We start from the raw sequence: 81,753 nt of genomic DNA on the forward strand, positions 1-81,753 counted from the left end.
GCGGCCGTTAAAGAGATGAAGAATAAATGTATTGCCAGCCCGAACTAGAGAGCTGGGTCAAATAATTGCAATGTTTCCGCCACTCTGTATACAACGCGGCGGCATTATACATGCCATTTCCTACTCCAAAGAGCGCATTTTCCCAAGGTTGTGACCGCGTATGACAGGCGAAATGAACATCCTCCCGCTACCGCAGACCACCCCGGCAAACTCGCGTCCGCTGGCGGTCAGTGGCGAGTTGATCAAGCTGCTGACGCCGGTGGAAGGCCTGATCACCGCCGGTCAGACTGCCAACGCCGAAGTGCTGTCACTCAAGCAGACGGATCAGACCTTTCAACTGTTGCTCAAGGTCACCCTCGAAAGCGGCCGTCAAACCACGGTCCAGGCCAGCAGCAACCAGCCGTTGGCCCAAGGCACCAATTTGGCGGTCACCCAGCCCTCGGCGGGTAACCTGGCAGTCACCGTGCAACAGGCCATCGCCTCCAGCGTTGCCACCCTCACCCGCATCGACACTGCCCAATTGCCGGTCGGCACGCTGCTGCAAGGCAAAGTGCTGACGTCCCAAGTGTTGCCGCAAGTGCCGGGGCAGCCAGCGGTGTTTCGTTCGATGGTGAGTTTGCTCAACTCCGCCCTGAGCGGCAGCACGTTGAGCATCGACAGTCCGCAGCCGTTGCGCATCGGCACTTTATTGAGTGCGCAGGTGCAAGACAGCCAGACGTTGAAATTCGTACCGCTGAGTAACCGTCAGGAACAATTGGCCGTGACTCAACAACTGGTCAGTCAACAAAGCCGCCAAGGCTCGCTGGAGGGTCTGCTCAAACTCCTGCAAAACCTGCCGGCCTCGGACCAGACCTCCGTTGACTTGCGGGCGGTCGCCGACAAATTGCTCGCCGGTTTGCCCGATGTTCAGCAACTGAGCACGCCAAAAGGCCTCGCTTTGGCACTCGCCGGCAGCGGCGCCTTCCTCGAATCGAAACTGCTGACTGGGCAGAACCCGACGCTTGCGCCCGACATGAAAGCGGATCTGCTCAAGGTGATCGCCCAACTGACACCCGGGCTGCCGGCCAATAGCAACCTCAACGCAATCATCGCCGCCAACACCCTGGCCCAGGCGATGCCGAATTTTGTGCGCAACGCCCTTGGCATGCTCGGGCAAGTCAGTGCCAAACCGTCGCCGACCGGTTTCCCGCTGCCCGAACGCCTGCTGCAGAGCGCGGAAGGCGAAGACAACCTTGAGCACCTGTTACGCCTGGCCGCTGCGGCTGTTTCGCGCCTGCAAAGCCATCAGCTGTCGAGCCTGGAACAGACCGGCGTCACCACTGATGGTCGCCTGATGAGCACCTGGCAACTGGAAATCCCGATGCGCAACATGCAGGACATCGTACCGTTGCAGGTCAAGTTCCAACGCGAAGAAGCGCCGGAGAAAGAAGCGCAACAGGACCGCCGCGACGAGCGTGAACCCAAACAGCAACTGTGGCGCGTAGACCTGGCGTTCGACATGGAGCCGTTGGGGCCGCTTCAGGTCCAGGCGCAGTTGATCAAGGGCAGCCTGTCCAGCCAGCTCTGGGCGGAACGGCCTTACACCGCCAGCCTGATCGAAAACAATCTGGCGGCATTGCGCGAACGCCTGCTCGCCTCGGGCCTGAACGTCGGCGATCTCGACTGCCATCACGGTAAACCGCCCGCAGGTCCGCAAACCCGTCTTGAACAACGCTGGGTCGATGAAAACGCATGAACACATCCAACGCCCCGCGCCAGGCCATCGCCCTCAAATACGACGGCACCCACGCCCCTACCCTCACGGCAAAAGGCGATGAAGAACTGGCCGAAGAAATTCTGCGAATAGCCCGCGACTATGAAGTGCCGATCTACGAAAACGCCGAGCTGGTGAAACTGCTGGCGCGCATGGAATTGGGGGACAGTATTCCGGAAGAGTTGTACCGGACGATTGCCGAGATCATTGCGTTTGCGTGGAATCTCAAGGGCAAATTTCCGGCGGGACAGGATCCGGATGCGCCGATGGTCGAGAAGGACATTACTGAGCGTGGGGATGATTATTGAGGTTTCGAAGGCCTTATCGCGATGCGTTGATTTAGAAAGTACGCGTTAAAAATTCCCGGCGGATTTCGGTAGCGGCAAGCCGGTGGCGGGATCTAGTCCTTTTTCGGCGCTGAGTTTTTCGATCAACTCTGCTGATGGAATGATGGGTACAGCGGAGTCACGCTCTCGCTTCCATTGGAAAGTACCGTCCCACTCGGGGAGGGTTGCGGGAGGGAGTGGGACGATGTCATCCAGATCAGGGACTTTTGCCCCGAGGTGTTCGTGGCGTGTCAGGAAATCGCTGATTTTATTGTATCGATCGACGCGTTCGTCATCTTGCTGTAATGCCAAATAATGTAGTTCATTAGAAACTGGTGGTCCTTTGAATGCATTAGCGAGACTGTATGCACTCAGATCGTCACCATTTCGGGTAGCAACCTGATAGCCGTGAAGTGCCTTTTGGTAATGTCCGGTGACTTTCAAGTAGCTTGAGTAATTTCTACCCGCCAATCGATTACCTTGTTCCATAGCACACTTGTACATCGCCAACATAATTCCGGCCGTATTGGGGACATAGGACAGAAGCCTGCCTACGTAATACTGAGCATCCGGGTTCCCCAAGTCGGCTGCTCGACGAAAGTACACTCTGGACGCAGCAACATCCTGTTTGACGCCATAACCCAACTCCAGGTAATGCGCCATGTCGTAGTAAGCGCCGGGAATTCCCATTGCAACATAATATTCGACCAGGTCGATGGTCTCCTTGCCGGCGTCAGGAGAGCTTGCTTGACCGGTAGACAGTAGAAATTGCAGATTAGTCGCGGCCTTGTAATGATCGTGTGCAGCCGCGATACGATAATAGCGGGCGATCGCGTCATAATCTTTCTGTCCTTTACGCGTCTCCAAGTAAAGTCCATACCGATAGAAGATATCCGCATCTGGGTTTAATGTAGACAACGAATCGCGCTCATATACACACTTAAACTCCAAGTCCACCGAGGTGGCATCAGGCGTATGCGCTTCTTTTTTTGAGCAGGCCATTACCATTAAGAAGCTGAAAAATGCCAGTAGCTGCTTTCTCACCCCTACCCTATTATTTAGTACATTTCCCGGCATATTTTCACTCGACAAAAATGACTTACCCATCACCAATTCACTTTCTCCGACTTCCCAACTGGACCCAACCCGTCGGTAAGGTCAGGAGTTCTCGGTGGGTTTTGGCAGCGGCAAGCCCGTGGTGGGATTAAGTCCTTTTTCGGCGCTGAGTTTTTCGATCAGTTCTGCTGATGGAATGATGGGTACAGCGGAGTCACGCTCTCGCTTCCATTGGAAGGTGCCGTCCCACTCGGGGAGGGTTGCGGGAGGGAGTGGGACGATGTCATCCAGGTCGGGGACTTTCGCCCCGAGGTGTTCGTGACGCGTCAAGAAATCGCTGATTTTATTGTATCGATCGACGCGTTCGTCATCTCGTTCAAGAGCAAGGTAATAAAGCCTATCGGAGGCTTGCGGCCCTAGAAATGCATTTGCCAGGCGACTGGCACTACTGGCATCGCCATTCCGAACTGCTACCTGATAACCTTGCAATGACTGTTGGTAAAGCCCAGTAACTTTCGAGTAACTCGAATAATTTCTTCCCGCTAATTTATTGCCTTGTTCCATAGCACATTTGTACATCGACAGCATAATTTCGGATGCATTAGGTACATAGGACAGAAGCCTGCCTACGTAATACTGAGCATCCGGGTTCCCCAAGTCAGCCGCACGCCGAAAGTAGGCCCTGGAGGCAGCAACATCCTGTTTGACGCCATAACCCAACTCCAGGTAGTGCGCCATGTCGTAATAAGCCCCGGGAATGCCTTTGGCCACGAAGTACTCAACTAGATCAATAGTCTCTTTGCTGGAATCAGGAGAGCTGACCTGACCGGTAGACAGCAAATATTGCAAATTAGTCGCGGCTTTGTAATGGTCATGTGCAGCCGCGATACGATAATAGCGGGCTATGTCGCTGTAATCCTTCTGACCTTTGCGCTTTTCCAGATAAAGTCCATACCGATAGAAGATGTCCGCATCCTGATTTAACGCAGGCAAAGAATCGTTCTCATATACACACTTAAATTCCAATCTACTGTAGGCAAAATTTATTTGCGAAGCGTCCGGCATACTTTCTTCCTTTTTTGAACATGCAGCTACCGACAACCATATAAAAAATATAGTCAGTAATTTTTTATTATTTAGTCCCAATTTTTTCTCACTGGACTTTCCTGCAAAAACTCCACCAACGATGCAATTGGGGACTTTAGATCAAGCGAAATTTTATTTTGAATACTCAACATCCTGTTGTCTTTATTTTCATCAATTACATCACCCCATGCATTAAACACCGCACTAATATCACTCCCCGTCGCCCTCCCCCCCGTATGCACCCCAAACAAATGCTCCCGTAACGGCCTAGTAACCGCAGGATCCTCAATACAAATATTCAACTCACTGTCCACCTGCATACTGCGCGTGTTGATGTTCGCGGAGCCCAGCGTGGTAAATACATCGTCGACGATCATCAACTTGCTGTGCACATACACATCCATCCAGTTATCGGGTGGGGAGTCGGGTGCTACCAAGGTGCAAATGTGTACTTTCAGGCCGGGGATTTCTGAGGGGGAGATCACTGCCTGAAGCTTCTCTGGGAGCTCTTTTTCAAGCTGCGCAACCTTGGAGCGAGCCTGCTGATGATTTTCTTTCAACGTCTCGTAGTACTGCGCCGCCGGTGCGTCATGGCCCGTGTCGTGTTTCTCTTTGAACAGGCGGGCATTCACCGCGGCCACGTGTTCGGCTTGTTTGGCTTGGGCTATGTCGGCCAGCAAATCGTCACGCCGCTCAGCCCTGGCGATGCCCGGCATCAGTTCCGGACGGCCCAACTGTTTCAGCATGCGAAATGTATTGACCGAGCCATCACCCATGGCCTCGCTGGTGGAGTTCGTCACAACGAACAAATACACCGGCCCGTCCTTTTCGAGATCGCGCCCCCAGTCCAGAAGATTTTTCACAACGCTTTTGATTTTCTCCGCCAGCGGCGGCCAGCGGAAATACTGGTTCTCGATATAGATGAATTGAGTCGTGTTGTTGACGGCCTGCAGGTAGAGCTTCTCGATGTCTCTCTTGTTTTCCTGACTCTGGGTCCTGAGTATCTGCGCCATGACCGGCGTGCCATGCCCAGGACGCACGCGCAGTTGCCGGGCAATGTGTTGACGAGGCCCCAGCAGGTCAATGCGCGTTTCTTTTTTCCAGGCAGTACAAAAATTGTGATTCAGAAATTCCAGCACCGGGCCCGACACACGGCTGGAAATGTCCTGCCTTGGCGTCTCGCCGTTGCGTCCGAATTGCGGATGATGCCGTTCATGGCTGTGATGATCGTCGTCCCAGTAGGCATCCAGCGTGTTGTGCCCCATCACGAACCCGACGGCAACCTCGGGTTTTTCGTAGTCCACCAGCACCATCTTCTGGTGATGGCTCGGCTCGGCAAACATCGCCACCGAACTCATGACTTTGTTGGTCATGTCGCGATTTTCATCCAGCGCGTTCACCGCCAGGCGCCAGGCAATTTCTGCTCGGTCCAGCAAGCCAAAGTCGCGAGTGACGAATTCAATATTCTTGATGCCCAGGCCGGGATCGTTACCCCACCTCAGCATGCGAAAAAAACGTTGCCCCAACTCCACCGGCCCGGTTTCAGCGCCGGTATAGGCAAGCCGGATCTGGCGATACCACAACTTGTCATACTCGACTTGCGCGTCGTTTCGGTTTTGCCTGAACTTGCCAAACCAATTGGAAACGTTGTCACCCGGGGTCGAATTTTCCGAAGTCTGGGCGACACGCAAGGTGTCGTACCAGCAAAGGATTCGGACTTGAACACCTTCATTGGCTTTCTTGATCAGCAGGTCACCAATGCACAGCGAACTGCTGTCCCCGCGCTTGAAATACATCGAAGGCTGAAAGCCCCAGCAGATTATTTCCACGCTGCTTTTGGCGGCGAGGATGGCGTCATACACCGCGCCGAATGCACGCTCGCCGTTCACCAGAGGTTCGAATGTCGCGGGCACCGGATGGTATTCGGTGTTCTGCACGAACCACGGCAGGTTGAGCGTGCACGAGGTGGTCTTGCTCGTCGCGATGGGGACAGTGATCGAGGGTGCGGTCATCTTCAAGCCTCCGGCTTCGGCGAGTTCAGTTGGGTGTAGGCCTGGCGAAACTGACTGGCGTCATCCGGGGGCGTGATCTCGGAATGTGGCTGGCTCGAATGGCGTTGAAAACCCTGATTCGCCCGTTCGGCGTTGTCCGGATTATCCGTGTAGTCGCCGGCCACCGGCACATCGTACTTGACCCCGTTAGCCAGCTCGATGCGGTAACGGCTGGTGGTCACATGATGATCAACGGCGATTTGGCCGCTGGCATCCATGACGCCGGTCCCCGCCGGTGCGCCATCGGCGAACACCTTGTAAGGCATGCCTGCCCACGGCTGATAACCCGCGGCACTGCTTTGTCCCGCCATCAATGTGAGCGATTGCCTGAGTGAGGCTGTGGGCCACGCCGGGTTGTCGCGGTTGAGTTGCGCCGGGCCGCTGAAGGTTTTTTTCATGCCCTTGACGTCCACGCTGCCGGGCGCGTGGATTTCGATGTTGCCACCTTTGATACGGATGTAGGCACCACCGCTGGTGAGAAGGATTTCATCCTGCGCGGCGATCTCGACGCTACGGGCCGTGGACGTAATGCGCACGCTGTCCTGGGCGGTAAGTTCGATGGAATCGTTCTGCGCCTGTATTTCGATTTTGCCTTTGGCCGCAAACAGTTTGGCGCCTGCGGCCTGGGCGAACAGGCTGATGCTTTGTGCCACGCTGGCCAGTAACGACTGACCACTGGCGAGATTGATGTCTTCGCCAGTCGAGAGCGTCAACTGCTTGCCGCTGTGCAGGTGGGTATTTTGGGGGGTCGCTGTGACGATGTCGGCAGGGGCCGAGGCGATCAACAGCGGCTTGTGGTAGCCAGCCGTCTGGCCCCGCCCGCCGCTACTGATGGCCGCAGCCGTGTCGCCGCCATTGCGCAGTTGCCGGTCGTTGCTCGCCAGGCCCTTGTCTGCGCTGCCGTAGCGCATTTGCGTATCAGCGTTCAGTTGATCAAGGCTGTCGATGCCTCCCGGCATCGGCAAGGCATTGTGTTGCTGAGCCAAGCCGGAGAGTGCCTTGACTCGCTCTTGTGCGTCAGTCAGTTGCTTGCGGACTTCCTGAATATCAAGCTGGCCGCCCTGAGCGTTGTTACGTGGCCATGTGCTGAGATACAACCCCTGTTGTGCACGCAAGGCCCCGTAGGCATCCGTGCGCAACTCAAAACCGCTGCCACGCAAGGCACCACGCTGATTACCTTGCTGGTCGATCAGGTAACCAAGGTTCAGCTGGCTGTGCCCATGACTGCTGTGAATCTGGGTCCGAACCTGTTCGGTGGAGTCGTCCATCACCCACTGGTTGTACCCACGCCCCTGGATTTCCTGGCTTCTATAGCCGCTCATCAAACCACTGGAGTGCCAGGCGGGCTTATGTCCTCCGTAGACCTGGCCCATCACCAAGGGTCGGTCGATGTCATTGTCGAGAAAGGTGATCACAACCTCCTCCCCCGAGCGAGGTACGTTCACACTGCCCCAGCCCTCGCCACTGCTGGCTTGCATCATGCGCAACCAGCATGAGCCCAACTCGCCATCCTTGACCAGCCGGTCCCAATGGAAGCGCACGCAAATCCGGTTAAGGCTGTCGGTAAAGACCTCGCGACCGCTCGGGGTCACGACGACGGCGGTCTGCGGCCCGGGATTGGCAGGTTTCGCATGTTCGAACGGGCTGCGATAGGCAACGTCCAGGCGCTGGGTCTCAAACCGGTTCAGGTAAAACCCTTCGCTATCCAAGGAAGGCGGCGTCCGCCCGTCCTCAGGTTCGAAAGGAGTTTTCAGGCTACCGGGCGGCCGGGGTCGATTTTTGCCTACTGGCAGGTTGCTTTGGGCATAGAACTCGACGGCGATGATCAGGAACTGGCAGTCCTTACCTGCCTTGTATTCGTACAACGGGTGTTGTGTCAGCTCGAAGCCTCGGCCCGGTTGCATGTGTCGCACGCCACCTTGTCCATGGATGCGTCTGGCCGCTGATTCGTCCTGCTCAATCTGCACCCGGCCGAGCCAGTCGCCTCGATCATGATTCTGCCAGGCGTATTGCCCCCGATATTGATAACGCTGGAGATCGGGCGGCGCCGATGCCGCAGACAGAGCGCGGACTTGCGTGAACTGTGCTCGGGCATGAGAGACATAATCGTTGCTGCTGGATTGCACCGTTCCATTGAGCAATCGGACACCGGGGCTCCACTGAGTCACGCTGTCCAGCCGGCCTGCTGCCTGTTGCGTGTGGAACCGCAGGGTCGCAGGGGTAAGCGTCGGCAGATGCAAGATATTGTCGGTAAATACGATGCAGTGGCTGTCCACCTCATGTTCCACATACCAGAACAAACCTTCTTGCTCGCACCAGCGCTGCACGAAATTGGCATCGCTTTCGTTGAACTGGGTCACATAGGACAGCAGCGGATATTCCTGTGACAGCTCAAAGCGATAAGCATCACGCGCTTGGCTGTAGTGCTGGAACACCTGAACGAAGATGTCGGGAAGGCTCACTTCCTGCCAGATCCTGCAATCCATCCGATGCTCCAGCAGACTGAACCAGGGAGCAAAGACCAGTTGCCAGTCCTCGAGAGCGCCGTCACTGCCAAGGTAACGCACGCTTTCTATCCAGCCATGCCGGGGACTCAGACTGCCGTCATCCAGCTTGATGCTCAATTGCACCGCTTGACCGATAAGTTGCTCCGGGTCGAATGCCGTGGATTGGTTGATCACGTCGACCGTGTAACGAGGCACACGCCCCAATCGTTCCTGAGCATGGGCGCGCAGCGCATACAGTTCTTGCCCCTGCGGCGTCGTGATTTGCAACAGGCGCCCGGCCTGGCTCAGCGACGGGTCAACCGAAGCCAGTGCGATGTCAGTAATGGAATTCACGCTTGAAACTCCCTGTTTCAGTTGTGCTTGAAGTTTCAGCCAATCAGCCAACCTTGCGGCTGGTTGAGCTGAGTACGGTCCAGTAACCAGACAACGCAATCAGAGTCCGCACTGGCGATAAGTCCGGCGAAGCCTATTTGCACCCATTGCTCTGTCACAGTCCCAAATCGGGCGCCAATCGGGATGATGCGAATGGGCTGATTGAGATCCAAACGAGGCAAGCAATCCGAGGCGTATTGACGCAACTGGCCGATGCTTTGGCGATCAAGCGCACCCTCACCGATCAGCACATTTACGCGCGTCGGATCGATGCCTGTTCGCTCACCCAGTTTCACCATCATTTGTTCAAATGCCTGAGTGTCGTTGCATCCCTGGGGGCTGTGCGAGCCGTGATCCAGACTGATCGGAGCGAACAGTTTTGGGCGGTCCACGGTCGTTCGTTCCAGCGGTTGCGGCTGACGACACAACAACACCGCGCAAACCGCTTCGCCAGCCACCTCATCTGCCGCACAGGCTGTTACTCGTTCTTCACAGGCCCAGGAATCGACGCTCAGGCACAGGAGAAATTGTGCTGCGGCCCTGCTTCCAGGTAACTCTGCCAGCCACTGCGCTGGCGCTTGCATCTGTAGGTCAAAACCACGTGTGGGCGACAGTTCAGGCGGCCAGAGATACACAACTCGGTCAAACCAGTCGAGGGCACTCAACGCATCTGGAACAAACAACACGACCTGAGTGTTGGACCAGTCGATAGACGCCCGCAACGCTGTTGACCATTGACTCAAAGCTGCGTGGAGAACCTCGCTGCAGCGATTGAGAGCCCCGACTTCTGGTCTACCCGCAGCGGGGGTCGCAAGACGGCTGATGGGTTGACGCAGTCCGCACGCATTGATGAGGCGTGAATCGTGAGTAAAGCCGTCAAACATGCCAGACAGCTCACTGGCGGGTAACGGTGAATCAAATGCCCCACAGGGCAACCAGATCCATGCCCGGACTATGCTGGCGCAGGAGGCGTTGAAATCGGCCGTTGGAAACACTGCCTCAAACTGGAGCTGTCTGTTCTCCTTGGCCAATCGCCGCTCAGAGATGCGATCGTAAATACTTGTGCGGGTTGTCATCTCTAGTCCTTAGAGAACACCGGTGTCCTTTTGCGTAGCAACCAGCGTCGCACCACAGGCGGTTGAATCACCTTCGCGAGCGACCGCTCTGTTGTCGACCTGCAGGGTTTCGTCGCCACTGACAATGGTGCATTCACCATGGGCACAGGAAACGCGATCGCCGAGCCTCGCCACTGCAAGATCATTGATGAAAGTCGAGGGAGAACCCTCAATCACTTGTCCTCCTTCAGAGGTCGGGTCGTTGATCACAATGATGGGGCGCAAGAAGGACGTCCGTGTTTGAAACTGGGCGGCCAGGAGACGCGCCAGAATTGAATGAAGTCGTGGCAGATCGAGAATTCCCAGGATCGATCCCACCAACGCCATCGCATCAGCTCAAAACAGTAAGCAATTGCGACGGCCTAACGTTACTGATGGCAGTAAAGCGTCACAAGTCGGCCCATTCCTTGATTCATGTAGCCCAAGTCCTAGGACGTGTAGCCTGCGTCCTAGGACCGAGTCTGAATGAGGGTTTGGAGTGCGGGGTCACTAAAACGCCGAGAATAAGAAAACGGCAGACGAGGCGGGTTTTGTGATGGATCTCTACCGAACGATTGCCGAGATCATTGCGTTTGCGTGGAATTTGAAAGGCAAGTTCCCGACCGGGCAGGATCCGGATGCACCGATAGTCGAGAAAGACATTACTGAACGCGGGGATGATTATTGAATCGGTGTTGAATGCAAAAAGATCGCAGCCTCATTTTACGAGACAGCTCCTACATTGGAATGGCGTACACCCTGTAGGAGCGGTCTTGTAAAACGAGGCTGCGATCTTTTGATCTTCTCAGTTCTTGTGAAGCTTGCTCATCAACTCCGCCTCAGCCTGGGTCAAGCCGCAAGACTGGGTCAGCTCGTCGACGCTTGCGCCCATCCCGACCAGTCGCGCCGCTTGGGCGAATGACAGGCTGGTGGGGTCGCGCTGTTCCAGCTGAGCCAGTTTGTCCGGCAAGGGCGCGACGATCGAGCGCAGCTCGTGCAGGTCTTCGCCCATGCGCACGTTGCCGTTCTGATAGTCGTCAACGCGCTTGGCCAGGTCCTTGATGCGCTGATCGCGCAGCGCTTCACCCTGGGCCTGTTGCGCGGCGATCTGCTTTTGAGCGCGAATGTACGCCAGAAACATTGCCAGCGTGCCTGCCCAAAACAGGAACAGGACAATGACCGCAACCTCAAGAATCAATCAGATGTTCTCCAGGTCCGACCATTCTTCTTCGCTCATCATCTTGTCCAGTTCGACAAGGATCAGCAGTTCGTTGTTCTTGTTGCACACGCCTTGGATGAACTTGGCGGATTCTTCATTGCCGACGTTCGGCGCGGTTTCGATTTCCGACTGACGCAGGTAAACCACTTCGGCCACGCTGTCGACCATGATCCCGACCACTTGCTTGTCGGCTTCGATGATCACGATGCGGGTGTTGTCGCTGATTTCGGCGTTCATCAGGCCAAAGCGCTGACGGGTGTCGATCACGGTAACCACGTTACCGCGCAGGTTGATGATGCCCAGCACGTAGCTTGGGGCACCCGGCACCGGGGCGATTTCGGTGTAGCGCAGGACTTCCTGAACGCGCATCACGTTGATGCCGTAGGTTTCGTTGTCCAGTTTGAAGGTCACCCATTGCAGGATCGGATCTTCAGAACCCTTTGCTGCCGTTGCCTTGTCATTCATACCCTGACCCCTCAAGAAACCGCCCTAGCGGTGTTGTTCTGTTATGTAGGTTTGTGAGCCGGCTTGCTGCCGCTCATGTGCTTTGCCCCACCGCTGGCGATCAATTCGGCCAGTTCGGAGACGTCGAGCAATGCACACATGTGTTCAATCACCGTGCCCGCCAGCCATGGCCGCTGACCACGGTGGCTGCGCCATTTGATTTCGTTCGGGTCCAGGCGCAACGAGCGGCTGACCTGATGCACCGCCAGCCCCCACTCGTAGCCCTGAACGGAAATGACGTATTGCAGGCCCTGCTTGAAGTCCTCGCGATAACGGTCGGGCATGACCCAACGCGCGGTATCCAGCACCTTAAGGTTGCCCGCCTGGCTCGGCAGGATGCCGAGGAACCATTCCGGCTGGCCGAACAACGGCGTCAGTTCGTGACCGGCCAGAGAATAAATCGAACCCAGGCACACCAGCGGCACCGCCAGGGTCAACCCGGCGACATCGAACAACAGGCATTCGAAGGGTTCGGCAGCCCATGCCGGACGCCCGTCGGTTTGCACCGGCGGTGGCGTGTTGGAGGGCGGCAGATGAACTTCGACAACCGGTGGCACCAAGGTTTGCAGCAAGGGCGCGACGGTTGAAACCGGCGCCAGAATCGGAGCCGGCGCTTCGATCACGGCCAGCGCAATTGGAGCCTCAGGTTCCACCACTGCGGCCACTGGCTCGGCAGCGACCCTGGTCTGTTGTGCATCGCGGGCCTGCTCTTCGAGCACGGCGGCATGGAACTCATCCAGCACCGCCCCGAACTCGATTGTTTCCGGCTGCGACTCGATTTCCGGCGACAGCTCTTCAGTGGCGTCTTGCAGCAAGCTGTCCAGATACGACTGGAGCGCCAGTTGCGGACGCGAGGTGATTTTCACCAACCGACTCATGGACGGCTCCCTGTAGGAGCTGCCGAAGGCTGCGATCTTTTAACAATCTTGGGAATGCCGCAAAGCCAGATCAAAAGATCGTCCGAACGCGGCACCGAACCTGCGGCAGCTCCTACACGGGTCGGGTTCATTTCAGGCCACCTGCGCGACGAGTTGCGCCGCTAGCAGATGCTTGAGCAATGCGCGGTAAGCGAGTACACCACGGCTCTTGCCGTCGAATTGCGAAGGCGTCAGCCCGGCGCGGCTGGCATCGCGCAACCGTGTGTCCACAGGGATGTAGCCCTGCCAGATTTCTTCCGGAAACTTGTCACGCAGGACCCGCAGCGTGCCAAGGGACGCTTGCGTGCGACGATCGAACAGGGTCGGCACGATGGTGAACGGCAGCGCCTGTTTACGTGAGCGGTTGATCATCGCCAGGGTATTGACCATGCGTTCCAGGCCTTTGACCGCCAAGTGTTCGGTCTGCACCGGGATCACCAGTTGCTGGCTCGCCGCCAACGCGTTGACCATCAACACACCAAGCAACGGCGGGCTGTCGATCACCGCGTAATCGAAGTCCTGCCACAACTGCGCGAGGCTCTTGGCAATCACCAGGCCCAGACCACTTTGGCCCGGTGACTGGCGCTCCAGGGTCGCCAGGGCGGTGCTCGACGGCAACAGCGAAATACGTTCGTCACTGGTGGACAGCAGCAACTGACCGGGCAAGCCCTGGGGCACGCTGCCCTTGTGCAGGAACAAGTCGTAGTTGCTGTGTTCCAGGGTGTCCGGGTCATAACCGAAATAGCTGGTCATGGAGCCGTGAGGGTCGAGGTCGACCACGACCACGCGCTTGCCCGCCTCGGCCAGTAACCCGGCTAAAGCGATGGAGGAAGTGGTTTTACCGACACCACCCTTTTGATTGGCGACTGCCCAGACTCTCATTCGAATGATTCCTCCCGGCCGAATGGATCGACCGAGAAATAGCTCAGCGTGTTAATGCGGGTGACGGAGAATTGACGGCGCTCTCTCGTACCGGCGACTTGACCGGGGTCGGTGCAGTTTGTGTGCCAGCACGCTTCAAGGCGGCATCCGGTTGCGCATTGGCCGTTCCGGTACCGGTGAGGCTGCGGCGAACGTCAAGATTGCGCGACACCACCAGCACAACGCGACGGTTGCGCGCGCGGCCCTCGGCGGTGGCGTTATTGGCCACCGGCTGGAATTCGCCATACCCCACCGACGCCAGACGACCGGGGTTCACCCCTTGCATCGCGAGCATGCGCACGATGCTGGCGGAGCGCGCCGACGACAGTTCCCAGTTGGTCGGGTACTGCGCGGTGCGAATCGGTTGATCGTCGGTGAAACCTTCGACGTGGATCGGGTTGTCGAACGGCTTCAGAATCGCCGCCACCTTGTCGATGATATTGAACGCGATGTCGCTGGGCATGGCATCACCGCTGCCGAACAACAGACTGGAGTTGAGCTCGATCTCGACCCACAACTCATTGCCGCGCACGGTCATCTGGTTGGAGCTGATCAAGTCGCCGAACGCCGCGCTGATGTCATCGGCGATGCTTTTCAATGGATCGCTGGCGCCGGCGACACCAGCGTCAACCTGGTCGCTATCTTTGACCAACGGCTTGGCCGGGGTCACGGTCTTCGGTCGTTCCTCGCCAATTGGAATCGGCTGCAAGGAGCGATCGGCGTCGGTGAAAACCCCGATCAGCGCCTGGGAGATGACCTTGTACTTGCCTTCGTTGATCGACGAGATCGAGTACATCACCACGAAAAACGCGAAGAGCAACGTGATGAAGTCGGCATAGGAAACAAGCCAACGTTCATGGTTTACATGTTCTTCATGCTGACGACGACGAGCCATAGTCCATTACCCCCATCAATCCATGAAGCCCTGAAGCTTCAACTCAATAGAGCGAGGGTTTTCACCTTCGGCGATCGACAGGATCCCTTCCAGCAACATTTCGCGATAACGCGACTGACGCAACGCGATGGATTTGAGTTTGGCGGCAATTGGCAACAGCACCAGGTTGGCACTGGCCACGCCGTAGATGGTGGCGACGAAGGCCACTGCAATGCCGCTGCCCAGTTGCGACGGATCACCGAGGTTGCCCATCACGTGAATCAGGCCCATCACCGCACCGATGATGCCGATGGTCGGCGCGTAACCACCCATGCTTTCAAAGACTTTGGCGGCTTCGATGTCGCGACTTTCCTGGGTGTAGAAATCCACTTCGAGAATGCTGCGAATCGCTTCCGGTTCGGCACCGTCCACCAACAATTGCAGGCCTTTGCGCGAGTAGCTGTCAGGTTCTGTGTCGGCCACGCCTTCCAGACCGAGCAAGCCTTCCTTGCGCGCGGTCAGGCTCCAGTTGACGACACGGTCGACGCCACCGGCCAGGTCAATGCGTGGCGGAAACAATATCCACGCCAGAATTTGCATGGCGCGCTTGAAGGCACTCATCGGCGATTGCAGCAATGCCGCGCCAATGGTCCCGCCAAGCACGATCAATGCCGCCGGGCCGTTGGCCAGCGCGCCGAGGTGACCGCCTTCAAGGAAGTTGCCGCCGATGATGGCGACGAACGCCAGGATGATCCCGATAAGGCTTAGAACGTCCATCAGATGCACGCCTCGACCAGATGCCGACCAATGTCATCGAGGCCGTAGATCGCATCGGCGAGCTCGGCTTTGACGATGGCCATCGGCATGCCGTAGATCACGCAGCTGGCTTCATCCTGGGCCCAGATCGAGCTGCCACCCTGCTTGAGCAGGCGCGCGCCTTCGCGACCGTCGGCGCCCATGCCGGTCAACACCACCGCCAGAACTTTGTCACCGTAGGTCTTGGCCGCCGAACCGAAGGTGATGTCCACGCACGGCTTGTAGTTCAAACGCTCGTCGCCCGGCAGGATTTTCACCGCGCCACGGCCGTCGATCATCATTTGCTTGCCACCCGGGGCCAGCAACGCCAGGCCCGGACGCAGGATGTCGCCATCCTCGGCTTCCTTGACGCTGATGCGGCAGAGCTTGTCCAGGCGTTCGGCGAAGGCCTTGGTGAAGGCTGCCGGCATGTGCTGGACCAGCACAATAGGCGCCGGGAAGTTGGCCGGCAACTGGGTCAACACCCGTTGCAGGGCAACCGGACCGCCCGTGGACGTGCCGATGGCGACCAGTTTGTAGGCCTTGCGTTTTGGTGCCGGCGAGGAAGGTGCGTGCGCAGGTGCACGACTCGGAATCGGAGCCGGTGCCGGACGCACAGGCGCGCTGCTGCCATAACTGCTGACACTCGAAGGCGCTGGGGCCGGGGCCGGTGCAGCGACAGGTGTCGGGGCAGCGTAGGCGCTGACACGACGATTACTGCGCGAGATGCTGAGAATCTTCTCGCACAGCAGTTGCTTGACCTTCTCGGGATTGCGCGAGATGTCTTCGAAATTCTTCGGCAGGAAGTCCACCGCGCCGGCATCCAGCGCATCCAGGGTTACCCGGGCGCCTTCATGGGTCAGCGAGGAAAACATCAGGACCGGGGTTGGGCAGCGCTGCATGATGTGCCGCACGGCGGTGATGCCGTCCATCATGGGCATCTCGTAGTCCATGGTGATCACGTCGGGCTTGAGGGCCAGCGCCTGATCGATCGCCTCTTTGCCGTTGGTAGCCGTACCGACGACCTGGATATTCGAATCCGCTGAAAGAATTTCCGAGACGCGGCGGCGAAAAAACCCCGAATCGTCCACCACCAGGACTTTGACTGCCATAAACACTCCGTTAGATGGAGCGAGGCTCAGTCGCCCCGCTCCACCAGAATCAAATACGCCGTGCGGCGTAACGCTTGAGCATGCTCGGAACATCGAGAATCAGTGCAATGCGACCGTCACCGGTGATGGTGGCGCCCGACATGCCCGGGGTTCCCTGGAGCATTTTGCCCAATGGCTTGATGACTACTTCTTCCTGACCCACCAGTTGATCGACGACGAAGCCGATCCGCTGGGTGCCCACCGAAAGGATCACCACATGGCCTTCGCGCTGCTCTTCATGAGCGGCGGAGCTGACCAGCCAGCGCTTGAGGTAGAACAATGGCAGTGCCTTGTCCCGCACGATCACCACTTCCTGGCCGTCCACCACGTTGGTGCGCGACAGGTCGAGGTGGAAGATCTCGTTGACGTTCACCAGCGGGAACGCGAACGCCTGGTTGCCGAGCATCACCATCAGCGTCGGCATGATCGCCAGGGTCAACGGCACCTTGATGACGATCTTCGAACCCTGGCCCTTGGCCGAGTAGATGTTGATCGAACCGTTAAGCTGGGAAATCTTGGTTTTCACCACGTCCATGCCCACGCCACGACCCGACACGTCGGAGATCTCGGTCTTGGTCGAGAAGCCTGGCGCGAAGATCAGGTTGTAGCATTCGGTGTCGCTCAGGCGGTCAGCCGCATCCTTGTCCATCACACCGCGTTTTACCGCGATGGAGCGCAAGACATTCGGGTCCATGCCTTTGCCGTCGTCGGAGATCGACAACAGGATGTGATCGCCTTCCTGCTCGGCAGCGAGGATCACCTTGCCACCGCGGGACTTGCCCGAGGCTTCGCGTTCTTCCGGCGACTCGATGCCGTGGTCGACCGCGTTGCGCACCAAGTGGACCAGCGGATCGGCCAGCGCCTCGACGAGGTTCTTGTCGAGGTCGGTTTCTTCGCCGACCAGTTCCAGGTTGATCTCTTTCTTGAGCTGGCGAGCCAGGTCGCGAACCAGACGCGGGAAGCGTCCGAAGACCTTCTTGATCGGTTGCATCCGGGTCTTCATGACCGCGGTCTGCAGGTCGGCCGTGACCACGTCGAGGTTCGACACGGCCTTGGACATGGCCTCATCGGCGCTGTTGGCACCCAGGCGCACCAGGCGGTTACGCACCAGAACCAGCTCGCCGACCATGTTCATGATTTCGTCGAGACGCGCGGTATCGACCCGCACAGTGGTTTCGGCTTCGCTGACCGGTTTTTCCGCAGGCGCCGATGCCGGAGCACGGGCCGGAGCCGGTGCCGCAGCAGGTTTCGGTGCTTCAGCTTTAGGCTCAGGCGCCTTGGCCACGGGTTTCGGCACAGCCGCCTTCGCGACCGGGGCAGCAACGGAAGCATTGCCGCCGGTTGCACTGCCGACTTCGAACTTGCCTTTGCCGTGCAACTCGTCGAGCAATGCTTCGAATTCGTTATCGGTGATCAGATCGCTGCCCGCCGCGGCGGCGGTGGGTGCCGCAGGTGTCGGCACCGAAGCAATGGCCGATTCCAGCGCATCGACAGCAAAGTTGCCTTTGCCATGAAGCTGGTCGAGCAGTGCTTCGAATTCGTCGTCAGTAATGTCGGAGCTGTCGCCTGGTGCTTTCGGGGCTTCAGGCGCGACAGGTGCAGCAGACGCGGCCACCGCGTCAACGGCGAACTGACCTTTACCGTGCAACTGGTCGAGTAACGACTCGAACTCTGCATCGGTGATTTCGTCGCTGGACGCCGCATCGCTGGCAGGCGCAGGCGTTGGAGCAGCCGCCGGCGCCTCGGCCTGGGCCTTGACGGCGTTCAGCGAGTCCAGCAGTTGTTCGAATTCATTGTCGGTGATGTCACCCGATTCGCTTTCGGCAACAGGTGCTTCAACCTCGGCGACAGGCGCAGGAGCGGCTTCGTCAGCCGATTGCGGTTCAGCCAGACGGGCCAGCGCCGCGAGTAACTCCGGCGTCGCGGCCGTGATCGGGCTGCGCTCGCGGACTTCGCTGAACATGCTGTTCACCGCGTCCAGTGCTTCGAGAACCACGTCCATCAATTCCGAGTCGACGCGACGTTCGCCCTTGCGCAGGATGTCGAAAACGTTCTCGGCGATGTGACAGCACTCCACCAGCTCGTTGAGCTGGAGGAAGCCGGCGCCCCCTTTTACAGTGTGAAAACCGCGAAAAATTGCATTGAGCAAATCCGCATCATCCGGACGGCTTTCCAGCTCGACCAGTTGCTCGGACAGTTGCTCTAGAATCTCGCCGGCCTCAACCAGGAAATCCTGAAGGATCTCTTCATCGGCGCCGAAGCTCATTAAGGGTGTGCTCCTACAGGTCTAAAAACCCAAAAAACCTAAAATTCTAAAACTCTAAAATCCCAGGCTGGATAACAAATCGTCCACATCGTCCTGACCGGACACAACGTCTTCTCTTTTATCGGCATGAATCTGCGGACCTTCACCCTGAGAGAGATGTTTTTGTGGATCTTTTTCTGCAAGCATCGCTTCACGGTCATGTTCGATGCCCGCGAAGCGGTCCACCTGACTGGCCATGAGCACGAGCTTGAGCAAATTGCTTTCGACTTCGGTGACCAGTTGGGTCACTCGCTTGATCACTTGACCGGTGAGGTCCTGGTAATCCTGGGCGAGCAGAATGTCGTTGAGGTTGCTCGACACCGCGCGATTGTCTGCGCTGCTGCGTGCCAGGAAGCCGTCGACTCGCCGGGCCAGTTCGCGGAACTCTTCAGCGCCGACTTCGCGGCGCATGAACCGCCCCCAATCCGTGCTCAACGCCTGGGCTTCGTCAGCCAGGCTGTTGACCAGCGGCGTGGCGTTTTCCACCAGGTCCATGGTGCGATTGGCGGCCGCCTCGGTCAGTTTGACCACATACCCCAGACGCTCGGTGGCGTCGGTGATTTGCGACACTTCCTCGGCTTGCGGCATGTTCGGGTCAATCTGGAAATTGACGATCGCGCTATGCAGCTCGCGGGTGAGCTTGCCCACTTCCTGATACAGGCCGCGGTCACGGGTCTGGTTGAGCTCATGGATCAATTGCACAGCATCGCCAAACCTGCCTTTTTCAAGGCTCGCGACCAGTTCGACGGCGTGTTTTTTCAGGGTCGATTCAAAATCGCCCTGGGATGATTCGTTATGCCCCATAGCTCCCCCGTGGCGCAGTTCAACCGATGCGTTCGAAAATCTTCTCGATTTTTTCTTTCAACGCCTGGGCCGTGAAGGGTTTGACCACATAGCCGTTAACACCGGCCTGGGCCGCTTCGATGATCTGTTCGCGCTTGGCTTCAGCGGTCACCATCAGCACTGGCAAATGCTTGAGTTTTTCATCGGCACGCACGTGGCGCAGCAGATCGATACCGGTCATGCCAGGCATGTTCCAGTCCGTTACCAGAAAGTCGATGCTCCCGCTGTTGAGAACCGGAATGGCAGTGGTGCCATCGTCAGCCTCGACCGTGTTGGTGAACCCAAGGTCACGCAACAGGTTTTTTATGATCCGCCGCATCGTTGAGAAGTCATCAACGATGAGGATTTTCATGTTCTTGTCCAATTCGACCTCCAAGCAGACTAAAACGCGCCCAGCACCTGGACGCGCCATTTCAATCAATCTGGCAAAGCACTCGATGACTGTCTGGAGTACAACGGATCGAGACCGGCGCGGTTCAACACCCCACCAGCCACGTCGCAGTGCCCCCACACTGCCTTCAGCGCGCTCGCCACTCTCCCAAACGCCCCCGCAAACGGGCCGCGCACTGGCTGTGTAACTGGCTGACCCGAGATTCGCTGACTCCCAGGACCTCACCGATTTCCTTGAGATTCAACTCTTCGTCGTAGTACAGCGCCAACACCAGTCGCTCACGCTCCGGCAAATTGGCAATCGCGTCCGCCAGCGCTGCCTGGAAGCGTTCATCTTCCAGATCGCGTGACGGCTCGAGATGAGCACTCGCGCCATCCTCGTGCAGCCCTTCGTGTTCGCCGTCCTGCAACAGATCGTCGAAACTGAACAAGCGGCTGCCCAGGGTGTCGTTCAAAATCCCGTAATAATCGTCGAGACTCAATTGGAGTTCGGCCGCAACTTCATGATCTTTAGCGTCACGGCCGGTTTTAGCTTCAATCGAGCGAATGGCGTCGCTGACCATCCGGGTATTGCGGTGGACCGAACGTGGCGCCCAATCCCCTTTGCGCACTTCATCGAGCATCGCGCCGCGGATTCGAATGCCCGCGTACGTCTCGAAACTCGCGCCTTTGCTGGCGTCATATTTTGTTGATACTTCAAGCAGGCCGATCATCCCGGCCTGGATCAGGTCTTCGACCTGGACACTGGCTGGCAGGCGTGCCAGCAAATGGTAGGCAATGCGTTTGACCAGTGGCGCGTAACGCTCGATCAGCTCGTACTGCGCGTCACGCGCCGACTTCTTGTAGAGGTTGTAACCGCTGGCGGTCATAGCACGGGTCCTGCCGTTTGTTGCACGAGGCGCTCGACGAAAAACTCCAGGTGCCCGCGCGGGTTGGCAGGCAGCGGCCAGGTATCGACCTTTTGCGCGATGGCCTTGAACGCCAGCGAACACTTGGAACGCGGGAACGCTTCGTAGACCGCGCGCTGCTTCTGCACGGCCTTGCGCACGCTTTCGTCGTATGGCACGGCGCCGACGTATTGCAGGGCGACGTCGAGGAAGCGGTCCGTAACTTTGGTCAGTTTGGCGAACAGATTGCGGCCTTCCTGCGGGCTCTGGGCCATGTTGGCCAGGACGCGGAAACGATTCATGCCGTAATCGCGGTTGAGCAATTTGATCAGTGCGTAGGCGTCCGTGATCGAAGTCGGCTCGTCGCAGACCACCAGCAACACTTCCTGCGCTGCACGTACAAAACTGACTACCGAGTCACCAATACCCGCAGCGGTGTCAATCACCAGTACGTCGAGGTTGTCGCCGATGTCGCTGAAGGCCTGGATCAGGCCGGCGTGTTGCGCCGGGCTCAAATGAACCATGCTCTGGGTGCCGGACGCCGCCGGAACAATGCGGATGCCGCCCGGCCCTTGCAACAGGACGTCGCGCAGCTCGCAGCGGCCTTCGATCACGTCGGCCAGAGTACGTTTGGGTGTCAGCCCTAGCAGAACGTCGACGTTCGCCAGGCCCAGGTCGGCGTCCAGCAACATGACGCGCCGGCCAAGCTCAGCCAAAGCCAGGGACAAGTTCACTGACACGTTAGTCTTCCCGACGCCACCTTTGCCGCCGGTCACCGCGATCACCTGTACGGGATGCATGCTGCCCATGTTATTTCTTTACCTTGTCTTGCATAGACGGAGGCCACATTACTGGCTGCGCGTTCACAAACGGAACAATGCATGGCAGACCATCGATGTAGGTACAAAAACGATTCATTTTTACCTCAGCCAACCTGCTTGGTCGGACTGTGGTAGATGTCAGCGAACATGTCAGCCATGGCTTCTTCGCTGGGTTCTTCCTGCATTTGCACGCTGACGGCGCGGCTGACCAACTGATGACGACGCGGCAGATGCAAATCATCCGGAATCCGCGGGCCATCGGTCAGGTAAGCCACTGGCAACTCATGACTGATGGCCAGGCTCAACACCTCGCCCAGACTGGCCGTTTCATCCAGTTTAGTCAGAATGCAGCCGGCAAGCCCGCAACGCTTGTAACTGTGATAAGCGGCGGTTAGAACCTGTTTCTGGCTAGTGGTTGCCAGGACCAGATAATTTTTTGATTTGATGCCTCGTCCGGCCAGGCTTTCGAGCTGCATGCGCAGCGCTGGATCGCTGGCCTGCAGGCCGGCGGTGTCGATCAACACCACGCGCTTGCGCAGCAGTGGATCCAGCGCTTGGACCAGCGATTGGCCCGGATCAACGTGCGTCACCGACACGTTGAGAATCCGACCGAGGGTCTTGAGCTGCTCCTGGGCGCCGATGCGGAAGCTGTCCATGCTCACCAGCGCAATGTTCTGCGCGCCGTATTTGAGCACGTAACGGGCGGCCAATTTCGCCAGGGTGGTGGTCTTGCCCATGCCGGCAGGGCCGACCATGGCAATCACGCCACCCTCTTCCAGCGGTTCAATTTCCGGTGTGGCAATCATCCGCGCTAGATGCGCCAGCAACATGCGCCAGGCCTGACGGGGTTCTTCAATATCGGTAATCAGCGCCAGCAAATCCCGCGACAACGGGCCGGAGAGCCCGATGCGCTGCAAACGGCGCCACAGGTTGGCCTGAGCCGGGCGGCTGCCTTGCAGTTGATTCCAGGCCAGCGAGCCGAGCTGTACTTCCATCAGTTCGCGCAGGCTGTTGAGCTCGGAACGCATGGAATCGAACGCCCGTGGGTCCACACCGCTGGAGGCAGGTGCGGCGGCCGGTGCAGGACGACGAGGCTCGCTGTAGGTTGGTTCGATCAGCGGTTCGGCGGCGGTCAGCGGCAGGCCGGCGAACAACTGGCGATTGGTCGCATTGTCGCTCTCGCCATCACTACGCAGGCTCAATTCAGCCTGGGCGGTGACGATCCGCGATTGGGTCTTGCGCAGCTCGTCTTCGAGCTCCATGTTCGGCACGCGCGGAGCCAGCGCCGACAGCTTGTAATCCAGGGCAGCCGTCAGCTCGACACCACCGGCAATGCGGCGGTTGCCAATGATGGCGGCATCGGCGCCCAGCTCATCACGAACCAGCTTCATGGCCTGACGCATATCGGCGGCGAAAAAACGCTTAACTTGCATAAACCACTACCTCAGCCGTTGGGCCCTACTGTCGCAACGATGGTCACTTGCTTGTTGTCAGGAATTTCCTGGTAAGCCAACACGTGCAAACCCGGGACTGCCAGTCGGCCAAATCGCGAGAGCATCGCGCGAACCGGACCGGCTACCAGCAGAATCACCGGTTGACCTTGCATCTCTTGACGCTGTGCGGCGTCGATCAACGAACGCTGCAGTTTCTCAGCCATGCTTGGCTCCAGCAGAACGCCCTCTTCCGAGCCTTGTCCTGCCTTCTGCAGACTGTTGAGCAATATTTGTTCCAACCTTGGCTCCAGCGTGATAACTGGCAGCTCGGAGTCAGTGCCTACAATGCTTTGGACGATTGCGCGGGATACGCCGACGCGCACGGCTGCCACCAATGCGGCAGTATCTTGACTCTTGGCAGCGTTGTTCGCGATGGCTTCGGCGATGCTGCGAATGTCGCGCACCGGCACTTGTTCAGCGAGCAGCGCTTGCAATACTTTGAGCAGTTGCGACAGCGACACCACGCCCGGCACCAGCTCTTCCGCCAGTTTTGGCGAGCTTTTGGCCAGCAATTGCATGAGTTGCTGTACTTCTTCGTGGCCGATCAGCTCACTGGAATGCTTGTACAAGATCTGGTTCAAGTGAGTTGCCACTACTGTACTGGCATCGACCACTGTATAGCCAAGGGATTGCGCCTGCGAACGCTGGCTGATTTCGATCCAGACCGCCTCCAGGCCGAAAGCCGGATCTTTGGCGGTTATGCCATTAAGCGTGCCGTAGACCTGCCCCGGGTTGATCGCCAGTTCGCGCTCCGGGTAAATCTCGGCCTCGGCCAGGATCACCCCCATCAGGGTCAGGCGATAGGCGCTTGGCGCCAGGTCGAGGTTGTCGCGTATATGCACGGTCGGCATCAGGAAGCCGAGGTCTTGTGAGAGCTTCTTGCGCACACCCTTGATCCGCGCGAGCAACTGGCCGCCCTGGTTACGGTCCACCAGCGGAATCAGGCGATAACCCACTTCCAGGCCGATCATGTCGATCGGCGTCACGTCATCCCAACCCAGCTCCTTGGTTTCCTGGGCGCGAGCCGGCGAAGGCAACAGTTCCTTCTGACGCTTGACCTCTTGCAGTGCCTGCACCTTGGCGACGTTTTGCTTCTTCCAGAACAGGTAGGCGCCGCCCGCTGCGAGAGCCGCCATGGTCAGGAAAGAGAAATGCGGCATGCCGGGCACCAGGCCCATGACCGCCATCAAACCAGCGGCTACTGCCAGCGCCTTGGGCGAGGCGAACATTTGACGATTGATCTGCTTGCCCATGTCTTCCGAACCGGAAGCACGGGTCACCATGATCGCCGCCGCGGTGGACAACAGCAGTGATGGCAATTGCGCCACCAAACCGTCACCAATGGTCAACAGCGCGTACACCTTGCCGGCGTCGCCGAAGGTCATGCCGTGCTGGAAGATACCGACCGCCATGCCGCCGATCAGGTTGATGAACAGAATCAGCAGGCCGGCGATGGCGTCACCGCGCACGAATTTGCTGGCACCGTCCATGGAACCGTAGAACTCGGCTTCCTGAGCCACTTCCATGCGGCGCAGTTTGGCCTGGTTCTGATCGATAAGTCCGGCGTTCAGGTCGGCGTCAATGGCCATTTGTTTGCCAGGCATCGCATCGAGGGTGAAGCGCGCGCTCACCTCGGAAATCCGCCCGGCGCCCTTGGTCACCACGACGAAGTTGATGATCATCAAAATCGCGAAAACCACGATACCCACCACGTAGTTCCCGCCGATCACCACCTCACCGAAGGCCTGGATCACCTTGCCCGCGGCCGCATGACCGTCCTGACCGTGGAGCATCACCACCCGCGTCGAAGCCACGTTCAACGCCAGCCGCAACAAGGTCGCCACCAGCAGAATGGTCGGGAACACCGCGAAATCCAGCGGCCGCAAGGCGTACACGCAGACCAGCAGCACGACAATCGACAGGGCAATGTTGAAGGTGAAAAACACGTCCAGCAGGAACGGCGGCACCGGCAACATCATCATCGCCAGCATGACCAGCAGCAACAACGGCACACCCAGGTTGCCCCGACTCAAATCGGCAACGTTTGTGCGAGCAGTGTTGAATAACTGAGAGCGATCCACCGGTTTTCCCCGTTCCTTTAAAGCAAACTTTTGACGCCTGAAGCAGGCGCAGGGCGGCTACTGCAAGAAGCTTTCCAACTTTTGCCGGAGCAGGAAATAGAGGGTTTTCATAGGCAGAATCAAAAGATCGCAGCCTTCGGCAGCTCCTACTTTGGAATGCATTTCCCTGTAGGAGCTGCCGCAGGCTGCGAGCTTTTGATTTTTCGCTAACCCCCGGTTAATACGACCTCTCCAATCTGAAGCCCTGCGGCGGATATCGATAAAACCCTGAATACAGTAAGGAAGCGGCAATGCAGCAACCGAAAACAATTGAGTACACCAGTACCGCCAAGTGGCTGCACTGGGGCATGGCGCTGGTCTGGATTTTCAGTTGGACGCTGGGCATGTTGGCTACGCATTGGCGTGACGAGCTAAACCCTCAGCATGAGCTGACCTTTTTGCACAAGGCGCTGGCCAGTACTTTGCTCTTTGCCATCGTCCTTCGCGTCGCATGGCGATTGACGCACCGACCGCCTGCCTTGCCCGAAAGCATGTCTGCATCAATGAAACGCGGCGCGATGATCGGGCATGTTTTGCTTTACGCCGTCGCCCTGATCGCCTTGCCACTTTCGGGTTGGTACTGGAGCTCGGTTGCCGACAAACCCATTCTGGTGGCGGGTCTGTTCTTTCTGCCGCCACTGGTCGACCCCGATCCAGACCTCTACGACCTTGCCAAATACATTCATACCTGGACGTCGTGGTTCTGTGGTGCGTTGGTCGGCGGGCATTTGTTGATTGCGCTGAAGCATCAACTGATCGACAAGGACAACATCCTGACCGGGATACTGCCCAAGTTGAGGCGCTGAGAGGTTTTCGCAAGCGAAAAAAAGATCGCAGCCTGCGGCAGCTCCTACAGGAGAACGCATTTCAATGTAGGAGCTGCCGAAGGCTGCGATCTTTTGATTTTCAGTGACTCATCCCGCCGCAAATCCGGCGGAATCGGCAAGTCATCCTTAAGCGGCTCCGGCCTCGCTCCAGACAGCGGAACTAGCAGTTCTGCTAGTACCCACCATCAACTTCCGCGCAGATACTCAAGCGCTCAATCCTTGCAAATCCGGAGCGAGCAAATGGCTTCCACACAAATAACACAGCGTTGCACCTATCGGTACGATCCACTGGATCGGCTGATCAACCAAACCCAACCCGATACACCCACGCATCAGCGCTTTTACTGCAAAAGCCGCCTGGCTACTGAAATTCAGGGTGCGACGAAGCATTCGATCATTCAGCACGACGACCTGCTATTGGCTCAGCAACAACGTGAGGGCGATGCACTCGACACCACGTTACTGATCACCGACCTGCAGCGCTCGGTGCTCCATACGCTAAAGAAGGCTACTCAGCCGCAACCCATCGCCTACTCGCCCTACGGCCATCGTCCGGCATTCAATGGTTTGCTCAGCTTGTTGGGTTTTAACGGGGAACGTGCGGATCCGGTGACCGGGTATTATTTGTTGGGGAATGGGTATCGGGCGTTTAATCCGGTGTTGATGCGGTTTAATAGTCCGGATAGTTGGAGTCCGTTTGGAGAAGGTGGATTAAATTCGTACATGTATTGCGAGGGAGATCCTGTAAACAACGGAGACTCGACGGGACGGATGTCTTTGAGCTTCCTATTTCAGGCGCTTCCGTTTATGCCGACCCGAAACACGACATCCGTTACCAACAACTTGGTCAGTGTCGCTCCAACTCTTACTCCAGCACAAAGATTACCGATAATGGGCTCCACCCAAACAGTTCTGCCCAATTCAAGAGGACTAAATGTAACTACCCCCCGAGCAGTGGTTACACCGCAACCTATACAAAACACCACCAAAGTCCCTGGAAATTTTTCGACTTCCAAATCAATTAGCGCGGAGCCGATTAACTATATTGGATACGATCACAGCCTCACTCGGGACGCACTAAATATATACTCGACACCTACACCCGTTAACTCAACACATCGTAGTACCAATGCCTCTAGTTGGAGAAGAATAGATACCACACCTATAAACTTCACCGAAACTCAAAATACCAAACCTATAAACCTCACCAAAACTCCCCCCCCTCCCCTAGACAGCCCTAAAAAATCGGCAAATAAAATTCGCTGGGATGACCATGACGTTTTATTTTAATAATGGACAGCACAGAAACATACAGAAAAACACTCATACTTAATCCCGCCGCAAATCCGGCGGAATCGGCAAGTCATCCTTAAGCGGCTCCGGCCGCTTTCCTTTGCCTGCCCGGTATTGGCGAATCTGATAGACATACGCCAACACCTGCGCCACCGCCAGATACAACCCACCCGGAATCTCCTGCTCAAGCTCGGTTGAGTAGTAAATCGACCGCGCCAACGCTGGAGATTCCAGCAACAGAATCTCGTTAGCCGCCGCGATTTCGCGAATCTTCAGTGCCAGGAAGTCAGTCCCCTTGGCAATCAGCATCGGCGCACCGCCCTTGTCCGGATCGTACTTGAGCGCCACCGCGTAGTGGGTCGGGTTGGTGATGATCACGTCCGCCTCGGGAATGGCGGCCATCATCCGCCGCTGGGACATCTCTCGTTGCAGCTGTCGAATGCGTTGCTTGACCTCCGGCCGCCCTTCCTGATCCTTGTGTTCGTCGCGCACTTCCTGCTTGGTCATCAGCAGTTTCTTGTGGCTTTCCCAGAGCTGTACCGGAACGTCCACGGCGGCGATGAGGATCAACCCGCACGCCATCCACAGCGTGCTCCAGCCGACCACTTGCAGGCTGTGGATGATCGCCCGGTCCAGCGGTTCATGGGCGATGCGCAGCAAATCGTCGATGTCCGCCGACAGTACCGCCAGGGCCACGAAGAGGATGATGAAGAACTTGGCCAAGGCCTTGAGCAGCTCCACCAATGCCTTGGTGGAGAACATGCGTTTGAGGCCGGGTGCGGGGTTGAGCCGACTGAACTTGGGCGCCAGGGAGCCCGCCGCGAACAGCCATCCGCCCAGGGAAATCGGGCCAATGATGGCGGCCAGCACCAATGTAAGCATCACCGGCTGAATCGACCACAGGGCAATCAGTCCCGAGTGCAGCAGATAACTGGCCATGGAGCGTTGATCCATGATCACTTCCCGCGGTATCGAGAAGTTCAGGCGCATCAGCTCCATCATGTCTTGCGCCATGGCCCCGCCGAAAATCAGCAGTGCACTGGCACCAACCAACATGATGGCCAAGGTATTGAGCTCCTTGGAGCGTGCAATTTCACCCTTCTCCCGAGCGTCCTTTTTCTTCTTCTCCGTGGGATCTTCTGTTTTGTCCTGACCGCTTTCGCTCTCAGCCATGACTCAGCGCGCCTGTGCCAGTTCGCGTAAAAACTGCAAAGCCTCGGAGGCCAGCGGTTGATACTGATTGAGAATGTCCGCCAGACCGACCCAGACGATAAACAGCCCGAGCACCAGTATCAGTGGGAAACCGATGGAAAAAATATTGAGCTGCGGTGCCGCCCGGGTCATCACGCCGAATGCAATATTGACCACCAGCAACGCGGTAATCGCCGGCAACACCAGCACCAGCGCCGCGCCAAGCACCCAACCCAGCTTGCCGGCCAGCTCCCAGAAATGATTGACCATCAACCCGCTCCCGACTGGCAGCGTAGTGAAGCTTTCGGTGAGCACTTCGAACACCACCAGATGGCCATTCATCGAGAGGAACAATAGCGTCACCAGCATGGTGAAAAACTGCCCGATGACCGCTGTCGACACGCCGTTGACCGGGTCGATCATCGAAGCGAAGCCCATGCCCATTTGAATGGCGACGATTTGCCCGGCAATGACGAAAGCCTGGAAGAACAGTTGCAGCGAAAACCCCAGCACCGCACCGACGAGGATCTGCTCGGCAATCAGCAACAACCCGCTCAAGTCCAGCGCACTTACCGGGGGCATGGGCGGCAGGCCCGGGGCGATGACCACGGTAATCGCCACGGCGAAATACAGGCGTACCCGGCGCGGCACCAGGGTCGTACCGAACACAGGCATGACCATCAGTATTGAAGCCACGCGAAACAACGGCAACATGAAGGTCGCCACCCAAGTGCTGATCTGGGTATCCGTCAATTGCAGCAGCGAGGACATGGCTTAGCCGATGACCTGCGGAATACTGCCGTACAACTGCAGGATGTATTCCATGAAGGTCTGCACCAGCCACGGGCCGCCGACGATCAGCGTCACCAGCATCACCAACAGACGCGGCAAAAAGCTCAGGGTTTGCTCGTTGATCTGGGTGGCGGCCTGAAACATCGCCACCAACAGGCCCACCAGCAAACTCGGAATCACCAGGATCGCCACCATCATGGTGGTCAGCCACAGCGCTTCGCGGAAGATGTCGACGGCAACTTCTGGCGTCATGGCGAAACACCGCCGAAGCTGCTGGCCAGGGTGCCAATGATCAGCGCCCAGCCATCCACCAATACAAACAACATGATCTTGAACGGCAGGGAAATGATCAGCGGCGACAGCATCATCATACCCATGGCCATCAGCACACTGGCCACGACCAGGTCGATGATCAGGAACGGAATGAAGATCATGAACCCGATCTGGAACGCGGTCTTCAGTTCAGAGGTCACGAACGCCGGCACCAGAATGGTCAAGGGCGCTTGATCCGGAGTAGCAATGTCAGTGCGCTTGGACAGGCGCATGAACAATTCCAGATCGCTGGTGCGGGTCTGGGCGAGCATGAAGTCCTTGATCGGCACCTGAGCCTTGGCCACGGCATCCTGGGCGGTCATTTTTTCCGCCAGGTACGGCTGCAAGGCGTCCTGGTTAACCCGGTCGAACACCGGCGCCATGATGAACAGGGTCAGGAACAGCGCCATGCCGGTGAGGATCTGGTTCGACGGTGTCTGCTGCAGGCCAAGGGCCTGACGCAGGATCGAGAAAACGATGATGATCCGGGTGAAGCTGGTCATCAGCATGACGAACGCCGGGATGAAACTCAGCGCAGTCATGATCAGCAGGATTTGCAAGCTGACCGAGTATTCCTGAGCGCCCTGCGCATTGGTGCCCAACGTGATCGCCGGGATCGACAACGGATCGGCGGCGAACGCCAGCGGCGCGGCCAGCATCAGGGCCAGCGTCAAGACGATGCGTAACGCACCCATTATTTCTTATCCTTCTGATCCTTGCCGAGTATCTTCAACAGATGCTGGGCAAACTCCGGAGTCGCTTTGTCGGTGGTGGTCGGCACCTCAATCGGCTCTTTCATCACGTGCAGCGCGGTGATGGTGCCGGGACTGAGGCCGAGCAGAATCTGTTCGTTGCCGACTTGCACGAGCATCAAGCGGTCACGCGGACCCAGCGCGCGGGAACCGATCAGCTCGATCACCTGCCCTTTGCCAGCCGGTCCAGCCTGCTGGACCCGACGCAGCAGCCAGGCGAGGAAGAAGATCAGCCCCAGCACCAGCAACAAACCGAACACCAGTTGCGTCAATTGCCCGGCCACTCCGCCACTGGCGACGGGCGCAGCAGCGGCGGCGGCGGCGGCGGCGGCGGCGGTCGCAACAGGCTCGGCCGCCAGAACGCTAAACGGCAACGCCAACCCGAGCACTAAACCGAAAAGCTTTTTCACTCAGCGCAGCTTCTTGATGCGTTCGCTTGGGCTGATCACGTCGGTCAGGCGGATGCCGAACTTCTCGTTGACCACCACCACCTCACCGTGGGCGATGAGCGTGCCGTTAACCAGCACGTCCAGCGGCTCACCGGCCAAGCGATCGAGCTCGATCACCGAACCCTGGTTGAGTTGCAGCAGGTTGCGGATGTTGATGTCGGTGCTGCCCACTTCCATGGAAATCGACACCGGGATATCGAGGATCACGTCCAGGTTCGGGCCTTCGAGGCTGACCGGATCGTTGTTTCGCGGCACGCTGCCGAACTCTTCCATTGGCAAGCGGTTGGAGCTGGAAACGCCTGCATCGGCGGCCAGCAGCGCATCGATGTCGGCCTGCCCGGCGTCACCGGTTTCTTCCAGGGCCGCAGCCCATTCATCGGCCAGCGCCTGGTCGTCCTGGGTATTCATATCGTCAGCCATCATTTGTCCTCGGCGAGCGACGCTTCAATCAGAAGCGGTCATTTCAAATAGGGGTGGGAGCGCCGGTCAGCGGCGCTCGATTGGCTCGATCACCTGCAACGCAAGGTTGCCTTTGTGCGAGCCCATCTTGACCTTGAAGGCCGGCACGCCGTTGGCGCGCATGATCATGTCTTCCGGCATTTCCACCGGGATAATGTCGCCCGGCTGCATGTGCAGGATGTCGCGCAGCTTCAACTGGCGACGGGCAACCGTGGCGCCGATCGGCACGTCGACATCCAGCACGTCCTGGCGCAGGGCGTTGACCCAGCGTTCGTCCTGATCGTCGAGGTCCGACTGGAAGCCGGCGTCGAGCATTTCGCGCACCGGCTCGATCATCGAGTACGGCATGGTCACGTGCAGATCGCCGCCACCGCCATCGAGTTCGATGTGGAAGGTCGAGACCACGATGGCTTCGCTCGGGCCGACGATGTTGGCCATGGCCGGGTTCACTTCCGAGTTGATGTACTCGAAATTCACTTCCATGATCGCCTGCCAGGCTTCCTTCAAATCGACGAAGGCCTGCTCCAGCACCATGCGCACCACACGCAGTTCGGTCGGGGTGAATTCACGCCCTTCGATCTTGGCGTGACGGCCGTCGCCACCGAAGAAGTTGTCCACCAGCTTGAACACCAGTTTGGCGTCGAGGATGAACAACGCGGTGCCGCGCAACGGCTTGATCTTGACCAGGTTGAGACTGGTCGGCACGTACAGCGAGTGCACGTATTCGCCGAACTTCATCACCTGCACGCCACCGACCGCCACATCCGCCGAGCGGCGCAGCATGTTGAACATGCTGATGCGCGTGTAGCGGGCGAAACGCTCGTTGATCATTTCCAGGGTCGGCATGCGTCCACGGACGATGCGATCCTGGCTGGTCAGGTCGTAGCTTTTGACGGTGCCGGGTTCGGCAGCGATATCGGTCTGTACCAGACCATCGTCGACGCCATGCAACAGCGCGTCGATCTCATCCTGGGACAGCAGGTCCTGCACGGCCATGTCGTGTTCCTACTGCAGTACGAAATTAGTGAAAAGCAACTGTTCGACGACCACTTTGCCGAGTTCTTTCTGTGCTACTTCCTGGACGCTGGCCGTGGCCTTCTGGCGCAGCATTTCCTGGCCGACCGGCGATGCGAGCGTGGCGAAGTCTTGCCCGGAGAACAGCATGACCAGGTTATTGCGGATCACCGGCATGTGGACTTTCAGCGCGTCCAGATCGACCTGGTTGCGGCCGAGCATGGTGATGCTCACCTGCATGTAGCGTTGGCGACCGTTCTGGTTGTAGTTGGCCACGAACGCCGGCGCCATCGATTCGAAAATCGCCGGCTGCTTGCCTTGTGGCGCGGTTTCAACCACGGCGGCAGGCTTGCTCTGAGCGCTGTGCATGAAGTACCAGGTCGCCCCCACGGACAAGCCGATCGCCAGCAGCAGGGCCACTACGATCAAAATAATCAGCTTGAGTTTGCCTTTGGTTGCGGGGTCTTTTACTGCTGCGTCGCTCTTCGCCATGCCAATAATCCGTCACTAATCGGGTTTTCACAGTCGCACGACAAGGCAAGAGCAAGTGTTATGCCAGAAGTAACTGAAGAAAAATGGCGGGGTATTGAAAAGCAAAAGATCGCAGCCTTCGGCAGCTCCTACAGGGTGTACATCATTCCACTGCAGGAGCTGCCGAAGGCTGCGATCTTTTCGGGGGTGCCCCGTTTTATCAGGCGTAGTAATCGACCGCGCTGGAACCAATCACGCTGGTGACCGCAGGCGCCACTTCAGCAACACTTGGAGCGACGTCGTCATCCATCGAATCGAGGCGACTGCCACTGGCCGTGGCACGTCCACTCTGCCCCTGCTGTTGCGCCTGTTCCTGCCCTTGTTGCGAGCCACGGGACTGGTCGGACACGTTGACGTCGACCTGGCCCATGCCCTGCTGCGCAAACATGTCACGCAGGCGATGCATCTGACCGTCCAGCGCTTCGCGAACGCCGGGGTGAGCGCTCATGAACGTCACTTGGGTCTGCTGATCCGGCACCATGTTCACCCGAATGTCCAGACGCCCCAGCTCGGCGGGTTGCAACTGGATGTCGGCCGCCTTCAGATTGGCGCTGGACAGGTACATGACCCTATTCACCACTTCCTCGGTCCAGCTGCTCTGATGCATGGCGATCGGCTGGTTCACCGGCAATGCATTGGCCGTTTTCGGCGTTGCGGCTTGTGTCAGCGCTGCCAGGCGATTCGCGAAATCGTCGACACGGGTATCGCTGGTAGCTGACTTGAGGTCCTTCAGGCCATCGTCGATCAGGCCACTGAAGGCCTTGTCGCTGCCCTGACCGGTGCTGTCCTTGTCGGCCTGCACATCGAGCATGCCGGCCATGCCTGCGGCAAAGTTCTGCGCCGACGTTTGTTCGCCATCAGCCTGAGCCTGGGCGGAAGTCGGTTCCGCTTTCGGCTGCGCCTGGCTGGAGGCGGAAACATGTCCGCTCTGCTCCATGGCCATGCGCAGGGCGGGCAATGCGTCGAGGGGATCGGCTTCGGGATCGAAATCGCTGTCCGCGGTGGCGACCGCTGTCGTCACGGCAGATGCCGCGGCCGCCAAGACCGGTACTTCGGCCACTGGCTGCGCAGTCTCAACCACCGGCGGCGTGACCGCTACGGGCGCGGTGACCACTGGCTGAATCAAGGCTGGATCAAGCGCCGGATCAATCGGTGCGGCATCGACAACCGGCGTTGGTGCGGTCTGCGCGTCATCATCGCTGGCGGCCTGATCATCGGACGCTGCCGGTTTATCGGCGGGCAAGGTTTTGCCGTTATCGGCAACTGCCGGTTCGGCGGCGGCAGATTTGTTGTCGGCGAGATCTTTTTTGCCGGTGCTGTCCGCAGCCTTGTCACGCGTCGACCGGGTCGGTGCATCATCAGTCGCAACGGGCTTGTTCTGCGCCTGCCTGGCATAGACCTGAGCGAAGCTGGACGCCTTGTCCCCGGGCTCAGCGCTCAACGCCGTGGAATTGGCGGAGGCAGCTTGAGTCTTGGCCTGCGCGGCGGCCTGAAGAAGCAAATTGGGGGTCACGGGCATTTAAACGGTCTCCGCTGTACTGGGATCGTAGGTACAGTTACGGAGATTACTGCAAGGGTCGAGCCAGTTCTTTCAAGCCAGTATCAAAAGCGCCCGACGGTAACAGAAGAACGTTGGCGCTCTGCTTCATAGAGCGGGCGAATCAAGTCGAACTCTTGTTCAATTTTATCGACGAGTACGCCTGCGCCCTGGAGATCGTTGTCCTTGGCCACCTGTTCAAGTTCATGACATAGCGAGGCGAGAACCAAGGCGCCCATGTTGCTGCTGCTACCTTTGAAGCTATGTGCGGCTTCAAAGATCTGCGCAGCATCGCCAGCCTTAATCCGCTGCAACCGCTCTTTGGAATCCGTGAGGAAGGTATCGATCAACGTCGAAAACCCATCCTCCATGACCTCCCGCAACGCGCTCAGCACGTCGGGATCCAGATGTGTGTCAGCCACTTGCTCACTCCTTGATCAAGAATGCGCGGATTATGCCAGAGCCTCCCAGTAAAACTCCACGCGGGCACATCGACCATCGTCGGACCAACGGGCATTACGCCCCAATTGGCGGATCAGACTGACCCCACGCCCCGACAAACGGACAGGGTCTACGGGGCGTTCCATCACACGTTCGACATCAAATCCCTTGCCGCTGTCCTCGACGCGAATCACCAGGCGACCACCCTCGCCATCAGGCGTTACCTGCAAATGCACCCGCACAAACCCGTCTTGCAGCTCGTCAAGGCGCGTATTGCGTTGCTGATAGTAGCGGGCGAAACCCGAGGCATCGCGCTTGAGGCTTGAGTCCAGGCCAAGCACACCATGCTCCAGCGCATTGGAGTACAACTCGGCCATTACACTGTACAACGCCCCGCTTTGCGCTCGCAGGCCATGGACCTCAAGCAGCAATTGCAACAGATACGGCAGCGGATTGAAGCGTTTGAGCGTAGCAGCGCGATATTCGAAACTCACCGACCAGTCCAGCGGGCAGGACTGGCCGCTGTCGGAATAGACCAGCGCTGGCGGCGTCAGCTGCGCCGGTTCCAGCAGGCTGATCTCGACCATGCTGACATCGTCACGCGCTTCACCGCGAAAGTCCCGCAACGCCTGCTCGATTTCTTCGAACAGCAAATCAGGCTGTCGATTGGCTGCGAACACCTGCTGCAAGCGCTCCACACCGAACGACTGATCATTGGCATCGCAGGTATCGACCACTCCATCAGACAACAGGAACACCCGATCTCCGAGCGCCATCGGAAACACTTCGGTGCGATCATCGAATGTCTGCGGGCTCAGCACGCCAAGCGGCAAATGCCGGGCCGTCAGCGGCGTTCGTTCACCGCTGGCAATGCTATGCAGATAACCGTCCGGCATGCCGCCATTCCAGACTTCCACAGAGCGGCGCTGAAAACTCAGGCACATCAGCGTTGCGCAGCAGAACATGTCCACCGGCAGGATGCGCTTGAGCTTGGCATTCATCTCGCGCAGGGTTTCCGGCAAGCCGTAACCCTTGGCGGTCATGCCGTAGAAAACTTCGGCGAGGGGCATCGCACCGACTGCGGCCGGCAGGCCATGACCAGTGAAATCGCCGAGCAGCACATGCATGTCGCCGGCCGGGGTAAACGCAGCCAGCAGTAGATCGCCGTTGAACAATGCGTAAGGGGATTGCAGGTAGCGGATATTGGGGGCATTCAGGCAGCCAGAGTGGGCCACTTTGTCGAACACAGCCTTGGCCACCCGCTGCTCGTTGAGCAAGTAATCGTGGTGGCGGGCAATTTGGTCACGCTGTTGCAACACGGTCGCCTGCAACCGCCGCAAGCGATCCATCGCCTTGATCTTGGCGGCGAGGATCACCTGGTTGTAGGGCTTCGCCAAAAAGTCGTCGCCACCGGCTTCCAGACAACGGGCCAGCGCTTCGTTTTCGGACAGTGAAGTGAGGAAGATGATCGGCACCAAGGTTTCCCCGGCCAGCTCCTTGATCTGCCGGGCAGCTTCGAAGCCGTCCATCACCGGCATCATCGCATCCATCAATACCAGTTGCGGTCGCTGCTGGCGGAACGCTTCGACCGCCTCGGCACCGTTGGCCGCCGTCAATACTTCATGACCTTGGCGGCGGACGATACTCGACAGCAGCATGCGATCGGCCGCGCTGTCTTCAGCGATAAGAATCGTCAGCGATTCGAGTGCAGATTGCACGGTGATCAAGTGATGTCGAACAGTTTGTCGAAGTTGGAAATCGCGAGGATTTTCCGTACGTCAGAACTGCTGTTGACGACGCGAATGTCGGAATCCTCGCCACCGGCGTGGTCGCGCAATAGAAGCAACATGCCCAGTGCAGAGCTATCGAGATAGGTTGCTTCCTTCAAGTCGACCACCACTGCGGTGAGCGCTTTGTTCTCGTAGGATTCGCGAAACTCCTGATGCTTGGCGAAATCGAATCGTCCCTTGACCGATATCGTCAGTTTTTGTCCATCGGGAGAGATTTCTGTAATAACTGACATGTCATGGCTTCCTTGTCATTGGGGAACCTTCTTGTACAAGGTTTAGCATTTGGTAGAGGTTGGGGCAAGGTTTGGATATCGTGGTGCCCATCAGATCGACATCGCGGGCAAGCCACGCTCCCACAGGATTGGCGACATTTCAAAAACAACACTAATCCCGTGGGAGCGTGGCTTGCCCGCGATGAACGATACACGGTTCACCTGACTCAATACGCATCCTGCCGCGGCAACCGCTGGGACAATTCGTCGAGCAATTTCTGCTCGCGCCTGTCTTCCAGCGCCCGCGCTTCATCCATGTATCGCTGCACCAGTTTGCGCAAGCCTTCGACCCGGGCAAACGCCTGCTGCCAGGTTTCCCGCGCCTTGTTCAGATTGTTCTGGTGCCAGGCCAGGCTTTGCCGCTGCTGGTCGATGGCCGTGCCCAGTTGCGCCAGGAACCCTTGATAACCCAACAGCCACTGGCCCGAGACGCCACTGCTGCCGCGCACGATCCACTGCTCTTGATAATCGAGACGAAAGGCTTCGAGGTCGGCGAGTTTGCTTTCCGCCAGTCGCACCTGACCCTGGAAATGCCCGAGACGCTGCACCGCGGTTTTCTCGGCCTTTTCAGCCATTTCCACCACGGGCGCCAGACGCCCTGCCCGAGTCTGGGCCATGGCCGGTTAACCGCCCGCCGCGGGCGCGAAGATCGACGCGAGATACGCTTCGCTTTCACCCAGGCTGATGCTGTCGTTGAGTCCTTGACGCAGGTATTTGACCAACTGCGGTTGCAGCGAAATTGCCAGGTCGGTCTCGCGATCGCCGCCGGCGACGTAGGCGCCGACACTGATCAAATCGCGGCTCTGCTGATAACGCGACCACAGCTGCTTGAAATACTGCGCACGCATCATGTGCTCCGGCGATACCACCGCCGGCATCACCCGGCTGATGGACGCTTCGATATCGATGGCGGGGTAATGACCTTCCTCGGCCAGTCGCCGCGACAAAACGATGTGCCCGTCGAGCACGCCTCGCGCCGAGTCGGCAATCGGGTCTTGCTGGTCATCGCCTTCGGACAGCACGGTGTAGAACGCAGTGATCGAACCGCCGCCCTTCTCGGCATTACCGGCCCGCTCCACCAGTTTCGGCAACTTGGCGAACACTGACGGCGGATAACCCTTGGTCGCCGGAGGCTCGCCGATGGCCAGGGCGATTTCCCGCTGGGCCTGGGCGAAACGGGTCAGGGAATCCATCAGCAACAGGACGTTCTTGCCCTTGTCGCGGAAGTACTCGGCGATCCGCGTGCAGTACATGGCCGCGCGCAAACGCATCAGCGGCGCATCGTCCGCTGGGGACGCCACCACTACGGAACGCTTGAGCCCTTCTTCACCGAGGATGTGCTCAATGAATTCTTTAACTTCACGACCCCGCTCGCCGATCAGCCCGACGACGATAATGTCAGCCTCGGTGAAGCGGGTCATCATCCCCAGCAAGACGGATTTACCCACGCCGGTACCGGCGAACAAGCCGAGCCGCTGACCGCGACCGACCGTCAACATGCCGTTGATGCAACGAATGCCCACGTCCAGCGGCTCGCTGATTGGTTCACGCTTGAGCGGGTTGATGGTCGGGCCGTCCATCGGCACCCAGTCTTCGGCCTTCATCCCGCCCTTGCCGTCCAGCGCACGACCGGCACCGTCGAGCACCCGGCCGAGCATGCTCATGCCCATCGGCAAACGTCCGGTATCCGACAAGGGAACAACGCGTGCGCCGGGTGCGATGCCGGCGACACTGCCGACCGGCATCAGGAAGACTTTGCTGCCAGAGAAACCCATGACTTCGGCTTCAACCTGCACCGGGTGATAGCTGTCATCGTTAATGACCATGCAGCGGCTGCCCATGGCGGCGCGCAGGCCTTCGGCTTCGAGGGTCAGGCCGACCATGCGCAGCAAGCGGCCTTCGAGGATCGGGGCGCCGGCCAGTGTCGCGGCCTCGGCATAACTGCCCAGGCGCTTGGCGAAACTGGTGCGTTCAAGGCGCATCAGGCGCGTCCGGTTCTGGCGCGGTCACCGGTTTGGCTTCGATCGGCAACTCAAGGCTAAGGTCCGGTGCGGCCGGGTGCAGCGCTTGATCGTGAAGCTGATCGAACAGCTTGTCCATGACCTGCTTGACGCGGGTTTCGACCGTGGCGTCTATACGGCTGTGTTCGGTTTCGACCCGGCAACCGCCAGGCAAGAGCGACTCGTCCTCAACAATGCGCCAGGTTTCTTCATGACGCTCGCGCAGGGCTTTGACCTGCTCGAAATCCTGCGGATTGATGTACAGCCGCACATTGCCGACGCCCAGCGGCAGGAGCTTGAGGGCTTCGCGCATGACGTGTTCGATTTGCGTTGAGTCGATGGCCAGTTCGCGCTGAATCACCTGTTTGGTGATGTGCTGCACGAGATCGACCAAGGACTTTTCAATCAGGGTGTCCTGCTCGGCGATGGGCTCGAACAGATGCGTCATCAGTTGCTCGAGACCGGCGATCTTGGCGGCCAGCGCGACTTCGGCTTCCTGACGAACCTTGAGCGTGGTGCTGTGAAATCCCTCTCGCTCACCGGTGGCGAAGCCTTCGTTGTAGGCTTCCTGGCGAATGCTTTCGAGTTCTTCGAGGGTCAGTGGCTGGACTTCTTCCAGCGGCACTTCTTCCATTTCCGGCGGCTCGGGTTCCGGCTCCGGTTCTGGCTCGGGTGCGGGCGGGTCGAAGCTGGGCAGCGCCCAGGCAGCGAAACCACTGACATCCCTGGCCCGGATCAGGTCAGTGGGTGACTCATCATGCTTGGCCATGGTGTTAGATCATTTCCTCGCCGCCCTTGCCGCCGAGAACGATTTCTCCGGCCTCGGCCATACGGCGAGCGATGGTGAGGATTTCCTTCTGCGCAGTTTCCACATCGCTGACGCGCACCGGGCCCTTGGCTTCCAGGTCGTCGCGCAACAGCTCGGCCGCACGCTTGGACATGTTCTTGAAGATCTTTTCCTTGACGCCTTCGTCCGAGCCCTTGAGCGCCAGCACCAGCACGTCGGAGGACACTTCGCGCAGCAAGGCCTGGATACCGCGGTCGTCGACATCGGCCAGGTTGTTGAACACGAACATGAGGTCTTCGATCTGACCGGACAGGTCTTCGTCGACTTCGCGGATCGAGTCCATGAGCTGGCCTTCGATCGAGCTGTCGAGGAAGTTCATGATGTCGGCCGCACGCTTGATACCACCCAGGGTGGTGCGCGAGGCATTCGAGTTGCCGGAGAACTGCTTCTCGAGAATCTGGTTGAGTTCTTTCAGCGCGGCGGGCTGCACGGTGTTCAACGACGAGACGCGCAGGATGATGTCCAGGCGCACCTTGTGGTCGAAGTTGCCGAGTACTTCACCGGCCTGGTCCGGGTCGAGATACGCCACGACGATCGCCTGGATCTGCGGGTGCTCGTAACGGATCACGTCGGCAACGGCGCGCGGTTCCATCCACTTCAGGCTGTCGAGGCCACTGGTGTTGCCGCCCAGCAGGATGCGGTCGATCAGGCCGTTGGCCTTGTCTTCGCCCAGGGCCTGGGTAAGCATTTTACGTACGTAGTCGTCGGAGCCGACGCCGAGGCTGGTCTGGTCGCCGACGATGTCGACGAACTCGCTCATTACCTGTTCGACTTGCTCACGGTGCACGTTACCCATCTGCGCCATGGCCACACCCACACGCTGGACCTCTTTGGGCCCCATGTGGCGCAGCACCTGTGCGGCGTCCGTAGAACCGAGGGACAGCAGCAGGATTGCGGCTTTGTCGACCTTGGACAGTTTGGCGGCAACGGCTCGGTTATCACTCATCTGCGTTAATCCACTCTTTCACGACCTGGGCCACGCGACCCGGATCTTCTGCCACCAGACTCTTGATAGCGTTCAACTGCGCGTCATAGCCTTCGCTCGGGCTCGGCAGCAGGATGCTTTGCGGGCCGCCGAGGCTGACTCGGTCGTTGGCCAGTTCGCCGTCCAGGCCGCCCATGCCACCCAACTCGACATCGCTGCCAATGCCGGCCAACTGCTTGCCTTTGCCACCACCGGTGATGTTGTTGAGCACCGGACGCAGAACGCCGAACACCAGCACGAGGATGAACAACACGCCCAGCACTTGCTTGACGATGTCCCAGAACCACGGCTGCGAGTAGAACGGAATATCGGCAATCACTTCACCGCGCTCGGAAGAGAACGGCATGTTGATCACGCTGACGCTGTCGCCACGGCTGGCGTCGAAGCCGACGGCGTCTTGCACCAGACGGGTGAAGCGCGCCAGTTCATCGGCGGTCCACGGCGCACGGGTGGTTTCACCATTGGCCGGGTTGATCTTGACCTGATCATCCACCACCACCGACACCGACAGGCGATTCAAGCGACCCTGCTGCTGCTTGGTGTGACTGATGGAACGGTCGAGCTCGAAGTTCTTGGTGGATTGTTGACGCTTGTCCGCTGGGTACGGCGCGAGCATCGGCTGGCCGGTGGCCGGGTCCATGATCTGCTGGCCGTTGGCATCCAGCAGCGGCTGGCCTGGCTGCACCATGCCGGCCGACGCGGTGGCGCCACCGGTGGTTTGCGGCGCGGAGGCTGGCGCGGGCGGCTGGTTGCTCAGGGCACCCGGCACGCCTTGCGGGCCATTGCTGGCGGTACGCTGTTCGTTGACCGACTGCTCGCTGCGCAACGCCGGTTGGTCGGGGTTGAACTGTTCGGAAGTCGATTCGACGGCACTGAAATCCACATCGGCCGACACTTCCGCCTTGTAGCGATCATTGCCGAGTACCGGTTGCAGGATGTTGTGCACGCGCTGGGTGAGCATGCTTTCCATGCGACGGCTGTAATCGAATTGCTTGCCGGCCATGGTCAGTTCGGAATTTTCCGCCTGATCGGAGAGCAGGTTGCCCTTCTGGTCGACCACGGTGATCTGCGACTTGCTGAGCTCAGGAACGCTGGTCGCCACCAGATTGATGATGGCGACGACCTGGCCCGGCTCCAGTGAGCGACCGGAATAAAGCTCAACCAGAACCGAAGCACTCGGCTTGCGCTCGTCGCGCACGAACACCGAACTCTTCGGGATCGCCAGGTGCACGCGAGCACCCTTGACGTTGTTCAGGCTGGAGATGGTCCGCGCCAGTTCGCCTTCGAGACCGCGACGGTAGCGGGTCGCCTCCATGAACTGGCTGGTGCCGAGGCCTTGCTCCTTGTCGAGGATTTCAAAACCGATGTTGCCGTCACTGGGAGTGACACCAGCGGCCGCCAGTTTCAGGCGCGCACGGGACAGGTCATCGGCCTTGACCAGCAAGGCTCCGGAATTGGGCTCAACGGTGTAGGGAATATCGGCAGAGGCCAGGGTGTCCATGACCTGCTTGGCGTCCATACCGGCAAGGCTGCCGTAGAGCGGCCGGTAGTCCGGTTGCTGGGACCACAGCACCACGGCGAAACCAATCGCCACGCTCGCGGCCAGGCCGACCAATAGGCCTACCTGACGCAACATGGTCATTTCGGAAAGGTTCTCCAGGAAGGACAAACCGAACAGCGGCGGTTTGCCGTCTATTGGAGTGGCCTTGGCCGGAACGTTATCGGCGACTGCTTCTGCCATGACTCAATCTCGTCCTTAAACCGGCATCTGCATGATGTCTTGGTAAGCCTGAACCAGCTTGTTACGCACTTGGGTCAATGCCTGGAAAGACACGCTGGCTTTTTGCGAGGAAATCATCACGTCCGTCAGGTCGACGCCGCTCTTGCCGATCTCGAACGCACTGGCCAACTGAGTGGATGCCTGCTGGGTGTCGTTCACTTTATTGACGGCCTGACCGAGCATGTCGGAAAAGCTGCTGCCATTCAGTTCAGGGACGGCGGCAGTCGATTTCGGCGCAGACATGGCGTCCATTTGCATGGCGCGCATGTCCAGCATCAACCGATTGAATTCAATACCTTGGCTCATGATTTCTCTCTTTGGCGACCCGCAATTTTTTGACACTCACTCGGCGGGTATTGAGGTGTTAGCAACAAGGGTGCCAGCTCCGTGGCTACGCTGTACAAAAGCTCTACCGACCTCTCATCGCAACGCTCTGTAGGAGCTGGCTTGCCAGCGATTCGATGGCGGCTGCGATACCGCTATCGCTGGCAAGCCAGCTCCTGCAGGGGAAGCGCATTGTGGCCTGGTTGACCATGCCGCTCCCGAATCAGGTTGCGAACAAATACGCTTCGACGTCCATTCCGGCATCGCGCATTTGCGCCAGCTTGTAGCGCAGGGTGCGCGGGCTGATGCCCAGGCGCTCGGCGGCCTCTTTGCGGCGGCCACGCTCGGTGCGCAGGGTGTCGATGATCATTTGGAACTCACGGCGACGCAGGTCATCGCCCAGTGCCCCGGCTGACTCAGCCTCCACCTCGACGGCCCGTATCGGTGTTGCTGCGAGCGCCAACGTCGGCAGTGGCGCGCAGGCAACCGGACCAGCCAGGCAAAAATCCTGAGGCTGAATCAAGCCACCCTGCTGCAGGATCAGCGCACGCTGGATCGCGTTATCCAGCTCACGCACATTGCCCGGCCACGGATATCCGATCAGGCACGCCTGCGCCTCGGGCGACAGGCGCGCGGCAGCATGCTTCATTTTATTGACGTGTTTGGTCAGCAGCCGCTCGGCCAACGGCAGGATGTCGGCAGTGCGCTCGCGCAACGGACGCCACGCCAATGGAAACACCGAGAGGCGATAGTAAAGGTCTTCACGGAAACGTCCCGCCGCCACTTCCCCAGCCAGGTCCCGATTGGTGGTCGCGACCACACGAATATCCAGTGTGATCGGCTTGCGCGCCCCCACCCGCTCGACCTCCCGCTCCTGCAGCACGCGCAGCAATTTGGCCTGCAAGCCCAAGGGCATTTCGGAAATTTCATCGAGCAGAATGGTTCCGCCATCGGCCTGCTCGAACTTGCCTGCCTGAGCCGCAATCGCGCCAGTGAACGAACCTTTCTCGTGACCGAAGAGCGTGGCTTCCAGCATGTTGTCCGGAATTGCGGCACAGTTGATCGCAATGAACGGCTGACTGGCACGATGGGAGTGCTGGTGAATGTAACGCGCCAGCACTTCCTTGCCGGTCCCGGACTCGCCGGAGATCAACACCGTGGAGTCACTGCGTGCAACCCGTGCAGCCAACTCGAGCAATTGCGCGCTGGCCGGCTCGAACGCCACCGGCCCTTCGCTCTCGCTCGCGCCGAGACTGCCCAAGGCATGACGCGCCACCAGATCAAGCAATGCCTTGGGCTCGAACGGCTTGACCAGATAATCCGCCGCGCCCTGACGCATCGCATCGACCGCCCGCTCCACGGCGCCGTGTGCGGTCATCAGCAGCACCGGCAATTGCGGCTGACGCGCCCGCAACAAACCGAGTAACTGATGACCGTCCATACCCGGCATGTTGACGTCACTGAGCACCAGATTGAACGCCTCGCTGCCAACGGCGGCCAACGCCTCTTCCGCCGAACCGACGGCCTTGTAATCGTGCCCGGCGAGCAGCAGCGTGTCCGCCAATGCTTCGCGTAACGCGCGGTCATCCTCGACCAGTAAAACCTTGATACCCATGACCTTCACTCCGCTCCCTGAGCGTGGCTGAACAACGGCAGGATCACCTGCGCACAGGTGCCGCGACCGAGCCGCGAGCGCAATTTCAATTCGCCTTGATGGGCACGCGCAACCGCCTTGACCACCGTCAGGCCGAGACCGGTTCCGGTGGATTTGGTCGTGAAAAACGGCTCACCCAGACGCGCCAGTACGGCGTCATCGATGCCGCTGCCGCTATCGCTGACACACAGACGCAGAGTGTTTTCACGGGTGTACAGATGGACCTTCAAGCGCACGTCACCGGCGCTGGCGTGAATGGCATTTTCGATGAGATTGAGAATGGCGCCGACCAGGGTATCGCGGCTGCACAGCAACTCGCCTGAATGACTGTCGCACTGCCAGCGGATCGGCAGGTCCTGCACATGGGTCAGCGCCGCAGCCTGCAGCGATTGCATCAGTTGTTTAGGCGAGACCCGATCCGTCAACGGCAACTCGCCGCGAGCGAATACCAACATGTCGCGCACTTGATGCTCCAGCTCATGCAGACGTTCTTTGAGACGTCCGGCAAAACGTTGCTGGGTCTCGACCGGCAACTCCTGCTCAGTCAAATGACTGGCGTAGAGCAAGGCGGCGGATAACGGCGTGCGAATCTGGTGAGCCAGGGAAGCGACCATACGACCGAGGGACGACAGGCGTTCATGGCGGGCCAGTTGATCCTGGAGATGACGGGTTTCAGTCAGGTCGTTGAGCAGCACCAACTGACCAGGCTCGGCATCCAGTGAGCGCGTGGCAATCGACAGACGCCGGCCATCCTTGAGGGAAATTTCGTGACCGTCATCTTCACGGGGCGCAAAACAACGAGTAATGACTTGCCGCCACAGTTCGCCTTCAAGTGGCAGACCGAGCAACTCGCATGCGGCGGGGTTGGCTTCGCGCACGATGCCCTGGGCGTCGATGACGATGACGCCACCGGGCAATAGATCGAGGAGGTTTTGCAGACGGTTGGCCAGGCGTTCTTTTTCCGCCAGCTCTTGCATGCGCTGGGCGCTGACCACCGCCAACTCGCCCTTGAGTTCGGTGACCCGGGCTTCGAGCATGCTGTAGGAATCGGTCAGTTGGCTCGACATCTGGTTGAACAACGCAAATGCTTGCTCAAGGCCAAGCCGGCTCGCCTGCTCTACGGACGACGATTGCCCCAGGGCATCAGGGACAGGAGACATCTGGGCGGCTTGGGGCATCGTGCTCTCTCGCTTGGCTGACCGTCATTGAAACGGAACGTTGCGAGGGACTTAGCAATACCCGTGCCTAAAAAAAAATGCCTATAAATGAAGGGTTTGAAAAACAGGCGTCAATCATCCGCCTGCTCATCACCGTCACGACGGCTCATGCCGTATTTGCGCATCTTTTCCACCAGCGTGGTGCGACGGATACGCAACCGCTCGGCAGCGCGCGCCACGATACCGTTGGCATCATCCAGCGCCTGCTGAATCAGCCCTTGCTCAAGACCACCGAGATAATCCTTGAGGTCCAAGCCTTCCGGCGGCAGCAAGGCATTGGCAGTGAAATCCGGGGTATGCCCGTTGATGGCCACCCGCTCTTCGAGATCGTTGCGCAAACTGTCGACCAGTTGCTCGTCTTCATCGTCGACGTAGCGGAATTTCTTCGGCAACTCCACCACACCGATTACACCGTACGGATGCATGATCGCCATGCGCTCTACCAGGTTCGCCAGTTCGCGGACGTTGCCTGGCCAGCCGTGACGGCACAGCGACATGATTGCCGCCGAGTTGAAACGGATCGAACCACGCTTCTCGTGCTCCATGCGCGAGATCAACTCGTTCATCAGCAGCGGAATGTCTTCGACGCGTTCGCGCAGCGGTGCCATTTCGATCGGGAACACGTTCAGACGGTAGTACAGGTCTTCGCGGAAAGTGCCGACCTCGATCATGCTTTCAAGATTCTTGTGGGTCGCGGCGATGATGCGCACGTCAACGCTTTGGGTCTTGTTGCTGCCCACGCGCTCGAAGGTGCGCTCCTGCAACACGCGCAGCAGCTTGACCTGCATCGGCAACGGCATGTCGCCGATTTCGTCGAGAAACAAGGTGCCGCCGTTGGCCAATTCAAAACGCCCGGCACGGCTGGTGATCGCCCCCGTAAAGGCGCCCTTCTCATGGCCGAACAATTCGCTTTCCAGCAACTCTGCCGGAATCGCACCGCAGTTAACCGGCACGAAGGGCGCTTCACGACGCTTGGAGTGGTAATGGAGGTTACGCGCGACCACTTCCTTACCGGTCCCGGACTCTCCGAGGATTAATACGCTGGCATCGGTGTCGGCCACTTGCTGCATCATCTGACGCACGTGCTGAATCGCCCGGCTGGTGCCGACAAGACTGCGGAAAAGATTGGGTTCGCGATGACGACCGCGCTCGCGGGCCTGGTCGTACATCTCGCGATAGACCTGGGCACGGTGCAGGGAGTCAAGCAATTTGCTATAGCTTGGCGGCATTTCCAGGGTCGAAAGCACGCGGCGACGCTGGTCTTCAGGCAGGTCAATGGAAGAATTATCGCCCATCAACAAAACCGGAAGGAACTCATCCCATGTGGCGAGTGTCTTTAACAAGCCCGTCAATACGCCAGGAGCGTTGACCGTCCCGATGAGGACACAGATGACTTCACGACTAGATGACAAAGAGCCGACAGCCTGCTGCCAGTCATGGCTACCGCAGGGTAAATTTTCTTCACCGAGAAAATTTAAAATCACCGCCAAATCGCGGCGGCGGACGCTATCGTCATCAATCAGCAGAATTTTGGTTTCACGCCACATGCAATAGCAACTTCCCTAGTCAACTCAATGCCCAAAATGCTGGGGCAAGCTAAACGCTTGCAGGCCTGATATGCCTGAAGACGACTGAAATCTGGAACCAGCCACTAGTTAAGTCAAAAAACCGTGCACAGTCAAATTTATGGCGCACTGGTTTTTATAACCGCCGAGGCTTAACTGAATAGATGGTATACCTTTGCGGCATTTTTAGCTTGGCGGATCTGTGTCATCTCATCGACTATTGCTTGACGCTCCCCACTCGCTACATCAATTAGTTGGCGGTAAACGTCGAGCAATTCTTCCAGACTGCTGCGCACACCCTGCTCGTTGGCCGCCGCCTCGGCAAGAACGTCCTCGACACAAACGCGGCAGCGCAGGTCAAGCTCGGAGATGGTCTCCCAATCGCGACCCGCCAGCGCCCCGAGCAGGGCCTCACGGGTTTGTTCGATACGTTCGAGCACGGCACTCATAGTGTTCTCCTAGGCGTCGACAGCTTGATCGCCGATCGCGTCCCAACCTTCCTTCAAAGTGATCAGCAGGCGTGCAACCTCGTTGAGGATCTCGGGATCGTTTTTCACGTTTGCTTCGATCAGGCGCTTGCTCATGTAGGCGTACAGCGAATCGATGTCAGCCAGCGCCTCAGCCTGATTTTCCAGGTCGAGGCCTTCGCGCAGACCACCGATGATGCCGATGGCCTTGCCGATCAGAACACCTTTCTGGGCAACATCATTGCGCGCAATGGCGCCCTTGGCTTGCGCGATACGGTCCAGGCCGCCCTGCATCAGCATTTGTACCAGGCGGTGCGGGCTGGCCTCGGAGGTTTGGGCCACACCGTTGACTTTCTGGTATTGCCGAAGGGCCAACATAGGATTCATGTTCTACCTCGTCACAACGAAAAGATTCATATACCGCCTGTATCGCCTGCGCGTCAAAAAACTTTAGCCCTCAACGCGAAAAGCCCGGAGTCCCTCTAAGGGGACTGCCGGGCTTTTCGCATATCGACCAATCAGGAGTTTTTCTGTTGCGCCTCGATCGAGGCGAACATCGAAACGATGTTCTTGCGTTGCGCCTCGAGCTTGCCAACCAGAGTGTCCATGGCCACGTAGCGCTTGGTCAACACGTCGGTCAGCGATTCGATACGACGATCCAGCGCCAACTGCTGATTGGTGAGATCGGACTGCTGCTTGCCGAGACCGGTCGTGCGCGTATCGAGGATGCCGCCCGTTTCCAGGTACGGTTCGATTGCCTTGTTCATGCGCTCGAACACACCATTGGTACCGGTGAAAAGCTGCTGCACATCGGCACCGAGCTTCTTCTCCTTCATGGCAGCGTCATATTTGACACTGTTGAATTCGAGGGTACCGTCCTTCTGGGTGTTGATACCCAACTGACTCAGGCTGGTGAGCCGATCGCCATTGCCTTCTGTGGCCAGCTGCTTGCGCAGATCAGACAGCAGCGCGCGCGTAGTCGGGTCATTCGTCAGCGGGCCGAGGACAGTGTTGTCATCCTCATCCTTGGAGGTGGCGGCCAGCGTGTTGACCGTCTTGACCAACGTATTGTAGGCATCGACATACGCCTGGATCGACGTCTTCAGGCCGGCGGTATTCTCGCCGACGGTCACCGTGATCGCCTTGGTCGGATCAGTGCCGGTCTCTTGAAGCAACTGCAGGCTGATGCCACTGACCGCGTCATCCACGGTGTTGGTCTTGCTGGTGACTTTGAGGCCATCTACATAGATCAGCGCATCCTCGGCCTGCGCGTCGATATAGCCGGCACCGGTACCCGCCATTTTCACGTTCGGTAGGATCTCGAGCTCATCGATGCCAGCAACCGAAATGTCCGTGCCGGCACCCGTCATCGTGGAACTGAACACCAGGCGTGAACCGTCTGCACCGTTGACAAGGTTGGCACTGATGCCTTTCTCGGCCAACGTCGAGTTGATGGTATCGCGCACCGTCTGCAAGGTCGCGCCGGGACCGATCTTGACGGTATGAACCACACCGTCCTGCGTAATCAGCAGGTCACCTTCTGGAATCGGCGTACTGGCGCCCGTATCGAAGTTCTGGCTGGCGACCTTGGAGGAAGTGGCCAGATTCTCGACGCGAACCGAGTAGGTCCCCGGAACCGCAGTATTGTTCGACGTAACCTTGATGGCGGCGTCGCTACTGGAGGTTGCCGTGTAGGCATTGAAGGACGGCGCGGCAGTGTCGTTGAGCTTCTTCATCGCCGTCTGATAGACGGAGAGCGCACTCTTGAGCGCCGCGACGCCGGACAGCATGGCGGTATTGTTGGCAGTCTGACGCTTGATCTGATTCGACTTGGGGTCGGTCTCAGCCGCAACCAGTGTTTTCACGATAGCGTTGATATCGACGCCAGAACCCAGGCCGGTGCCCGGTAAAATTGTACTCGCCATTGCTATTCCCTCTTGGTTGCGCGCCGTACCTAGCCGATCAAGACTAGCGAACTTGCCGCTCGGTCGCCAGCATCAGACCTTGGCATCGAACAACAGGCTGTTTACATCGCTCAGGCTGTGCGCGATCTTCAACGCCTCTTCCGAAGGAAGTTGGCGGATCAGCTCACCGGTTTCACTGGCGATGACTTTAACAATAATTCGTCCGGATTCTTCATCCGTGGAAAATTCGAGATTGCGACGCGACGAGGCGAGAAACGTCTCGATGTCCTTGATCGCGTTTTTGACCTTCTCAGCTTCGGTCAGGCCGCTGTCGGCACCTTCCTTCGCTGGCGTGGTGGATTCGACAGCCTCCACGGGCTTGACCACAAGGCGTTCGTGGGCCTGCTCGACCGGCTTCGCGGCCTGGTAGGACAGGTTCAGCTTGACGCTCATATCCATGCCAACCACCTCTCAATGTAAAAAGCGGAGGAGCACCGCAAGTGCACTCCCCCGCCGACAACCATCAGGTGATTACTGAAGCAGTTTCAGTACGGCCGATGGCAGTTGGTTGGCTTGGGCCAGAACCGAAGTCGATGCCTGTTGCAGAGTCTGCTGCTTGGTCAGCTGGGCAGTTTCAGCAGCGAAGTCGGTGTCCTGTACACGGCCACGTGCAGCTTCGGCGTTTTCGTTGATGTTCTGCAGGTTGGCGATGGTGCTGGTCAGACGGTTCTGGACAGCACCAAGGTCAGCACGAGTGGCGTTGATATTCTTCAGCGCTTGGTCGATGGCGGTCATTGCGCCGCTGAAGTTTGCTTCGATAGCGGAGGCAGCACCAGTGATCGCCTTACCCGACAACGCGCTCAGAGCGCCGGAGGCGGAGGTGTTCATCGCGTCAGTCAGCGTGATGCTGATCTGGTTGTCGGAACCGGTGTTGGAGCCAACCTGGAAGACCATTGCAGTAGTAGTGGAACCGTCCAGCAAATTCTTGTTGTTGAGCTGGGTGCTGGCAGCAATACGATCCAGCTCCTTGGTCATCGACTGGAATTCTTTGTTCAGCGCATCACGGTCATCGACAGTGTTGGAGTCGTTTCGCGCCTGGAGAGCCAGTTCACGCATACGCTGCAGGATGTTGGTCTGCTCTTGCATCGCGCCTTCAGCGGTCTGCGCGATGGAGATGGCATCGTTGGCGTTTTTGATTGCCATGGTCTGACCGCGGATCTGCGAAGTCATGCGGTTGGAGATCTGCAGGCCGGCGGCGTCATCTTTGGCGCTGTTGATTTTCAGGCCGGAGGACAGACGGGTCATCGAAGTGCTGAGAGCGTCGGAAGCACGGTTCAGGTTTTTCTGAACGCCCAGGGAGGTGGTGTTGGTGTTAACAGTCAAAGCCATGACGAATTCCTCGTTGGATGGGTACTACGGCTTCCGGCCTTGGCAATTCGCCGGGTGTGGCACAGAGAACCTTCGTAATAGTTATCGTCGTCAAGGCAAGTTGCTTTAGCTGATTTTTGAAAAATAGTTAGTGGCATCCTGCCAGCCCAACAAACACGGGAGTTTGACGCCAAAAATCAGCGCACCATCGGGCGTGATAGAGAGTGTTTCAGTAGTTTTACACCTCTAATACACTCTTTGAACAAAATCCTGTGCATGGGTAATTTGTCGTTCGAATGGCTGCGCCGACCGACAGACCATCAAAGCGCACAAACAAAAACGCCGCCTGGGGAAGGCGGCGTTTTTATTGCAACTGGCGTCAGTCAACGCGCTCGATGATCGCCGAGCCCCACGACAGGCCCACACCGAAGCCGCTAAGGGCGACACGTTTGTGTTGCGAACCCATCACGTGCTTTTCAAGCAGAAGCGGAATGCTGGACGACACGGTGTTACCCGTCTCAGTCATATCCTTGACGAAACGCTTGGGATCACCACCCTCGAAACGCTGGGATACGGCATCAACGATCGCCGCACTGCCCTGATGCAGACAGTAGAGGTCGATGTCCTTCGCCTGCAACTGGCTGGCATCAAGCAACTGCTGCAAGTGAGCCGGTACCTTGACCAGCGCGAAGTTGTAGACCTGGCGGCCATTCATGAAGAACTTGCCATCGGTGGTGCGCAAAAATTCGGCGCCCGCGCCATCAGTGCCAAATAGCGACTTGCCCAGCTGCCATTGCGCACCTTCCCCCATCCAGGTCACCGTTGCGGCGTCACCGAACAGCATGGTGGTGTTGCGATCCTCAGGATCCACGATTTTCGAGTAAGGGTCGGCGGTGATCAGCAGGCCGTTCTTCAGCCCCGCAGCCTCCATGAAACCTTTCATGGCATACAAGCCATAAACATAGCCGGAGCATCCCAGGGAGATGTCGAAGGCGGCGATATGGGTCGGCAGGCCGAGTTTGTGCTGGACGATAGCTGCGGTGTGCGGCAAGCCTTCAGCATCGCCGTTCTGAGTGACAACGATCACGACGTCGACAGAAACCGGGTCCAACGCTGGATTGCTGGCGAACAGGGTCTTGACGGCCTCGACACACAAATCGGAAGTTTCCTGACCAGCGTCCTTGCGCGGCAGGAAAGTAGAACCGATCTTGCCAAAGATGAAATCCTGGTCCTTACCGAATTTCGCGCCTTGCGCGTAGTTGTCCAGCCCTTCAGCCGGCACGTAACTGGCGATACTTTTAATGCCAATCATATGGCTTCCCAATTCAGAAAAAGCAAAATGCCCACCAAGCACCACGAACGCAGGCAGGTAACCAGGTAATAAACCTCCTGGCAACGCCGCTCGCCGGCTCAACTGATCCCGATTGCGGGAATGATAACAGTGAAGATGCGCGCCGTGACTTCCAAGTCACGCGCTTTTGTCGAATCGGTTGCCGATAGGAACAGAAACCACGCACGACTCATCCCAAGCCCCAGCGTTGAAAAGGCAAGGCGCTCTAGCAAGTGGACAATGGGACGCAGGGCATGAATCAGAATCAGGAGGAGTAACTGGCCCGTCAAATTGGGGCGGGCGGGTATCAGCCTGCCAATGGCCAAATACCCAGACGGATGCACAAGGTGCCCCCGTGCACTCGCAATCGGCTGACCTCGCGGTCATCACCGATTGCCTGTCCTCAAGGGATGCACAGATCCAGCAGCTGGCGGCCGGGGGCGGGGCGTGCAGGGTTGGCGCTTAGTTCGCCTGACCCTTGGTAAAGTCCAGCAACTTTTCCAGGACATCCTTCACCACGGCTTCACGCCCTTCCATCTCGGCCAATCGTTGAACAGCAGCATTCAATCGGCGGAGATCTTCCGGGAACTCTTCGTAGCTGAAAATCTGCTCGCTGCCGGAAACCTTTCCATTTTCAAATCGTTCGATCGCCTTGATCATCCGGTTCGGATGCCGGCGGGCGCAGTCTTGGTCCTTGACGAAAACTGCCAGAAAGTCGCTCCATACGTCCTCATGCTGCGGCGTGATAAAGGACTCCAGCAACGCCGGGTTCATCCCCTGGCGCTTGGCCCAGGTGACCAGTGCACTCCCTGCATCAGGATAAAAGCGCCAGCAGTCAACCGGGTAACGATGGAATGCACCATTGGAGGGTACGTTGATGAACAGCAGTCCGTCAGGCTTCAAAATCCTCAGGCATTCGGTAAACGACAGCCAGAACATCTCCGAATGTTCAAGACATGAGGAACTGACAATCACGTCGACAGACTCGCTCTCGAACGGAAGGCTATACGGATCGGTGAGGACGACATCGACCCCCTTGCCGACGACAAAGTCCACGCCAATGTAGCGCACGCCCGCCGGAGCAACGTCTCGAAGTGAGCCGTTGACGTCTTGCGCACCTATTTCCAATACCAGGGAAGTCGAACTTTCGCCCAGGTAGGTATCGAAAAACACTCGTCCGTTTTGCATTGCGGTGGGATGCATGAATTTAAAATTTCCAATTCGAGTTTGATAAGTTAACGCCGAAGTTCAACCGGCCACAGCCCTGAACACATACTGCAATGGCAGCGCATCCTGAACAGCCATCTCAGGATCTCTTCCAGCCGCGGCAGCCATCGCATGGATCATCGGGAGAAATTTTTCGCGCTGAGGCTCGTCAAAAACACGCGGCACCCCCGCCTCGACAGTCCAGCCTGCCTGAGTAAACAATTCGAGCATGGTGACCAGCGTGAACCAGCGAATATGCGTTCTGTCGAACAGCCCTGCATCCTCGTAGCGGAAATCACCCACACTGAGTCGAGCCTGAACACTCCAGTGCTGGGCGTTGGGAATGCACGCGACGATACAGCTTCCAGGTGCGCTGGCTTCACGGATCTTCTGCAAGAGCGCCCATGGATCGTAAAGATGTTCAAGCACATCCCCGAAGACCCAGCAGTCAGCGGCCAGATCGCCAGCAATCAGATCGGCACAGGCCGTCTCAATGTTCATGTCAAGCACGCGATCACAGTGCTCGCGCGCGAGTTGCGCATAGCCCGGATCAATCTCGATCCCGGTGTAATGAACATGTGGATTGAGTTTCTTGTATTCGCGTGCAAGAGCACCCGAACTGCAACCGATCTCCACAACGCGCCGGGCATTGGCAGGCATCAGCTTGAGCAGATCTGGGTTATGGAATTGATGAACCGGAGTTTGCTTCTGCACATTCGCCTCCTGAGGCTTTGGGGTGCTTGCCATGGCGTACTTGTCTTGATAGCGGCCAAAGCTCTCGCGCCATGCGGGTGTACCGAACGCCCCTCCACTTTCATGGACCACGCTCAGCGGCCATGTGCCCATGCTTAACCCATTCAGTTCAGCCGAGCGACAAAAGTCCATGTCATAGAAGTGAAATTCAAATTGCTCGTCAAAGCGTACGTGGGCCTGTTCGAGGCGCTCACTGTCCACCGCAAGCAACAACCCATCGAGCAATTTGCAGGGTTGAGGTACAGGCCCGAAACTCGAGACAGCGCACGGGAAACTGTTACCGTGCCCGACCAAACCGCTCAGGTGGCACGCCTGATCCCAAGTGAACCGATCATCAACAAAGGCCCAGGCGGGTTGACCTTCAACACGCCGTGTATTGCCTGCAAGCCCGACAACATCGAACGCGACAACCCCTTCGCGTAGCCGCTCGCTCCACAAGAAGTCACACACGTGCACATCGTCATGAACGAACACCAGAATGGCAGGATTGTCCCTGGCCTCATCAATGGCGCGGTTGTAGATGGTCGAAAGCCCCTGCTTGTTCTCTGCAAACAGTCTGATTTCCACAGGATTGGCCGCCTGGTGGATCAACAAGGATCGGCCAAGAGCAGTCTTCGTGGAAAACTCCTGCTCAGACACGCGCGTTCCACATACGATTCGAATAGGTTTCATGCGGGCACTTCGTTATTGAATTTTGACAAGGACACCCGACCCACGGCGCCGCTGTATCGCGCGCCAGGATACTCAGTGAACCACAACGTCAGGCTGCTCCCTGACCAGAGAGCGGCCTCACTTGAAACAATCAAATCACGCCAGGGCGATTACAACATCGCCATCCAGGACAACTCGCCCTCAGGACTCAGTCGCTCGTCAGACGCCCGGCCACTAAAAGCCTGCGGCCAGCGTTCGGCCAGCGCCTGGGCAACACTGGCATCAGGTGCCGACAGGCCTGTGGCGCGAACCTGAGCCTGCGGTGTCCAGACAACCGTAAGGCCCGCGTCCTGTACTTGCAGGCACAACTCAATATCTGCCCCAGGCAGAGCCTGCAAACCGCCGCACTGTTCGAACAGTGCCTTGTTCACCATCAGGCAATCCCCGGAAACGGCCGCGCAACCACGCACTGACAAGTGCCACTGATCAGCGGCGTCCAGCCAAGGTGTATCAACTTGTGGACCACTCAACAGGCCATAACCGGCATGAGCCAAGGTTGAATCAGCGCTATACAACGCGCCTCCCACAACGCCAACTTCCGGACGCTGGGCCTCGTTGAGCAAGCCTTCGAGCCAGGCGGGACTGATGACCTCTCCACCCGCCGAGAACAGCACCAGATACTCGCCCTTGGCCTGACTCGCCGCCAGATTGAGCAAGTCATTGCGCGTAGCACCAGACTCTGCGTTCAACACCCAAACTCGGTTACCCAACCCATGGTGCACGGCTATTTCATTAGCAGCGTCTTTACCAGCGCAAGCCACTATCACTTCATAACGCGGGTAGCGCGTGCGCTGCAGCACGCTGGCCAGGCACGCCTGCAACGGCGCAACGCTCTCCTCACTCGCTACCAGGATGCTGACCAATGGCGTAGCGGCATGACGAAAATCGATCTGCAACCCGGATACGCCGCTGTCACTGACGTGACCGCGATAGCCCAGCTGTCTCAGGTGGCGCTCCAGCACCACTTGGGCTTGAGTGGTCAACGCCGGCGACGATTGTTCGCCAAGCACCAGGTAATCATCCAGGTGAGCAAGGCAGGCCACGCCTTGCGCTTCCACTAGTCGCAGCAACAGATCAAGCTCGACGGCCTGAGGCTGGGCATCGCTGTAGCCACCCAGATCAAGCACGGTTTGACGTCGTACCAGCCAGTGGCGAGACATCAGGGCCGGCTGGCCACGCAGCAGATCAAGATCGGCACCTGGACGTATGACGCTGTTCAAGCGCCCGTCCTTATCGCGGTGCACTTCGTCAGCACAAATAGCGTGGCAGGCCGCAGCGTTACTCAGTTCCAGCGAAAGGTGCAGCAATCCGCCCGTGAGCAATTGGTCACCCGCCTGCGTCAACAGCAGCCATTCACTCGGCAATTGACGCACTGCCTGGTTCAGGTGGGCGATCCAGTTGTTTTCTGTAACCTGAATGAAGTGCAAGGCATCGCGTGGCGTGGTGATCACCGGCGGCTTGCCAGCCTTGAGAACCAACAACTTGAAATTGCGCAATCCACTGGCGACCAGGCTGTCGAAGGTGGCCTGCAGCGCGCTGTCATCGTTGGCCAGGTCCAGAACCACAAAGGCAATTTGCTCGCCTGGCGAGCGCGCCAGATGCGCCATCACACGCTCACGCGCTGCATCATCCGGAGTCGCTGCAGCCAGCTTCGCAAGTATCTGGCCAGAGCTCGTAGCGGCCAGGCTGTGCTGCGGATCGTACGACGGGATCTGCGCCAACCGTTGGAGCCAATCATTCATCTCGCCGGCATTGGCTTCGTCGCTCTCGCCGGTCAAGGAATCGGCCAGCCGCTGACAGACTTCACGATTGAACAGACCTAGCGCCAGCGCTTGGAAGTAGCGATGCTGAAGACTCCCGGGAGTATCGTTGGGATGAACCAGCAGAAGCTCGCGCTGGCGGACCCAATTGCCCTCTAGAGTCTGGTACTGCTTCTCCCCCGTCGGCCAACCATGACAGAGGAACTCCAGCGTGGTCAGGCAATTGAACAACGCCCCGTTGTAGTAAGGCAGTTCGACGAACTGACGCGGCTCGAACACCCGCTCTGGCCCCTCTGTAACATTCGCCCAGGTCGAGGTGAAGAGAAGCGGCTGTTCCTGCGAGCTGTAAGTGTTGCGGACAAAACCATTGAGCAGGGTAAAACCAGACTCATCGGTGCACAGGCCGAACCCGGCCGCATCCCATTGCAGCAATGCGCGAACGGCTTGGGTGAATTGCTCTTCCCGAGCGGCAATTGGCAGCGTGCAAGGCGCGTACTCACATACCACATCGGTCTGCTCGAGCGATTCGATTCCACCTTGTGCCAGCAGTGCGTAGGACAACGCGACACGCCAGCCGGAAAAATCCAGTTGGTCAGGTAACAGCGCCAGTGCGCTCTGCAAAGCCCCGATTCGCAGTACTGCTCGCCAAGCGGGTTGAGCGGCGTCGGCGTACTGACGTAAACGAGCAGTGGCGTTCTCCTCGGACAAAGGTGCCAGGGCAGCGCCGACTTTATGATAGGCCACTTGCCCATTGCCTGCGTCATAGGCCAATGCGTAACCCTGAGCCCCCATTGACTGCGAAGGAGCCTGCAAACGAACGGCGGCGTTGTCCAGGGCTGCGGGCAAAATGAAGTCAGAATCCAGCGCCAGCATCACCAACGGCGTTGTCACCTGTTGCAGCGCCTCAATCAGCCGTTGATTGCACAACGCACTGCTGCTGGCCTGCAATGACTCCAGCGCCAGACATGGCACGTCGGCCTGCTGATAGAAGTGCTGTGCCCGTGCACGGTGATCGACTTGCTCATGCCCAAGCAGAACGACCGTTACATCATTGCGCGATCCGGTTGCGATTGCGTTCATAGCGTACCTGTTTCAAATGATGGGTTCAGCGCCCGGCGTGGCCGAGCGTCAGGATTCAGTCCGCCAACCAGGCATTCGCCCAGTGCTGCAGATGTCGCGGTGTAAGCAGATAATCTCGCAACACTACTTCACGCAGGGCATCGCCCTGGCGGTAGCTGGCTTGAGGGTCCGACAAATGCATGCGAATTGCCTCCAGCCATTGTTCAGTCGAGTTTTCACGTACCCGCGTGCATGGCAGGTAGCCGGCATAGGCTTTGGTGTCGGTACAGATCACAGGAAAGCCGCACACGCCATACTCCAGCAGCCGCAGGTTGCTCTTGCAGTCGTTGAACAGGTTCTGCTCAAGCGGGGCCAGGGCCAAATCAAGGTTAAGGCTGGCCAACTTCTGCGGATACTGGGCGAGCGGTACTGCTACATGGAACTCCTTCACGTAGGGCAGCAGCATCTGCGGGCACATGCCGAAGAATACCCAGTCGACCTCATCGGCCAGGCTCTGGACCACCTCCAGCATCAGCTCCAGATCACCTCGGTGGCTGGTACCGCCAGCCCACCCTACCCTTGGCTTGATGCTCGTCTGGCGCTCACTGGTCAGCCCGGTCCACAACGATGCCGCCAGCATGTTGGGTACCACGCGAATATCGTGATGCATATGTGACAGCGCATCGGCCAGAGGCTCGGTGGAAACAACCAGCCGATCACACAAGCCAATGGCCTGACTGAGCTTTTGCCCCACATTGCCGGGCCAGTTTCGGACATGGTCGTTCTTTTTCGGCGGATCAATAACGTAGTCGTCGATTTCAAAGATTCGCCGGGCACTGGAGAACTGCTTGAGTTGCGCGATTTCCTTGATGCTCTCGTTCGCATAGCGCAACTGCACGATAATCACATCCGGCTTTTCACGTTCCGCCTCGACCGGTTTCGGCATGTTGTAGCTGAGTCGCCCCTGAATCCAGCCGGCGCGCTCCAACTCAGTGAATGGCTGGATGACGCGGTAATGGCCGACACCCGAAGCATTGAATGGCAAGGCCAGTACTGAAGGCATCGCTCGATCAATGAAAGGATCCCAGCCATTACGCAAACCGGGTTCAAGGTTGAAGCTTCCCTGGGTCAGGCTCAGGTTCCGATTGTAGTTGGGGTCGCAAGCGACGCTGGGCAGCCAGCGTTGGTAGAACGCCTGCTGATCGGCCTCTTGATCGATGTTCGCAGACGGGCTAGTCATGCCCAATCGAGCCACTTTCGAAAAAGGCGTCCAAACGACCAGGTAGCCAAGCTCGCGTGCCCGCAGGCACAAGTCGGCATCGAACCAACTTTGCTGCAGCGAATCAGTGTCCAGTCCTTGCAGCTCACGGAACAATTCCCGCCGTACCAACAAGCAATCCAGACTCAAGGCGCTCCAATTCTGTACCAGGCGCAAGCGGTCCAGATAACTGCTATCACCGACACGACCCAAAAATGGATTACCTGCCAGCCCTCTAAGACCTAATACCAAAGCACCCGATGCGACCGTGCCATCCCGGCCGAGCAGCTTGGGCCCGACTACTCCAACTTCTGGACGCTGCGCCTGGAGCATGAGTTCGCCAAGCCACTGCTCGTCGAAGAATGCACATTGCGCATCCAGCACCAAAAGGTAATCGCCCCGCGCATGCTCACTGGCTTGATTCAGGCTCTGCGCCCGACATTGGGATTGAACGCGCACAACCCGCAACTGATCATTGCCCAGCCCTTCCATCGCCCTCAACCAGCCCTGCACATCAGCAGACTCATCACCGCTGACGATCAGAAGTACCTCATACGGACCATAACGGGTGTGCTCGAACAGAGACTCTACACAACGCCGCAAGGTGAGCAGGTCCACTGAGGCCGGAATCAGGATCGACACACTGGCCGACTGTTCGTGCTGATAGTGCACTCGGGTTATCAGACTATCCGGGGTACCGTCTACCTGGGCCGATACGTTCAGACGCTGGAGATGCGCGCGCACCACGGGTGCGGCAAGCGCCTGGATGGATGGCTCACTCATCCAGTCGGCGTAACTTGACTGAGTCTGTACGAGCACTTCAGGTATATGCTCGACCACATGCACACCGTGGGTTTCGACCAAACGCCAGAGCAAGTCGTGTGGAGCCAGACCCGCATAATGTTCGTCGAACCCGCCTATCGCAGATAACGCCTCACACTTGAACGCCAACTGACGCCCCACGTAGGGGAAGCTGCGCATCAGATCGAGATTGAAATCCGGTTTGAAGATCGGCATGGAGGACGCACGCCCATCATGCGTGCCTTCATCGCTGTACAGGCATAACGTGTCCGCACGCAATGCCATGCGCTCGGCCATGATGACCAATGCATGGGGATGTAGACGATCACCCGCCTGCAGCAGGAGTATCCAGTCCACCTGACCGTCATTCGCCAGTAAGGTGTTGACCTGCTTGAATCCGTCCCCTTGGCGAACCTGAAATTGAACCCCGGCAACATTCGGGGGCGTTGAATTGGCGGAACCCAGCAATAGAATACGGTCGGCAACATACGACTGTGACTTCAGGCTGTCCAACGTCGCGCGCAGGGCAAGCTCATCGCCCTCATCACAAAACACCACCGGCATGATGCGCGGCTGGCAGGGCCACTGTTCGATGCGTTTGGGTAGCAGGCGTAGCTGACCCTCCGACAAACTACGACACTCCAGCCATTCGCCATACAACTCAGCGAAATCAAGGCTGTGCGTACCCACCTGCTGGTTGAAGGTCGCGATCTGTTTGGTCAGGAAATTTCGAACGTCCAGTTCTTCCCATGCCGGCTCACCGCCACCGTAATACGACGCCAACGGCAGATAACGAACATAGCCGTCGGCCGGAGCCTTCTCACTGGTGCGCGCGGCCAGCATCTGCAGCAGCCACTCACTCTCAGCGGCAACCGCTTCAGTCATTGCCACCTGATGACTGAGCCTGCCCGCATGAATGCGCTCAAAGCTCAAGAGTTGGTCCAGACTGGCGAGATGCCCGCGACGCAACAAACAGATGTACAGGGCCATGTCCAGGCGTGCGACAAAACCCTGGCCGTCCTGCACCAGGGTTTCAAGGTATTCCTCAACCTGGCCACGACGGAACAGGGCATGGCTGATACCGCCAAACAGGTTGACCGTATTATCGGCGACACATGCCAGCAAGTCAGTGCCATGGAGCACTGCACTCGCTGGCGAGATCAAGCAATTGAGAAAACGAGAAGGAAGCAGTATGTCGTCAGCATCGCAAAGTAATCGCTGGCCGATCACTATGCTGACCTCCTCATTTTCCTGCAGCACTTTGGCTTGCAGGCTGACGCAATGATGAATCAGGGTGTCATCGTCGCAGAGGAACTTGATCATCTCGCCTGATGAATGAGTCAAACAGGCCAGCAGGTTGCGGGCAAAACCCAAACGCTGGGGATTGCGTACATAACGCAGGGTTACCGACGATGTCTTGCCCAGTTCTTCGCAGATCGCCTCAATCTCTGGACCGGAGCTGTCATCGCAGATGACAACCTCCAGATGTGGGTAATCCTGACTGATTGCGCTGAGCAGGGTGCCGCGGAAAAACTCAGGATTGAAGGCAGGAATAGCGATGCTGACAAGAAGCGGTTCGTTCATTTGGGTAAACCTGGAAAGAACGCCAGGTGACGATGAGTCGTCACCTGGGTGGATGCAGCGAGGAGGTTCTATCAGAGCCGGTTGAACAGCCCGAGCGAAGCGATTTTGCTGAACGCCAGTTGAGAGGCCTGCAACATGTTTTGTTGCAAGGTCAAGCGCGTCATGACGTCGGCAGGATCCGAATCACGGATGGCCGATTGAGTCTGTTTGTTTGCCATCACCAAGGCTTCGTTGGCTTCACTTTGAGTGTCCAGCGCCGCACCGCGTCCGCCGATCGAACTGATGCCGCTAGCCACCTGATCGATACCACTCGTAAGGTTCCCCAAGCCTGCTGTCATTGCTGCCTGTTGTTTCTGGATCGCGACGGCATTGCCGTTGGTCGGTGTATTCAGAGCCGTTTTCAATTGGCTTACGGTATCCAGAATGTTCTGGGTCTCGTGGGTGTTGACCGCTACGTTGAACTGGTCGCCGTTAGCCAATGGGTTGGCCACGGTGTTGTTCAACGTGAATTCCACACCGGATGCGGTTGCAGTATTGCCCACCATCGTGCCGCTGGAGACAGGCCGACTATCGGCGGTGATCGGTGCGGCGTACAAGTCGAACGTGGTGTCGCTGGTGAATTTCAGCACCGCCGAACCACTTGGGAAACTGGCCTGGTAAGCGACTGGATCAGTAATCCGGGTACCGGTCGTCTGTACCGGGCTCGGGTTACCGGGGCCACGGGAAACGTTGAAGGTGTCCGGCTTGCCTTGCAGCGTGAACGTACGGCCTGTCAAAGGGGCGGCAGGGTCGTTGAAGTTCAGGGTCAGGTCGACACCGCGAAAGCTGATGCTCTGATTCTGGCCGTTGGTGATTACGCCGCCCTGAGTGGCTTCATTGGTCACGTCGTTGCCGAGGCCGTCAGTAATCCTCAATTGAGTCCCGCTGACGAAGTCCACCGTATATGGCTCACCGCCACGGAACTCGTTGTTGTACTTGACGTTCGACGACACCTGCCCGTCCGACAGCGTCACAAGACCGTCATTCATCGACCCGGAGACCTGAGTGCGACTGGTATTGATCGCTTGCTGGAACACTTCCCAACCGGTGCTGTTGGTGGCCATCGACATGGTGTCGCCGATTGGCAGGTTCAGCGTTACCTGGTCGCCGTTGTAGGTGTAAGTACCGTCGGAGTTGCGGGTGAACGGAACGGTATCGCCCTTGGAGCCGGCAAAGATGTACTTGCCGTTTTCATCCTGGCTGTTCATCAGGCTCAACAACTGTTCTTCGATCTGGCTCAGTTCCGCGGCATTGGCCTGACGGTCGGCGTCGGTGTAACCGGCGTTGTTGGCGCCAATGGCCAGTTCCTTGGCGCGTTGCAACACGTTGGTGATGCTGGTCATCACTGACTCGGCCTGGCCCAGGGTGGCCTTGATGGTGCTAGTGTTTGCGTTGTACTGAGCCAGCATCGAAGCCTGCTGATCCAATTGCAGCAAGCGCGATGCGCCAACCGGATCATCGGCCGCGGTGTTCACGCGAACCAGGCTGCTGGCCTCTTCGCTGGACTTGACCACGTTAGCGAAATTTTTCTGATAGTTCGCAGCCGAGGATTCGTAAAACTGGGCGGTAGAAATGCGCATGGGCTACGACTCCTTAAAGACTGTTGATCAGTGTGCTGAAGATTTCTTGCGCAGTCTTGATGATCTGCGAAGACGCGGTGTAGTACTGCTGATACTTGACCAGGTTGCCGGTTTCCTCATCGAGGTCGACACCCGAAAGCGAGTCACGAGCACCCTTGGCATTTGCCAGGATGGCTTCGGTCGCGGCACTGTCGAGTTTGCCTTGAGCGGCCTTGGAGCCGACGCCTTCGACCAGCTTGCCGTAAGCATCGCTCAGGGAAATCCCCTTGCTGGCTGTCCCCGTGTCCACGGTTTGCTTGGTCTGCAAACCCGCCAGTGCCGTACCGTTACGGTTGTCCAGAGTACCTGGCTGGCTCAGTGAGACGTTTATCGCAGTGCCTTTCCCCGGGGAACCGGCAACGGTCATGTCAAAGCTGACCGTGTACTGAGTGGCTGGCGCAGGGGGGATCGGCGCACCTGTGGCGTCCTTGAGCGGTATGCTCAAACTCAGGGTGTTGTTTTCACCTGGTTTGATCGTGCCGCTGCTGATAACCCCACCCTTGGCATCCAGAAACTGATAGGCCTGGCTGGTGCCATCGGCGGAAACGTCCCCAAACACGACTTTAGTCGGCGTGGAGTACTTCAGGCCATTCTGCATCGCTGCAGCAGTGGTCGCGTCGTAGATGTCGAATTTCGTGGTCAGCGTCGGCTGACCACTGGCCGGAATGGTCAACGTACCGCTACCGCCGGCAGCGATTGCCGCACCCAATGGCGCCGCGATGGCCAGACGCTTGGAGTCCGTCATCTCGGTCTTGATGTTGGTCGCAGCATTACGCGTCGGGGTAATCTTGAAGGTGTCGCCGCTAGCGGCACCACCGCTGAACGACATCGAGAAGCCGTCTATCATCGGGGCAGGCGTGGTCGTCGTGCTGAAGTTACCCATCGGGGTGTTATCTGGCAGGCGCTGAACGGTGTAGTCGGTGGCACTCGTGAAAGTGACCTTGTAATCGTTGATGGTCAGCTTGCCAGTGTCCTCGATACTCACATCGAAATTGCCCGAGCCGGCACTGTTGCTACCCGAGGCAATGCTGCGCTGGGCCATCTGGGCAGCACTGTTGATGCTGTTGAACAGGTTCGAACCGAAATCGCCGTTTTTGTCGATACCTTGGGCCTGGATGCTGTTCATCTGATCGGCGACGACCAGTGCCACACGGCCCAATTCATTCATGGCCGGGTCGAGCACTTCGCTGCGATAGCGCAGCAGACCGCCGATTTCACCACCGGTCATGATCGATGTGATATCGATGGTGCTCGAACCGCGATTGAGCTGCAGCGACAGACGTCCCGGATCATCTTTACCCGCGACAACCTCCAGTTTGCTAACCGTATCGCCAACCACCAGCGGCTGACCGCTCCCCAGATAGATGTCTACGTTACCGTCGCGCTCAACATACTGTGCACCGGTGAAGGTCGAAAGCTGGCGCATGGTTTCGTTGCGAGCATCGAGCAGCTCGTTCGGTGCGCCGCCGGCGCTGGAAATTTCGCTGATCTTCTTGTTCAACTGCGCCACGGTAGCCGCCAGTTTGTTGACCTGATCAGCCATGTTCGTCAGGTTGCCGTTGATGTTCGCGTTCTGCGAGTTCAACTGACTGGACACCGAATTGAAGCGATTACTCAGGGCTTGGGCGTCGCTGAGCAGCAACTGCCGGGAAGCGTCATCACCCGGTTTGGCATTGACGTTTTGAACCGAGGCAAAGAACTTGGTCAAAGCACCATTGAGGCCGGTGCCACTGTCTGACAGCAGGGTATCGAGCGGCGTAACCTGACCCAGGTAGGCAGCCGAATCACTGTTGAGCGAAGTAGTCGTCTGCAGCTGCGCATCAAGATAGCTGTTGTACACCCGACGCACATCGGCCAGCGTCGTGCCGGTGCCGATGAACACGTTGCCGTACTGAATCGAGCCCTTGGTGCTCTGCACGGTTTGCTGGCGCGAGTACCCAGCGGTGTCGACGTTGGCAATGTTGTTGCCGGTAGTCACCAACGAAGAATGGCCAGCAGCCAGTCCCGACATCCCGATGTTTAGCAAACTCATGGTTCAGACCTTAATCCTTGTGCCTATAAAGGCGTGGTGGAAGCGCCCGCCGCAGCGTAGTTCTGGTAACTCGTCATCTGCCTGGCTATCTGCGAAATCTTGCTTGCGTAGTCCGGGTCGGTTGCGTAACCGGCCTTTTGCAACTCGCGTACAAACTGTTCCGGGTTATCGGCCGACTTCACGACATCTTGATAGCGATTATTGGTCTGCAGCAAAGTCACAAGGTCATGAAAACTGTCCTTGTAGGAGCCGTAGGAGCGGAACTCGGCCGTCTCCCTGACCATCGCGCCATTCCTGAATTCGCTGGTGATCGCCCGCGCCGAATCACCCTGCCAACTGCTGCCAGCCTTGATGCCGAACAGGTTATGACTGCTGCTGCCATCCTGGGCGCGCATGACCGACTTGCCCCATCCGGTTTCCAGCGCAGCCTGGGCCACCAGGTAACGCGGATCGACGCCAATGCGGTCGGCGGCTTCCTTGGCCATCGGCAACATGGTGTTGACGAATTCGTCGGCAGAACTGAAGGCTTTCTTCGCCGGTGCCAACGGAATTTGCGCCATGGCGCGACCGTAAACCTGCATGCTTCCAGTGGATGCCTGCTGCGCGCTCGCCAGCCAGTCGCCGTTGTACAGCGGCCCCGCGCCGGTGGTCGTCGTACGCTCAGGCAACGGTGTCTTGTTGACCATCGTCGTGGCCGCAGTCGTCGCCGAAGGCACCAGTCCCGCCAGCAACCGATCAGCCAGTTTCGGTGGCAATGCCAGGCGTCGCTGATTGATCAGTGCCATGTCATTGCGATGTGCGCTCTCGCCCGTCGGCGCCTTGACCGACCGCGAAGCCCACAACGGACGCTCGCCGTTGACCCGCGACAGCGGTCCGTTGATGGCAATAGTTCCGGCAGCCACCGGTGTTTGGACCGCTGCTTTCGCGGCCTCCTGCTTGGCGGCCGACGCGGCGGCCGCTTCACCCGGAGCCAGCGGTTTGTTCTTCGACATTTGCCGCATCAGCACGTCCGCCAGACCAATACCACCGCCCTCGCGGGACATGGAAACGGCCAGCTGCTGGTCGTACATTTCCTGGTATTGCTTGGCCGCGGGCGTGTTCAGCGGGTTGTCCTGTCCCAACGCGTCGGTGGCCGAGCGCATGGACTTGAGCATTTCACCGAGAAACAGCGATTCGAATTCCTGCGCGACCTTGCGCAGGTTGCCATCGCTGTTCTTGTCGCCGACCTTGAGTTGGTTCAGGCGATTGAGGTCCGAATACGATCCCGAATCGCTACTGCTGACCAGACCGCTCTTGCGCATATCCATGCTCGCTATCCTCAGATCACGATCAGGTCGGCTTGCAAGGCGCCGGCCTGTTTCAGTGCTTCGAGGATGGCCATCAAGTCACCTGGTGCCGCGCCGACCTGGTTCACCGCACGGACGATTTCGTCGAGGGTGGTGCCCGGGCCGAACTTGAACATTGGCTTGGCTTCCTGCTCGGCGTTGACCCGCGAGCGTGGCACGACCGCTGTCTGACCGTTGGACAACGGGCCTGGCTGACTGACGATCGGGTCTTCGGTGATGGTGACGGTCAGGCTGCCGTGGGTCACGGCGGCCGGTGAAACCTTGACGTTCTGACCGATCACGATGGTGCCGGTTCGGGAGTTGATGATGACTTTCGCCACCGCTTGACCTGGATCGATTTCGAGGTTTTCCAGGATCGACAGGTAGTCGACACGCTGGCTCGGATCCAGCGGCGCGCTGACGCGAATCGAACCGCCATCGATGGCCTGGGCCACGCCAGGGCCGAGCATGTTGTTGATCTTGTCGACGATGCGCTTGGCCGTGGTGAAGTCGGAACGGTTGAGGTTCAAGGTCAGGCTGTTGCCCTGGTTGAAACCGCTCGGCACCGCTCGCTCGACCGACGCACCGCCCGGAATGCGACCGGCCGACGGAACGTTGACGGTAATCTTCGAACCGTCACGACCTTCGGCATCGAAACCGCCAACCACCAGGTTGCCCTGGGCGACCGCGTAGACGTTGCCGTCAATACCCTTGAGCGGCGTCAGCAGCAACGTACCGCCGCGCAGGCTCTTGGAGTTACCGATCGACGATACGGTGATGTCGACTTGCTGACCCGGTTTGGCGAATGGCGGCAAATCGGCACTGATCGACACCGCCGCGACGTTCTTCAACTGCACGTTGCCCGAGCCCGGCGGCACCTTGATGCCGAACTGCGAGAGCATGTTGTTGAAGGTCTGCAGGGTGAACGGGGTTTGCGTCGTCTGGTCGCCGGTACCGTTAAGCCCGACCACCAGGCCGTAACCGATCAATTGGTTGGAACGCACGCCGGAAATACTGGCGATGTCCTTCAGCCGCTCGGCTTGAGCGTTGAAGGCTGCGCACAGCATCAGGGCGGCCACCATCAAGTGTTTGAAGTTCAACATGCTCAACTGGAAAGCCACCTAGAAAGGGAACAGCGGGCTGAGGAAGAAACGGTCGAACCAGCCTGGCTGACTCGCATCGGCAAACGAACCGGTGCCCGAATAGGTGATGCGCGCATCGGCGACACGGGTCGACGACACGGTGTTGTCGGTAGCGATGTCATCGGCGCGAACCAGGCCAGCAATTCGTACCAGTTCGTCGCCGGTATTGAGGGTCAGCCACTTCTCGCCGCGCACGGCGATGATGCCGTTGGGCAAGACGTCGGCAACCGTCACCGTGATCGAACCGGTCAGGCTGTTGCCCTGCCCGGCCTTGCTGTCACCCTTGGTCGCGCGGTCGCCTTCATAACTCGCACTCAAGCTCAGGTCATTGCTGCCAAACGGGTTGTTGGTGGTGGCGCTGCTGCCAAACAGCGAAGTCAGCCCAATGCCGGTCTTGCTGGTCTTGTCGATCTGCGAGTTGGCGTTTTTGCTGGCCTGGGTCTTCTCGTTCAGGGTGATGGTGATGATGTCACCGACCCGGAACGCCTTGCGGTCGCTGTACAGGTTCTGTTCGAAACCGGCCTGGTAGATCGAGCCGTTATTCGCGGCAGCCGGCAGCGGCGTGCGCGGCAACACCGGGGCGTAGTAAGGATCATTGGGCTTGGGCGTCACAGGCACGCAGCCTGCGAGCGCGGTGATCCCACTCAGTGCCAGAACAGAAACGAAGCGATTCATGACCCTACCTCACGGTGTTGCAGGCGACCTCATGGCCACCTCATAGACTTGATTACAGATTCTGCGTTACGAACGAGAGCATCTGGTCGGCGGTGGAGATCACCTTGGAGTTCATCTCGTAGGCGCGCTGAGTGGTGATCATGTTGACCATCTCTTCAACGGTGCTGACGTTGGAAGTTTCCAGGGTGTTCTGCAGCGTGGTACCGAAACCGGCCAGGCCAGGCGTGCCGACTTGCGGCGCACCGCTGGCGGCGGTTTCCAGGAACAGGTTGTTGCCCACCGCTTGCAGGCCGGCCGGGTTGATGAAGTCGGCGGTTTGCAGGTTGCCGATCACCTGGGACGCCGGGTTGCCGGCAACGGTGATGGACACAGTGCCGTCGCGACCGACCGTGAAGGTCTGCGCGTCGTTCGGAATCACAATCGCCGGTTCCAGGGCGAAGCCGCTGGCGTTGACGATCTGGCCGTTGGAGTCCAGGTGGAATGTACCGTCACGGGTGTAGGACGTGGTGCCGTCCGGTTGCAGGATCTGGAAGAAACCGCGACCGTCGATGGCCATGTCCAGTGGCTGCTCGGTGGTTTGCAGGCTGCCGGCGCTGAAGTTTTTCTGGGTGCCGACAATGCGCACACCGGTACCCAATTGCAGACCCGACGGCAGTTCGCTGTCCTGGGTCGACTGGGCGCCTGGCTGGCGTTTGATCTGGTAGAGCAAGTCCTGGAACTCGGCGCGGTCACGTTTGAAACCCGTGGTCGAGACGTTGGCCAGGTTGTTGGAAATGGTGGTCAGGTTGGTGTCCTGGGCGGACAGGCCGGTTTTGGCAACCCATAGAGCCGGAAGCATTCGATTCTCCTCGTGCGCCTGTTTTACGGCGCGACGTTCTGATAATTAGCTGATCTGCAAGACCCGAGCCATGGCCTGGTCATCGTCTTTGGCGGTGTTCATCATCTTGATGTGCAGCTCGAACTGCTTGGCCAGGGCCAGCACCGAGGTCATCTCGTCCACGGCGTTGACGTTGCTCGACTCAAGGAACCCGGACACCAGCTTGACGTTGGCATCGGCTTGCGCCGGCTGGCCATCCTTGGTGTGAATCGAACCGTCCAGGCCTTTGGTCATGTTCTTGATGTCAGGGTTGACCAGCTTGATGCGATCGACTTCCGCCATGACGCGAGGCCCTTCGCCCATCGCACGAATGCTGATGGTGCCGTCCTCACCCACTTCAATCTGTTGCTCGGGCGGCACGGCAATCGGTCCGCCGTTGCCAATCACCGGCATGCCGTTGCCGGCGCGCAGCACACCCAGGGCGTCAACCACCAGGCTGCCGGTGCGCACGTAGCTTTCGCCGCCATCCGGGTTCTGCACTGCCAGCCAGCCGTTGCCTTGCACGGCGACATCAAGGTCGCGACCGGTTTCTACCAGGCTGCCAGGGGAAAAGTCGGTGGCCGGGCGTTCAGACATGGCAAACGCACGCGCCGGAAAGCTGTCACCGAACACCGGCATCGAACGAGCCTGCTCCAGGTCTTTCTGAAAGCCGTTGGTGGAGATGTTCGCGAGGTTGTTGGCATGAGCCTTTTGCGCCAGTGCATTCTGGCTGGCGCCGGTCATTGCCACATAAAGGTACTTGTCCACAATCTTTCCTCTGCCTGCCGGACGTTTGCCGCCCACTGCTGTACTGACGAGGCATAAGCAATTTGCAGACCAACTTGTTTTTGGCGGCGCTGGGCCCGGTAAACAAAGGACTTGGGAGATTGAGGGGGTGTAGAGGATTTGTATCAGAGACGAAAAACCGGCGGTGTTATGCCGTTAAGTGGCAAGGCTTGACCTGTTGCAGCAACACAAACACCTGTGGCGAGGGAGCTTGCTCCCGCTGGGCTGCAAAGCAGCCCCAAAATGGCTGACCGAATTTCAACTGGCAGATCGCGCAGGCTCTCTTTGCGGCCGCTTCGCGCCCGAGCGGGAGCAAGCTCCCTCACCACAGGGTCAAGTGCTGTCCTTGCCCACCTCATAATCGCGCAACTTATTGGCAATGGTCGTATGCGAAACCCCCAACCGCTTACCCAATTGCCGACTGCTCGGATGCTCGGAGTACAAGCGCTCCAGCACCGCTTTCTCGAAGCGCCCGACAATCTCGTCCAGCCCGCCCTCAAGCGAAAAATCGCCAAGCGGCTGACGCACGCCGTAGTCCGGCAAGCGAATGTGCTCGGCCTTGACCGTCCCGCCCTCACACAAGGAAACCGCCTGGAACAGCACGTTCTCCAGCTGCCGCACGTTGCCCGGCCAGTGGTAATGACTGAGCCGATCCATGGCCGCCGGTGCAAGTTTCGGCAGCGGGCAACCGATCTGCCGACTGGCCTGGTCGAGGAAGTGCTCCACCAGCGGCGTCAAACCGTCGAGGCATTCGCGCAGCGGCGGGATGTGCAGCGACAACACGTTCAAGCGGTGATACAGGTCCTGGCGAAACTCGCCCCGGGCGCACAGCTCGGACAAATCAACCTGGGTCGCACAGATCACCCGCACATCGAGATAAACCTCTTCATCACTGCCTACACGGCGGAAGCATCCGTCCTGCAAGAAGCGCAGCAATTTCACTTGCAAGCGCGGGCTCATTTCCCCGACGCCATCTAGAAACAGCGTACCGCCCGCCGTCAGCTCCAACAGCCCGAGCTTGCCTTCGGCACGCGCCCCTTCGAAGGCACCCGGGCCGTAACCGAACAGCTCAGTCTCGGCCATGGATTCCGGCAGACCGGCGCAGTTCAGTGCCATCAACGGCGACTGCCCACGCGGACTGGCCAAATGGCAGGCTCGCGCCAACAGCTCTTTACCGGTGCCGGTTTCGCCTTCTATCAATAGCGGCGCATCCAGCGGGGCCATGCGCCGTGCTTCACGCACCACCGCCGCCATCACTTTCGAGCTTTGAAAGATGCTGTCGAAGCCGCGCAATTCCTGCTTGCGTACGTTATAGATGCGCTCGCCCACGCGGTCGGCGCGATGCAGCGTCAGCACCGCGCCGGCCATGGCTTCGCTGTCGTCATGCTCCGATTGCAGAGGGGCGATATCGGCCAGAAACACGTCGCCCTTGACCTTGACCCGCAGCCCGTTGATCCGCGATTTGTTGGCACGGACCAGTTCCGGCAAGTCGAAGTCTTCGGCGTATCGCGACAACGGAATCCCCGGCACTTCATCGACCCGCACACCCAGCAACTGCGCCGCTGCGCGGTTGGCCGCGACAATGGAGCCACCCATGTCGATCGACAGCACCGGAAACTCCAGGGCGCCGAGCAAGGCATTGAGTTCCATATGCCGACGCTCGCTGGGCATCAGTCCTACGCGCTTGACGCCAAAGACCCCGGTAATCGCCTCGAATTTCGGACGCAACGCCTGGAACTGAATGTTGATCAGGTTCGGACAGTGCAGGTAAATCGCGTTGCCATGCTCACCGCCCACCTCGCCGCGCGCGACGTTGATGCCGTACTCCACCAGCAGGTTGAGAATGTCGCGCAGGATGCCGATGCGGTTCTGGCAGTGGACTTTGATACGCATAAAAAGGCCTGGACCTGAATGAAAGGGGTGGCATTGAACCTGTAGGAGCCGGCTTGCTGGCGATGACACCCTCAAGGACGCTATCGCCAGCAAGCCGGCTCCTACAAAAGGCCCCAGGCCAGCATTTTTCTGTAGGGGCGCTCAGATAGTCGTCAAGATTATGTGACAGTCGAAACGCTTTTCAAACCCGAAAATCTCAGCAACTACGCGACGGCTGCCTATTCGTAACGAAAACTTTACGAATATCGTGGATTTTTCCTACGCGTTGCGCGTACCGCTTGCTGCAACACTGCAATCCTTGGGTTATTTCTAGGTCCATAGCAGCACATAACAAGAACGAAATCCCTTAGCAGGAGAGCAGCATGAAGCAGACGCAATACGTGGCTCGCGAGCCCGATGCGCAAGGTTTTATCGACTACCCCGCCGAAGAACACGCGGTGTGGAACACGCTGATCACTCGCCAACTGAAAGTGATCGAAGGGCGTGCGTGCCAGGAGTACCTGGACGGAATCGAAAAACTCGGTCTGCCCCACGACCGCATTCCGCAACTGGGCGAGATCAACAAGGTCCTCGGTGAAACCACCGGTTGGCAGGTCGCCCGCGTGCCGGCGCTGATCCCCTTCCAGACCTTTTTTGAATTGCTCGCCAGCAAGCAGTTTCCAGTAGCCACCTTTATTCGTACCCGCGAAGAGCTGGATTACCTGCAAGAGCCGGATATTTTCCACGAGATCTTCGGCCACTGTCCGCTGCTGACCAACCCTTGGTTCGCCGAATTTACCCACACCTACGGCAAACTTGGCCTACAGGCTTCCAAGGAAGAACGCGTGTATCTGGCGCGCCTGTACTGGATGACCATCGAGTTCGGCTTGGTCGATACCCCGCAAGGCCAGCGCATCTACGGCGGCGGCATTCTGTCTTCACCGAAAGAAACCGTTTATTGCCTGTCGGATGAGCCTGAACATCAAGCATTCGATCCGCTGGAATGCATGCGCACGCCGTACCGCATCGACATCCTGCAACCCCTGTATTTCGCGCTGCCGAACCTCAAGCGCCTGTTCGACCTGGCCCACGAAGACATCATGGGCATGGTCAAGCAAGCGATGCAGATGGGTCTGCACACACCCAAGTTTCCGCCAAAACCAAAAGCAGCGTGATCCGCGACTTTTAAGATCAAGTGAGTCTGTCAGGAACCATCGCTTTGCTTTAGCGTGGTGCCACTGACGGCCGATTTCCATTTATTCGATTTCAGGAATTCATCATGTCCACATTGAACCAAGCCCACTGCGAAGCCTGCCGCGCCGATGCTCCACAAGTCAGCGACGAAGAGCTGCCGGTACTGATCAAGCAGATCCCGGACTGGAACATCGAAGTTCGCGACAGCATCATGCAGCTGGAAAAAGTCTTCCTGTTCAAAAACTTCAAGCACGCCCTGGCGTTCACCAACGCCGTCGGTGAAATCTCCGAGGCCGAAGGTCACCACCCAGGCCTGCTGACCGAGTGGGGCAAAGTCACCGTGACCTGGTGGAGCCACTCGATCAAGGGCCTGCACCGCAACGACTTCATCATGGCCGCGCGCACTGACGAAGTGGCCAAGGACGCCGAGGGCCGCAAGTAATGCATTTCGACGCCATCGGCCGGGTGCCCGGCGACCCGATCCTCGGCCTGATGGAGGCCTATGCGCAGGACCCGAACCCGCGCAAATTCGACCTCGGCGTGGGTGTCTATAAAGACGCCCAAGGGCTGACTTCGATTCCCCAGGCGGTGAAACTCGCCGAGGCGCGACTGGTGGATCGTCAGACCACCAAGACCTACATCGGCGGTCATGGCGACGCGGCTTTCGGTAAGGTCATCAGTGAGCTGGTGCTCGGCGCCGACTCGAAGCTGATCAGCGAACAACGCGCAGGCGCCACCCAGACTCCGGGCGGCACTGGCGCGTTGCGCCTCAGCGCGGACTTCATCGCCCAGTGCCTGCCGGGCCGTGGCGTGTGGTTGAGCAACCCGACCTGGCCAATCCACGAAACCATTTTCGCGGCAGCCAAGGTCAAGGTCAGCCACTACCCGTACGTGGGCAGTGACAACCGCCTCGACGTCGAAGCGATGCTCGCGGTGCTCAATGAAGCCCCCAAGGGCGACGTGGTGTTGTTGCACGCCTGCTGCCACAACCCGACCGGTTTCGATCTGTCCCACGACGATTGGCGCCGGGTACTGGACGTGGTGCGTCAGCGTGAACTCTTGCCACTGATCGACTTCGCCTACCAGGGCTTCGGCGATGGCCTGGAACAGGACGCCTGGTCGACCCGGTTGTTCGCCGCCGAGTTGCCGGAAGTATTGATCACCAGTTCCTGCTCGAAAAACTTCGGCCTCTACCGCGACCGCACCGGCGCGCTGATTGTCTGCGCGAAAAGCGCCGACAAGCTGACCGACATCCGCAGCCAACTGGCCAACATCGCCCGTAACCTGTGGTCGACACCACCGGATCACGGCGCCGCCGTGGTGGCAACCATCCTCGGCGACCCGGAGCTGAAAAGCCTTTGGGCCGATGAAGTGGAAACCATGCGTCTGCGCATCGCCCAACTGCGCAGCGGTTTGGTGGAAGCGCTGGAGCCTCACGGTTTGCGCGAGCGTTTTGCGCATATTGGAGTACAACGCGGAATGTTTTCCTACACCGGGCTGACGCCGGAGCAAGTGAAAAACCTGCGGGACAACCACAGCGTGTACATGGTCAGCTCCGGCCGGGCAAACGTGGCGGGGATTGACGCGACGCGCCTGGATTTGTTGGCCGAGGCGATTGCCGAAGTCTGCAAATAACCAGCAGCACCACTCCCCTGTAGGAGCAAGCTTGCTCGCGATAGCGGTTCATCAGTCGACATCAACGTCGAATGACACTCCGCAGCCTGCGGCAGCTCCTACAGGATTAACACCGATCCCATGTAGGAGCTGCCGCAGGCTGCGATCTTTGCTTTTCTGCAACAAACCTGTCTATACAACCCCATCCGTCGAAACAAATGGATATAAAAGTCTATTTGTCATTTCTCCTGCTGTATCCTGCCCAGGCTTTTTTAAAAGCGCGGATCTACCAGATCTATCAACAGACTTAGCGAGGAGCGCGACTATGCACGAGATTCCTAATCTCCCCTTCCCAAGCCTGCACGAACCTGAGCAGACGACCACGCAACAAGCCGGCGCCCAACAGCCCGAGCCCAAAGAAGCACCTGACAGCCGCCAGGCTGACAGCGAAGACTGAAACACCTGCCGTACAGACCGTGTGGAAAGCGCTAAAATGCGCTTTCCACACCGCCTGAACCGGGAGCCCGCCCCATGACCGATGACTTCACAGAAACACAAGCCAGCGTCCTGATCGGCACCGCCGAGAAAATGATCGAGATCTGGAACCGCCTCTCCCCCGAGAAACAAGCCGCTTTACTGGCGCGCTTTGGCAGTGAAGAAAATGCGTTGGCCGCTCTGGTCACCACGCAACTGGTCGCCCCTGCCAAGCCCTGACTGATTCCGTCCGGCAAATAGTTTTACTTTTTCACAACCCACCCGCGTTCACGCCGTTATCATAAGCAGCCTATCTATCCTGCTTTCCCGTGGACCTTTACCCATGTCTGAAAACCAGCGCCCCCTGGCGGTCACGCTGCAAGTTGTTTCCATCGTTCTGTTTACCTTCATCGGCTACCTGAATATCGGCATTCCCCTGGCGGTGCTGCCGGGCTACGTCCACAGCGAACTCGGATTTGGTGCGGTGATCGCCGGACTGGTGATCAGCGTGCAATACCTCGCCACCCTGCTCAGCCGCCCGTACGCCGGGAAAATCATCGACAACAAGGGCAGCAAACTGGCGGTGATGTATGGCCTGGCCGGTTGCGGCTTGAGCGGTGTGTTCATGCTGATTTCGGCCTGGACCCAAAGCCTGCCGATGCTGAGCCTGATCAGCTTGTTGATCGGCCGTCTGGTGCTCGGCAGCGCGGAAAGCCTGGTGGGCTCCGGCTCGATTGGCTGGGGCATCGGCCGGGTTGGTGCAGCGAACACTGCCAAGGTCATCTCGTGGAACGGCATCGCCAGTTACGGCGCGCTGGCGGTCGGTGCGCCGCTGGGCGTGCTGCTGGTCAGTCAGATGGGCTTGTGGAGCATGGGCGTCAGCATTGTGCTGCTGGCCGCTTTAGGTTTGCTGCTGGCCTGGCCGAAAACCGCCGCGCCGATTGTGGTGGGTGAGCGCTTGCCGTTCATGCACGTGCTTGGGCGGGTGCTGCCCCACGGCTGCGGACTGGCGTTGGGTTCCATCGGTTTCGGCACCATCGCCACCTTCATCACCCTGTATTACGCCACCCAGCACTGGGACAACGCCGTGTTATGCCTGAGCCTGTTCGGCGCCAGTTTCATTGGTGCGCGGCTGTTGTTCGGCAACCTGATCAACCGCCTCGGCGGCTTTCGCGTAGCGATCGCCTGCCTGTCGGTGGAAACCCTGGGATTGTTGCTGCTGTGGCTGGCGCCGGACGCGCATTGGGCGCTGGCGGGTGCGGCGCTCAGTGGGTTCGGCTTCTCGCTGGTGTTTCCGGCGCTTGGCGTTGAAGCGGTCAATCTGGTTCCGGCTTCGAGCCGTGGCGCGGCGGTTGGCGCCTATTCGCTGTTCATTGATTTGTCGCTGGGGATCACCGGGCCATTGGCGGGAGCGGTTGCATCAGGCTTTGGCTTTGCGTCGATTTTCCTGTTCGCCGCGCTGGCTGCCGTCAGCAGCTTGATCCTCTGCATCTACCTTTACCGCCAGGCTCCGAAACACCGCGAAGCCAGGCAAACCCGTTAGAAATCCACCTTGCCGCGCCCGGCCTTGATGTTGCCGCGTTTGCTTTTGGATTCGAGTCGACGGGTCTTTGAGCCGAGCGTCGGTTTGGTCGGGCGGCGTTTCTTTTCGACCTTGGTGGCGCTGAGGATCAGCTCGGTCAGACGTTCCAGCGCATCGGCACGATTCTGTTCCTGGGTCCGATACTGCTGGGCCTTGATGATCAGCACGCCTTCGCTGGTGATGCGGCTGTCGCGCAGCGCCAGCAGCCGTTCCTTGTAGAAGTCGGGCAAGGACGAGGCCGGAATGTCGAAGCGCAGGTGCACAGCGCTGGAAACCTTGTTGACGTTCTGCCCACCGGCGCCCTGGGCGCGAATGGCAGTCAACTCGATCTCGGCATCCGGCAGATGCACGTTGTTGGAAATCACCAGCATGGAAAAGCGTCCGTATTCAGAGCGTGCAGGATACCGCGAATGATGGACCTAAATACGGACTCACAACTGTAGGAGCTGCCGAAGGCTGCGATCTTTTGATCTTGCTTTTTAAGATCAAGATCAAAAGATCGCAGCCTTCGGCAGCTCCTACAGGGGGTGGTGTGTAAAACGACAAACCCGGCACTTGGCCGGGTTTGTTGATTCTGCGTGAAGTTATTCCACTGCTGGCTGCAAGGCGCGTTGTGCACTGCGCTTGTTCTTGATGCCATAGCAAACCCACATGAACACGACCCACACCGGAATCGCGTACACCGAGATCTGGATCCCCGGAATCAACAGCATCACGCCAAGGATAAACACCACGAACGCCAGGCAAACGTAGTTCCCGTAGGGGTACCACAGGGCCTTGAACAGCGGCGTCTGCTTGGTCTTGTTCATGTGCTGGCGGAACTTGAAGTGCGAGAAGCTGATCATCGCCCAGTTGATCACCAGGGTGGCCACGACCAGCGACATCAACAGTTCCAGCGCGTGTTGCGGGATCAAGTAGTTCAGCAGCACCGCGATCAACGTCACGGCCGCCGAGGCCAGGATCGAACGCACCGGCACGCCGCGCTTGTCGATCTTCGCCAGCGCTTTCGGCGCATCACCCTGTTCGGCCATGCCCAGCAGCATACGGCTGTTGCAGTAGGTGCCGCTGTTGTACACCGACAACGCCGCCGTCAGGACCACGAAGTTAAGGATATGCGCGGCGGTGTTGCTGCCGAGCATCGAGAACACTTGCACGAACGGGCTGCCGCTGTAGGAATCGCCGGAGGCGTTCAACGTGGTCAGCAGGCTGTCCCATGGGGTCAACGACAGCAGGATCACCAGGGCGCCGATGTAGAAAATCAGGATCCGGTAGATCACCTGGTTGATGGCTTTCGGGATCACGGTTTTCGGCTTGTCGGCTTCGGCTGCGGTGAAACCGAGCATTTCCAGGCCGCCGAAGGAGAACATGATGATCGCCATGGCCATCACCAGACCGCTGACACCGTTCGGGAAGAAGCCACCGTGGGACCACAGGTTGCTGACCGCCGCTTGCGGGCCGCCATTGCCGCTGACCAGAAGGTAGCTACCCAGGCCAATCATCCCGACAATCGCCACGACCTTGATGATCGCGAACCAGAACTCCGCTTCGCCAAACACTTTGACGTTGGCCAGGTTGATCGCGTTGATAAGCACGAAGAACGCAGCGGCGCTGGCCCAGGTCGGGATGTCCGGCGCCCAGTAGTGGATGTACTTGCCGACTGCGGTCAGCTCGGACATGCCCACCAGAATGTACAAAATCCAGCAGTTCCAGCCCGACAGGAAACCGGCGAAACCACCCCAGTATTTGTGCGCGAAGTGGCTGAAGGAACCGGCCACTGGCTCTTCGACGATCATTTCGCCCAGTTGGCGCATGATCATGAAGGCAATGAAGCCGCAAATGGCGTAGCCGAGGATCATCGACGGGCCGGCGGATTTCAGTACCCCGGCCGAGCCGAGGAACAAACCGGTACCAATCGCGCCACCGAGGGCGATCAATTGAATGTGGCGATTTTTCAGGCCGCGTTTCAGCTCGCCTGAATGCGAGTTTTGTCCACTCATGAAAAGGGTCTCACGCAAGGTTTGATGATGTTCAGTAGACGTTGCTGCTTGGAAACGGCATTAAGCGGCACCGATCAAACCCCAGCGCAGGCACCAGGAGTTCAGCGTATTTACAACGGTCATGCGTCACCTGTTTGTTTTTATCTGTGACGAAATCGAACCCGACACGCTCGTGACGCGGCGGAGTGAACAAGGCGGATAGCCTTGATGTTTGCGCAGATGCGCAGGAGGTCACAGGTAAAACGCGGCGCATTGTACACCGCTAACCCCCTGCTGCCAGACCCGCTGGATCAGCGTGTCGGTTGCCGGGATTGCCTGTGTCCGCCCCGAGTGGCTCGGGCGGCTGCAAAAAGGGAGTCAGGCCTTTGCGGGCCATGGACGCTGACGACGAAAAACTCGCCCCACGTTGGGAGGTGAAAATGGATTGCGGCGTTCATTGCGCCTCCTTTTTGTTATGCACCTGCACGACAGGCATGGCGCGCATAACACCTTGCATGGGGTGGGGAAACAAGCGGGTTAGAGCGGTGGGACGCTTTCGAAAAGCCTAGACATGGAAGAATTTTCTTACAGCAGTAGGGAGATGACGATTTCACGGGAGAAAATCATGGAATTCGTCAGGTTTTCTTTACACCGCGTAACGCCGGATTTCCATCCCGAAGAGGGTCGCGCAGGAGCTGACGCCATCGCGGGCAAGCCCGCTCCCACGGTGATTTGGGCTGCCCCTAAATTTCGCGCACACCCATAAACCTGTGGGAGCGGGCTTGCCCGCGAAGAGACCTTAAAAAAACAACACACAAATAAATCCAGACCAAAAAAAACGCCAACCCGAAGGTTGGCGTTTTTATGAAGCGCTCAGCCGATTACTCCGGCTTACGACGACCAAACCCTGGACGCTGACCCGAACCGGCCGGTGCGCCGCGGCGCTTGCCCGACGGCTTGTCACCCTCGACCAGTTTGATCCCCGGACGCTTCGGCGCAGGCTTGGCCGGGCGCTTGGTGTCGGCTGGGCGATCAGCTACCGGTGTACCGCGGCCTTCGCCACGCTCGGTACGTCCATTGGCCGGACGCGGAGTACGCGGGCCGCGCTCACCGTCCTGACGCGCAACAGGTTTGCGGCCTGGACGCTCGCCTTCGATATGCGGCTCGCGGCTTGCACGTGGAGCAGCGGGTGCACCCGGCGCAGCAGCGGCTGGACGCAGGGTACGCACGCGCTCGGTCTTGGCCATCGGCCGCGACGATTTACGCTGCATCCGGTCAAGCTTGTCTTTGCTCTTGGCGTTCATCTGCGGCATCGCGACCGGCGTCAGGCCGACCTCGGCACTCAGGATGTCGACTTCGTACTGGCTCATTTCGCGCCAGCGGCCCATCGGCAGGTCGGAGTTCAAGAACACCGGACCGAAACGCACGCGCTTCAGACGGCTGACCACCAGGCCCTGGGATTCCCACAGACGACGAACTTCGCGGTTGCGACCTTCCATCACCACGCAGTGGTACCAGTGGTTGAAACCTTCGCCACCCGGTGCCTGCTTGATGTCGGTGAACTTGGCCGGGCCGTCTTCAAGGACAACACCAGCCTTCAGGCGCTCGATCATCTCGTCATCGACTTCGCCACGCACACGTACCGCGTATTCACGGTCCATTTCGTAGGAAGGGTGCATCAGGCGGTTGGCCAACTCACCGTCGGTGGTGAACATCAGCAGACCGGTGGTGTTGATGTCGAGGCGACCGATGTTGATCCAGCGGCCTTCTTTCGGCTTCGGCATCTTGTCGAACACGGTCGGACGACCTTCCGGGTCAACACGGGTGCAAATCTCGCCATCGGGCTTGTTGTACATGATCACGCGGCGGACCGACTCGGCAGCCTCTTCGCGCTTGATCACCTTGCCATCGATGGTGATGGCGTCGTGCATGTCGACGCGCTGGCCAAGGGTGGCGTCTTTGCCGTTGACCTTGATGCGGCCGTGACTGATCCAGGCTTCCACGTCACGGCGCGAGCCGACGCCGATACGGGCGAGGACTTTCTGCAGTTTTTCGCCTGCTGGGCCGATTTCCTGGTCGTCTTTCTGGTCTTTGATACTCATCTGGGCACCTCCCGGTGTGTTCTGAAAACTGGGTACTTGGGCGAAGGGATCGCCGAAGGGTCGCGAATCATACGCTCATGCGGGCGTTCGCGCATCAGAGACTAGCTGATGAATGCAAGGTTATTGGCTTTTCCGCCGGCCGGTGATAGCGGGGGTGCCGACCTTCTGTAGGAGCTGGCTTGCTAGCGATGCGGTCAACGCGGTGTATCTGAGTGACCGCGGTGATGCGATCGCCAGCAAGCCGGCTCCTACGGGATCCAGGTTAGTCTTCACGTTCGCGGCGTTCGGCTTGCCGGCGATACTTGGTTTTCCGCCGACCGGTGGTGCAGACGCTGTAGGCCTTCTGTAGGAGCTGGCTTGCTAGCGATGCGGTCAACGCGGTGTATCTGAGTGACCGCGGTGATGCGATCGCCAGCAAGCCGGCTCCTACGGGATCCAGGTCAGTCTTCACGTTCGCGGCGTTCGGCTTGCCGGAGATACGTGGTATTTCCGCTGATCGGTGGTGCGGACGCTGTAGGCCTTCTGTAGGAGCTGGCTTGCTAGCGATGCGGTCAACGCGGTGTATCTGCGGGACCGTGGTGATGCGATCGCCAGCAAGCCGGCTCCTACGGGATCCAGGTCAGTCTTCACTTCGCGGCGTTCGGCTTGCCAGCGATACTTGGTTTTCCGCTGATCGGTGGTGCGGACGCTGTAGGCCTTCTGTAGGAGCTGGCTTGCTAACGATGCGGTCAATGCGGTGTATCTGAG

73 protein-coding genes and 1 pseudogene are annotated in these 81,753 nt (G+C 58.6%); 11 read left to right on the forward strand and 63 right to left on the reverse strand.

The annotated features are described in order from the left end of the window. The first annotated feature begins 160 nt into the window (after positions 1 to 160). Together KGB21_RS07680 and KGB21_RS07685 are read left to right on the forward strand one after the other, a co-directional pair. Positions 161 to 1,735 (forward strand): flagellar hook-length control protein FliK, encoded by a 1,575-nt coding sequence (locus tag KGB21_RS07680; protein WP_223504565.1) that lies wholly within the window; start codon positions 161 to 163, stop codon positions 1,733 to 1,735. After that, positions 1,732 to 2,061, forward strand: coding sequence for an EscU/YscU/HrcU family type III secretion system export apparatus switch protein (locus tag KGB21_RS07685; RefSeq protein ID WP_223504566.1), 330 nt, complete (start codon positions 1,732 to 1,734; stop codon positions 2,059 to 2,061). The genes KGB21_RS07680 and KGB21_RS07685 overlap by 4 nt, the downstream gene beginning before the upstream one ends. Before the next feature lie 45 nt (positions 2,062 to 2,106). Here KGB21_RS07685 and KGB21_RS07690 read toward each other — a convergent pair whose 3' ends face one another. The 6 genes from KGB21_RS07690 to KGB21_RS07715 all read right to left on the reverse strand — a co-directional run bounded on the left by KGB21_RS07690 (position 2,107) and on the right by KGB21_RS07715 (position 10,491). Beyond that, entirely contained in the window at positions 2,107 to 3,156 is a 1,050-nt protein-coding gene (locus KGB21_RS07690; protein ID WP_411741338.1) for a sel1 repeat family protein, read from the reverse strand. Between the two features lie 81 nt (positions 3,157 to 3,237). Continuing rightward, positions 3,238 to 4,200 carry a DUF6396 domain-containing protein gene (locus tag KGB21_RS07695; protein ID WP_223504570.1) on the reverse strand — a complete coding sequence of 321 codons (963 nt, stop codon included), beginning with the start codon at positions 4,198 to 4,200 and terminating at the stop codon, positions 3,238 to 3,240. Between the two features lie 71 nt (positions 4,201 to 4,271). Continuing rightward, positions 4,272 to 6,233 (reverse strand): phospholipase D-like domain-containing protein, encoded by a 1,962-nt coding sequence (locus KGB21_RS07700; RefSeq protein WP_223504572.1) that lies wholly within the window; start codon positions 6,231 to 6,233, stop codon positions 4,272 to 4,274. A 2-nt stretch (positions 6,234 to 6,235) separates the two neighbouring features. After that, the gene (locus KGB21_RS07705) at positions 6,236 to 9,112 is read right to left on the reverse strand and encodes a type VI secretion system Vgr family protein (RefSeq protein ID WP_223504574.1); all 2,877 of its coding nucleotides are present in this window, start codon (positions 9,110 to 9,112) and stop codon (positions 6,236 to 6,238) included. A 35-nt stretch (positions 9,113 to 9,147) separates the two neighbouring features. Continuing rightward, complete coding sequence (locus KGB21_RS07710; RefSeq protein ID WP_223504576.1) at positions 9,148 to 10,227, reverse strand: hypothetical protein; 1,080 nt, start codon at positions 10,225 to 10,227, stop codon at positions 9,148 to 9,150. 9 nt (positions 10,228 to 10,236) lie between these two features. Further along, on the reverse strand, positions 10,237 to 10,491 hold the full coding sequence (locus tag KGB21_RS07715; RefSeq protein ID WP_223504578.1) for a PAAR domain-containing protein: 255 nt from the start codon (positions 10,489 to 10,491) through the stop codon (positions 10,237 to 10,239). Between the two features lie 316 nt (positions 10,492 to 10,807). Between KGB21_RS07715 and KGB21_RS07720 the strand changes: the two are divergent. Beyond that, a pseudogene (locus KGB21_RS07720) lies at positions 10,808 to 10,933 on the forward strand (flagellar biosynthesis protein FlhB); the annotation flags it as partial. Positions 10,934 to 11,050: 117 nt separating this feature from the next. On the opposite strand, the gene KGB21_RS07725 reads toward KGB21_RS07720, so the two are convergent. The 14 genes from KGB21_RS07725 to flhA all read right to left on the reverse strand — a co-directional run bounded on the left by KGB21_RS07725 (position 11,051) and on the right by flhA (position 25,446). Next, positions 11,051 to 11,443, reverse strand: coding sequence for a DUF2802 domain-containing protein (locus tag KGB21_RS07725; protein WP_223504580.1), 393 nt, complete (start codon positions 11,441 to 11,443; stop codon positions 11,051 to 11,053). After that, entirely contained in the window at positions 11,444 to 11,929 is a 486-nt protein-coding gene (locus KGB21_RS07730) for a chemotaxis protein CheW (protein WP_007946765.1), read from the reverse strand. Positions 11,930 to 11,970: 41 nt separating this feature from the next. Continuing rightward, positions 11,971 to 12,846: a CheW domain-containing protein gene (locus tag KGB21_RS07735; protein WP_223504582.1), complete on the reverse strand. Its 876-nt coding sequence runs from the start codon at positions 12,844 to 12,846 to the stop codon at positions 11,971 to 11,973. A gap of 132 nt (positions 12,847 to 12,978) precedes the next feature. Next, positions 12,979 to 13,767: a ParA family protein gene (locus tag KGB21_RS07740; protein WP_034146297.1), complete on the reverse strand. Its 789-nt coding sequence runs from the start codon at positions 13,765 to 13,767 to the stop codon at positions 12,979 to 12,981. Positions 13,768 to 13,810: 43 nt separating this feature from the next. Further along, a complete protein-coding gene (gene motD, locus KGB21_RS07745; RefSeq protein WP_034146296.1) occupies positions 13,811 to 14,701 on the reverse strand; it encodes a flagellar motor protein MotD in 891 nt (296 codons plus the stop codon). Positions 14,702 to 14,716: 15 nt separating this feature from the next. Beyond that, complete coding sequence (locus tag KGB21_RS07750; RefSeq protein ID WP_034146295.1) at positions 14,717 to 15,457, reverse strand: flagellar motor protein; 741 nt, start codon at positions 15,455 to 15,457, stop codon at positions 14,717 to 14,719. Further along, positions 15,457 to 16,587, reverse strand: a complete 1,131-nt coding sequence (locus KGB21_RS07755) for a chemotaxis response regulator protein-glutamate methylesterase (protein WP_223504584.1) — start codon at positions 16,585 to 16,587, stop codon at positions 15,457 to 15,459. Before KGB21_RS07755 ends, KGB21_RS07750 begins: the two co-directional genes overlap by 1 nt. Before the next feature lie 49 nt (positions 16,588 to 16,636). Next, positions 16,637 to 18,892: a chemotaxis protein CheA gene (locus KGB21_RS07760; protein WP_223504586.1), complete on the reverse strand. Its 2,256-nt coding sequence runs from the start codon at positions 18,890 to 18,892 to the stop codon at positions 16,637 to 16,639. Between the two features lie 54 nt (positions 18,893 to 18,946). Further along, positions 18,947 to 19,735 (reverse strand): protein phosphatase CheZ, encoded by a 789-nt coding sequence (locus KGB21_RS07765; RefSeq protein ID WP_034146292.1) that lies wholly within the window; start codon positions 19,733 to 19,735, stop codon positions 18,947 to 18,949. 19 nt (positions 19,736 to 19,754) lie between these two features. Continuing rightward, positions 19,755 to 20,126 carry a chemotaxis response regulator CheY gene (locus KGB21_RS07770; RefSeq protein ID WP_003183998.1) on the reverse strand — a complete coding sequence of 124 codons (372 nt, stop codon included), beginning with the start codon at positions 20,124 to 20,126 and terminating at the stop codon, positions 19,755 to 19,757. Positions 20,127 to 20,292: 166 nt separating this feature from the next. Next, positions 20,293 to 21,033: an RNA polymerase sigma factor FliA gene (fliA, locus tag KGB21_RS07775; protein WP_007894214.1), complete on the reverse strand. Its 741-nt coding sequence runs from the start codon at positions 21,031 to 21,033 to the stop codon at positions 20,293 to 20,295. Next, positions 21,030 to 21,860 carry a flagellar synthesis regulator FleN gene (gene fleN / locus KGB21_RS07780; RefSeq protein WP_008001746.1) on the reverse strand — a complete coding sequence of 277 codons (831 nt, stop codon included), beginning with the start codon at positions 21,858 to 21,860 and terminating at the stop codon, positions 21,030 to 21,032. Before fleN ends, fliA begins: the two co-directional genes overlap by 4 nt. Before the next feature lie 116 nt (positions 21,861 to 21,976). After that, the gene (gene flhF, locus KGB21_RS07785) at positions 21,977 to 23,305 is read right to left on the reverse strand and encodes a flagellar biosynthesis protein FlhF (RefSeq protein WP_034146291.1); all 1,329 of its coding nucleotides are present in this window, start codon (positions 23,303 to 23,305) and stop codon (positions 21,977 to 21,979) included. Positions 23,306 to 23,316: 11 nt separating this feature from the next. Continuing rightward, positions 23,317 to 25,446, reverse strand: coding sequence for a flagellar biosynthesis protein FlhA (flhA, locus tag KGB21_RS07790; RefSeq protein ID WP_223504588.1), 2,130 nt, complete (start codon positions 25,444 to 25,446; stop codon positions 23,317 to 23,319). Between the two features lie 290 nt (positions 25,447 to 25,736). Between flhA and KGB21_RS07795 the strand changes: the two genes are divergently transcribed. Both KGB21_RS07795 and KGB21_RS07800 read left to right on the forward strand, forming a co-directional pair. Further along, on the forward strand, positions 25,737 to 26,291 hold the full coding sequence (locus KGB21_RS07795) for a cytochrome b (RefSeq protein ID WP_223504590.1): 555 nt from the start codon (positions 25,737 to 25,739) through the stop codon (positions 26,289 to 26,291). 261 nt (positions 26,292 to 26,552) lie between these two features. Next, positions 26,553 to 27,602 (forward strand): RHS repeat-associated core domain-containing protein, encoded by a 1,050-nt coding sequence (locus tag KGB21_RS07800; RefSeq protein ID WP_223504592.1) that lies wholly within the window; start codon positions 26,553 to 26,555, stop codon positions 27,600 to 27,602. 39 nt (positions 27,603 to 27,641) lie between these two features. On the opposite strand, the gene flhB is transcribed toward KGB21_RS07800, so the two are convergent. The 39 genes from flhB to KGB21_RS07995 form a co-directional block, all read right to left on the reverse strand. Beyond that, entirely contained in the window at positions 27,642 to 28,778 is a 1,137-nt protein-coding gene (gene flhB / locus KGB21_RS07805; protein WP_223504594.1) for a flagellar biosynthesis protein FlhB, read from the reverse strand. Between the two features lie 3 nt (positions 28,779 to 28,781). Then, positions 28,782 to 29,567, reverse strand: a complete 786-nt coding sequence (gene fliR, locus KGB21_RS07810) for a flagellar biosynthetic protein FliR (protein WP_223504596.1) — start codon at positions 29,565 to 29,567, stop codon at positions 28,782 to 28,784. 3 nt (positions 29,568 to 29,570) lie between these two features. Beyond that, positions 29,571 to 29,840 (reverse strand): flagellar biosynthesis protein FliQ, encoded by a 270-nt coding sequence (gene fliQ / locus KGB21_RS07815; protein WP_034146287.1) that lies wholly within the window; start codon positions 29,838 to 29,840, stop codon positions 29,571 to 29,573. After that, positions 29,837 to 30,595: a flagellar type III secretion system pore protein FliP gene (gene fliP / locus KGB21_RS07820; protein WP_034146286.1), complete on the reverse strand. Its 759-nt coding sequence runs from the start codon at positions 30,593 to 30,595 to the stop codon at positions 29,837 to 29,839. The genes fliQ and fliP overlap by 4 nt, the downstream gene beginning before the upstream one ends. Then, positions 30,595 to 31,062 carry a flagellar biosynthetic protein FliO gene (gene fliO / locus KGB21_RS07825; RefSeq protein ID WP_223504598.1) on the reverse strand — a complete coding sequence of 156 codons (468 nt, stop codon included), beginning with the start codon at positions 31,060 to 31,062 and terminating at the stop codon, positions 30,595 to 30,597. The genes fliP and fliO overlap by 1 nt, the downstream gene beginning before the upstream one ends. Next, complete coding sequence (gene fliN / locus KGB21_RS07830) at positions 31,063 to 31,521, reverse strand: flagellar motor switch protein FliN (protein ID WP_034146284.1); 459 nt, start codon at positions 31,519 to 31,521, stop codon at positions 31,063 to 31,065. Between the two features lie 66 nt (positions 31,522 to 31,587). Then, complete coding sequence (gene fliM, locus KGB21_RS07835) at positions 31,588 to 32,556, reverse strand: flagellar motor switch protein FliM (RefSeq protein ID WP_034146283.1); 969 nt, start codon at positions 32,554 to 32,556, stop codon at positions 31,588 to 31,590. A gap of 9 nt (positions 32,557 to 32,565) precedes the next feature. Beyond that, positions 32,566 to 33,066 carry a flagellar basal body-associated protein FliL gene (gene fliL / locus KGB21_RS07840; protein WP_223504600.1) on the reverse strand — a complete coding sequence of 167 codons (501 nt, stop codon included), beginning with the start codon at positions 33,064 to 33,066 and terminating at the stop codon, positions 32,566 to 32,568. Positions 33,067 to 33,265: 199 nt separating this feature from the next. Further along, positions 33,266 to 34,624, reverse strand: coding sequence for a flagellar hook-length control protein FliK (locus KGB21_RS07845; RefSeq protein ID WP_223504601.1), 1,359 nt, complete (start codon positions 34,622 to 34,624; stop codon positions 33,266 to 33,268). An 83-nt stretch (positions 34,625 to 34,707) separates the two neighbouring features. Then, positions 34,708 to 35,064, reverse strand: a complete 357-nt coding sequence (locus KGB21_RS07850; RefSeq protein WP_223504603.1) for an Hpt domain-containing protein — start codon at positions 35,062 to 35,064, stop codon at positions 34,708 to 34,710. Positions 35,065 to 35,094: 30 nt separating this feature from the next. Further along, positions 35,095 to 36,801: a fused response regulator/phosphatase gene (locus KGB21_RS07855; protein ID WP_034146407.1), complete on the reverse strand. Its 1,707-nt coding sequence runs from the start codon at positions 36,799 to 36,801 to the stop codon at positions 35,095 to 35,097. A 5-nt stretch (positions 36,802 to 36,806) separates the two neighbouring features. Further along, on the reverse strand, positions 36,807 to 37,106 hold the full coding sequence (locus tag KGB21_RS07860; RefSeq protein WP_034146279.1) for an STAS domain-containing protein: 300 nt from the start codon (positions 37,104 to 37,106) through the stop codon (positions 36,807 to 36,809). Positions 37,107 to 37,312: 206 nt separating this feature from the next. Next, on the reverse strand, positions 37,313 to 37,762 hold the full coding sequence (gene fliJ / locus KGB21_RS07865) for a flagellar export protein FliJ (protein ID WP_034146278.1): 450 nt from the start codon (positions 37,760 to 37,762) through the stop codon (positions 37,313 to 37,315). A gap of 6 nt (positions 37,763 to 37,768) precedes the next feature. Then, positions 37,769 to 39,127 carry a flagellar protein export ATPase FliI gene (gene fliI, locus KGB21_RS07870; RefSeq protein ID WP_034146277.1) on the reverse strand — a complete coding sequence of 453 codons (1,359 nt, stop codon included), beginning with the start codon at positions 39,125 to 39,127 and terminating at the stop codon, positions 37,769 to 37,771. Beyond that, positions 39,117 to 39,914 carry a flagellar assembly protein FliH gene (gene fliH / locus KGB21_RS07875; RefSeq protein ID WP_034146276.1) on the reverse strand — a complete coding sequence of 266 codons (798 nt, stop codon included), beginning with the start codon at positions 39,912 to 39,914 and terminating at the stop codon, positions 39,117 to 39,119. The genes fliI and fliH overlap by 11 nt, the downstream gene beginning before the upstream one ends. A gap of 4 nt (positions 39,915 to 39,918) precedes the next feature. After that, positions 39,919 to 40,938: a flagellar motor switch protein FliG gene (gene fliG, locus KGB21_RS07880; protein ID WP_007983391.1), complete on the reverse strand. Its 1,020-nt coding sequence runs from the start codon at positions 40,936 to 40,938 to the stop codon at positions 39,919 to 39,921. Further along, positions 40,931 to 42,718, reverse strand: coding sequence for a flagellar basal-body MS-ring/collar protein FliF (gene fliF / locus KGB21_RS07885; RefSeq protein ID WP_034146275.1), 1,788 nt, complete (start codon positions 42,716 to 42,718; stop codon positions 40,931 to 40,933). The genes fliG and fliF overlap by 8 nt, the downstream gene beginning before the upstream one ends. A 15-nt stretch (positions 42,719 to 42,733) precedes the next feature. Further along, positions 42,734 to 43,063, reverse strand: coding sequence for a flagellar hook-basal body complex protein FliE (fliE, locus tag KGB21_RS07890; RefSeq protein ID WP_034146274.1), 330 nt, complete (start codon positions 43,061 to 43,063; stop codon positions 42,734 to 42,736). Positions 43,064 to 43,304: 241 nt separating this feature from the next. Further along, positions 43,305 to 44,696, reverse strand: a complete 1,392-nt coding sequence (gene fleR / locus KGB21_RS07895) for a sigma-54-dependent response regulator transcription factor FleR (protein WP_223504605.1) — start codon at positions 44,694 to 44,696, stop codon at positions 43,305 to 43,307. Between the two features lie 5 nt (positions 44,697 to 44,701). Next, on the reverse strand, positions 44,702 to 45,913 hold the full coding sequence (locus tag KGB21_RS07900; RefSeq protein WP_411741337.1) for a sensor histidine kinase: 1,212 nt from the start codon (positions 45,911 to 45,913) through the stop codon (positions 44,702 to 44,704). Between the two features lie 110 nt (positions 45,914 to 46,023). Beyond that, positions 46,024 to 47,499, reverse strand: coding sequence for a sigma-54 dependent transcriptional regulator (locus KGB21_RS07905; protein WP_034146271.1), 1,476 nt, complete (start codon positions 47,497 to 47,499; stop codon positions 46,024 to 46,026). 170 nt (positions 47,500 to 47,669) lie between these two features. After that, positions 47,670 to 47,966 (reverse strand): flagellar protein FliT, encoded by a 297-nt coding sequence (gene fliT, locus KGB21_RS07910; protein WP_223504607.1) that lies wholly within the window; start codon positions 47,964 to 47,966, stop codon positions 47,670 to 47,672. A 9-nt stretch (positions 47,967 to 47,975) separates the two neighbouring features. Next, complete coding sequence (fliS, locus tag KGB21_RS07915; protein ID WP_223504609.1) at positions 47,976 to 48,371, reverse strand: flagellar export chaperone FliS; 396 nt, start codon at positions 48,369 to 48,371, stop codon at positions 47,976 to 47,978. Between the two features lie 131 nt (positions 48,372 to 48,502). Then, complete coding sequence (gene fliD / locus KGB21_RS07920) at positions 48,503 to 49,909, reverse strand: flagellar filament capping protein FliD (protein ID WP_223504610.1); 1,407 nt, start codon at positions 49,907 to 49,909, stop codon at positions 48,503 to 48,505. A 72-nt stretch (positions 49,910 to 49,981) separates the two neighbouring features. Further along, the gene (locus tag KGB21_RS07925; RefSeq protein WP_223504612.1) at positions 49,982 to 50,347 is read right to left on the reverse strand and encodes a flagellar protein FlaG; all 366 of its coding nucleotides are present in this window, start codon (positions 50,345 to 50,347) and stop codon (positions 49,982 to 49,984) included. A 72-nt stretch (positions 50,348 to 50,419) separates the two neighbouring features. Further along, positions 50,420 to 51,277, reverse strand: a complete 858-nt coding sequence (locus KGB21_RS07930) for a flagellin domain-containing protein (RefSeq protein WP_223504614.1) — start codon at positions 51,275 to 51,277, stop codon at positions 50,420 to 50,422. Between the two features lie 358 nt (positions 51,278 to 51,635). After that, positions 51,636 to 52,568 carry a ketoacyl-ACP synthase III gene (locus KGB21_RS07935; protein WP_223504616.1) on the reverse strand — a complete coding sequence of 311 codons (933 nt, stop codon included), beginning with the start codon at positions 52,566 to 52,568 and terminating at the stop codon, positions 51,636 to 51,638. A gap of 480 nt (positions 52,569 to 53,048) precedes the next feature. Then, complete coding sequence (locus KGB21_RS07940; protein WP_223504618.1) at positions 53,049 to 53,789, reverse strand: class I SAM-dependent methyltransferase; 741 nt, start codon at positions 53,787 to 53,789, stop codon at positions 53,049 to 53,051. 45 nt (positions 53,790 to 53,834) lie between these two features. Continuing rightward, positions 53,835 to 55,217, reverse strand: a complete 1,383-nt coding sequence (locus KGB21_RS07945; protein WP_223504620.1) for a bifunctional glycosyltransferase/class I SAM-dependent methyltransferase — start codon at positions 55,215 to 55,217, stop codon at positions 53,835 to 53,837. Between the two features lie 149 nt (positions 55,218 to 55,366). Continuing rightward, a complete protein-coding gene (locus KGB21_RS07950; RefSeq protein WP_223504621.1) occupies positions 55,367 to 58,096 on the reverse strand; it encodes a glycosyltransferase in 2,730 nt (909 codons plus the stop codon). Between the two features lie 55 nt (positions 58,097 to 58,151). Beyond that, positions 58,152 to 61,718, reverse strand: coding sequence for a glycosyltransferase (locus KGB21_RS07955; protein WP_223504623.1), 3,567 nt, complete (start codon positions 61,716 to 61,718; stop codon positions 58,152 to 58,154). Between the two features lie 71 nt (positions 61,719 to 61,789). Further along, positions 61,790 to 63,337, reverse strand: coding sequence for a flagellar hook-associated protein 3 (locus KGB21_RS07960; RefSeq protein WP_223504625.1), 1,548 nt, complete (start codon positions 63,335 to 63,337; stop codon positions 61,790 to 61,792). Between the two features lie 13 nt (positions 63,338 to 63,350). Next, entirely contained in the window at positions 63,351 to 65,408 is a 2,058-nt protein-coding gene (flgK, locus tag KGB21_RS07965) for a flagellar hook-associated protein FlgK (RefSeq protein ID WP_223504627.1), read from the reverse strand. Positions 65,409 to 65,431: 23 nt separating this feature from the next. Continuing rightward, a complete protein-coding gene (flgJ, locus tag KGB21_RS07970) occupies positions 65,432 to 66,715 on the reverse strand; it encodes a flagellar assembly peptidoglycan hydrolase FlgJ (protein ID WP_223504629.1) in 1,284 nt (427 codons plus the stop codon). 11 nt (positions 66,716 to 66,726) lie between these two features. Beyond that, the gene (locus KGB21_RS07975) at positions 66,727 to 67,836 is read right to left on the reverse strand and encodes a flagellar basal body P-ring protein FlgI (RefSeq protein ID WP_034146251.1); all 1,110 of its coding nucleotides are present in this window, start codon (positions 67,834 to 67,836) and stop codon (positions 66,727 to 66,729) included. Positions 67,837 to 67,854: 18 nt separating this feature from the next. Beyond that, positions 67,855 to 68,550 (reverse strand): flagellar basal body L-ring protein FlgH, encoded by a 696-nt coding sequence (gene flgH, locus KGB21_RS07980; protein ID WP_034146250.1) that lies wholly within the window; start codon positions 68,548 to 68,550, stop codon positions 67,855 to 67,857. Positions 68,551 to 68,602: 52 nt separating this feature from the next. Further along, on the reverse strand, positions 68,603 to 69,388 hold the full coding sequence (flgG, locus tag KGB21_RS07985) for a flagellar basal-body rod protein FlgG (protein ID WP_034146249.1): 786 nt from the start codon (positions 69,386 to 69,388) through the stop codon (positions 68,603 to 68,605). 45 nt (positions 69,389 to 69,433) lie between these two features. Continuing rightward, complete coding sequence (locus tag KGB21_RS07990; RefSeq protein WP_034146248.1) at positions 69,434 to 70,174, reverse strand: flagellar basal body rod protein FlgF; 741 nt, start codon at positions 70,172 to 70,174, stop codon at positions 69,434 to 69,436. Positions 70,175 to 70,525: 351 nt separating this feature from the next. Continuing rightward, positions 70,526 to 72,085: a sigma-54-dependent transcriptional regulator gene (locus KGB21_RS07995; protein WP_223504631.1), complete on the reverse strand. Its 1,560-nt coding sequence runs from the start codon at positions 72,083 to 72,085 to the stop codon at positions 70,526 to 70,528. Between the two features lie 362 nt (positions 72,086 to 72,447). On the opposite strand from KGB21_RS07995, the gene phhA reads away from it, so the two are divergent. The 6 genes from phhA (at position 72,448) to KGB21_RS08020 (ending at position 76,889) form a co-directional block, all read left to right on the forward strand. Then, complete coding sequence (gene phhA / locus KGB21_RS08000) at positions 72,448 to 73,239, forward strand: phenylalanine 4-monooxygenase (protein WP_034146246.1); 792 nt, start codon at positions 72,448 to 72,450, stop codon at positions 73,237 to 73,239. Between the two features lie 104 nt (positions 73,240 to 73,343). Beyond that, positions 73,344 to 73,700 (forward strand): 4a-hydroxytetrahydrobiopterin dehydratase, encoded by a 357-nt coding sequence (locus KGB21_RS08005; RefSeq protein ID WP_017337151.1) that lies wholly within the window; start codon positions 73,344 to 73,346, stop codon positions 73,698 to 73,700. Further along, positions 73,700 to 74,893 carry an amino acid aminotransferase gene (locus KGB21_RS08010; protein WP_223504633.1) on the forward strand — a complete coding sequence of 398 codons (1,194 nt, stop codon included), beginning with the start codon at positions 73,700 to 73,702 and terminating at the stop codon, positions 74,891 to 74,893. The genes KGB21_RS08005 and KGB21_RS08010 overlap by 1 nt, the downstream gene beginning before the upstream one ends. 304 nt (positions 74,894 to 75,197) lie before the next feature. Continuing rightward, positions 75,198 to 75,329 carry a hypothetical protein gene (locus tag KGB21_RS29385; RefSeq protein WP_263386151.1) on the forward strand — a complete coding sequence of 44 codons (132 nt, stop codon included), beginning with the start codon at positions 75,198 to 75,200 and terminating at the stop codon, positions 75,327 to 75,329. Positions 75,330 to 75,403: 74 nt separating this feature from the next. Continuing rightward, positions 75,404 to 75,586, forward strand: a complete 183-nt coding sequence (locus KGB21_RS08015; RefSeq protein ID WP_034146244.1) for a hypothetical protein — start codon at positions 75,404 to 75,406, stop codon at positions 75,584 to 75,586. Between the two features lie 103 nt (positions 75,587 to 75,689). Beyond that, on the forward strand, positions 75,690 to 76,889 hold the full coding sequence (locus KGB21_RS08020; RefSeq protein ID WP_223504635.1) for an MFS transporter: 1,200 nt from the start codon (positions 75,690 to 75,692) through the stop codon (positions 76,887 to 76,889). On the opposite strand, the gene arfB is transcribed toward KGB21_RS08020, so the two are convergent. From arfB to KGB21_RS08040, 4 genes are all read right to left on the reverse strand, one after another. Continuing rightward, the gene (arfB, locus tag KGB21_RS08025) at positions 76,886 to 77,299 is read right to left on the reverse strand and encodes an alternative ribosome rescue aminoacyl-tRNA hydrolase ArfB (protein ID WP_034146242.1); all 414 of its coding nucleotides are present in this window, start codon (positions 77,297 to 77,299) and stop codon (positions 76,886 to 76,888) included. The two genes, KGB21_RS08020 and arfB, sit on opposite strands and share 4 nt — an antisense overlap. Positions 77,300 to 77,512: 213 nt before the next feature. Beyond that, positions 77,513 to 78,925, reverse strand: a complete 1,413-nt coding sequence (locus tag KGB21_RS08030; protein WP_223504637.1) for an amino acid permease — start codon at positions 78,923 to 78,925, stop codon at positions 77,513 to 77,515. Positions 78,926 to 79,785: 860 nt separating this feature from the next. Then, a complete protein-coding gene (rluB, locus tag KGB21_RS08035; protein ID WP_034146231.1) occupies positions 79,786 to 81,006 on the reverse strand; it encodes a 23S rRNA pseudouridine(2605) synthase RluB in 1,221 nt (406 codons plus the stop codon). A gap of 447 nt (positions 81,007 to 81,453) precedes the next feature. Further along, positions 81,454 to 81,753, reverse strand: a 300-nt coding sequence (locus KGB21_RS08040) for a hypothetical protein (RefSeq protein ID WP_223504639.1), incomplete at its 5' end; no start/stop codon positions are given.

This window comes from Pseudomonas sp. GL-RE-29 (assembly GCF_019947275.1).
GTDB lineage: Bacteria > Pseudomonadota > Gammaproteobacteria > Pseudomonadales > Pseudomonadaceae > Aquipseudomonas > Aquipseudomonas fluorescens_A.

Bases quoted from the DNA above. Each gene is read 5' to 3' on its own strand.
- KGB21_RS07680 (WP_223504565.1), top strand. From the start codon at position 161: ATGACAGGCGAAATGAACATCCTCCCGCTACCGCAGACCACCCCGGCA.
- KGB21_RS07685 (WP_223504566.1), top strand. From the start codon at position 1,732: ATGAACACATCCAACGCCCCGCGCCAGGCCATCGCCCTCAAATACGAC.
- KGB21_RS07690 (WP_411741338.1), bottom strand. From the start codon at position 3,156: ATGCCGGGAAATGTACTAAATAATAGGGTAGGGGTGAGAAAGCAGCTA.
- KGB21_RS07695 (WP_223504570.1), bottom strand. From the start codon at position 4,200: ATGCCGGACGCTTCGCAAATAAATTTTGCCTACAGTAGATTGGAATTT.
- KGB21_RS07700 (WP_223504572.1), bottom strand. From the start codon at position 6,233: ATGACCGCACCCTCGATCACTGTCCCCATCGCGACGAGCAAGACCACC.
- KGB21_RS07710 (WP_223504576.1), bottom strand. From the start codon at position 10,227: ATGACAACCCGCACAAGTATTTACGATCGCATCTCTGAGCGGCGATTG.
- KGB21_RS07730 (WP_007946765.1), bottom strand. From the start codon at position 11,929: ATGAATGACAAGGCAACGGCAGCAAAGGGTTCTGAAGATCCGATCCTG.
- KGB21_RS07735 (WP_223504582.1), bottom strand. From the start codon at position 12,846: ATGAGTCGGTTGGTGAAAATCACCTCGCGTCCGCAACTGGCGCTCCAG.
- KGB21_RS07740 (WP_034146297.1), bottom strand. From the start codon at position 13,767: ATGAGAGTCTGGGCAGTCGCCAATCAAAAGGGTGGTGTCGGTAAAACC.
- motD (WP_034146296.1), bottom strand. From the start codon at position 14,701: ATGGCTCGTCGTCGTCAGCATGAAGAACATGTAAACCATGAACGTTGG.
- KGB21_RS07750 (WP_034146295.1), bottom strand. From the start codon at position 15,457: ATGGACGTTCTAAGCCTTATCGGGATCATCCTGGCGTTCGTCGCCATC.
- KGB21_RS07755 (WP_223504584.1), bottom strand. From the start codon at position 16,587: ATGGCAGTCAAAGTCCTGGTGGTGGACGATTCGGGGTTTTTTCGCCGC.
- KGB21_RS07760 (WP_223504586.1), bottom strand. From the start codon at position 18,892: ATGAGCTTCGGCGCCGATGAAGAGATCCTTCAGGATTTCCTGGTTGAG.
- KGB21_RS07765 (WP_034146292.1), bottom strand. From the start codon at position 19,735: ATGGGGCATAACGAATCATCCCAGGGCGATTTTGAATCGACCCTGAAA.
- KGB21_RS07770 (WP_003183998.1), bottom strand. From the start codon at position 20,126: ATGAAAATCCTCATCGTTGATGACTTCTCAACGATGCGGCGGATCATA.
- fliA (WP_007894214.1), bottom strand. From the start codon at position 21,033: ATGACCGCCAGCGGTTACAACCTCTACAAGAAGTCGGCGCGTGACGCG.
- fleN (WP_008001746.1), bottom strand. From the start codon at position 21,860: ATGGGCAGCATGCATCCCGTACAGGTGATCGCGGTGACCGGCGGCAAA.
- flhF (WP_034146291.1), bottom strand. From the start codon at position 23,305: ATGCAAGTTAAGCGTTTTTTCGCCGCCGATATGCGTCAGGCCATGAAG.
- KGB21_RS07795 (WP_223504590.1), top strand. From the start codon at position 25,737: ATGCAGCAACCGAAAACAATTGAGTACACCAGTACCGCCAAGTGGCTG.
- KGB21_RS07800 (WP_223504592.1), top strand. From the start codon at position 26,553: ATGGCTTCCACACAAATAACACAGCGTTGCACCTATCGGTACGATCCA.
- flhB (WP_223504594.1), bottom strand. From the start codon at position 28,778: ATGGCTGAGAGCGAAAGCGGTCAGGACAAAACAGAAGATCCCACGGAG.
- fliR (WP_223504596.1), bottom strand. From the start codon at position 29,567: ATGTCCTCGCTGCTGCAATTGACGGATACCCAGATCAGCACTTGGGTG.
- fliQ (WP_034146287.1), bottom strand. From the start codon at position 29,840: ATGACGCCAGAAGTTGCCGTCGACATCTTCCGCGAAGCGCTGTGGCTG.
- fliP (WP_034146286.1), bottom strand. From the start codon at position 30,595: ATGGGTGCGTTACGCATCGTCTTGACGCTGGCCCTGATGCTGGCCGCG.
- fliN (WP_034146284.1), bottom strand. From the start codon at position 31,521: ATGGCTGACGATATGAATACCCAGGACGACCAGGCGCTGGCCGATGAA.
- fliM (WP_034146283.1), bottom strand. From the start codon at position 32,556: ATGGCCGTGCAGGACCTGCTGTCCCAGGATGAGATCGACGCGCTGTTG.
- fliL (WP_223504600.1), bottom strand. From the start codon at position 33,066: ATGGCGAAGAGCGACGCAGCAGTAAAAGACCCCGCAACCAAAGGCAAA.
- KGB21_RS07845 (WP_223504601.1), bottom strand. From the start codon at position 34,624: ATGCCCGTGACCCCCAATTTGCTTCTTCAGGCCGCCGCGCAGGCCAAG.
- KGB21_RS07860 (WP_034146279.1), bottom strand. From the start codon at position 37,106: ATGTCAGTTATTACAGAAATCTCTCCCGATGGACAAAAACTGACGATA.
- fliJ (WP_034146278.1), bottom strand. From the start codon at position 37,762: ATGGCCCAGACTCGGGCAGGGCGTCTGGCGCCCGTGGTGGAAATGGCT.
- fliI (WP_034146277.1), bottom strand. From the start codon at position 39,127: ATGCGCCTTGAACGCACCAGTTTCGCCAAGCGCCTGGGCAGTTATGCC.
- fliH (WP_034146276.1), bottom strand. From the start codon at position 39,914: ATGGCCAAGCATGATGAGTCACCCACTGACCTGATCCGGGCCAGGGAT.
- fliG (WP_007983391.1), bottom strand. From the start codon at position 40,938: ATGAGTGATAACCGAGCCGTTGCCGCCAAACTGTCCAAGGTCGACAAA.
- fliF (WP_034146275.1), bottom strand. From the start codon at position 42,718: ATGGCAGAAGCAGTCGCCGATAACGTTCCGGCCAAGGCCACTCCAATA.
- fliE (WP_034146274.1), bottom strand. From the start codon at position 43,063: ATGAGCCAAGGTATTGAATTCAATCGGTTGATGCTGGACATGCGCGCC.
- fleR (WP_223504605.1), bottom strand. From the start codon at position 44,696: ATGGGTATCAAGGTTTTACTGGTCGAGGATGACCGCGCGTTACGCGAA.
- KGB21_RS07900 (WP_411741337.1), bottom strand. From the start codon at position 45,913: ATGCCCCAAGCCGCCCAGATGTCTCCTGTCCCTGATGCCCTGGGGCAA.
- KGB21_RS07905 (WP_034146271.1), bottom strand. From the start codon at position 47,499: ATGTGGCGTGAAACCAAAATTCTGCTGATTGATGACGATAGCGTCCGC.
- fliT (WP_223504607.1), bottom strand. From the start codon at position 47,966: ATGAGTGCCGTGCTCGAACGTATCGAACAAACCCGTGAGGCCCTGCTC.
- fliS (WP_223504609.1), bottom strand. From the start codon at position 48,371: ATGAATCCTATGTTGGCCCTTCGGCAATACCAGAAAGTCAACGGTGTG.
- fliD (WP_223504610.1), bottom strand. From the start codon at position 49,909: ATGGCGAGTACAATTTTACCGGGCACCGGCCTGGGTTCTGGCGTCGAT.
- KGB21_RS07925 (WP_223504612.1), bottom strand. From the start codon at position 50,347: ATGGATATGAGCGTCAAGCTGAACCTGTCCTACCAGGCCGCGAAGCCG.
- KGB21_RS07930 (WP_223504614.1), bottom strand. From the start codon at position 51,277: ATGGCTTTGACTGTTAACACCAACACCACCTCCCTGGGCGTTCAGAAA.
- KGB21_RS07935 (WP_223504616.1), bottom strand. From the start codon at position 52,568: ATGATTGGCATTAAAAGTATCGCCAGTTACGTGCCGGCTGAAGGGCTG.
- KGB21_RS07940 (WP_223504618.1), bottom strand. From the start codon at position 53,789: ATGCATCCCACCGCAATGCAAAACGGACGAGTGTTTTTCGATACCTAC.
- KGB21_RS07945 (WP_223504620.1), bottom strand. From the start codon at position 55,217: ATGAAACCTATTCGAATCGTATGTGGAACGCGCGTGTCTGAGCAGGAG.
- KGB21_RS07950 (WP_223504621.1), bottom strand. From the start codon at position 58,096: ATGAACGCAATCGCAACCGGATCGCGCAATGATGTAACGGTCGTTCTG.
- KGB21_RS07955 (WP_223504623.1), bottom strand. From the start codon at position 61,718: ATGAACGAACCGCTTCTTGTCAGCATCGCTATTCCTGCCTTCAATCCT.
- KGB21_RS07960 (WP_223504625.1), bottom strand. From the start codon at position 63,337: ATGCGCATTTCTACCGCCCAGTTTTACGAATCCTCGGCTGCGAACTAT.
- flgK (WP_223504627.1), bottom strand. From the start codon at position 65,408: ATGAGTTTGCTAAACATCGGGATGTCGGGACTGGCTGCTGGCCATTCT.
- flgJ (WP_223504629.1), bottom strand. From the start codon at position 66,715: ATGGATATGCGCAAGAGCGGTCTGGTCAGCAGTAGCGATTCGGGATCG.
- KGB21_RS07975 (WP_034146251.1), bottom strand. From the start codon at position 67,836: ATGTTGAACTTCAAACACTTGATGGTGGCCGCCCTGATGCTGTGCGCA.
- flgH (WP_034146250.1), bottom strand. From the start codon at position 68,550: ATGAATCGCTTCGTTTCTGTTCTGGCACTGAGTGGGATCACCGCGCTC.
- flgG (WP_034146249.1), bottom strand. From the start codon at position 69,388: ATGCTTCCGGCTCTATGGGTTGCCAAAACCGGCCTGTCCGCCCAGGAC.
- KGB21_RS07995 (WP_223504631.1), bottom strand. From the start codon at position 72,085: ATGCGTATCAAAGTCCACTGCCAGAACCGCATCGGCATCCTGCGCGAC.
- phhA (WP_034146246.1), top strand. From the start codon at position 72,448: ATGAAGCAGACGCAATACGTGGCTCGCGAGCCCGATGCGCAAGGTTTT.
- KGB21_RS08005 (WP_017337151.1), top strand. From the start codon at position 73,344: ATGTCCACATTGAACCAAGCCCACTGCGAAGCCTGCCGCGCCGATGCT.
- KGB21_RS08010 (WP_223504633.1), top strand. From the start codon at position 73,700: ATGCATTTCGACGCCATCGGCCGGGTGCCCGGCGACCCGATCCTCGGC.
- KGB21_RS29385 (WP_263386151.1), top strand. From the start codon at position 75,198: ATGCACGAGATTCCTAATCTCCCCTTCCCAAGCCTGCACGAACCTGAG.
- KGB21_RS08015 (WP_034146244.1), top strand. From the start codon at position 75,404: ATGACCGATGACTTCACAGAAACACAAGCCAGCGTCCTGATCGGCACC.
- KGB21_RS08020 (WP_223504635.1), top strand. From the start codon at position 75,690: ATGTCTGAAAACCAGCGCCCCCTGGCGGTCACGCTGCAAGTTGTTTCC.
- arfB (WP_034146242.1), bottom strand. From the start codon at position 77,299: ATGCTGGTGATTTCCAACAACGTGCATCTGCCGGATGCCGAGATCGAG.
- KGB21_RS08030 (WP_223504637.1), bottom strand. From the start codon at position 78,925: ATGAGTGGACAAAACTCGCATTCAGGCGAGCTGAAACGCGGCCTGAAA.
- rluB (WP_034146231.1), bottom strand. From the start codon at position 81,006: ATGAGTATCAAAGACCAGAAAGACGACCAGGAAATCGGCCCAGCAGGC.